The organism is Actinomyces sp. B33 (assembly GCF_028437565.1).
Lineage (GTDB): Bacteria > Actinomycetota > Actinomycetes > Actinomycetales > Actinomycetaceae > Pauljensenia.
Window position 1 is genome coordinate 1 of the sequence record NZ_JAMRYR010000004.1, and the last position, 115,343, is coordinate 115,343.

The following is a 115,343-nucleotide window of genomic DNA, read 5'->3' on the forward strand; positions in this document are numbered from 1 at the left end:
CTTGTGGGTGGTTGGGGGCGTGGGGTGTGCTTGTGGGTGGTTGGGGGCGTGGGGTGTGCTCTCGAGTGGGAACCCATTGGCCTCGTCCGTCCCATGCATCCGGCACCAGCCCCGTGCGCGCCCTCGTCCCCTTTCAACCGTAGAGCCGAGTAGTTGCCGGCGGTCGTATCAGCTCCGCGAGCCGAGCAGTTGGCGGCGATCGCATCAGCTCCGCTGAGCCTCATCCCCCTTCCTCACCCCAACCCTCGCACCACCTCTCGCACCTGAGCGTCTGACCCCCGCATTACCCCCGAAAACGAACATTTCCCCGCAAAATGAGGCCCGGATTTTCGTTTTCGAGGGAAACGCCGCGAACGCGTTGAGTCACCGACGCCGAAGCGCCCACGGTGGACGACCACCGGCCCCGACGCCCTCAGATCAAGCCCCTGCGCTCCATGTACTTCATCGCCAACCACCCCACCGGGATCCGCCCGTAGAACGTCACGAGACGGTAGAGGACCGCCGTCGGCAGACCCACCGACAGGCCCACCCCCGCGACCTGCAAACCGCCCGTCAGCGCCGCCTCCACCGGGCCGATACCCCCGGGCGACGGCAGCAGCGACCCGAGCGAATTCGACGCCAGATACGTCAACGCCACCTGCGACCACCCCAACGACCCGCCCATCGCCACCAGGGACGCCCAGAAGGCGCCGACGAACCCGACCGTCATCACGAGATTGCCCGCGACCACCATCCCCAGGCGCCGCGGCTGGCCCGCGACCCACAACAGCCTCGGATACACCTGCTGCCACGTCGGAGCAGCCTTCGCCCACACCCGCCGCCGCAGACCCGGAACCGACAGGACCACCCCGACAACGACCGCGATGCCGATGACGACCAAGAGGATCGTCCCATACGGCAGGGCCACCGAGATCGACCCCCCGGTGACGAGGAGGACGAGGAAGAACATGAGGATCGTCATCGTCCCCTGCGCGATCTGCTGAAGCGTCACCGTCGTCACCGCCACCGCCGTCGGCACCCGCTTCTTGCGCAGGTACCGCAAGTTGAGCGCCGCCGGACCGACCCCCGCCGGAGCGACGATCGTGATGATCGACGCCGCCACCTGGGCCACCACCGAATCCCAGAACCTCAACCGCTCCGGGCTCAACGCCATCAACGGGATCGCCCCGCCGACCCACGTCAAGCACGCGAGGGCCGCAGCCGCCCCCATCCACACCGGATCGGCCCGCGTCACCGCCGAGATGATGTCCTCGAAATTCAACGAGCCCAGGACGACGACGAGCGCGAACGCCAGGACCCCGACCATGACGACCGTCCGAGGCTGGAAGCGCCGCAGATCCACGACCTGCTCCGACTCCGCGGCCGGATCCGAGACGAGCGCCGAGCGTAGCTCCGTGAGCAGATCCGTGCGCCGGATCGCCTGCTTGACCGACCCCGGCAGGACCGGTCCCTGGAGGACCGGCGCGCACGCCTCCAAGCGCTCGGCCGGGACCGCCCGGCGAGCCGCCTCCAACGCCCGCGGCGCCCCCACCGCCGACGCCGTGAGGGTGAGCATCTGAGCGATGTCGATCCGACGGTTGAGATCCGTCGTCGCCACCTCGCCGCGCTCCCAGTCGACGATCCACACGCGCCCGTCCTCGTCGACGACGACGGACTCGACCGACAGCGCCCGGTGAGCGATCCCCCGGGCGTGAGCCGCCACGAGCTGAGACCACGCCTCGTCCAGCATCCCCTCGGTGACCAGATCCGGGTCGAGGCCGTGCAGCGGCGTCGTCGGCGGCAGGGCCCTGCGCACCGTGAGGATCGATCCGCCGGCCTCGGCGACCCCCAGGGGCTCGGGGGTGCGCACGCCGCCCGCGAGCGCCGTCATCGCGGTGAGCGTCGACCGCTCGGCCGACGCCTTGAGGGACGGCGAGACCCACCGGCTGATCCCCCGCAGGCGGATGTTGTCCCACACCTCGACGAGGGTCCCCGCCAACTCCAGGCCGGGGTCGTCGACGACGACCTCCATGACGAGCCCGGACTCGTCCCACGCCTGGTAGTGCCGCGCCGAGTCGGCGGTGTTCCTCCGCGTCACCGTGTAGTCGGCGGGCGCCACGTCGCCGATCCGCTGGCGCACTCGCCCGTCCTCGTCCTCGTCGACCACCCACGTCGTCAGCGGCTCCTCGTCGGTGTCGAGATCGGCGCGGACGATGCGGGACGGGACGATCCCGATCGCCACGAGCGCCTCGACGATGTCGGCGCCGGTCGCCCGCCGGTCCTCGAAGCCGAACGCCCACCGGGCCGCCGACCCGAAGAACCGGCCGATGAGGACGGAGATCACCGCCCCCGGCAGCGTCATCGACGAGCGCAGGACCCCCAGGAAGAGGATCACCCACAGGCCCGTCCACGACCAGCGGACGGTCCTCATCGAATGGGCCTCGCCGGCGACGGTGAACAGCGCGCACAGGGTGACGACGACGAGATTGATGCCGATCGCCGTGTCCGTCGTCGACGACTGCCCGACGACGGCCGTGGCCACGCGCAGCGGGGCGGTCATCGGCTCCGGCAGGAGGGACACGGCCCACGTGATCCCCCAGCCGGCGAGCGCGGCCGCGAGGGCGGCGCAGACCGCGTGGATGATCGTCGTCAGGCGCCGGCGCAGGGCCAGGGCGGTGACGATGCCGATGGGGGCGACGAGGACGACGACGCCCTCGATGACGGTGACGGGCAGGAGGAGGACCTCGCGGATCACCTGGAACCGCAGGACGTCCTCAGTGATGCCCTGGGTCGTCGCGTTCGCGAACACGCCGACGGCCCACACGGCGGCGATCCCCAGGAGGGCGAGGGCGATGTCGACGAGGTCGGCGCGGCGCCTCGTGCGCGGGGAGATCCGGTCGGCGAAGTGGACGGGGCTGGGGAGTCGGGGGGCTCGGGGTCGTGGGGACGAGGTGCGGGCGGGGGCGAGCGGGGGTCCGTCCGGGCCGTCGCCGACTGGGTCCGAGGGGGGCGGCGCGTCGGGTGAGGCGTCGGGCCCGCGGCCCCCGGCCTCATCGAGGGTGCCGCGGATCTCCATGCCCCAATCCTAGACGCCCGGCGTTCCCGGTTAGGGTGGAGGCGACACGCCCCCATCGAGAGGACACCGCATGATCTGGCCGACGCTGCTCGCGACCGCCGACCCCTCGGCCTTGGAGACCTTCATCGGATGGTTCAAGGACCCCGAGTCGCTGCTGCTCGCCATGGGCTCGTGGGTCCTGTGGGGCACTCTCGCGATCGTCCTCGTCGAGTCCGGGGTCCTCTTCCCCGTCCTGCCCGGCGACTCGCTCCTGTTCGCCGCGGGCCTCCTCCACGACCGCCTCGGCCTCCACCTGCCGACCCTCATCGGCCTCGTGTTCGTCGCCGCCTTCATCGGCGCCCAGATCGGCTACTGGTTGGGCGCCCGATTCGGCCGCCGCCTGTTCACGCCCAACGCCCGGTTCCTCAAGACCGAGCACCTCGACAAGGCCGAGCGCTACTTCGCCGACTACGGCGGCCGCTCCCTGGTCATCGGACGGTTCATCCCCTTCGTGCGCACCTTCATCCCCCTGGCCGCCGGCATCGCCGGCTACCCGTACCCGAAGTTCCTCGCCTTCAACTCCCTCGGCGCCCTCCTGTGGGGGGCGGGGATCACGTGGCTCGGGTCGGCGCTGGGAGGCGTCCCCTTCGTCCACGACAACCTCTCCCTCATCATCATCGCGATCGTCGGCGTCTCCCTCCTGCCGATGATCGTCCAGGTCGTCGCCTCGCGCCGCCCCTCGGGGGACGATCCGGCGCTCGTCCCCGATGCTTCGGCCGCCGGCGCGCCGGCGGCCGAAGCCGGCCTCGTCCCGGCGGGCGCGGCCCCCGTCGACCGCCCCGTCCACGTCGCCGCCCCCGCGGGACCCGGCGTCGGCCCCGCCCGCGAGGAGGGGCTCGCGTCCAGCCGGGGCCGCGAGGAGGAGCCGGCCAGCAGCCCCACCCAGGAGGAGGACCTCGCCGTTGGCTCCGTCGGCGAGAAGCGTCCCGCGGCCGCGGGCGCCTCGGACGGCTCCCCCGACACCTCCCCCGCCGCCTCCGAGCCCGCCGAGGAGTGACCCCGCGATGATCGGGCAGTGGTGGACCCTGATTCCGACCTTCGTCGCGATGATGGTCGCCCTGGTCCTCCCCGGCTGCTTCTGGCTGAGGGCCGGTCCCCGCCCGGTCCTCGTCGGCCTCGCGGCCGCCCCCGCGTTCTGCGCGGGGCTCCTCACCGCCCTGTCGGTCCTCCTGCCGGGATTGGGCGGCGACTGGGAGCCCTCCGCCGTCCTCCCCGTCCTCGGGCTGTCGGCCCTCATCGGGGCCGTCATCCTCTTCCTCGGCCACGCGCGCCGAGTCAACGACGGGGTCATGCCCCGCCCCGGCCGGTACGCCGCCGTCCTCGAGCCGACCCTCCGCCCCTCATCGGAGGCCCGGCGCTCGCGGGCCGCGACGGCGGCCGCCGTCCTCGTCGGGTTCGCCGTCGCCGCCGCCCCGATGATCCTGACCGCCGACCCGCGCGACCCCGTTCAACAGTGGGATTCGACCTTCCACCTCAACGGGGTGCGCGCGATCCTCCAGGGCGGGAACGCGAGTCCCTTCGGGGGGCTGTCCGCCCTGTACGGGGGCCGCGAGGTCTTCTATCCGACGGCGTGGCACGCCTTCGTCGCGATCTTCGTCGAGTCGCGGACGATCATCCAGGCCTCCAACGTGTCGTCTCTGGTCCTCATGGCCGTGTGGGTGGTCGGGGCGACGGCGTTCGTCTCCGTCGTCACCGACTCGCGGCCGGCCGTCCTGGCCGCCCCGGTTCTGGCGGGCGCTCTTCCGAGTATGCCGGCGGACGCTCTGACGATGTACAACCAGTGGCCTCATGCGATGGGGCTGGCGCTCGTCCCGGGCCTGGCGGCGGCTGCGGTCGTCGTCGGGCGGCGCGTCAGCGAGGGGGTCGACGAGGCGGGGGCGGTGCGCGCGGTCCTGCGGCAGGCCCCGGCGGGGGTGTTCCTCGCGGTCGGCGCCCTGGGCGCGGTGGGGGCGCACCCGAGCGCGGCGTTCACCCTGGTGGTGCTCCTGGCTCCGGGTCTCCTGTCGGCGCTCGTGCGCCTGGCGGGCCGGGCCGTCGCGGGTCGACGGGTCGTCGAGGCCGTGGCGTGGGCCGCGGTCGGGGCGATGGTCGTCGTCGTGCCCTTGGGGCTGTTGACGACGGAGAAGATCCGGGCGATGGGCGACTACCCGAGGTCGGGGATCGGGTGGGGCACGGCGCTGTCGCATGCACTCATGCCGGTCCCCCCGTTCTCGCAGACACCGGGGCTGCGCCTCCTCGTCCTCGTCCAGGGGGTGCTTCTCGTCGTCGGCGTCGGGGCCGTCCTGGGGGCGGGTCGGGCGCTCGTCGGATGGTGGCGGGCCGGAGCGCCGGTCGCGGCTGTCGGAGAGGGGCCGGTCGTCGCCGGTGGGGGGGCGGAGCAGGGCGCCTCCGATGGAGTGCCGGAGCGCATGACCGGGGTTGGGCGAGACGCGGGCGCCGTTTCGGGGGGTTCTCCTTCGGAGGCCGATAGGGGCCGCCCCCTGTCGGCCGGCTCGGGCGTCGACCCGCTGGGGTCCGGGGCACCGGGCGGGACCGGCGCCCTCGGAGGGGACGCCGTCTCGGATAAGGCGCTTCCGGGGACGAACGCGGAGGGGGAGGATCCGATCGCTGCGGGATCGGGTCCGAGTGGGCCTCGGGCGCCGGGTCCGGCGTCCGGTGCCGTCGTGTGCGCGCCCGTTGACGCCCAGAACCGAGTGCCGCTTCCGGAAAGGCGTGGGGTCGAGGAGGCCGGGCCGGGCGTTTCAGCGCCGGATTCCTCCGCTGGAATGAGGGGAGATCCATTTGCGGTCTCGTTCACGGGTGCGGCTGGAATCCGGGTCGCCGCCCGTGCCGGTTCCCCTGGTGTGCGCTGGCCCCTCGTCTCGCTCGTCTGCTTCGCGCTGCTCACTCTTCTGGCGTACGCGCCGAATTCGCCGGTGAGGACCTTCCTCCTGGCGCCCTGGTACATGGACGCCCGGAGGATCATGGGGGCGCATGGGCTCGCCATGGTCCCGATCATGGCGATCGGGTTCTCCTCCCTCGTGAGCGCTATCCGTGGTGCGGCGGGTCCTTTGCATCCTGGGGCCCGCCGTCCGGTCGGCGGCCGTCCGGGCGCTGGCCGTCCGGGCGCCGACCTGAGGCTCGTCGTGGGCCTCGGGGCCCTCCTCCTGGCCCTTTCGGGTTTCGGGGCCTTCGACGCTCGCGTCCGCGCCGCCGCTTACGTCTACGACTCGGATGACCTGGGCAAGCCGGGGATGGCGACGACCGGCGAGCTGGCGATGCTGCGCCGGGCCCGCCTGATCCTGCCCGGCGATGCCCTCGTGCTCGGCGATCCGATCGCGGGGGCCGCCTACATCGAGACGATCTCCGACCGTGAGGCGGTCTTCCCGCAGTTGACCATGGCGAACGCCGATGAGGAGTCCCAGAGCCTCCTCGCCGATCACTTCAACGAGATCCACACGAATCCGCGCGTATGCGAGGTCGTCCGGGATCTCGGCATCACCCATTTCTACGCCGAGGAGGACGGGATGTACTACAACTTCTCACGATCCTCGCGCTCGCCTGGCCTGTACGGCGTCGATACGTCCAGCGGCTTCGAGCAGGTCGATGCAGGGGGGACGGCCGTCCTCTACAAGATCACCGCGTGCGGTGAGGTTGCCCCCGGCGGGGCTCGTGAGGCCGCCGTCGGCGGCAGGTGATGCTCGTCCGTCCCCGCCCCCGCCTTTTCCCCCGAAAACGAACATTTCCCCGCAAAAAAGCCTCCCTTTTTTCGTTTTCGTGGGAAATGCGAGGGGGAAGCGGGGACGAGGACGATGGGCAGCTCGCGGACGTGCGCGGCCCCGCCGTCCGAGCCTCGTTACCCTGAGACGCATGGAATCCGCACCCGCTGACCCGCTCGCCCACTCCATGTCCGAGGATCGGGCCCCCGCGGCCGCGGACCAGCCATCCGTAGCCGCCTCGAATGCTCCCGGCCGGGAAGCCGCAGCCGCCCAGCAGACATCCGTCGACCGGGCTCCCGGACCTGTCCCCGACGTTCCGGGCTTCGGCTCCACCGGCCGAACAGATGACCGGCCCCAGCGCATCGCCTTCCTCGGCCCCTTCGGGACCTTCACCGAGCAGGCCGTCCGCCAAGTCGCCCCGGTCGGCGCCGAGCTCCTGCCGATGACCTCCGCCCCGCAGGCCCTCGCAGCCGTGCGTCGAGGCCAGGCGGACAGGGCCGTCGTCCCCATCGAGAACTCGATCGAAGGAGGGGTCAACGCCACTCTCGACTCCCTCTCCCACGGCGAGCCCCTCGTCATCGTCGCCGAAATGGTCGTCGACGTCGTCTTCCAACTGGCCGTCCGACCCGGCACGACCGCCGACGCCATCGGCCGCATCGGCACCCACCCGCACGCATGGGCCCAGTGCAGGACCTGGGCCGAGGCCACCTTCCCCGGCGCGATCCACGTGCCGACGACTTCGACCGCGGCCGCCGCCGAACTCCTCGCCGCGGGCGACGCCCCGTTCGACGCTGTCCTGTGCAACGCGATGTCGGTCGCGGCCTATGGGCTTGACGCCCTCCACAGCGACGTCGCGGACACTCCCGGGGCGGTCACCCGATTCGTTCTGGTCTCCCGGCCCGGAGAGATCCCCGAGCCCACCGGGGCCGATAAGACGACGATCCAAGTCGCCCTGCCCGTCAACGAGTCCGGCGCCCTGCTCACCCTGCTCGAGCAATTCGCCGTGAGGGGCGTCGACCTGTCGCGTATCGAGTCGCGCCCCAGCGGAGACGGCCTGGGGGATTACACCTTCAGCATCGACATCGTCGGGCACATCGCGGAGGAGCGCGTTCAAGCATCGCTCGTCGGACTCCACCGGTACTCGCCGGAGGTGAGGTTCATGGGCTCGTATCCGCGGGTCGACGGGGTGGAGGCGACGGTCCTGCGCGGGACCCGCGATGAGGACTTCCAACGAGGGAGGGCGTGGGTCGCGGGGATCCTCCGCGGCGGGGACGGGGCCTCCGTCCCCGCGGGCGAGGCGCCCGGCTGGCCGCTGCGGTGAGGGGTGGGAGCCCGGGTCTCGGCTGAGCCGCTCAGTCCAGCGCGGCGCGGTGGCGGCGGGGCGGTGGTGGGATGGTGGTCTTGCTAGAGACGAGGCGAGGCGTGGTGGGCCTGGGGGGTTCTTCGATTTGCCAGTGGTGTCGTGGGGTTGGGCGGGTTCTTGAATTCGCCAGTGGTGAGGCGCGGTGGGATGGGGGATTGTGAATTCGCCGGTCGAGAGGTGAGGCGGAGGCGGGGGCCTGAACTCGCCAGAGGGAGGACGAGGACGGGTCAGCTCCGCGGCGTTTCGGGAACCGCGATGTCGAGAGCGAGCCGCTGGACACGGGCATGGACGGTCCGGGCGGTGCCGATGGCGTCCCCGTCGACTTGAACGACTTGCGGATCCTCGCAGGTCACCGAAGCCCCCTCCGCCTGGCGGAAGGCGATCCGGCCCGTCGACACCGGCAGATTCGTCGCCGTGAGCCCCAGGCCCTGGCCGAGGATCTTCCACGAGAGGTCCGCCCACCCGAGGAGCCCGGCCTGAGTGTCGACGGCGATGACGTCGAGGAGCCCGTCGTCCAGGCGCGCCTGCGGGGCCAGCGTGATGTACGGAAGTTCGCCGCACATCGCGAACATCACGGTTTTCACCGATTCCGTCGTCACCTCATCGGGAGTGCGATCCGCGCCGGCGTCACCCTCGACCGCGTCGGACCCGCCCTCGGCCCGACGAGCGACCGGAGAGTCAACACTCTGGCAATCGGATGAGGTCGGGGCATCAGCCGGATCGGTGTGTTCCTCTGGGCCCGGTGTCGCGAGAGCGCTCCGCGATCCGCCCCCCTGGTCGGAGGGCAGGCGCGACGTGGTCGCCTCCCCCCGCAGAACGGGGCCGTCGTCCCCGGAGGACTCGGCCCTCGGGCTGCGCAGGGTGAGGCGGGCCCGAATCGGCTTGACGGCTATCGAGGTCAGACCGGCGATGACGTAGGCGATCCATCCGACGCGCTTCTTCAAATCGGAGTCCGTCGCCGCCATGGTCTCCCCGTCGAAGCCGAGGCCGCCGATGACGACGTAGGCGTACTCGTCCGTCGCCGGCAGATCCCCGGGAAGGGCGAGCCTGCGCCCGTCCTCGGTGCGCGCGCTCGTGTAGGCCGATCGCAGGAGCTCCCCCTCGGCCGGGATCGTCGAGGGCTCATCGACCTGATCGACGCGCAGCCACCCGAGGTCGAGCCCGCGGTGGGAATCTCCGAGCCCGATGCGCACGGCGTCGCCGACGTCGTCGATCGGCAACCCGAGGTTGCGGGCGAGGAGATTGCCCGTACCGGCCGGCAGGATCCCCATGCGCACCCCGGTCCCCGCCAGACCGGCGGCGACGGCTCGGACGGTCCCGTCCCCGCCCGAGGCGAACACGACGGAGGCCCCCAGGGCGACTGCGCGAACGGCCTGGCCCGTTCCGGGGTCCTCGGCGGTGGTCTCGATCCAGTGGACATGGGGGACGCCGCACTGCGCGGCGGCCTCGTTGACGTCGCGCTTGAATGAGTCGAGGTCGTCGTGCTTCGTCGGATTGACGATGACCCATGGGCGGGGCCTGCCGCGCTGAGGGTCGTCGGCCGGGGCTGGGACGAGGAGGGCGTCGCGGTGGCGCTGTGCGCGCCGATCGGCGGCGAGCAGAGTGCGCGAGGCGAAGCGCGCGCCGAAGGAGAGGACGAGGACGACGCAGAGCCAGATCGCGGCGGTGAGGACCATGACCCCAGCGTAGTCGGGGCCGCACTCGAGGGCGCGTCCTCCATCGGGGCTGTGGAAAGAATCGAGAGCGTAAGGCTCCGGGCCTGTGGAGGAAAGGGGTATCGGAACGGGGTGGGCTGAGGAGAGTGGTGCTGGGATGAGGGTCGGGCAGGGAGAGTGGTGCTGGGATGCAGAGGAGAGTGTTGGGAAGGGGTGGGTTGAGGAGAGTGGTGTTGGGATGCGGTGGGCTAATGAGGAGGGTGCTGGGATGAGGGTCGGGCAGGGAGAGTGGTGCTGGGATGCAGAGGAGAGTGTTGGGGCGGCTTGGGTAAGGGGTATTGGGATGCGATGAGTTGAGAAGAGCGGTGCCGTGATGCGCTGGGCTAAGGAGGAGGCTGCTGGGGCGGGCCGGGACGAGGGGGGAGGTGTTCGGACGGGGAGGAACTGGGGAGTAAGGTGCCGGGACGGGGCGAACTGAGGAGCGCGCCGCCGAGAGGGGCGAGTCGAGGAGCACGGCGCTGAGATGCGTCGCACCGAGGGCCGCCCACACGGAGCCGGCGCCCACCGAGGCGCTGTGACGGGAAGTCGCACGTCCCTTCCGCATCCCGCCGAGGCCGAGAGGATCCCGACCGCCGAAGCCGGGATGGCAGGGGCGCCGAGCGCTCCGATGCCCTCGAACGATCCGAAGTCGGAACAGCGGCGCGCGCCCCTGCCCTCCCACCACCCACCCAGGGCTGGCCGGGATTAGGCGGCTTTCACACAACGGCGAAGAAGCCGGCCTGCCCTCCCAGGGGTGCTCGGGAGAAGCCGATCCTTCCGCCGTCGCTCCCAGAGCCTCCCATCAGTGCGGGCACAGCCGATCCACAAGTTCGCCCGGTGCCATGAGGCCACCGGGAGGAAACGCCTCCCCCCGACCAGCAGGAGACACCATGACCACCCGCTCCCTCGCCGCCAGGATCGGCGCCACCGCGGCCGTCGCCGCCCTCGCCCTGTCCGGCTGCGCCTCCCCCGACGCCGCTGCTCCCGCCTCCGCCCCCTCGACGACCGCCGAGGCGACGGCCGACCAGGAGAGCGCCGCGACCGCGGCCCCGGCCTCGTACGCGATCGCCGGGACGACCCCTCTGGCCTCCTACGACACCCACTTCGACGCCGACGACCTCGAATGGGACGCCGCCGACGAGCAGGAGATCGTCCTGGCCGACGGCGCCTCGACCAGCACGAGCGCTGACGCGCGGATCTCCGGCGACACCATCACCATCACCGCCGGCGGCGTCTACCGGATCAGCGGAGCCCTGACCGACGGCTCCCTCGTCGTCGCCGCCCCCGACGACGAGGCCGTCACGCTGATCCTCGACGGCGCCTCGATCAGCAACTCGACCGGGCCCGCGATCGCCGTGACGAGCGCCGACGAGGTCATCATCCACACCCCGGCGGGCACCGAGAGCTCGCTCGCCGACGGGTCCGGGTACGAGATCGCCGACGACTCCACCCCCGTCGCCGCTCTCGCCTCCGCCTCCGACCTGACGCTGTCCGGCGAGGGGCGCCTGAGCGTCACCGGCAACACGAATGACGCGATCAACTCCTCCGACGGCCTCGTCATCGTCTCCGGCTCCATTGATGCCGTCGCCGTCGACGACGCCATTCGCGGCAAGGACTACCTCGTCGTCCACGACGCCTCGATCTCCGTCGACGCCGGCGACGACGGGCTCAAGACCGACAACACCACCGACGCCGAGCGCGGATGGATGCTCATCGGCGGCGGCGACGTGACGATCGCGGCAGGGGACCAGGGCATCAACGCCGTCCAGGGCCTGGAGATCTGCGGGGGGACCGTGACCGTCACCGAATCCTCCGAGGGCATCGAGTCGTCGGCCCCGACCGTGTCGGGCGGGACCGTGACGATCACGGCCTCCGACGACGGGATCAACGCATCGGGGTACGAGGACTCGGCCGATCCCGAGGCCGACGACGGCTCGGTGCTCACCCTGAGCGGGGGAGTCGTTGTGCTGAGCGCCGGCTCCGACGGGCTCGACTCGAATGGGTCGGTGGTGATCTCGGGCGGGACGGTGACGATCGACGCCGGGTTGGCCGGCGAGGGCGAGGTCGTCGACGCGAATGCGGGAGTGACGTGGACGGGGGGATCGGTCGTCGCCAACGGGGTCGAGGTCTCGTCGGTCGATGAGTTGGCGGCTCGGATGGGCCCGGGCATGGGCGGGGCCGCCCCGGTCGGGGGGATGTCCGGCGGGCCCGGGGCTCCGGCCCCCCGGTGACGAGGCGCTCGGCGGGCCGCCGACGGGGTCTCAGTCCCGAGGGCGGGGAGGGCGTTCCAGGCGTCGATGCTGGCGGGATCCCAGGCGCCGCAGCCCCGGGGCGGGGGAGGGAGTCGCGCTCCGACTGGACCTCCGCAGGACTCTTCGCCTTGCCTCGTCGTCGGATCAGGCTCGCGCGTGCGCGTGCGGATCCCCCCGGACGAATTCGTCCGCGTCATCGCAGCATCAGGTCCGCGCGTGCGCGGGCGGATCAGCGACCACCGCGATGCAGCAGGCCCAGATCGTCATCAGGTCTGCGCGGGCGCGAGTGGAGTGGATTGACATCATGCCCGGCATCTCCAACCGAACCTACAACCGCCAACGAGGCTCGCGCGTGCGCGGGCGGATCCGTCTGCTCGAGGCGGTGCGGCATGACAGCTGCACGAGGCTCGTGCGTGCGCGGGCGGGTCGTCGCCCGGGGGAGGGGAGCGGGTCGACAGGACCGGGCGGACGGAGATGCGGGCGCCCTGGCATAGGATGACCGCATGATTGATGTGCGTGCCCTGCGTGACAACCCCGAACCCGCTCGCGCCTCCCAGCGCGCCCGCGGGGCCGATGTCGGCCTCGTCGACCGCATCCTCGAGGCCGACGCCCTGCGCCGCTCGGCCCTCCAGGAGTTCGAGGCGCTGCGGGCCTCGCAGAAAGAGGTCTCGAAGTCCGTCGGCAGGGCGTCCGCCGAGGACCGGCCCGCCGTCCTGGCCAGGGCGAAGGACCTCGCCGAGCAGGTCAAGTCCGCCGAGGCCCGCGCGAACGAGGCCGATGCGCAGGCCGACCGCCTCGCCCGCCTCCTGCCCAACCTCATCGTCGACGGAACCCCCACCGGCGGGGAGGACGATTACGTCGTCCTGCGCCACGAGGGCGGCGACCCCCGCGACTTCGCGGCCGAGGGCTTCGAGCCCGCCGACCACCTCGCCCTCGGCGAGGGCCTCGACGCCATCGATACCAAGCGCGGCGCCAAGGTCTCGGGCGCCCGCTTCTACTACCTCAAAGGCGTCGGCGCCCGCCTCGAGCTGGCCCTGATGATGATGGCCCTCGACCAGGCCATCGACGCGGGCTTCACCCCGATGATGACGCCGACCCTCGTCACCCCCGCCGTCATGGGCGGCACGGGCTTCCTCAACGAGCACTCCGACGAGATCTACTACCTGCCCGCCGACGACCTCTACCTGACGGGCACCTCCGAGGTGGCGCTCGCCGGCTACCACGCCGACGAGATCCTCGACCTGTCCGCCGGCCCTAAGCGCTATCTCGGCTGGTCGACGTGCTACCGGCGCGAGGCCGGGTCCGCCGGGAAGGACACGCGCGGCATCATCCGCGTCCACCAGTTCACCAAGGCCGAGATGTTCTCCTACTGCCGTCCCGAGGACGCCGCCGAGGAGCACGAGCGCCTCCTCGCCTGGGAGGAGGCGATGCTCGCCAAGGTCGAGCTGCCCTACCGGGTCATCGACACCGCCGCCGGGGACCTCGGCACTTCGGCCGCCCGCAAGTTCGACTGCGAGGCGTGGCTGCCCACCCAGGAGCGGTGGATGGAGGTCACCTCGACCTCGAACTGCACGACCTTCCAGGCCCGGCGCCTGGGGATCCGCGAGCGCCGCGACGGCCAGACGCATCCCGTCGCCACCCTCAACGGGACGCTCGCGACGACCCGGTGGCTCGTCGCGATCCTGGAGAACCACCAGCTCGCCGACGGGTCCGTGCGCGTCCCCGAGGCGATGCGCCCCTACATGGGCGGCCTGGAGGTGCTCGAGCCCGTCGGCTGACGGCCCGACGACGACGCGCGAAGAGGAGGGATGATGCTCGACATCGACCCGTTGCTGGCCGACGAGCCGATCATCCGCAACATGGTGTCCCCGCCCCTGTCGGGCGAGCCACCGATCGACTTCCCCGTCCTCGTCGACGCGGCCCGCGCCGCCCTGCCCCCGGGCTTCCCGACCGATCCCGCCCGCGTCCTCGTCGCCCTCGATCTCGACGGAACGGTGATGACGCTCGAGGGGGTGTCGGACCGGGTCCGCGCCGTCCTGGCCGACGCGACCGACGCGGGGATCCACGTCGTCATCGCCACGGGCAGGTCGTTGGAGGCCACCGGCCCCGTCCTCGACCAGCTCGGCGGCCCGGACGCGTGGGCGGTGTGCTCGAACGGGGCGATCACCGCCCACTTCTCCCAGATCCACGAGGGCGGGGCCCGGGCGCTCGACCCGTTGACCTTCGACGCCTCGGGCCTCATCGACCTCGTTCTCGAGCAGATCCCCGGCGCCCTCGTCGGCGTCGAGGCCCCGGGCGACTTCCTCCTGTCGGGGGACTTCCCCGCCGGCGAGCTCATCGAGGAGCATCGGGTCGTCCCCGTCGAGGATCTGCGGGGGGTTCCGGCGATCAAGCTCGTCGTCCGGGCGCCGGAGATGACCCGCTCGCAGTTCGAGGACGTGCTCGTGCGCCTGGGGGTCCCGGACCGGTGGGAGTGCTCGGTGGGGTGGACGTCGTGGGCGGACCTGCTGCCGCTGGGGGTGACGAAGGCGTCCGGCCTGGAGGCCCTGGCGGCCAGGCTGGGCGTGCCCCGCGAGGGGACGGTGGCGATCGGGGACGGGACCAACGACGTGTCGATGATCCGGTGGGCGGCGCTCGGCGTCGCGATGGGGTCGGCGTCTGCCGATATCAAGGCGTGCGCGGACCTGGTGACGGGCGCGGTGGAGAACGAGGGCGCGGCGGCGGTGATCCGAGCGGTCCTCGACCATTGCGGGGGCGCCCTCCCGTAGGCGGAGGGGCTGACGGCCGGTCGCGAGCATCCCGCGTGAGGACGGGAGGCGGCGGTCTGCGGTCGGTCGTGCGAGTCCGGTGTTCTGGTGGGCGATGAGCAAGCGGCCGACGCCCGGCGTGGGGATGTGGGCCGGCGGTCGGGGGTCGGCTGTGGGTGTCCCGCGTGAGGCTTGGGATCGGGGTCGGTGGTCGGTCGTGGGCGCCCTGTGTGAGGAGGGGGCCGGCGGTCAGCCGCGGGCGTTGGGCGAGCGGTCGACGACGCAGCGCAGGACGACGATCGCCCCCTCCTTCGACAACGGCTCGTTGCCGTTGCCGCACTTGGGGGACTGGATGCACCGTGGGCACCCGTCCTCGCACGGGCACTGCTCGACGGCCTCCAACGTGCGGGCGACCCACTCGCGCGCCCGGGCGAACCCCTCCTGCGCATGGCCCGCGCCGCCGCGGAACGCGTCGTGGACGAACACGGTGGGACGGCCCGTGTCCTCGTGCTCCGCCGTCGACAAGCCGCCCAAATCCCACCGATCGCAGGTGGCCAGCAGCGGCAGCATCGCGATCATCGCATGCTCGGCGCCGTGGAGGGCGCCCGGCAGATCCGCCTCCGCCAGGCCCATCAGCGCCCGAGCCGCGGGCCCCAATTCGACCCATGCGGCCTTCGTCTCCAGGGTCCGTGTGGGCAGACGCAGCTCCTGATTGCGGATGAACTCCAATCCCGGCAGGCGCAACAGGTCGAAATCCGTCACCTTCGTCGACACGCCCACCGGGCCGAACCCCCAGGAGACCGCCCCATCGGGCGATTCCCAGCGCTCCTCGACGCCGCGGATCGTGACCGACACGTGCTGCTTGGCGCGCGTGCGCAAAGGAGTGCGGACCTCCTCGACGACCGCGACCCGCTGGCGTTCTCCGGCCCGATCGCGCGCGGGGATCAGGGAGGGGCCGACGGCGCGCCGGTCGCGCCCGGAGTCCTGGCGACTCCACCAGGGGATCGTCGGCGGCGCGCCGCCGACGCCCACCCCACCCGATCCGACCCGCGCCCCGGACCCGTCCCCGCCCGATCGTCCGACTCCTGTCGACGGCGCACCACATGGGGCGGCCCCGCGCGGGGCCGCCCCATCCGGGGCCGCGGCGGCGCCCGGCGCTCGGCCTGGCGACTCCGATCCGTCGGCGGGGTCCATCATCGACGACAGGGACAGGACGTGGAAGGTCCGCCCCTGATGGAGGTACACGGCATCGGGGAACACCTGCGCGTCGGCGGAGGCCTCGTCCACCGTCCCGATGACCGCGCCCGTGCGCGCGTCGACGATCTGCACGTCCCCGGCGCCGCCGCGCAGGTCCGTCAGATCCGATGCCCGCTCCTCGCGCGTCGCGTCCCAGTACCAGCCCCCGGGGCGACGCCGCATGTACCCCTCGGCGACGAGGGCGTCGGCGAGAGCCCCCATCGACTCCCCGAAGTACTCCGAGTCGTCGAAGGCCCGCGGGCCGGCGGCCCGGGCCGCGTCCGCGTCGCGCAGGGGCAGCTCCGCGGCCGCAGCGCACAGGTGCGGCGCGAGGACCCAGGGGTTCTGCGGGTCGATGACCGCCGCCTCCACGGCCCCGAGGACCTCCTCGGGATGGCGCACGAGGTAGGCGTCCAACGGGTCGTCGGAGGCGACGAGCACCGACACCCCCGGCGCCCCCGCACGGCCCGCCCGGCCGATCTGCTGGAACAGGGACGCCCTGGTCCCCGGCCAGCCGGCGGTGATCGTCGCGTCCAGCCCGGACACGTCCAGGCCGAGTTCGAGCGCCGAGGTCGTCGCCAGGGCCATGATCTCCCCCGAGCGCAGCGCCCGCTCCAGCGCCCGGCGCTCCTCGGGCAGGTATCCGCCGCGATACGCGCCGACCCGGCCCGCCAGCCCGGACGCCCTCGCGCTCAAACGATCCCTGACCTGCGCGGCGACAGCTTCGGCGCCGGCTCGCGACCGGACGAAGGTCAACAGCCGCGCCCCCTCGCGAACGAACGCGGCCGTCAGGTTCGCCGCCTCGGTCGGCGCCGACAGCCGCCGCACGGGCGCCTCCAGGACGACGTTCTCGCCCGCCTGGGCGCGCAGGAACTCCGAGATGTCGACCTCCGACTCGTCGGCGACGAGCCTGCCCTGCCACAGGGCGAGGTGGTGGGCGCCGGACGGCGACCCGTCCTCGTCGACGGCCACCGCCTCGCGCCCGATCATCGCCGACCCCGCGGCCGCCGGGTCGCGCACCGTCGCCGAGAGCATGATGACGAGGGGGTCGGCTCCCAGGTGGCGGCATATCCGCAGGAGCCGGCGGACGACCAGGGCGATGTGCGACCCGGTGACCCCCCGCCAGTGGTGGAGCTCGTCGATGACGATGTAGCGCAGGGAGGCGAGCAGCCGGGTCCAGCGCTCGTGGGAGGGCAGCATGACGTGGTGGAGGAAGTCGGGGTTCGTCAGGATGATGTCGGCGTTGCCCCGCGCCCACTCCTTGACCTCGCGGGCGGCGTCCCCGTCGGCGGCGGCCGTGCGCACGGCCCGCAGCGGCCCGTCGGGCGCTCCTGCGATCAGGCGCTCGAGGCCGGCGAGCTGGTCGGCGGCGAGGGCCTTCGTCGGGGCCATGTACAGGCAGGCGGGGCGCCGGTGGACGTCGGAGATCCGCGCGGACGACGAGGCGCGCGCCAGGTCGGACAGGATCGGCGTCCAGGCGACGAGGGACTTGCCCGAGCCCGTCCCCGTGGCGAGGACGACGTCGCGGCCCTCGGCGATCCGGTCGAGGGCCTGGGCCTGGTGGGACCAGGGGCGGACGGCGCCTCGGGCGGCCCAGGCGTCGACGACGTCGGGGGCGACCCATGCGGGCCAGGGGACGGGGTGAGCGGGGCGCGCGGGGATCTCGTGCATGTGGACGAGTCGGTCGTCGCCCGCGCTCATCGACGTGAGGAGGTCGACGAGGGCGCCCGTCGCGGGCGGCTCCGGGGTCCCGGCGTCCTCGGAGGGGGTCACTGGGAGTCGGAGGCGCGCCCGAGCGCGTGGGCGGCGGCCTCCTTCATGTAGTCGATGGCGCTGATGCCCGTCGAGATGCCGGCCGAGACGGCGTCCTCCAACTGGTCGTTGGAGACGCCGGCGGAGGTGTCGAGCACGAAGTCCGCGCACACCTGGACGGCGCCGGATTCGCCGGGCATCGTGTAGACGGTCGGGAAGTACTTCTCGCGGTTCCAGTTGTCCGCTGCGGCGAAGAGGCACCGCCCGGCCTGCTCGCCGGCCAGCTCGGTCTCCCACATCGCGCGGATCGACAGGAACCGGCCCGAGGCGTCGAAGCTCAGGAGGAAGGGGACGCGGTCGAAGACGGCGCCGGCGGCCCGGCCCTTCTCCAGGATGTCGAGGTCGTAGCCCATGTCGTGGACGCGGGCGACGACGCGGTCGAAGTCGGCGGGGTAGGGGGTGGCGTCGTCGGAGGGGACGGCGAACGGGCCGGTCATGTCAGCGCTCCTGGGGGTCGGTGTCCGCGTCGCCCTCCCAGGTGACGAAGTCGGGCAGGCAGGTTTCGAGGTCGGCGAAGAACCCCATGATCATCGACATCGAGGTTTCGAAGAACGTGGTGAGTTGGGCTTGCGTCAGTCCGGAGGTGGCGACGACGTTGCATTCGGCGACGAGGCCGTAGCGGGTGCCGTCCTCGAAGGGCGCGAGGTAGGACTTGGGGCCGGTGCGCGTCGCGTTGCAGCGGCTGACCTCGTCGGCGAGGGCGGTGAACTGGGCGTCGTCCTCGGCGATGCCGCGCCATTGCGCGCGCAGCTGGAGGATCTGGGGGTTGGAGGCGTTCCAGAAGTAGACGGCGTTGCGGGCCGGGCAGGCGAGCTCGGAGTCGGAGTATTCGCCGAAGTGGACGTCGCGACCGGACAGGAGGCGGCGGATCCGCTCGGTGCTGATGGGCGTTGCTGCGGACACGATGCCTCCTGACGCTGGAACGGGTGTGCCGATGAGGTTCTGCGAGTGTATCCGAGCGCGCGTTCCGGGTCGCGGGCAGGCTCCCGGGTCCCGCGCGGGGGCTCGGAGGCGGGCGGTGCCGCGCGTCGCGCGCGTCCGGATATCGCGGGGGTCGGGGCGGCTCGCCTCGTGGGGGGCTCGCGGGCGGCTCCGATCCGCTGGGAGGGGGCGGCGGTGGCGGTCGAGCGGCTCGTGCCCCGGGGGTCCTCGTCCCGTGCGGGGAGTCCGCGGCTACAGTGGGGCGCGCACGCGAACAGCCGACGAGGAGGGCCAGAGGTGTCGAGGAACGATGACGCGACGGAGCCGATGGATCCCGTCGGGCCCGGACCCGTTGCGATCCCCGGGCACGGGGTCTCCTCCACCGGTCCCCTTTCCGAGGCGCGGTCCGGTTCGACGCGCCGCGCGCGGGCCGACGAGGGCGCCGGCCCGTCGTCGGCGCGATCGCGGGGGGCCTCGCCCCGAGGGGGAGCCGTGCCGCGGGGCGGCGCGGGTCCGGTCGACCGCGGGTGGTACCGGCGGCGCCTGGTTCGCCGGCTCCTCGGGGCTCTGGCCTGCGTCGTCGCCGGCGCGGCCCTGACGGTCCTCGCGCTGTCGACCCGCTGGGGGCAGGGGGCGGACACGGTCGTCATGGAGTCGATGATGCTGTGGGCGTCGCGCCTGGGCGGCGCGGGGGAGCTCTTAACGTCGGTCGTCTCCGTCCCCGCGATCGCGGTCGTCGGCGCGGGGGTGGGTCTCATTGCGCTGCTGCGGCGCAGGCCGACTCTGGCGGGGCGCGCCCTGGGGATGGTCGTCGGCGCGAATGCGACGACTCAGGCGCTCAAGGCCCTCCTCGACCGTCCCGACCTGGGGGTGACGACCGGCGCGGGCAACTCCCTGCCGTCGGGTCACGTGTGCGTCGCCGTGACGATCAGCCTGGCCCTGGTCGTCATCGCGCCCGAATGGCTGCGCGGCCCGGCCGCGTGGGCGGGGTGGGCGTGGGCGTCCCTCATGGGGATGAGCGTGATGATGTCGGCGTGGCACCGGCTCTCCGACGTCCTGGTGGCGGCCCTCGTCGCCGGGGCGTGGGCGCTGGCGCTGACTCCTATCGAGAGGAGGCCGCGGCATTCGGCGGCGCTGCACCGGGCGAGGCTCGTCATCGTCGTCGCCTGCGGGCTCCTGGCCCTCGTCGTGTCGGCCGCGTGCCTCGTCGGCGTCGACCTGTCGGAGGCGGCGGCCCCCGGGGTCTCCGGGTACGGGTTCGCCGATTTCCTCGCCGGCCAGGCGTGGCGTGGGAGGCTCTTGTCGGCTGCGGGCGCGTTGTGGGTCGTCGCGGTCGTCGGGTTCGTCGTCCACGAGGTCGATGGCCTGTGCTCCGAGTGAGGCCCGGGATCCGCCGCCGGCCGGCCGAGACGCGCGGGGCGTTCGCGCGGGGCCGGTGGGCTCGCGTCCGCGGCTGAGAGCCGGGGAAGTCGACGTCGGCGGCCCGCCGTCTCGTGACGTGCGGAGGGGTCGCGCGTCGCGCCGACGAGGCGGGTGGGAGTTCGGTCTTCCTCGCCGGGGATCTGTTCAGTGGGACTTGGGTCCCTGGTTCGTCGGTGAAAGACGAGTAGTGCCCGCGCGCGGCCGGGGCGCTCGCGGCGAGTCCGGCGTGTCGAAGGCGCGCTCACGCGCCGGCACTAGATATTGTGTTCCTCGTTCGTTCGGAGCACTAGACGTAGTGGTTCGGCGAATGCCCGACGGAAAGCCCCGAAACACCGGCGACCGCCCGCGCCGCGCCCGAGAAGACGCGACGACGGGCCCATCGGACCCACACCGGCACAGCACGACCACGACGAAGGTGCACCATGGCGCAGCACGCTCAGACCCCCACCCCCCGCTACGACGTCGACGCGATCGGCACCGTCGAGGAATACCTCGACCGGTCCGACTGGCGCGTCAACGCCAACGCCAACCAGGGGTACTCGCTGGGCGGCATGATCCTCAACTCCGCGGGCAAGGTCACCGCGAACTACTGGCTCGAGCAGATCTACACCCCCGAGATCGGCGCCGCCCACCGCGACGGCGACTACCACATCCACGACCTCGACATGTTCGCCGGCTACTGCGCCGGCTGGTCCCTCAAACGCCTGATCCAAGAGGGGTTCAACGGCGTCCCCGGCGCGATCGCCTCCGCCCCGCCCGCCCACTTCTCCTCCGCCTGCGGCCAGATCGTCAACTTCCTCGGCACCCTCCAGAACGAATGGGCCGGCGCCCAGGCCTTCTCCTCCTTCGACACGTACATGGCGCCCTTCGTCCGCCTCGACAACATGCCCTACGAGCAGATCGTCCAGTGCATGCAGGAGCTGATCTACAACCTCAACGTCCCCAGCCGCTGGGGCTCCCAGTGCCCCTTCACCAACCTGACCTTCGACTGGACGTGCCCCGACGACCTGCGCGACGAGCACCCCCTCATCGCCGACGAGGTCTGCGACTTCACCTACGGGGACCTCCAGGAGGAGATGGACCTCGTCAACCGGGCCTTCATCGAGGTGATGACCGGGGGCGACGCCGACGGGCGCGTCTTCACCTTCCCGATCCCCACCTACAACATCACCCCCGACTTCGACTGGGACGCCCCCAACACGGACCGCCTCTTCGAGATGACCGCCAAGTACGGCCTGCCCTACTTCCAGAACTTCATCAACTCCGACCTCGACCCGCACATGATCCGCTCGATGTGCTGCCGCCTCCAGCTCGACCTGCGCGAGCTCCTCAAGCGCGGCAACGGCCTCTTCGGCTCCGCCGAGCTCACCGGGTCCATCGGCGTCGTCACCGTCAACATGGCCCGGCTCGGCCACCTCCACCGCGGCGACGAGGCCGGCCTCGTCGCCCGCCTCGACGAGCTCATCGACCTGGCCTCCCAGTCCCTCGAACTCAAGCGCCGAACGATCCAGTTCCACATGGACCACGGGCTCTTCCCCTACTCCAAGCGCTACCTCGGCAGCCTCGACAACCACTTCTCCACCATCGGCGTCAACGGCATGAACGAGATGGTCCGCAACTTCTCCGGCGACGAGTACGACCTCACCGACCCGCGCGGCTTCGACATGTGCGTGCGCCTCCTCGACCACGTGCGCGACCGCATGGTCGAGCTCCAGGAGGCCACCGGCCACCTCTACAACCTCGAAGCCACACCCGCCGAGGGCACGACCTACCGCTTCGCCAAGGAGGACCGCCGCCGCTTCCCCGGCATCATCCAGGCCGGCACCCCCGACAACCCCTACTACACGAACTCCTCGCAACTGCCCGTGTCCTACACCGACGACCCCTTCCAGGCGCTCGAGGACCAGGAGGTCCTCCAGGGCAAGTACACCGGCGGCACCGTCCTCCACCTCTACATGGGCGAGCGGATGAGCTCGGGCGCCGCCTGCAAGGAGATGGTCCGCCGCTCCCTGACCGCCTTCAAGGTCCCCTACATCACCATCACCCCGACCTTCTCCGTGTGCCCCGTCCACGGCTACCTGGCCGGCGAGCACTTCACCTGCGACGCGTGCGCCGAGGCCCACCCGGACCGCGAGCCGCAGGCGTGCGAGGTCTGGACGCGCGTCATGGGCTACTTCCGGCCCGTCCAGTCCTTCAACATCGGCAAGAAGGGCGAGTACGCCGAGCGCCAGATGTTCTCCGAGGCCGCGGCCGACGGCCACGGGGAACTCGTCAGCGCCTTCCCGCCCGTCGCCCAGCGCTGATGCCCCGGGAGGCGGGGGGGCGGGGCGGAGCCGGCCGCGAGCGGGTCCTCACCCCCGAGGACCTGCAGATCGCCGGCCTCGTCCCCCTGTCGACCGTCGACTGGCCCGGCCGATTCGCCGCGTCCCTGTTCTTCCAGGGGTGCCCGTGGCTGTGCCCGTACTGCCAGAACAGCGCGATCATCGACCCGAGGATCCCCGGCGTCGTCTCCTGGTCCGCCCTGGAGGATCTGCTCGCGCGCAGGCGCGGGCTCCTCGACGGCGTCGTCTTCTCCGGCGGCGAGGCGACCCGGCAGATCGCCCTGGCCGCGGGGATGCGGCGCGTGCGCGAGCTCGGCTTCGGCGTCGGCCTGCACACCGCCGGCCCCTACCCGGGCAGGGTGGCGGCCCTCCTCGACGAGGGCCTCGTCGACTGGGTGGGGATCGACGTCAAGGCGACCCCCGACGAGTACGAGGCGGTCGCCGGCCGGCCGGGCGCGGGGGCGCGCGCCTGGGAGTCGCTGGCCGCCGTCCTGTCCCATCCGGAGGTCGACCACGAGGTCCGGCTGACGGTCTACCCGGATGGTCCGGCGGACGGGCTGGAGGTCGCCCGACGGGTGCGCGAGGGCGGGGCTCGGGCGTTCGCCCTCCAGCAGGCCCGCGACATCGGCACCCCCGACGGCTTCCGTTCGCGCGCCAACGGCTGGGACGATCAGGTGAGGGCGCTCGCCGCGGACATCGAGGCCCTGGGGTTCGACAGGTTCGAGTTCCGACCGGCGGACTGAGGCGGCGCGACCTCTCGGGGCGCGGCGGCGCCCGTTACAGTGGGATGCGGCCCGGTGGATCCGATACCCAGGAGGGACGATGGTCGACGACCTGAACATCGACGACCCGGCGGGAGCCGTCGCCGATCCGACGACCCGGCCGACCGTGCTCCGCCTGATCGCCTACGGGCACCCGGAGTTGAGGGCCGAGGTCGCCGCCCATCCGCGAGCATACGCGGGCCTGCTCGACTGGCTCGACGCGCTCGGGGATGCCCGGGTGTCGGCCGCGGTCGCCGCCCGCCGCGAGGCCGACGCCCTCGCGACCGCCCGTAGCCGTGACGAGGCCGCCGAGGAGGAGCCGGCCGGCGTCGTCGTGGAAGAGCCGTCCCCAGGCGCCGCAGCCGGGGAGGGCTCGCCCGGATCCGACGGGACCGAGGACGGGGACGAGGGCGGGAACGACGCGGCCCCCCTCGTCGATGAGCCCTCCGCGGCGCCGGACGGGCCACCCGCGGGCGCCGACGCGAGTGCGACGATCGTGGAGAACCCGGATCCGATCGACGACCCCCACGAGGAGGCGGACGACCGGGGGGAGCCGGAACCCGATCAGGGGGCTGAACCGATCGATTCGACGACCGTTCTGCCCGCCGCGCACGCGCCGATCGTCCCGGCGCCCTCGCCGACGGGATCCGTCGAGCGCACCTCGATCTTCCCCGGGGCCGCGCCCGGCTGGTCTCCCCTCGGCCAGGTCACGGCCCCTCCGACCGCCTATTCGACGGCGGCCGCGCCGCAGGCTCCCGTATGGCGGCAGGCGCCCGCCGCCCAGTCGTCGTCCCCCGCGACGAACGGGCCCGGCGGCCCGATCGCGACCCCCGCCCCCGCCTCGACGAGGGGAACGGGCGGGCTCACGGCCCTCGTCGTCGCCCTTGTCGTCGCCCTCGTGCTGCTCGTCGCCGCCATCGCCTACATCGTGACCGACGGCTTCGGTACGCGGTCCGCTCCGGAACCCGCTGGGGCCTCCGCCCAGTCGTCGCAGGCCGAGGATCCGGAGCAGTCCTCCTCCGCAGACGGCCGCGCCCCCGCCCCGGACCGCGGCGGGGAGGGGGCCGAGGCCCAGTCCGACCGAGCGCAGTCGGCCAATGGACCGATCAGGCACCCCGCGCCGTCGGGCGCCCAGGAGATCAGCGGGTTCATCGCGCCCTCCGGCAACATCGCCTGCATCCTCGCGGACGAGGGCGTCACCTGCGCGATCGCGAGCTCCGAATGGGGGGCGCCCTACGGGCAGTGCGGGGACGGGGAGTACGGCACCCTGACCGTCACCCGCTCCTCGACGGGCAAGAGCTGCCGGTCGTCGGTCCCGGAGGTCACGGGGCCGACCCTGGAGTACGGGCAGCACGCCGTCCACGGGGATTACGCGTGCGGTTCGACCCAGGACGGCTTCTCCTGCTGGAACATCAGGACGGGCGCGGCCTTCGCCCTGGCGCGCGGCGGGTGGATGACCTCGAACGAGGGCGAGATCGCGCCGATGGAGTACTCCTGGCAGTGACCCGTGTCGGCGCGGCGGGCGCCGTGCCGATGGGAGCCCCGGGATGGGCGCCGCGCCGAGCGGACCCGTCCTGATCCGCGTGCCTCGCGTGCGACTCGCAACGCGGCGGACTCCGATCCGCGAGGGCGCGGGGCCGCCGGGGATCCGGGGGGGCGAGTCCTGTCCCGCGCCGCTCGACGAGGCCGACCGGGTCGTCCCTCGACAACCTCCACACCCGGTCGAGGAAGGACCGCGACTGGCCGGGCCGCCCCCCTCCCGGTCGGCAGTGGTGCCCGGAGGATCCGCCCGGCCCGCGCGGCTACTTCTCGATCGGCCCGAGGATCGCGTTCGCCCAGGCGGCGTGCAGCGATTCCTGGTCGGAGGGCTGGAACAGTCCGGCCAGGGCATCGCGGTACAGGCGCGAGAGCTCGTGGCGCGAATAGTACGAGGCGCCCCCGCACGCCCGGATCGACTGCTCGACGGCCCGCAGCGTCGCCTCGGACGCCGCGTTCTTGGCGGCCGACAGCTGCGGCATCCAGATCGGCCCGCGGTCGACGCCGGCCTCGACGTCGCGCGCGAGCTCGCGGATCTGCGGGCCCACGGCGTTGACCGCCAGGGCCGCCTCGGCGATGCGCCACCGGATGTCGGGGTCGTTGGCGTACACCGTCTGGTTCTTGACGGAGCGACGGGTCCTCACGTGCTCGGCGGCCACCTCGACGGCGCGCTCGCCGACGCCCAGGTAGGTGGCGGCCAGGAGGATCTCGAAGTGGGAGAAGATCCCGAAGACCACGGGGTCCTTCGACGGCCCGGGCTCGCAGCGGGTGAGGATCCGCGACTCGGGGGCGCGGGCCCCCTCCAGACGGGTCGTGTTCGACTGGGTGGCGCGCATCCCGAGGGTGTCCCAGTCGTCGGCGACGGTGAATCCTCCGTCGCGGCGGTCGAGGATCGCGAACACCGAGTGGGGGCCGTCCTCGCCGGAGTCGTCGCGGCCGAAGGTCAGCAGGCGGGTCCACACGGGGGCCAACGACGTGAAGATCTTCGTCCCGGTGAAGCGGTAGCCGCCCTCTCCGTCGGGGGCGGCCTCGGTGATCGACCCGAAGAGGACGAGGTCGTTGCCCGGCTCGGAGATGCCGAAGCCGTAGAGCTCGCCGGCGGCGGCGTCGCGCAGGATGATCTCGCCGCGGGAGTTGCCGTTGCGGACGAGGTGGCGGCCCAGGCCGACGATGATCTGGTGCATGTTGATGCCCAGCGCGGTCCCGGGCGCGGCCTTGGCCAGGCGGGTCTGCTCGGCGGCGATCTCCTCGAGGCCGAGCCCCGCCCCGCCGTATTCGACGGGGACGAAGGCGCGGAGGTATCCGGCGTCGCGCAGGTCGGCGAGGTCGTCGGCGGGGAAGGTGTTGTCCGCGTCGTGGGCGGCGGCGCGGTCGTGGATGCGGGCGAGGAGGTCGTCGCTGAGGAAGGCCATCATCGGTCCTTTCGGGGGTCGGTCGTGGGTTCACGCTACCGGCGGTCGCGTCGCCGGTCACCCGCTGGACGGGCAGGGCCCGCGTGTGTGAGGGCTTCCACCTCGAACGGCGAGGCCGGTGCGGGGCCCGGGCGGCGTCGAGTAGGTTGGACCCGTGAGCCAGCAGACCGCCCCGCCCAGTCCGCGCCAGCGCTTCCTCAGGGAGCGCCAGCGCAAGCAGAACCTGACGTTCGCCGTGACCGGGCTGGCCATGGCGGGACTGAGCCTCGTCGGCCTGCTGGTCCTCACGGGGATCCTGCCGATCCCCGGAGGGGAGTTCTCCGAGGAGGTCCGCTACGCGCAGGCCGGGGATACCCCGTGCCCGTCGACGGACGCCCGCCCGGTGGATCCGTCGACGGTGACCGTCCAGGTGCTCAACACGACGTCGCGCCAGGGCATCGCCTCGGCGGCGACGCAGATGCTGACGGCCGCCGGCTACGCCCCGCTCGAAGCGGGCAATTCGATGGGGGAGTACCCGGGCACGGTTGAGATCGACGCCGGCCCGAACGCCGTCGATCAGGCGTACACGGTGGCCCGGTTCTTCCCCGGCGCGAAGGTCGTCCTCACGGAGTCGACGGATGAGACGGTGACGGTCCTGCTCGGCACCTTCTACGACGGGGCGCTCGACGCGGACAGGATCCAGACCGTCATGGCGTCGACGGCCCCCCTCAAGGGCTCGGAGTCCTGCTTGGCTCTGGATCCGGAGGGCCCCGGATCGGGCGAGGCCGGGACGAGCGGGCCCGAGTCGGCCGAATCGGGGGGCGAGGGCCAGTCGGGAGCCGAGGGGTCGGAGGCCGACGGGTCCGGGGCCGAATCCGCTCAGTGACGCCGGTTCCGCACAGCGCCCAGGAGCGCGTGCCCGTCGGGGCCGTACCACACCGGGATGGTGTCGGGCACCGAGCGCAGGGCGTCGGGCACGAGGGCGTCGAAGCTGCCGTGGGCCATGAGCTGCTCGATCTCCGATAGGGATCGGATGGCGATCCCGGCGACGCGGTCGGGGAACTCGCGGGCGAACTCGGCGTAGATTTCCGGGTCGTGCTGCCCGTCGTCTCCGACGAGGATCCACCTGACGTGGGGGACGGTGCGGGCCAGTCGGCGCAGTTCGCGCCTCTTGTGCTCGACGCCGGAGCGGAACCACCCGGTGTTGGACGGGCCGAAGTCGGTCATGAGGAATCCGCCGAGGGGGTATCCGCAGCGCTCGAGGAAGTCGCGAACCGTCGGGACGACGTTCCATGCGCCGGTGGATAGGTAGAGGAGGGGCGCGGATGCGCCGCCGGTGCCGGCCTCGTCGACGAGGCGAGTGAGGAATCGCGCCATCCCGGGGACGGCCTCGCGGGAGGAGACGCGGTCGACGAAGGAGTTCTTGGCGGCGACGAGCAGGCGGGGGAGCATCGTCACCATCACGGTGTCGTCGATGTCGGAGACGACGCCGATGGACTCCTCCTCGCCGATGACGCGGACTCTGATGGAGACGGGGGCGCCGGCGCGGACGCGTCCCGATCCGGCGGGGGAGCGGCCGACGAGGGCGGTGCCGCGGCTCAGGGAGTCGCCCTCGACGAGGCCCATGGCGCGCACGTCGCCCTCGTGGAGGACCTGGATCCGGGCGGTGTGCCATCCGGCGGGGAGGCCGTGGCCGGTGACGGAGATGTCGATGTAGCCGCTGCGGTCGGAGAAGGCGATGCGGCGTCGGGCGCCGACGGTGACGAGGACGGGCTGGCGGGGGACTTGCGCGTCGAAGAACTGGCGCCAGCCGCGGCGCTCGCGCAGCCACAGGCGCTGGTCGGAGGTGCGCTCCATGATGACGCGGCCGAGGATCCGCACGCGTCGGGTGGTCCCGTGTCCGCCGAAGCCGACGAGGCCCGCGTGGAAGCCCCAGTCCTCGAGGAGCCGGGCGACGATGGAGGAGCCGGCCTCGCCGGTGGCGGCGGCGGCCGTCAGGAGGACCGAGGGGGTCTCGTCGTCGAAGACGGGCTCTGGGGCGACGGCGGTGCGCAGGAATCGGCGGAGGCTCATAGTCGTATTGTCCCGCACCGGGCGGACGCGGAGCGCCGGTCGGTGGGGGCGCGGGATGCGCGTCAGGGGGCGGGAGGGGCGGAGGAGTCGCGAACGACGAGGTGGGGGTTGAACGTGCGGTGCTCGACGGGGGCGTCGGGATCCGTGGCGCGCAGGAGGAGGTCGACGGCCTCGACGCCGAGCTCCCTCATGGGCTGGCAGACGGTGGTCAGGGGAACGGACATGTCGGCGGCGATCGAGATGTCGTCGAAGCCGACGACGGAGATCTGCCGGGGGATCTCGACGGCGCGCTCGCGCAGGTGGCCGACGACGCCGAAGGCGATGAGGTCGTTGGCGCAGAAGATCGCGGTGGGGAATCCGTCGGGCAGGGAGCCGGGGCCGGATCCGTCGGCGTCGAGGGCGGCGCGCATGTAGTCGCGGCCGGCTTGGGCGGTGAAGTCGGCGACCTCGGCGACGTCGAGGTCGATGGGGTCGTCGGGGTCCGCCCGCCATCCGCTGATCGCGTCCTGGACGCCGAGGAGGCGCTGGCGGGCCTGGCGGACGGAGGAGGGCCCGTTGAGGAAGAGGATGCGGCGGTGGCCGAGGTCGAGGAGGTGCTCGATGGCCAGGGCGGCGCCGGCCCGGTCGTCGATGCTGACGCTCGACATGTCGTCGGGGGTGTCGGGGCAGTCGAAGAGGACGATGGGGATGCCGCGGTCGACGAGTTCGTGGGCGACGTCCAGGCGCGTGTCGGCGGGTGTCAGGAGGATGCCGCGAACGGCCTGGCCGGCGAGGGCGCGCAGGAGCGTGGCCTCGTCGTCGGGGTCGGCGTGGGTCGAGGCGAGGGACATCACGCAGCCGTTGTCGCGCAGGCGCTGTTCCATGCCGGCGGCGGCCTCCATGAAGAAGGGGTTGGTCAGGTCGAAGACGGCGACTCCGACGAGGGGGGAGACGCCTCGGCGCAGGGCCTGGGCGGTGGGGTTGGGGACGTAGCCGAGTTGGGCGATGGCGCGCTCGACGCGGGCGCGCACGTCGTCGCGGACGCTGCCGCGACGGTTGATGACGTTGGAGACGGAGCCGACGCTGACTCCCGCGAGGGCGGCGACGTCCTTGACGCCGGGGGGCTTGATCGGGGGGGCGGTGGTTGTCGCGGGGGAGGTCTGGCGTGAGCGTCCCGTGCGGCCTCGGGGGGAGGTCTGTCCGGATGAAGCCACGGCGGTGCCCTTCGTTCGTCGGTGTTGATGGCCTTATTCTCGCACTGGCTCCGCGGGGGGACGAGTGGATCGGATCACTGATCCACGCGGGTGCCAGATCCGGATAAAAACGATTCATTTCGGCTTGGTCACGGAATAGTGTCGGTTGCGCTCTCTTGTTGACATGCGGCGAATTGCGTGTCAAACTCAGCAACACTGAATCGTTTCAACCTCGATGTGGAGGTGATCGCGTGACGCGCGAAGAAGCTCAGCCCGTCGTCTCCCTTCGGCACGCAGTCAAGAAGTTCGGGAACTTCGTCGCCATGGGGGACGGGTGCATCGAGCTCTACCCCGGTGAGATCCACGCCCTCGCCGGAGAGAACGGGGCCGGCAAATCGACCCTCGTCAAGGTCCTCGCCGGGATCCACCAGCCCAACGCCGGCGAGTTCCTCGTCGACGGGACCCCCGTCTCCTTCAAGACCCCGGCCGAATCCAAAGCCGCGGGGATCTCGGTGATCTACCAGGAGCCCACCCTCTTCCCCGACCTGAGCGTCGCCGAGAACATCTACATCGGACGCCAGCCGACCCGGGGACTGGGCATGATCGACCACGCCCAGATGCGCGCCGACGCCGCCGAGCTCTTCGCCCGGCTCGAAGTCGACATCGACCCCTCCCGCCCGGCAGAGGGCCTGTCCATCGCCGATCAGCAGATCCTCGAGATCGCCAAGGCGATCTCCCTGGACGCCAAGGTCCTCATCATGGACGAGCCGACCGCCGCCCTGTCCGGTCACGAGGTCGAGCGCCTCTTCAGCATCGCCCGCGGCCTGCGCGACCAGGGCGCCGCCCTCATGTTCATCTCCCACCGCATGGAGGAGATCTTCGGCCTGTGCGACCGGGTGACGATCATGCGCGACGGTCGCTACGTCTCCACCCGGATGATCGCCGAGACCAGTGAGCCCGAACTCGTCCGCGACATGGTCGGGCGCAGCGTCGACCAGCTCTTCCCCAAGCTCGACGCCGAGATCGGCGACGTCGTCCTCTCCGTCGACGGACTGACCCGCACCGGCGTCTTCCGCGACGTCTCCTTCGAGGTCCGCTCCGGCGAGATCCTCGGCCTGGCGGGCCTCGTCGGCGCCGGCAGGTCCGAGGTCGCCCGAGCGATCATGGGCGTCGACCGCATCGACTCCGGCTCGATCGAGGTGTTCGGCAAAAAGCTGCGCCCCGGCGACACCACCGCCGCGATCCGCGCCGGGCTCGGCTTCGTCCCCGAGGACAGGCGCAAGCAGGGCCTCGTCATGGACATCTCCGTCCTGCGCAACACCGCCCTCACCCTGCGCTCGCGGCTCGCCCGCTTCGGTATCATCGACTCCCGCAAGGAGGCCCAGGCCGCGGCCGAATGGTCCGAGCGCCTCGAGGTCAAGACCGCCAGCCAGTACGAGCCCGTCTCCTCCCTGTCCGGCGGCAACCAGCAGAAGGTCGTCCTCGCCAAGTGGCTCGCGACCAACCCGCGGATCCTCATCGTCGACGAGCCCACCCGGGGCATCGACGTCGGCACGAAATCCGAAGTCCACCGGCTCCTGTCCACACTCGCCCAGTCCGGCGTGGCCATCATCATGATCTCCTCCGAGCTCCCCGAGATCCTCGGGATGTCCGACCGCGTCCTCGTCATGTGCGAGGGCGTCGTCACCGCCGAGCTCACCCGGGACGAGGCCACCGCCGAGAACGTCATGACTGCGGCCACCGACCATGCGAAGGCGGCATCGTGAACACCACCCCCGCAACGCCCGCTGCGCGCGGCTCCCTCCTCGGCCGCATCTTCTCCATGCGCGAGATGCCGGTGATCATCGCCCTCATCGCCCTCGTCATCATCACCTGGGCGCTCAACCCGAGATTCCTCACCCCCCAGGGCGTCAAGGACCTCTTCCTCAACGCGACGATCGCCATGCTCATGGCCGCAGGCCAGTCCCTCATCATCTCCACCGAAGGCGTCGACCTGTCGATCGGATCGATCCTCGGGTGCTCCGCGTTCTTCACCGGCGTCCTCTTCGCCACAGTCCCCGGCATCCCCATCGTCGTCGTCTTCATCGCCGGCACCCTCCTGGGGGCTGTCCTGGGAGCCGTCAACGGCCTGCTCGTCACCCGGGCGAGAGTCCCCGCGATGGTCATCACCCTCGGCACCATGTACGTCTTCCGGGGCGGCCTCAACTGGTGGGCCGGATCCACCCAGTACTTCGCCGGGGACCGCCCCCAGTCCTTCGGGGACCTCGGCGTCGCCACCGCCCTCGGGTTCCCCGTCCTGACGATCCTCGCGATCGTCGTCATCGTCCTCGTCTCCCTCTACCAGCACTACGCGCGCTCCGGCCGCGACCTGTACGCGATCGGCTCGGACCGCGAAGCCGCCGCCGTCTACGGCATCCCCGTCGCGCGCCGCGTCTTCGGGGCTTTCGTCGCCAACGGCGCCCTCGTCGGCCTGGGCGGAGTCCTGTACGCCTCCCGCTTCAACTCCGTGGGGGCCACCACCGGCACCGGCATGGAGCTCGACATCGTCGCCGCCTGCGTCGTCGGCGGGGTCGCGATGACCGGCGGCGTCGGCATCGCCTACGGGGCGGCCATCGGCGCCCTCCTCCTCAACACCATCACCTCGGCCCTGACGGCCGTCGGAGTCGACAAGTTCTGGCAGCGCGCCGTCGTCGGCATGCTCATCATCGTCGCCATCCTCATCGACCGGGTCTCGACGATCCGCCGCCAGGACGCGCTTCGCAAGAAGGGAAGGGCAGCAGCATGAGCACCCTTGAGAAGACGGCCCGATCGGCCGGATCCGACCTGATGCGGCGCATCTGGGCGGCGCGCGACACGAAGATGGCGATGATCCTCATCACCGCGATCGTCCTCGCCCTGATCTTCGTCCCCCGCTTCGGCCAGCCCCGCACGCTGACCTACCTAACCCTCGACATCACGACGACGCTGCTCATGGCGCTGCCGATGACGCTGGTCATGGTTAACGCCGACATCGACCTGTCCGTCGCGTCGACGGCCGGACTCGTCTCCGCCGTCATGGGCGTGATGATCCAGCACGGGATCGGCTTCTGGGCGACCCTCCTCGTGTGCCTCTTCGTCGGCCTGCTGTGCGGCGCCTTCAACGGCGTCCTCACGGCGTTCGTCGGGATCCCCGCGCTGGCCGTGACGATCGGCACCCTGGCGCTGTACCGGGGCCTCGCCCTCGTCATCATCGGCGATCAGTCGATCTCCGCCTTCCCCGAGTGGGCGACCTCCTTCGCCACCGGGTCCTTCGGCTCCACGGGGATCCCGTACGTCGTCGTCCCCCTGGCCGTCTTCGTCCTCGCCTTCTGGGTGCTCTTGCACAAGACCCCGTACGGCCGGGGCCTGTACGCCCTCGGGCACTCCCAGGAGGCCGCGCGCTTCGTCGGCATCGACACGCGCAAGTCCCGCATGTGCGCGCTCGTCCTGTCGGGCGTCATGGCGGCGGTCGCCGGCGTCTTCTACACGCTGCGCTACTCGGCCGCCAAGTCCGACAACGTCGAGGGCCTCGAACTGACCGTCATCGCGGCCATCGTCTTCGGCGGCGTCTCGGTCTTCGGAGGCAAGGGCTCGATCTGGGGATCCCTCTTCGGCGTCCTGATCGTCGGGGTCCTCAACTACGCGCTGCGCCTCAACCGCATCCCCGAGGTCGTCCTCGTGATGATCACGGGCCTGCTCCTCATCGGCTCGGTCGTGGCCCCGTCGGTGGCCGCCGCCTGGAAGGAATGGCGTTCGGGACGGCACCCGAACCCGGTCGAACCGGCATCCGCACCCACCCCCGGCGCCGTCGGCGCCTGATGAAAGGAAAGACGAAGATGTCTCGACTCGCTCGTCCGATGACTGCCGCCGTCGGCGCGGTCCTCCTCATGTCCTCGATGTCCCTGGCCGCCTGCTCGGGCGGCTCGGACACCGCCGCCACCGACTCGTCCGCCTCGGGCGCTGCGCCCGCCGCCGCCGACGTCTCCGACGCGACGATCACCTTCATCCCCAAGCAGCTCAACAACCCGTTCTCCGACGTCATGCTCGGCGGCGGCACCAAGGGCGCCGAGGAGATCGGCTTCGCCGACAACCAGATCGTCGGCCCGCTCGAAGCGTCCTCGTCCTCGCAGGTGTCCTTCATCAACGCCGAGGTCCAGGCCGGCACGAACGTCATCGTCATCGCCGCCAACGACCCCGACGCCGTGTGCCCGGCGCTCAAGGACGCCCGAGACGCCGGCTCGCACGTCGTCACCTTCGACTCCGATGCGGCCGCCGACTGCCGCGACCTGTTCATCAACCAGGTCGAGTCCAAGCAGGTCGCCCTGACCATGCTCGAGATGGTCTCCGAGCAGATCGGCGGGGCCGGCAACATCGCGATCCTGTCGGCCACGGCCACCGCGACCAACCAGAACGCGTGGATCACGTTCATGGAGGACGAGATCGCCTCCAACGACAAGTACAAGGACATCGTCATCGTCGACAAGGTCTACGGCGACGACGACGACACCAAGTCCTTCCAGGAGGCCCAGGGCCTGCTCCAGGCGCACCCCGATCTCGACGCCATCGTCTCCCCGACGACCGTCGGCATCGCCGCGACCGCCCGCTACCTGTCGACCTCGGAGTACAAGGGCAAGGTCGTCCTGACCGGCCTGGGCCTGCCCAATGAGATGCGCTCCTTCGTCAAGGACGGCACCGTCACCGAGTTCGCCCTGTGGGATCCGGCCCAGCTCGGCTACGTCGCCGCCTACGCGGGCGCCGCCCTGCACTCCGGCAAGATCACGGGCGCGGTCGGCGACACCTTCACCGCCGGCGAGCTCGGCGAGCGCACCGTCGAGGAGGGCGGCATCGTCGTCGTCGGCGACCCGGTCCGGTTCAACGCTGACAACATCGACGACTACGACTTCTGATCGTCGCGCGACGTTCTGATGCTCGGCGGTCGGGGTCCCCTCCGGCCGCCGAGCCCTGTGAGAGGCGGATCGCCCATTGACTAATGAAACGTTTCATCATATGCTGGACCCCACGACGTTCCCATTCGACGACGAAGGAGGAATGATGAGCCCGACCCTCGACCTCGACGCGCTCCTGACTGCCACCGACCAGGCCTCGCCCACCCGGCAGTGCTTCCTACTGCGGGTCCGTCCCGACAAGCTCGCCGAGTACGTCGACGTCCACCAGCGCGTCTGGCAGGAGATGCGCGACGCCCTGACCGACGCCGGATGGCGCAACTACTCGCTCTTCCTCGACCGCGACTCCGGCACCGTCGTCGGCTACTTCGAATCCGACGACGCCGACGCCGCCCAACGAGCGATGGCCGCCACCGAGGTCAACACCCGCTGGCAGGCCGACATGGCCCAGTACTTCGACGGAGAAGCCGGCGGACAGGCCCGCATCCTGCCCCAGTACTTCTACCTCCCCTGACACGCCCGCACCCGACCGCCATCGAAAGAGAGAACCCCCATGGTCGCCCTTTCCGACCTCACCGCCGAGCAGCGCAGACTCCTCGCCGAGCAGACCATCGAACTGCCCTCCTGGGCCTTCGGCAACTCCGGCACCCGCTTCAAGGTCTTCGCCACCCCCGGCACCCCCCGCGACGCCTTCGAGAAAGTCGCCGACGCCGCCCAAGTCCACCGCTTCACCGGGATCACCCCCCGAGTCTCCCTCCACATCCCCTGGGACCTCGTCGACTCCTTCGAAGCCCTGCGCGACCACGCCGCCGAACTCGGCGTCGAACTCGGCACCATCAACTCCAACGTCTTCCAGGACAACGACTACAAATTCGGGTCCCTGACCAACTCCGACCCCGCCCTGCGCCGCAAGGCCGTCGACGCCCACCTCGAATGCATCGACGTCATGCGCGCCACCGGCTCGAAAGTCCTCAAGATCTGGCTCGCCGACGGCACCAATTACCCCGGCCAGGACTCCATCGCCGCCCGCCAGGAACGCCTCGCCGAATCCCTCCAGACGATCTACTCCGAACTCGACGACGACCAGCAGCTCCTCCTCGAGTACAAGTTCTTCGAGCCCGCCTTCTACCACACCGACATCCCGGACTGGGGCACCGCCCTCTCCCACGTCCTCGCCCTCGGCGAGCGGGCCGTCGTCTGCCTCGACACCGGTCACCACGCGCCCGGGACCAACATCGAGTTCATCGTCGTCCAACTCCTGCGCGCCGGGCGCCTGGGGGCCTTCGACTTCAACTCGCGCTTCTACGCCGACGACGACCTCATCGTCGGCTCCGCCGACCCCTTCCAGCTCTTCCGCATCATGCACGAGATCGTCGGCTTCGGCGCCCTCGACAAGGACTCCGGCGTCAACTTCATGCTCGACCAGTGCCACAACCTCGAGGCGAAGATCCCCGGGGAGATCCTCTCGGCCCTCAACGTCCAGGAGGCCACCGCCAAGGCCCTCCTCGTCGACCGCGACGCCCTCTCCCGAGCCCAGGCCGACCACGACGTCATCGGTGCCAACCAGGTCCTCATGGACGCCTTCTCCACCGATGTGCGCCCGCTCCTGCGCGACCTGCGCGAGGACCAGGGCCTCGACCCCGACCCGCTCGCCGCCTTCGCCCGCTCCGGCTACCTCGAGACCATCGAGGCCGAGCGCGTCGGCGGCCAGCAGGCCAGCTGGGGCGCCTAAGACCCCGCCCGCCCCTCGCACCAGGGGCGGGCGGAACGGCGCCTCCCGCGCCATGAGCGGCACCTCCCCGGCCCCGCGGACCACGGTCGCGCCACCCGGGGCGGTGCCGCTTCTCGCCGCAGACACCGACGGACAACCCCCGACGAGACGGAGAACCCTGATGACCCACGCCATCGCAGCCATCGACCTCGGCGCCTCCTCCGGGCGCGTCCTGCGCGGCGTCCTCGACGGCGGACGGCTCACCGTCGAGGAATGCTCCCGATTCCCCAACGGCCCCGTCCGCGTCCCCGTCGACGGCGACAACGACTTCGAATGGGACGTCCTCGCCCTGTGGAGCGGGATCCGCGCCGGCCTGGCCGAAGCGGCGCGGCGCGGCCCCGTCGACGCCATCGGCATCGACTCGTGGGCCGTCGACTACGGCCTCCTCGACGCGGACGGCAGACTCGTCGGCAACCCCTCGTCCTACCGGTCCCCGCGCACCGAGACCGCGACCCGCCGACTCTTCGACGAGATCGGCGCCGACGACCTGTACTCCCTCAACGGCCTCCAATTCCAGCCGTTCAACACGATGTTCCAACTGATCGCCGACCGCGACTGGGACCGGTCCGGGCGCGCGCGGACGATGCTCATGCTCCCCGACCTCATCGGCTACTGGCTGACGGGTCGGCGGATCTGCGAAGTGACCAACGCGTCGAGCACCGGGATGATCGACCCGACGACGCGACGATGGAGCCCGGAGGTCCTCGACCTGCTGTCCTCGCGCTTCGACGTCGACGTCCCGGCGATCCTGCCCGAACTCGTCGAACCGGGCGCTGTCATCGGCCCGGTGCGACTGGCCGGAGTCGACCTGCGCACCCACGAGGGCGCCGCTACGCCGCTGATCGCCGTCGGATCCCACGACACGGCGTCCGCGGTCGTCGCCGTGCCCGCCGTCGAAGAGGGCGCCCCCTTCGGGCTCATCTCGTCGGGAACCTGGTCCCTGGTGGGGACCGAACTCGACGCGCCGGTCCTGTCGCAGGCATCGCGCGCCGCGAACTTCACCAACGAACTCGGCGTCGACGGGACCGTCCGCTACCTGAAGAACATCATGGGGATGTGGGTTCAGCAGGAGTGCCTGCGGCAATGGCGGGAGGCGGAGAGCTCCGATGCGGACGGCCTGTCGTGGCCGGTCCTCGACGCCCAGACCGAGGCGGCAGAGCCGATGCGCACCCTCTTCGACATCAACGACCCCGAGTTCTTCGCCCCCGGCGACATGCTCGGACGGATCGACCGGTGGTGCGCGCGCGTCGGCGAACCGGCGCCCCGCAGTCGCGCAGAGCTGCTCCGGGCGATCACCGAGTCCCTCGTCGTCGCCTACCGGAGGGCCCTGCGCCAGACGGGCGAGCTGTCCGGCAAGGCGATCGAGGTCGTCCACATCGTCGGCGGCGGCTCGAAGAACGCCCTCCTGTGCCAGTCCACGGCCGACGCCACGGGACTGCCCGTGATCGCCGGGCCCGTCGAGGGCACGGGGATCGGGAACATGGTCGTCCAGCTGCGCGCCATCGGGGCCCTCGACGGGGGGCTCGCGAACCTGCGCCGGATCGTGTCCGATTCCTCCGCCCTCACCCGCTACGAGCCGACTCCGGGAGCTCTTGGCGCCTGGGAGGCGGCCGAGGCGCGCGTCTTCGGCTGAGCACCCGGAATCCGCGGCGCCGGGGCGCTCCCCGCCCCATTCGGATCCCCCGTGAAGGAGTTTCCGGCGGGCTCGTACAGGAGGATGACGGCCCCGGCCTCTTCGAGGCGGATGGTGCTCGATCCGCCGTCGAGCGAGGTGTCGTGGATGGTGTCCCGGTCGAGGTCGAGCCAGGAGCAGGAGGTGTCGACGTCGGGCCGCGGGATTCCATCTCCTCCGCCTGCCATCGCGCCGGTCCGGTCGTAGGCTGATGGAGTAGGCACCCGTAGGGAAGGCACCCCATGAGCACCATCGCACCCTCAGCGCTCCCGACCACCATGAAAGCCGTCGTGATGAAGGCCCCCGGCGAGGTCGTCATTGACGAGATCCCCGTCCCTCGACTCCACGGAGGGGGCGACGTCATCCTCAAACTGGCCGCCTCCTGTATTTGCGGCTCGGACCTGTGGCCCTACCGCGGCCTCCAACCCGTGAAGGATCAGTACATGGGGCACGAGTACGTCGGAACGGTCGTCGCAGCGGCCGACGACGTCGCCTCCGTCGAGGTCGGCGACTTCGTCATCGGCTCCTTCATGCTCTCCGACGGCACCTGCGAGATCTGCGAGGCCGGCTATCCGTCGCGGTGCGCGAACGCCGGCGAGTACACGGGGGCGCAAGCCCAGTACATGCGCGTCGAGCAGGCCGATGGCTCCCTCGTCGTGGTGCCCGGCGGGCGTCCCGACGACCCGGAGATCCTCGCCGACTACCTGGCCGCCTCGGACGTCCTGGGCACCGGCTGGTACGCGGCCGTCGCGGCCAACGCCGGACCCGGTAAGACGATCGCCGTCGTCGGCGACGGGGCGGTCGGCCTGTGCGCGGTCCTCGCCGCCAAGACCCTCGGTGCGCAGACGGTCATCGCCTTCTCCCGACACGAGGACCGGGCGGCCCTCGCGCGCGAGTTCGGGGCCGACGTCGTCGTCGCCGAGCGGGGCGAGGAGGGGGCTGCGAAGGTCCGGGAGCTGACGGGCGGCTACGGCGCGCACGGCGTGTGCGAGGCCGTCGGCACCCAGGAGTCGATGGACCAGGCCCTCGCCTCGTGCCGGCCCGGCGGCCGCATCGGATTCGTCGGCGTCTCGCACGACCAGGAGATCGACGGGCGCGACCTATTCTTCCGCCAGGTCCACCTGGAGGGAGGCCCAGCCCCGGTGCGCCGGTTCCTGCCCGACCTCATCGATCGGATCCAACGCCGCCAGATCCGTCCCGGCAGGGTCTTCACCGCGCGCATCCCGCTGGAGGACGCGGCCGACGGCTACCGGGCGATGGACGAGCGCCGGGAGATCAAGGTCCTCCTCGAGGTCTGACGGCATCGCACCGACGCTCCGTCCCTGCTGACACAGGCGCTCCGGCCAGAATCGGCCGGAGCGCCTGTCATCGGGTGGGGATGGAGAGCGATGGCGCGCCGCCTCAGCCCTCCTTCGCGACGGAACGGCGGTAGGCCTCCGCCTCCCAGTTCTCGATGAAATGCCGCTCGCGCTCGTCCATGACGCGCACTCGGCCGATCCGATCGGCGTCGGCGGCGACCCGCAGCGCGTCGAGGTACGTCGCCAGCGCGTTCTGCGCGGCCGCAGGGGAGTCCCCGGCGGCGATGACGAGACGACCGGGGACGACGGCGACGATCGGGGCGCGCCCGTGCGCCTCGCGGAAGGCGGCGACGGCGGCGGTCACGCCGGCCTCGTCCTCGTCCCCGGCGAGGACCAGGGGGAAGGAACCGGAGTAGACGATCTGGTCGGGGATCAGCGGTCCGCGCGAGACCGGGCCGGCCTGGGCGCTCGAGGACGTGCGCGCATGGCCCTCGCAGGACGAGGCCGTCGCCTCCGATCCCAGTGCGGTGCGGAACGCCTCGACGAGGGCGTCGCGGCGGTCGGCGGGCAGGTCGTCGGCGGCCTCGGGCGCGGGCGCGGGGGCCGCGTCGATGGCGGCCCGGATGCGGTCGGTGAGGAAGCGGGTCCGCTCGGCGACCTCGTCGTAGGTCGCGCCGGAGACGATGATCCCGTGATTGCCGAGCAGGACGATGCCGGGGGCGGGCCTGCCGGTTCGCTCGGCGTGCGCGTCGCGGGCGGCCTCGACGCCGCGGGCGAGCGGGACGCCCGGGTCGATGTAGTCGACCCACACCGCCTCGTCGCCGAGGATCTCGCGGGCGAGGGCGGGGCCGTCCTCGTTGCAGGTCAGGGCGTTGGCGGTCAGCGGGTGGAGATGGAGGACGAGGGGGTCGGGGATGAGCGCGTGGAAGAGGATCTCGACGCTCGGGCGGCGCCCGCCGGCATCGCCGATCTGGGCTCTGCGGGCTGCGGCGCGCACGGGGTCGCCGTCGACCTCCTCGTCGGAGTGGAGGGCGTCGAGGAGGACGTCGATGCGCAGGGGGACGAGGTCTTCGGCCGCGAGGGTGGCCAGCGGCACGCCCGAGGGCTTGATGTGGAGGACGCCGTCGGTCTTGACCGAGGCGTTTCCCCCGCCGGCGCGGGAGAACTCGGTGTCCCCGCCGATGTCGTTCGCCAGGGCGATGAGTTGAGAGGTGAGGTCGGACATGAGTGCTTCCCCTTCTGCGTCGAAGAGTATGAAACGTTTCAGTACGAGGGTATGAAACCATTCAAACCGTGTCAACGGTTCTCGGAGACTCCCTCAGAGCCGCACCGATGCCGGACCCGGGAAACGACGACCCCGATGGACGAGGACCGACCCCGCGGGCACCTCGACACGAGCCGATCCGCGCTCGACGATGACGCACACGTCCCCCACCGGGGAGGGCACCACCCCCGCCGCCCAACCGAGATCCCCGAGCAGCGGATCGACTTCGAACTCGCGCCACCCGGGCAGCAGCGGATGCACCCCCAGGACGATGCGCGGCAGCAAATCGCACGGCCCGGACGCCCACCCGTGGCACAGGCTCTTGCCGAAAGGACGGCCGTACATCTCCGTAGGAGAAGCCCCCTCCTGGCCGAACTCCTCCCAGAACGTCGCGGCCCCGGCCTCGATCATCGGCGCCCACAACCCCCTGAGGATCCCCAAGGCCCGCTCCCGTTCGCCCAACTCCACCAGTGCGCGCAGCGCCCACGAACGCATCGACGGCGTGCCGGACTCCGTCATGAGGATCTGCTCGGCCACCGCCTCGGACCCCCGATGACCCAGGCCGGCGAGCACCGCGAGCGTGTTCGCCAGCGGAGCCGGTGACGACTCCCCATCGACGTACTCGCGCCACGCCCGCCCATCCCACGCCGACTCCATCAGGGCCCGCCTCAGCCTCGTCCGGCACCCCGCCCATCGCGCGGCCACCGGATCAACCCCCGCCGGTCCTCCCAGGACCGACCGACGTACCCCGATCGCGCTCGTCAAGGCCCAGAACCACAGGGCCTGGAAGGCCGTCGGCGTGCGATCGGGATCGATCCCGACCCCCCAGTCGAGGAAGACCGCCCCCGGGCCCGACTCGGGGAACGCATACCCATCCTTCACCGTCCGCAGCAGGCCGTCGTCGTCGGTCAACGCCAGCAAAGACTCCATCAGGGCCTCGACGTCGCCCATGACGGAGGCGGCCAGCCCCTGATCGTCGAAGAATTCCCGATCCAGGCCCAGGGCGATGACCCCCCACAGGGAGTAATCGGCGATTCCATTGGCGAAACCCCGGCGGGACGCCAGCAGAGCCTCGATCCCGTCGCGGGCCGCCACGGCGTCGCCGAAAGCGTAGGCGTTGGGCCCGAGCGCCGAGGCGTTGTCGCCCATCCATGGGACTCGGTCCCGCTTGATCCCGTCGACGAGCAGGGTCTGGATGCACGTCCCCAAAGTCGTCGCGGCCGTCGACCAGATCGCTGTCAGGGATTCGTCGGAGCAGGCGAAAGCGCTGCGTCGCCCGAATCGGCGCGCGCTGGCCTCGATCGACACCGAGGAGACGCGGTCCCCGACGACGCGTAGGTAGCGCAACCCCAGGCGGTGAACGGACCTCCACGACCCCGGCCCGGCGGGTACGAGCTCCGTTGAGCACTCGGCGTCCATCGTCGGACCGGCCAGGGCCTCCGACCGGGATTCGCCGACGGCGAGCACGGGCTCCTCGGCGTCGAGAGCGCACGAGATGACGACGCGCCCCAGAACCGGGACGGGCGATTCATAGAGACCGTCGACAAGGCGCGGTGAGATCTGATGTACGGGCTCGCCCGCCCGGTGCGGGGGCTCGTCGTCGCCGACTCGCAGATCGGCCGGCCACCAGCGGGCGTCCGCGTCACTGCGGGTGTCGATTCTCGGGGGCCGGCCCCCGGTCCAGCTCAGGCGCAGGGCAGGGGGGTCGTCGGCGTCATCGGCTTCGACGACGAGGACGAGGCTGCGCTCCTCGACGAGCGGGAGGCGCGAGCCGACGGGCAGGACCCGTCCCGGCACAGGGGCGTGGCCGGCCTCGGGGCAGGCCGCCGACCACCCCTGAGCGACCGGTGATCCCGCGAGGACGGCATCCTCGTCATGGGGGAGGAGGGGATCGAGGACGCGTACCTGTCCGAGGGACTGTTCGATGACGACTGAGCCTTCCCCGCACAGGCGGAACAGGGCTCGCCGGGCCGGTAGAACGGCGTTGTCGGGATACGAGACGTGACGCGTCGTCCGATGGCTCTCGGCGAGCAGCGCCCGCAGGGCGCCGCGGGCGAACTGGGCGCGAGGATAGGCCCACGCCCCCTCGTCATCGAGGCGGGAAAGGTGGGTTTCGGCCCGCATCCCGTCTTCGGCAGGCCGGAAGATCGGCAGGGGGGAGAGGCTCAGGACCTCTTCGCGGGTGGTCGGCGGCGGCGTCGAGGTCATGAGGCGGCGGCGTCGACCTCGATGATCCGAGGGCGTGTCAGGGTGATCGTGTAGGCGCCGTGACCGAGCCTGTCGGGCGCGGGAGCGCCGTCGACGAGGGCGATGGAGCCTTCGTCGGCGAGGAGGTCGAGAACGGCCTCGACGCCGAAGGGGATGACGAGGCGGATTGTCAGCAGATCGGGATCGACCTCCCATGCGATCGACAGGTCGCCGAAGGTCGTCGCGATCGACGCCTGGGCGCGCGTCAGGGCGGTGGCGGGACGCGGGCCGATCCGGGTCGTCCGGTAGCCGGGGGTCATCGGTTCGAGGCCGGCGACATTGCGGTACACCCAGTCGATGACGGCGCCGTAGGCGTAGTGGTTGAAGGAGATCATCCCGCCCTCGTCGCCGGCCATTTCGCCGGCGTGGATCGAGCCGTCCTCCTTGATGGCGTCCCACCGCTCCCACACTGTCGTCGCTCCGCGATCGACTTGGTAGAGCCACGAGGGGGCCTGGCGCCGCAGGAGCATCGTGTACGCCTCTTCCCATTTGCCCGCTCGGCTCAGGGCGAAGAGAACGAGGGGGGTCCCCAGGAAGCCGGTCGCGATCCGCCCGTTCTCGCGTCGGACGTTGTCGGCGAGGGCGGCGACGAGGCCGGGCCGGGCGCGGTCCGGGACGATGCCGAACTCCAGGCACATGGCTGCGCCGGTCTGGGTCTCGTGGGCCTCGTGCTTCCACCGCGTCCACACGGCGTCGGCGACCCGGGTCGCGAGGTCCTCGAGGCGCTGGGCTTCGTCTGGATCGCCGATGAGACGCTCGGAAGCGGCAAGGAGTCGGGTCGAGTGGATGTAGAAGCAGTTCGCGACGAAGAGGGCGGGCGTCTTCCCATTCCACGGCTGGTCGACTGGGGCATCCGGGTCGAGCCAGTCGCCGTATTGGAAGGGCTCATCGGGCAGGAGCACGTCGTCGCCGGCGCGCCGGCGCAGGTGGTCGACCCAGCGGCGCATCGAGTCGAGCTGGGAGCGCAGGATTTCGGGGGAGCCGACCGAGGCGTAGGTCGACCACGGGACGATGGTCGCGGCGTCGGCCCAGCCGGCGCGTCCCATGTCGTCGATGGGCCGGCCTCCCATGCGCGCGTCTCCGGCGATGATATTGGGGACGAGGGAGGCGACGGCCCCGTTGTCGTTCTGGGCGAGTTCGAGGTCGCGCAGCCACGAGGCCCAGAAGGCCTCGGCGTCGAAGAGGGTGTTGGCGGTGGCGGCGAAGGCCTGGGCGTCGCCGGTCCATCCGAGGCGCTCGTCGCGCTGGGGGCAGTCGGTGGGGATCGAGACGAAGTTGTCGAGTTGGGACCATACGACGTTCTCATGGAACCGGTCGAGGGCGTTGTGGGACGAGGAGAAGGTTGCGCGCCGGGGCAAGTCCGTGGAGATGGCGATGGCGCGGGCGGAGACGATCCGGACGGGCCCGGTCACGTCGGCGTAGCGGAAGCCGTGGAATGTGAAAACGGGTTCGAGTTCGATCCGGCCGGATTCGCCCAGGATGTAGCGGTCGGTCGCGCGGGCCGAGCGCAGGGAGGCGGTGTGCAAGGACCCGTCGGGGTCGAGGACCTCGGCGTGGCGCACGACGACTTCGGTTCCGGCCTCGCCCTCGACGGTCAGGCGGACCCATCCCGAGATGTTCTGGCCGGCGTCGAGGACGACCCCGTCCGCGGCGTCCTCGATGCGGTCCGACAGGGCATTCATGTCGAAGCCGCCGATGACGCGCACGGGGGGGACGGCGCGGGGGTGGAAAACGCGATGGTCGCAGTCGAGGATGTCGACGGGGAGCCAGCCGTCGGTGTCGAAGCCGGGCAGGGAGGGGTCGCCGGCGTCGAGCCGTAGGTCGATCGTCGTCCCGTCGTAGATGGAAGCGGCGCGGATCGGCCCGAATCCGCCGACCCATGAGTCGTCGGTGGCGACGGTCAGAGCCTGTCCTGCCTCGCCGAGGATCTCAAGACGGGCGATGGCTCCGGATCGGTCGCCGTAGATCTCGGTGCGACCGGCGAAGCCCATGCGGCCGCGGTACCAGCCGTCGCCCACGGTCAGGCTGATGGCATTGCGGCCCTCGTGGACGAGGTCGGTGGCGTCGATGGCGTCGATGAGGATGCGGTCGTCGTACTCGGTCCAGCCGGGGGTCAGGAGGGCGTCGGAGGTGTCGGCCCCGTTGATGCGGGCGTGGACGAGTCCGAGGGCGGACAGGTAGAGGCGGGCGCGGACGGGGGTGAAGGGCAGGGTGAACTCGGTGCGCAGGATGGCGGCGGGGCCTTCGAGGTCGGTGGGGATGGAGATGACGTCGGCGGCGAAGGAGTCGGAGTCGAGGCTCCCTTCGATGAGGAGGGGGGAGGACCAGGGACTCCATCCGGTGTCGGTAGCGATGCGCACGCAGTACTCGCGCTGCTCCCGGGCGTTCAGGGGGCCGCCGGGGGCGGGGATGTCGACAGCGGCGTCGGAGAGGACGGGCTCGGCGACGGTCCAGGGAGCGGAGTCGGCGCGGTGGCGGATCTGATAGGCGGTCTGGCTGGCGCCCGGACGCTCGCAGGCGACGGCCCAGCGCAGGCGGATCTCTTCGAGCGCGACTGCGACGAGAGAGGGATCGAAGCGCGATCGGAGCGAGGTCACACGGGTAGCGGGGTCGAGGATCGCGGGGGAGGGGGTCGCGGGGACGGGCATAGTCAACCTTGTCGTCGGTCGCCGCGTCGTCGCGGCGGGCGTATCAGTATTGAAGCGCTTTATTCTAATCAATGCAAGAGCCGGCTCGCAGCAGGTGACAGTTGCCCTGATGGGCTGAGCAGGTGCGCAATAAGAACCGCTTTTCCTTGTTTTTCAAGAGAAGTAGGGTGATATTTGAATCGTTATCATTTCTCTCTTGACGATCGTTTGTGGAGATTTTATGCTGACGGAGCAATGAAGCGCTTCAATTTCATGTCTCGAACACTCCAATGGGGGAGTGGCCGAGACGCCACCGCATGGAGGAACACAGCATGACCACACGCCTGACCATCGCCGCCGCGACAGCATCCGCCCTCGTCCTCGCCGCCGGCCTGACGGCCTGCGGCTCCGCCTCGGACACCCCATCCGCCGACGGCACGACCACCGTGTCGATCTACATCGACTCGGACCCCTCGTCGATCGCCCTGTGGGACGGCCTCGTCGAATCCTTCAACTCCTCCCACGACGCCATCCAGATCTCCTACGAGACCCACCCCACCGGTTCCGAGGGCGACAACCTCGTCAAGACCCGACTGTCCACCGGCGACATGAACGACATGTTCTGGTACAACTCGGGCTCCCTCCTCAAGGCCCTGAGCCCCGACACCACCCTCATCGACCTATCCGATCAGGACTGGGCCGGACGCGTCTCCCAGAACTGGAAGCAGTCCGCCTCCACTGACAACGGCCTCTACGGCCTGCCCGTCGGCGCCTCCTTCGCCTTCGGAATGCTCTACAACAAAGACGTCTACGCCAACCTCGGCCTCGACATCCCCCGGTCGTGGGACGAGTTCATGGCGAACAACCAGAAGATCAAGGACGCCGGTATCACCCCCGTCATCCAGACCTACTCCGACACCTGGACCTCCCAGTTGCCCGTCCTCGGAGACGCCTACAACGTCCTGGCCGCCGACCCGCAATGGGCCGACAAGTACACCGGGAACAAGGCCAAGTACGTCGACCCGCCCGCCTTCGCCGGATTCCAGCACATGGAGGACGTCTTCACGGCCGGATACATGAACGACGACTACGCCTCGGCCACCTACGACGACGGCGTGAAAATGCTCGCCGAGGGCACCGGCGCCCACTTCCCGATGCTGACCTCCAACATCGCCGCCGCCGTCGGGGCCAACTACCCCGACGCCGATCCGTCCATCGGAGTCTTCCCCATCCCCTCCGACGACCCGTCCATCAACGGCCTGACCATCGGCACCCCCAACGGCATGTACATCCCCAAGACCACCGAGGGCGCCGCGCTCCAGGCCTCCTACGAGGTCCTCGCCTGGCTCGCCGGCCCCGAGGCCTGCGCCGTCATGGGCTTGGCCATCACCATCGGCGGACCGTTCGTCATCGACGGCTGCGATGTCCCCGACACCGCCGCCTCCCTCGTCAAGGACATGACCCCCTACTACGACGAGGGCAACACCGGGCTCGCCCTCGAATTCCTCTCCCCCATCAAGGGGCCGTCTCTCGAGCAGATCACCGTCCAGGTCGGCTCCGGGATCTCCACCGCCGCCGAAGGCGCCGCGCTCTACGACCAAGACGTCCAGAAGCAGGCCCAGCAGCTCGGCATCGAGGGCTGGTGACACACCGACCGTGACGCGCCTGGGGCGGCCGATCCGCGACCGCCCCAGGCGCCGACCACTGGAGGAACCATGACGACGACATCTCCCCTCGCCGAATCCAGGCGCCACCGGGCGCAACGCTTCCGCAAGAAGAAGGGCAGCGGCCTCGACGGGTACTATCCCCTCTCCTTCCACATCCCAGCCGGCATCTTCTTCATCGTCCTCTTCCTCGCCCCCACACTCGCTTCGTTCTACTTCTCCCTTAACCGATGGACGCTCTTCGACATGGAGTTCATCGGAGTGGACAACTTCGTCCTCTTCTTCAAGGAGCCCTCCCTCGTCAAGGGATTCATCAACACCGTTATCTACGCCGTCGTCACCTCCGGATCCAAAGTCGTCCTCGGCCTAGCCCTCGCAGTTCTCCTGACCTCCCAGGTTCTTGGTCGCAACTACCTGCGATCCGTCGTCTTCTTCCCCGTCCTCGTGTCGACCATCGGCGTGGGCGTCACGTGGAAGGTCCTCCTCGACCCGAACGACGGCCTCATCAACCGCGCCCTCGCCGTCATCGGCATCGATGGGCCCGGATGGTTGACCAACCCCGATCTCGCCCTCTTCTCCGTCGCGGGCGTCGACGTGTGGAAAGGCGTCGGCCTGGCCACCGTCATCTACATCTCCGGCATCGTCGCCATCCCCGCCGAGTACATCGAGGCCGCCAAGATGGATGGCGCGGGCTCATGGGATATCTTCACGAACATCACCCTCCCGCTGTGCCGACCAGCGACCGTCACCGTCATCATCCTCTCGCTCATCGGCGGCCTACGGTCCTTCGACCTCATCTGGACGATGACCCGGGGCGGCCCCGGATTCTCCTCCGATGTCATCGCCTCCGTCATCTACAAGCAGTACCAGGCCGGCTTCTACGGCCTGTCGACCGCGGGCAACGTCGTCCTCTTCCTCGTCATCGCCCTCATCGTCATCCCGCTCAACATGTGGCTCAACAGGAGGGGCGAGAAATGAGCACCCCCGCACGCACGCGCTCGGCGCGCCCCCGCAAAGGCCTGATCCCCGGGATCGTCGCGATCCTCAGCAGCATCGTCGTCTTCATCATCCCCTTCGTCTTCATCATCCTGACGGCCTCAAAGACCCAGCAGGAGGCCTCGCTCCTCGAATTCTCCCTGCCCACCCAATGGGCATTCGTCGAGAACTTCCGAACCGTCATCGCGACCCAGGACTACGTCCTGGTCCGAGCCTTCATCAACTCCGGGATCGTCACCGTCGCCGCCGTCGCCATTCAAGTGATCCTCGGAGCAATGGTCGGGTACGTCCTCCAGCGGCGCTCCTCGAAGTGGAACGGGCTCATCAACCTCTTCGTCATGATGGGCCTCATCATTCCGCCGGCCGTCGTCCCGACGATCTGGGTCCTCGATGGGATCGGCCTGTACAAGTCCCTCGCGGGACTCGTCGCCGTCCACGTCGCCTTCGGCCTGTCCTTCTGCATCCTCCTGTTCCGGGCCTTCGTCCAAACGATCCCCCGAGAACTCGACGAGGCCGCGATCATCGATGGTGCGGGCCCCTTACGACTCTTCTTCGCGGTGATCTTCCCGCTGCTCAAATCCACGATCGTCACCGTCATCGTCGTCCAGGCGGTCGCCGTGTTCAACGACTTCACCTACGCCCTGTACTTCCTGCCCGGCCAGGGCAACGAAACCGTTCAACTCACCCTGTACAATTTCCAGTCGCAGGGCCTGAATCAGTGGAATCTCCTGTTCATGGACGTTCTCCTCATCACCGTGCCGCCGCTGATCATGTACGCGTTCTTCAACCGTCAGATTCAAGAGGGCATGACCGCCGGCGCGGTCAAGGGGTGAAGTCAGGCCCACATCGCGAAGTGATTGGAGAAGGTGATCCGAGGATGCCTAGTCATCCCCAGGGGGCGCCCCGCCTCCACGACGTCGCCGAGCGCGCCGGGGTCTCCCTGGGCACCGCATCCAACGTGCTCAACCATCCCGAGCGCGTCTCCGAGACGACCATCGAACGGGTCCGCGCCGCGATCGAGGAGCTGGGATTCGTCCGAAACGGAAACGCCAGCTCCCTGGCGTCCGGTCGCCCCGGATCGATCGGCCTGGTCGTCATCAACCTGTCGAACTCGATGTTCGTCGACGTGGCCAGGGGGGCCCAGGCGGCGGCCAGGGCCGCCGGCCACAACCTCCTCCTCGCCGACAGCGCCGACGATTTCGACGCTCAGGGCGAGAACGTCGAGTCCTTCAGCGAGGCGCGTGTCGCAGGCCTGCTCCTCGCCCCGATGCAAGACTCTGCATCCCATATTGCCCGCCTCAAAGTCCGGGGCACCCCGGTGGTCATCATCAACTACGACCAGGGGGACGACGACCTGTGCACCGTCGTCGTCGATAATGAGCGCGTCGGCTACCTCGCCGCCCGCCACATGATCGAGATCGGCTGCACCCGCATCGCTCTGGCAGGCGGAGGAGATGAGGACTACCAGCCCGTGCGCCTGCGCCGCATCGGAGTGCGCAGGGCCATGCGCGAAGCCGCAGGACGAGCCGCCTTCGAGGAGATCGCCGTCGACGGCGTCAAGGAGGCCGATGGCCGCGCAGTCGCTGAGATCGTCTCCGCCCGCAGCTCCGGTTCGCGTCCGGACGGCATCATCGGGGTCACGGATTCATTGGCCTCCGCGCTGATCGAGGGACTGGGCGAGGCGGGAATCTCGGTTCCCGGCGATATCGCCGTCATGGGCTGCGACCGGAACGCCTCCGCCCAGGACTGCCCGGTGCCGTTGACGAGCGTGGCGATGAAGGGGCAAGAGATGGGCGCGGCCGCTGTTCGACTCCTCTTGGAGGAGATGGCTCGGGACGAGGGGCACGAGCACCGGAGGGTGACGCTCTCGCCAGAGCTCGTCATCAGGGCCTCGACATCGTCGACCGGTTGAACGACCCGCGTCTTACTCTCGTCAATCGAGGGTCGGCGCCTCCTCCTCGGTGTCCCGCCGCAGGGAGCGCACGCCGACGAGCATGAGGGCGACCATGATCCATCCCGCCCCGACGACGATGACGTAGCCTCCGTGGGCTCCGGCCGAGTCGACGGCCCGGCCGGCGACCGCCGCCCCGAGGGACACCCCGAGGTTCATCGAGGTCGACATCCACGCGAGCCCCTCGGTGAGCTGCGACGCGGGGACGATCCTCGCGATGATCATGTTGACGTTCGTCATCGTCGGCGCGCACGCCATGCCGGTGATGAGCATCGTCACCGCCATCGACCACAGGTGATGCGCCGCCAGGAAGGTCGTCGTGCCGACCGCCAAGGCGATGATCCCGACCATGTAGAGCCGCCACAGGGGCTGGACCCAGCTGCGCGCCCCGTAGACGAGCGCCGCGACCAGCGAGCCTGTGGAGAACACCGCGAGGAGGACCCCGGACATGGCGGGAGCGCCCAGGGCCTCGGTGAAGGCGACGACCGAGACGTCGTTCGCCCCGAACAGCATGCCCGCCCCGATGTACGTCAGGGCGAGGACCAGAACCGCCGGCTTGAAGATCACCGAGGCTCGTGCGATCCCCGGCTCGCGCCGTACCGGCGCCGGCTCGCTCGACCGCTGGGCGAGGAATCCGGCGCCGCCGGCGACGAGGAACAGCACGGACAGGGCGACGCCCGTTCCCGCGTGCAGCGACGTGCCGAGGACCGTCGCCAGGACGGGCCCGAGGATGAAGACGATCTCGTCCATCGCGGCCTCGAAGGCGTAGGCGGTCGTCAAGTCCCGCGGATCGTCGACGACGGTCGCCCACCGGGAGCGCACGAGCGCCCCTGGAGAGCCCCATGTCGCCCCCGCCAGCGCGGCGCACGCGAAGAGGACCCATGAGGGCGCGTGCGTCGTTGCGGCGACGAGGAGGCCGGAGGCCGAGGCGGCGCAGACCGCCAGCGCGGGACCCATGATCCTCATCTGTCCGTGCTCGTCGACGAGGCGCGCGAGGATCGGGGCGCACACGGCCAGGGCGACGATGTTGACGGCGGATACGGCGCCCGCGAGCGTGTAGTTCCCGTACTCGGATTTGACGAGCAGGATGATCGAGATGCCCATCATCGACATCGGCAGGCGCAGGATCAGGCCGGTGAAGGAGAACCTCCACGCGCCTCGGATGCGCAAGATGCGGGAGTAGACCATCAGGTGATTCTATCGGCGCTCGTCGCAGGGGCGGGTCGTGTCCCCGTGGGTTTCGTGCAGGATTCCACTGCGCACGGGACTACTGACAGTGATGATTTCCCCCGAAAACGAACATTTCCTACCGGATAAGCGGGGAAATGTTCGTTTTCGGGGGAAACGGGAGGGAATGGAGAGCCGTCTGGGCCCGTCCCCGAGCGGAACTCAGCCCAGCGCGTCCGAGACCAGGCGCTTGGCCGCCTCCTGCACCTCGGCCAGGTGCTCGGGGCCCTTGAAGGACTCGCCGTAGATCTTGTAGACGTCCTCGGTGCCCGACGGGCGGGCGGCGAACCACGCGTGCTCGGTCGCCACCTTGAGGCCCCCGATCGCCTCGCCGTTGCCCGGGGCGCGCACGAGCGTCGCGACGATCGGGTCCCCGGCCAGGTCGGTGGCGGCGACGTCCTCGGGCGACAGGGCGGCGAGCCGGGCCTTCTCCTCGCGGTTCGCCGGGGCGTCGATGCGCGCGTACGCCGAGGCGCCGAAGCGCTCGACCTGCTCGTCGTGGAGCTGCGAGGGGGTCTTGCCGGTCACGGCGAGGATCTCCGAGGCGAGCAGCGCGAGGATGATCCCGTCCTTGTCGGTCGACCACACGGTGCCGTCCCTGCGCAGGAACGAGGCCCCCGCGGACTCCTCGCCGCCGAAGCCGACCGAGCCGTCGAGCAGCCCGGGGACGAAGTGCTTGAAGCCGACGGGCACCTCGATGAGGCGCCTGCCCAAGGAGTCGACGACGCGGTCGATGAGCGCCGACGAGACGAGGGTCTTGCCGACGGCGGCCTCCGACGACCACCCGGGGCGGTGGGTGAAGAGGTACTCGATGGCGACCGCGAGATAGTGGTTCGGATTCATCAGGCCGTCGGGCGTGACGATGCCGTGGCGGTCCGAGTCGGCGTCGTTGCCGGTGGCGATGTCGTACGGGGTGTCGCCGTTCTCGTCGGGCGTCATGGCCTGCCGCAGGGATGCCATCGCGTAGGGGGAGGAGCAGTCCATGCGGATCTTGCCGTCCCAGTCGAGTGTCATGAACGGCCACGAGGGATCGACGACGGGGTTGACGACCGTCAGGTCGAGGCCGTAGCGCTCGGCGATCGCCGCCCAGTAGTCGACGGAGGCCCCGCCGAGAGGATCGGCGCCGATGCGCACGCCCGCCGAGCGGATCGCGTCGATGTCGATCACGGTGTCGAGCTGGTCGACGTAGAAGGTCGTGTAGTCGAAGGGGACGATGTGCTCGTCGTCGAGCAAGCCCGAGCCGATGATCCGGGGGACCTTGCGCCAGCCCTCGGCGAGGATCTCATTGGCGCGGTCGGCGATCCACCCGGTCGCGTCGGCGTCGGCGGGGCCGCCGTGCGGGGGGTTGTACTTGAAGCCGCCGTCGCGGGGAGGATTATGCGAGGGGGTGACGACGATGCCGTCCGCCAGGCCGGGCCCGCAGGTGCGCAGGGCCCCGGGGGCGCCGTTGGCCCCGAGGATGGCGACGGAGACGGCCGGCGTCGGAGTGTAGGAGCCGCGCGAGTCGATCCGGGTGTCGACGCCGGCGGCGGCGAGGACTTCCAGGGCGGTGCGCCATGCGGGCTCGGACAGGGCGTGGGTGTCGCGGCCGATGAACAGGGGGCCGTCGACGCCCTGGGAGGCGCGGTACTCGACGATGGCCGCGGTGATGGCGACGATGTGGGCCTCGTTGAATCGGCCGTCCAGGGAGGACCCGCGATGCCCGGAGGTGCCGAAGGAGACCCTCTGGTTGACGTCGGAGGGGTCCGGTTCGATGTCGTAGTAGGCGCCGACGACCTCGGCGGAGTCGATGAGGTCTGCGGGAAGGGCGACTGTGCCTGCTCGTTCGTGCATGGCCCCAGTGTGCACCGACCCGCCGTCGTTTGGCATCCCATCGCATCAGATGGGATCACCCCTCGCATTTCTGTCGACGCTGACCTCCTGATACATTAAAAATGTTCCGCCGGTCACATCCGGCCCCCGCTCGATGACGATGACGTCAGGAGGTCCCCCGTGGGATGGTTCGATTCCGTTGAGCACAACAGGTGGCTGTCCGCCCAGATGCAGGCCTTGATCGCCGAGGCCGAAGGGGCGATCGTCCCCACCGGGTTCGCGCATCTGACGGTCGAAGGCGACCCCGACCCGACCCGGAGCATCGATCTGGCCGTCACCGCGCGGATGCTCTACGTCTTCTCCCTCGGCACGCTCATGGGACTGCCCGGGTCGCGTCGCTACGCCGACCACGCCATCCGGTGCCTCAACCGGTTCTTCGTCGATCCCGAGCACGGCGGCATGTGGACGTCGATCACGCCCGATCCGGACGCCGATGGCAATGGCGTGCCGTGGGACGAGGACGGGCGCGCGAAGTCCCAGTACCACAACGCCTATGTCATCCTGGGCGTCGCGGCGGCCACGGTGGCGGATCGCCCCGGAGCCCATGAGCTGCTCAGCCGGCTCCTCCACGATCAGGAGCGCTACTGGCTCGAGGGCAACGGCCTCGTCCGCGACCAATTCGTCGAGGATTTCTCCGAGGAACTGCCGGTGCGCACGATGGGCACGCTCCTGCACACGGCGGAGGCCTATCTGGCTGCGGGCGAGGCGACGACCGACCCGGTGTGGGTCGAGCGCGCCGAGATCATGGCCTCCTTCGTCCACGAGGTCGCCTCGGCGAACGACTGGCGCCTGCCCGAGTACTTCGACGCCTCGTGGAAGAGGCTCGAGGGCGAGCCGGTGGGGCAGGCCGACCGGCGGCGCGTCTACCACGGGTACGTCACGGGGCGCGCCCTGCAATGGGTGCGATTGGCGCTGCAGATCCGGTCGGGACTGCGTTCGATGGGCCGTCCGGTGCCGGACTACCTCAAGGAGATGGGGGTCGAGCTCTTCGAGCGCGCTCGGGTCGACGGGTGGCGGCGCACCGATGGGGAGCCCGGGTTCGCGACGGTCGTCGGGCCGGACGGCGCCCCGCTCGTGGGCGAGGACGAGCATCAGCAGTGGGTGGTGTGCGAGGGCATCTGCGCGACAGTCGCGTTGCGCCGGGCGCTGCTCGACGATCACGCGACCCCCGGCGAGGTCGAGCACTACGAGCACTGCTACCGGTCGTTCGTCGATTACGTTAACGACTACCTCATCAGCTCCCCCGGGCGGTGGGTGCGTCGCCTGGACGCGCATAATCGGGAGGTGACGGCGGCGAAGTCGTCGCGCTGGGACGTGTACCACGCGGTTCAGTCGATGCTCGCGGCACGGGTGCCGTTGTGGCCGCCTTTCGCCTCGGCGCTGTCGCGCGGCCTCCTCGACAAGCCCGAGGAGGCGCCGTCGGACAAGAGGTCGTGGAACTTCTTCGGGCACCGCGTGTAGCGTTTGGCCGGTCCCATGGGCGAGGCCCGGGCGGGGCAGTCGGGCCCGGTCGTCGGGGAGAGGGGCGTCGCCTTTCGGGTACGATTGGCGCTGCTGGAGGGCTGACCGAGTGGCCGAAGGTGGCGGTCTTGAAAACCGCTGTGTCAGCGATGGCACCGGGGGTTCGAATCCCTCGCCCTCCGCGATCCCCTCGGGATGTTTTATCCCGAGGGGTTATTTGTTGATTCTGCGAGGGAAGAGCTCTTTTCCGCGTGGTCGGACCATGGTCGGAAAAGGTGCGAATCCCTGTGCGGGCTGCGGCCGAATCGGGTGTCCGCGCGATGCGCATTGCGAATGCGTATGGGTGATCCGGGTCCTCGCCCGGGATAGCCGGAAGAGCTCAAACCTCCTCTTACGAGCCGATTCTGCGGCGCGTGCGCCCGGCGTTTGGCCGGGGCGCGCGAAGTCGCCTATTGTTGTCGGCACTGGAGACGTCGCATAGTCCGGTCGAGTGCGCCTCCCTGCTAAGGAGGTAGGGGTGCATAGCCCCTCGCGGGTTCAAATCCCGCCGTCTCCGCGATGAGGTCCCGGGATCGTTGAGGTCCCGGGACCTGTTGCTTGTATGGCCGGAGCGAACGTCTTGTCCAGTCATGTCGCGGGCTTTTCGGGCGGTTTCCGGCTTGTGCGCGCGGCGGTCGGCGTCATCGTTCAGGCTTGTGCGCGCGGCGGTCGGCGTCATCGTCTCGCCTGTACCCAGCTCCTGCTCCCCAGCTCTCCCATTTCCCATTTCCCCCGAAAACGAACATTTCCTACTCGATCAGGTGGGAAATGTTCGTTTTCGGGGGAAAGCGTGGGCTCTCGTCGACGAGGGGGCGCCGTCCGATGGCTCGTCGCGGAGCGAGACTCCCGGGCGCGCCGGCGTCGGTCACCAGGGTGTCGCGCGAACGGCTACTGCCTGAGCGCCGCCCCCGGGCGCGCCGGCGTCGGCGTTGGCATCGCGTGGTCGTCATACACGTGCGCGTACATGCGACGGGGCCGGGTCTCCAGATGAGGGCCCCACCCACTAGGGTTGGGGCGTGGCCACAGCTCTCTACCGCAGGTACCGTCCCGACGCCTTCGACCAGGTGATCGGGCAGGATCACGTCACCGCCCCGCTGCGCGCGGCCCTGCGCTCCAACCGGGTCACCCACGCCTACCTGTTCTCCGGCCCCCGCGGATGCGGGAAGACCACCTCCGCGCGCATCCTCGCGCGCTGCCTGAACTGCGCCCAGGGCCCCACTGACACTCCCTGCGGCCAGTGCGAGTCCTGTCGGGAGCTCGCGACCGGCGGACCCGGATCCCTCGACGTCGTCGAGATCGACGCGGCTTCCCACGGCGGCGTCGACGACGCCCGCGACCTGCGCGAGCGCGCCGCCTTCGCCCCCGTGCGCGATCGGTACAAGATCTTCATCATCGATGAGGCTCACATGGTGTCGAACCAAGGGTTCAACGCCCTCCTCAAACTGGTCGAGGAGCCGCCTGAGCACGTCAAGTTCGTCTTCGCGACAACTGAGCCCGACCGCGTCATCGGGACGATCCGCTCGCGGACCCACCACTACCCGTTCCGCCTGGTCCCGCCCGACGTCCTCGCCCCCTACCTGTCGACGCTGTGCCAGGAGGAGGCGATCGAGGTCGGCGACGGCGTCCTCGGCCTCGTCATGCGAGCAGGCGGCGGCTCTGTCCGCGACACCCTCTCCGTCCTCGACCAGTTGATGGCCGGGGCCATCGACGGACGGGTCACCTATCGGACGGCGGTCGCCCTCCTGGGCTACACGGATACCGCGCTCCTCGACGAGAGCGTCGACGCCCTGGCCGGGGGCGACGGGGCCGCGGCGTTCCGCGTCGTCGAGAGAATGGTCGAATCCGGCCATGATCCGCGTCGTTTCGTCGAGGACCTCCTCCAGCGGCTGCGGGACCTGCTGATCATCTCGGTCGCAGGCGACGGCGCCTCGGACGTTCTCGCGGGCATCCCCGCCGATCAGTTCGAGCGGATGCAGGTCCAGGCCCGCAACTGGGGGCCGCGCGGCCTGTCGAGGGCCGCCGATCTGACGGACGAGACCCTGCGGTCGATGACGGGCGCCACCTCTCCGCGCCTCCAGCTCGAACTCCTCATCGGGCGCATCCTCGTGCCCTCCGGCGCCTCGACCCTCGCCGCCTCCTCCGCCACGGACGACGCCCCTGTGCCCGGCATGGTCGGGCTCACCGGCGGCGGCGCCCCCGTCGAGGCCCCGGCCCCCGCGCCAGCCGGCTTCGGCGCGAAGGAGGCCCGAGAAGCCGTCGAACGGGCCCGGCGCGAGCGCGAGGCGCAGGCACGCGCTCAGGCATCCGAGCCCTCGCCCGGTGCGACGCCGGCCGGGACGTCCTCTTCTTCTTCCGCCCCTCATCCGGCCGGTGGTGCCGGACGAGCCTCGTCGGAGCGCCCCTTCGATCGTCAACCGGAACAGCCTCACCAGCGACCGGCCTCGAGCGGATGGCCCGAGGCAGCCGCCCCCGGCCGGGGGGCGCCGGTCTTCTCCGAGGGATCGTCGGGTGCCGACCAGGCGCCTCCTGCGCCGATGGTCGACGCCGATCGCCCGGCGCGTCCCGTCGTCGCCCCGCAGGACCGGGCGCAGGACGACACGCCGTCCCAAGGGCCCTCCGGCGGGCGAGCCGGGGGTTCGGACCCTGCCCGCCCCCAGGGGGAGGAGCCGTCGGGGCGCGATGCGGATATGCTCCGAGGCCGATGGGGCGAGGTCGTCGAGCGGGTCGCGTCGATGAGTCGCGTGACGTGGAGCCTCGTCAAGGACAACGCCCAGCTCGGAGCCGTCGACGGCGCTCGCGTCGTCCTCCTCTTCCCCTCCGACGTCATGGTCGCGAACTTCTCTCGGGGCTCTCACGCCCAGACCCTCGCACGGGCCATCGTCGAGACGACGGGCCTCGCCGTCGAGGTCTCCGCCCAGGTCGGTCAATCCGGCGGGGGAACCGCGGTCACCGCGCCCTCGGCCGCCGCATCCGCGCCCGACCAGTGGGTCTCGGAGCCGCCCCCTTTTGACGGTGACGAGTCGGAGGACGACGGATGGCCGGCGGTTGCCGTGCCGGCCGACGCCGAACCGGCGAACGGCCGGGGGGAGGCGAGCGCATCCGCAGCCGTCGCATCCGCCGGTCCGGCGGTGTCGGGTGAGGTCGCGGCCGACTCCGGAGCTTCCGTCGCCCCGGCCGATTCACGGGCCGCCGAGAGGAGTCCGCTGCCGGTCGGAGGGCGCGACGATGAGGCTCCCGGTCGGTCCCCTGTCGCGCGCGCCACTACGGGCTCTGGCGCCTTCCCCGGTGCCGTCGGCTCACGGGCCGTCGAGCAGGACCACGCGTCATCCGGTTCCCGCGGCGACGAATCCCCCTCCGTGCCGACAGTCCCGTTCCACCCCGACGGGCATCCCGTCGCCGGGCAGGAGCGAGAGGAGACCGCTCCGGTATCGTCGCCCCAGCCCCAGCCCCAGCCCCAGCCCCAGCCCCAGCCCCAGCCCCAGGATGCGGATGGGGCGGTGAAGGGCCGAGCCCCGGGCCGACGCGCCGTCGGCGTCTTCACGTATCCGGAGGACGAGCCGGTCCTCCCCCCTGCGGGCGCGCTCCCCGTGCCGGTATCCCCGGCTCCAGGGACCGACGCGCAGACATCCGGATTCCCGGACGAGGGGGATGGTCGTCCCGATGGATCGCCCGACCCCGTCGGGACCCCTGCGCTCGACACGGCCCCCGGCTCTGGCGAGCCCCGCTTCATCGCCCCCTCCTTCGACGACGAGGGGCCGATGGATGAGGGGGCCCGGCCCTCGCCCCCCGACGACCTCCCCCCGGTGGAACCGGGCCGGGGCCCCCGAGCCGGCGCGGAGCACCGCCCCGATCCCGCGTCCGGCGCCCATGCGGGAGCCGACGCTGCGGCGGGAGCCCCGATGTCCGGCTGGTCCGAGGCCGTCGCCATCCCCGGGGGCCAGGGCGCCGTCTCCTTCGACGACTCCCCCTCGTTCGCGCCGGCGGTCCCCGAGCCCCTGGCTTCCGTCTCGCCGATCCGCTCGTCCGGTCGCCTCGCCGCCATGCGGCAGATGCGCGAGCAGCAGTCCCACGAGGAGCCCGTCAAGCCCACGCCCATCGAGGACGACACCGCGAGCATCGACGACGAGGACCTGGAGACCTCCTCCCTCTTCGGCCTGCCCGCGGTCCTCGACATCCTCGGCGGGAAGGTCATCGCCGAGACCTACGACGAAGGAGGGCGCTGACCCGTGTACGAGGGAGCCCTTCAGGATCTCATCGACGAATTCGGCCGGCTGCCGGGGATCGGCCCGAAGTCCGCTCAGCGCATGGCGATGCACGTCCTCGATTCCGAGCCCGAGGACGTCTCCCGCCTCGTCGACGCCATCAGCGCCGTGCGCCACCGGGTCCGCCACTGCGAGATCTGCGGCAACCTCACCGAGGAGGCGACCTGCTCGATCTGCCAGGACCCGCGCCGCGACCCCTCGGTCGTCTGCGTCGTCCAAGAGCCCAAGGACGTCCAGGCCGTCGAGGCCGCGCGCGTCTTCCGCGGCCGCTACCACGTCCTCGGCGGCGTCATCGACCCGATCCACGGGATCGGCCCCGACCAGTTGCGGATCGGCCAGCTGATGAGCCGCCTGGGCGACGGGCAGATCACCGAGGTCATCCTCGCGACCAACCCGAACGTCGAGGGGGAGGCCACCGCCGCCTACCTCGCGAGGCTCCTGGGCACCATCGGCGTGACGACCTCCCGCCTGGCGATGGGCCTGCCGATGGGCGGAGATCTCGAATACGCGGACTCGGTGACTCTTGGACGCGCCCTGGAGGGCCGCCGCGCGATGTGATGGGAGACCGCGTTCACGGCGGACGACCGAAGGCGCCAGGCTCGCCTTCGCCCGCGCGATGCGGTCGACCTCATTGATCGCCGTCGTGCTCCTCCTCGCCGCCGCCTTCGTCGCCCGCTCGGCGATCCTGGCTGCGCTCGCAGGAGACGACTCCACAGGAACCGCACAGGAGGATCCCCGTCCGGGCACATGAGCCGCATGGAACAATCGACAATGTGAACGATCCACTCGAATCCGCCCACGTCCGCGCCGACGGCACCCCCGCCCGGATCCTCGTCGTCGACGACGAGCCGGTCCTCGCCGCCGCCCTGCGCCACCAGGGCTGGCTCACGCGCACCGCCGCCAACGGATGGGAGGCCATCGACTCCATCCCCGACTTCGACCCCGACGTCGTCGTCCTCGACATCCAAATGCCCGGCCTCGACGGCATGGAGACCCTCGACCGGCTCCGCAAGCGCAACCCCCACCTGCCGGTCCTCTTCCTCACCGCGCGCGACGCCGTCGCCGACCGCGTCAGCGGCCTGCGGGCCGGGGCCGACGACTACGTCACCAAGCCCTTCGACCTCGACGAGGTCACCGCCCGCATCGACGCCCTCCTGCGCCGCTCCGGCATGGCGACGAGCACCGCCTCCCACGTCCTGACCGTCGGCGACCTCCTCCTCGACGAGGACTCCCACGACGTCAGCCGCGGGGGCGACCCGATCGCCCTGACGAACACCGAGTTCGAGGTCCTGCGCTACCTCATGGAGAACCCCAACGTCGTCCTGTCCAAGTCGCAGATCCTCGACCGCGTGTGGTCCTACGATTTCGGCGGGCAGGCGAACGTCGTCGAGCTGTACATCTCCTACCTGCGCAAGAAGATCGAGGCCGGGCGCACGCCGATGATCCATACCGTGCGCGGCGCCGGATACATCCTGCGCCCAGGGGACGCCCGGTGAGGCTCCCCCGGCGCGCCCCCTCCGCCCGGCGCCGCCCCCTGTCGACGCGCATCAGCGTATTCCTCGCCGTCGTCGTGCTCGCCGCCCTCGTCGTCATGGTCGGGGCCTCCGGCTTCTCCCTGCGCACGTGGATGACGGTCCAGACCGATCGCCAGCTCGTCGACGACCTCGCTCGGGCCGCCGGCCCCGCGGGCGAGGACCGGGACCCGGACGACGCCCTCGACGCCCTCGACGGGGTCGACGCGGAGGACGGGGAGGCGGCCGACGCCCCCCGACCCCGGGAGCACCCGTCCGAGCGGGTCGCCCGCGGAGGGTTCCCCGGTGACTTCGACGGGCCCGGCTCGGGCGACGGCTCCCTGCGACTCGTCGTCCGCGACGGCGAACCCGTCGCCGGCGTCATCCGCGATCACACGGTCGTCGACATGCCCGCCCCGGGCGTCCGCGTCCTCGAATCCCTCCCCCTCGACTCCCGGCCCCGCACGGTGGACCTCGGCCCCTTCGGCCGATTCCGGGTCATCGCCGCCACCGGGCACGACGGCACCCGCGTCGTCGTCGGCCAGTCCACCCAGCGCATCGAATCGACGACGATCACCCTCATGGCCCTCGAATCGGGCCTCGCCCTCGTCATCATCGTCGGCGCCGCCCTCGTCGGCAGGCGATGGGTCGTCCGCGAAATGGCGCCCCTGGGGGCGGTCGCCGCCACGGCCAGGCGCATCGGCGCCGAGGACCTGTCCTCCCAGGGCGTCGAACCCTTCGGCCGGGTGCCCGCGGACGTCGCCCGCCCAGGAACGGAGGTCGGCGACGTCGGGCAGGCGCTCAACGCGATGATCGCCAACGTCGAAGGGGCGCTGCGGGCCCGCGACGAGTCCGAGCGGACCCTGCGCCAGTTCGTCGCCGACGCCTCCCACGAGCTGCGCACCCCGCTCGCCTCGATCCAGGGGTACACCCAGCTCCTCCAGCGCGACTCCATCGAGCCCGAGACCGCCCTCGACAGGATCGCCTCCGAGTCGGCCCGCATGTCCGACCTCGTCGAGGACCTCCTGCTCCTGGCCCGCCTCGACGCCGGGCGCGAGCTGGCGGCCGATCCCGTCGACGTCGTCCCCCTGGCCATCGACGCGGTCTCCGACGCCCACGCCGCCGGCCCCGACCACCAGTGGGTCCTCGATGTCGAGGGGGACGAGGACGGGGCGGAGCCGTGCGTCGTGCGCGGCGACGAGGCGGCGATCCGACAGGTCCTCGCCAACCTCCTGACGAACGCGCGGGTGCACACCCCCGCGGGCACGCGCGTCGACGTGTCGGTGCGCTCGGAGCCGCGGGTTGAGGCCGATGGCGGACCGTCGTCGACCGGGGAGCGGGGGAGCGGTGGGGCGGCCGCCGGCGGAGCGGTCGTCATCCGGGTCGCCGACCGGGGGCCGGGGATCCCCGAGGAGCTGCGGGGCACGGTCTTCGACAGGTTCGTGCGCGGGGACGCGTCGAGGACGCGCGCGGGGACCGGGTCGTCGGGCCTGGGGCTGTCGATCGTCTCGTCGATCGCCCAGGCGCTGGGCGGGCGCGTCGACCTGGAGACCTCCGGGGCCGGGACGGTCTTCGAGGTCCGTCTGCCGCGCCTGGTCGACGGGGAGGCCCCGGGCGGTCGTGCCGGTGCGGAAGGCGAGAGGGGCGGCCCCGGCGGGGAATGAGGGGTCGGGAGGCCCCGGATCGGGGGCGGGGGCGAGCCCCCGAATGCCGTCGCGGAGTGGGGTGTTGGCGCGCAGGCCCTCCGGCCGGAAGGCTCGCGCCCGCGGGGGCGGCGAGCGCGTCGTTGACCGGATCGCAGTGGCGAGGACGAGCCGAGGGCGAGCGGGTCCTGCGCGCTGTGCGGCTGAGGGGTCGAGCGGCTCGCCGGGATGGTCAGGCCAGGAGCGTCCGGTCGGACATCCCCGGGCCCACCCCGCCGCGCAGATGCTCGAACTCGGCGAGGAGGGACTCGATGGTTGCCTCCTCCTTGGCCCTGCCGGACAGCTCGAAGACGATCCGGCCCTCGTGCATCATGATGAGCCGGTTGCCCATCGACAGGGCCTGCTCCATGTTGTGCGTGACCATGAGGGTCGTCAGGCCCTGACGGGCGACCGCCTCGTCGGTGAGCCTCGCGATGAGGGCGGCGCGCGCCGGGTCGAGGGCCGCCGTGTGCTCGTCGAGGAGGAGGACCCTCGGATTCGAGAAGGTCGCCATCGTCAGGGACAGCGCCTGGCGCTGGCCGCCCGACAGGAGCCCCGCCTTCGTCGTCAGCCGGTCCTCCAGCCCCTGTTCGAGGGGTGCGAGGACTTCGCGCAAGAGCTTGCGCCTGCGCCGGGTCAGCGCCGGCCCGAAGCCCCGGGCCCGGCCCCGCGAGTAGGCGAGGGAGAGGTTCTCCTCGATGGTCAGGTGGGGGGCGGTGCCGGCCATCGGGTCCTGGAACACGCGGGAGACGAGGCGCGCCGTGCGCCAGTCCGGCATCCGCGTCGTGTCGCGGCCGCCGATGGTGATCCGCCCGATGTCGGCCTGGTAGCGGCCGGACACGATGTTGAGCAGCGTCGACTTGCCCGCGCCGTTCGATCCGATGACGGTGACGAAGTCCCCCTCGTCGAGGTGGAGGGACACGTCGGACAGGGCGACGCGCTCGTTGACGGTTCCGCGGAAGAAGGTCTTGGTCACCGCTTCGATGTCGAGCATCACAGCACCACCTTGTCGTTGTCGCGCTCCTCGGCCGAGTGGGTGATGTCCGGCTCGGGGGGCAGGGTGCGGGCGCGTCGGCGTTCGCGGACCCGGGCGAAGAAGGACAGGCGCGGGAGCATGAGGGCGAGGAACACGATGATCGCGGAGATGAGCTTCATGTCGTTGACGTCGAGGACGTCGACGCTGAGGGCGAGTTGGATGATCGCCCGGTAGATGATCGAGCCGAGGACGACGAACAGGGAGGTGACCCACACGCCTCGCGACCCGATGAGGGCGGTGCCGATGATGACCGAGGCCAGTCCCGCGACGATCAGGCCGATGCCCATGGAGATGTCCGCGTACCCCTGGTATTGGGCGATGAGGGCGCCGGAGGCGGCGACGAGCCCGTTGGACAGGGCCAGTCCGCCGATCTTCATCGTCCCGGTCGCCACCCCCTGCGCCCGAGCCATCCCCTCGTTGTCGCCGGTGGCGCGCATCCCCAGGCCGATCTGGGTCGACAGGAACCAGTTGAAGCAGGTGGTGACGAGCGCCAGGAGGACGGCGAAGGCGCCGATGGACGCCCAGGTGCCGACGAGGCCGGCGTCGCGCAGGGGGGTGAGGACGGTGTCGACGCCGCGCAGCAGGGGGACGTTGGCCTTGCCGAGGATCCGCAGGTTGATCGAGTAGAGGCCGATCTGGGTGAGGATGCCGGCCAGGAGCGGGTGGATGCCGGCGGCGACGTGGAGGAGCCCGGTGACGGTCCCGGCGATCGCGCCGGCGAGGAATCCGCACAGGGTCGCCAGGAGCGGGTCCCGTCCGGCGGTGATCATCACCGCGGCGACGGCGGCCCCGGTGGTGAACGACGAGTCGACCGTCAGGTCGGCGATGTCGAGGACCCGGAACGTCAGGTATACGCCGAGCGCCATCAGGCCGTAGATGAGGCCGAGGTCGAGAGCAGTGAGCACGGGGCGTCCTCCGGGTGGGGATCGGGTGCGGGCAGAGGGGCGGGGCCGTCGACGGCGCCGCTGGGCGCGGGGTGTCGGCGGCGGGGTCGGGCGGTCAGTCGACGAGGACGGCCTCGGCGGCCAGGTCCTCGGGGATGGTCAGCCCGATGGCGGCGGCCGTCGTCGAGTTGATGGTCAGGGCGTACTCGTCCTGGCTCTCGACGGGGGTCAGGGCCGGGTCGTCGCCCTCGGTGAGGATCCTGATCGCCATCTGGCCGGTCTGGTAGCCGAGCTGTTCGTAGTCGATGCCGTAGGTCGCCAGCGCCCCGTTGGCGACCGAGTCGGCCTCGCCGGCGATGAGCGGGATCTTCGCGTCCTCGGCGGCCTGGACGACGGAGGCGAGGGCGGAGACGACGGTGTTGTCGGTGGGCACGTAGATCGCGTCGGTCGCGGAGGCGAGGGCCTGGGCGGCCTGTTGGACCTCGGCGGAGTTCGTCACGGTCTTCTCGACGACGGTCAGGCCGGCTTTCTCGGCGGCCTGGCGGGCCAGGGAGACTTGGATCTCGGAGTTGACCTCGCCGGAGGAGTAGATGATGCCGACGGTGGTCGCCTGGGGGGCGATCCTGGGGATGAGGCCGATCTGGTCGGCGACCGGGTTCATGTCGGTGGTGCCGGTGACGTTCGAGCCGGGGTTGTCGAGGGAGTCGACGAGTTGGGCGGCGACGGGGTCGGTGACGGCGGTGAAGAGGATGGGGGCGTTGACGATCGTCTGGGCGGCGGCCTGGGCGGCGGGGGTCCCGATCGTCAGGACGAGGTCGTGGCCTTCGCCGGCGAACTTCGACGCGATGGAGGTGGCGGTCGCCTGGTCGCCCTGCGCGTTCTGCTCGTCGAATTCGACGGCCAGGCCGGCGTCGGAGAACGCGGCCTTGAATCCTTCCCGGGCGGCGTCGAGGGAGGAATGGGTGACGATCTGGGAGATGCCGATCGTGTACGTCCGTTCGCCGGCGGTCGATGGGGCGGGGTCGCCGGATCCGGCGGAGCATCCGGCGAGGACGAGCGCGGCGGCGCCCGCGACGGCGAGGATCGAGCGGGTCATGGGAGGGCCTTCTGGTCGGGGGGGGCGGTGGGGCGCGCCGCCAGGCGGCGCGGGTAGTGCCTGAGACGCTAACGGCCTTCCGATCGTCGAGACGAACATGACCGCCAGGTGAGCAGGCTCAGGGCGTGATTCTTCCGGAATATGAGATAGTCGTTACGATCCGACTCGATTCGTCCCGGTCGCATTCGGGTCATCGCCTCCTGCGGGGGAACGGCCGCCCGGCCGGAGTCACGGAGCGGGGACCAGGCCCAGCGCCGCCCTCGCCCGATACCGGCCCTCGCCGGCGTCCCGCGCGCCGATCAGCGCCTCGCCCGCGCAGCGGCACTCGTCCATCGTCACCCGGCCGAGCATCGCCCCCACCGCGGGAATCGCCCCCACCGGCATCGACAGGGACGAGGCCCCCCAGCCCACGAGGACGCACGCGAGCACCGGATCCGACGCCGCCTCACCGCACACCCCGCACGGCGTGCCCGCCGCCGCGCACGCCGACAGCACCCGGCGCATCAGCGCCAACGGGGCCGGCTGCCACGGATCCGAGTACTCCGCCAGATCCGCCGACTGGCGGTCCACCGCCATCGTGTACTGCGCGAGATCATTCGTCCCCACCGACACGAAATCCACGCACTCGACGAACTGGTCGATGAGGATCGCCGCCGACGGCACCTCGATCATGATCCCCGCGAGCATCCGCGACCCCAGCTCCTCATTGCGCTCGCGGACCAGGGACGCGAACCACTCGGCCTCGGCCAGCGTCGACACCATCGGCGCCATCACCGACGTCTGCACCTGCGGGTGCGCCGCCGCCGCGATCGCCAGCGCGTCGAGCTGATGATGCAGGACCGTCGGATACGGGCCCGACGTGCGCAGCCCGCGCACTCCCAGCGCCGGATTCGGCTCATCGCGCAGCGTCGCGTACGGCACCGGCTTGTCCGACCCCGCGTCGAGCGTGCGGATCACCACCCGCTGGCCGTCCCACGGGTCGAGCATCGCCGAGTACACACCGACCTGCTCGTCGACGCTCGGCTCGACCTGGGCCGACAGGAACGTCAACTCCGTGCGCGCCAGCCCCACCCCCTCGGCCACTCCCGCCGCGGCGGCCGCGGCCGACGACGCCGGATCCTGGATGTTCGCCGCCAAGCGCACCCGGACGCCGTCGAGGGTGCGCGCCGGGCCTCGCCACCGGGCGATCGTCTCGGCGCGCTCACGATCCGCGGCCACCCGGCGCCCCGCCTCGGCCTCGTCGACCCCCGTCTCCAGGGTCCCGACCGTCGCGTCGAAGAGGACCGGCTCCCCGTCGGCGATCTCGCCCAGGCGCCTGGCGGCCACCACGCACGGGATCCCCAACTGGCGGGAGATGATCGACGTGTGGGACGTGGGCCCGCCCAACTCCGTCGCGATCCCCAGGCACGACGACGGGTCGAGGCCCGCCGTGTCGGCCGGGGACAGGTCGTCGGCCAGGAGGATGAACGGGCGGCCGAGATCCGGGATGCCGGGCTCGGGGACCCCCTGGAGATGGGCGATCACCCGGTCGCGCACGTCCCGCAGATCCGCGGTGCGCTCCGCCATGATCCCGCCGGCCGTCTCGAACCTCGTCGCGAAGCGGTCCGTCGCGGCGATGACCGCCTGGATCGCGGGGATCCCCGCGCGGATCCTCGTCGACACCTCCTTCGTCCACGCCCGGTCCGTCGCCAGCGACGCCGACACGATGAGGACGTCGGCCGCGTCCCCCGTCGCCCGCGACGCCTTGTCGAAGAACCCGTCGGAGACCGAGCCCGCGCACGCGAGGAACCGGGAGACCTCGTCCTCGCGCAGATGAGGGGGCAGCGGGGGCGCCGACTCGGAGGGGAGGCAGGGGCGCCGGAACCATGCGGCCGGCGCGTAGGAGACGCCCTGGACCACCGGGGTCCCGTAGATCGTTGAACTCATGTCGGCCTCCTCGCCGCGCGAACCTCGTCCGATGCCCCCACTGTACGGACGCGGCGCGCGCCGACGAAACCCCTGCGTCGGCCGTCACCGATGCCCGTATGCCGGTCGAGGGGCCCCGGTGCTCCCCGGGCCCCTAGGATTGTCCCCATCCTGCGGCTGAGCCCGCGCGACCGGGCAGAAATGAGACAACGTGGCATTGATCGTGCAGAAGTACGGCGGCTCCTCCGTCGCCGACGCCGAGGCGATGAAGCGCGTCGCCGCGCGCGTCGCCGAGACCCACGAGGCCGGCCACCGGGTCGTCGTCGTCGTCTCGGCCATGGGCGACACGACCGACGACCTCCTCGACACCGCCGCCGAGATCACCTCCCACGCCCCCGACCGGGAGATGGACATCCTCTTGTCCGCCGGCGAGCGCATCTCCATGGCGCTCCTGTCCATGGCCGTCAACGCCCTGGGCGTCCCCGCGCAGGCCTACACCGGCGCGCAGGCCGGCATCCGCACCGACTCCCACTACGGGCGCGCCCAGATCGTCGGCATGGTCCCCGAGCGCATCGCCCGCGCCGTTCGCGACGGCCAGGTCGCCATCGTCGCCGGATTCCAAGGGGTCTCCGAGCACGAGGACGTCACCACCCTGGGGCGCGGCGGCTCCGACACGACCGCCGTCGCCCTGGCCGCGGCCCTCCACGCCGACGTCTGCGAGATCTACACCGACGTCGACGGCCTCTTCTCCGCCGATCCTCGGATCGTCCCCAAGGCTCACCGTCTGCGGACACTCACCCAGGAGGAGACCCTCGAACTGGCCGCCCACGGCGCGAAGATCCTCCACCTGCGGGCCGTCGAGTTCGCCCGGCGCTACGGCGTCCCCCTCCACGTGCGCTCGTCCTTCTCCGAGAAGAACGGCACGTGGATCTCCGACTCGCCCGCCAACCCCGAGCTCACGGGGATGGTCCCCGCAGCGGCGCTCGCCGACTCCCAGGAGGAACCCATGGAACAGCCCGTCGTCTCCGGCATCGCCCACGACCGCTCGCAGGACAAGATCACCGTCACGAACATCCCGAACCTGCCCGGCAAGGCCGCCCGCGTCTTCGAGATCTGCGCCGAGGTCGGCGCGAACATCGACATGATCGTCCAGAACATCCCCGTCACCGACCCGACGCGCGCCAACATCACCTTCACCCTGCCCGAGGGCGACGCCAAGCGCGTCCTCGACGCCCTGGAGGCCGCGCGCGACGAGATCCAGTTCCAAGACCTGCGGTACAACCCGAACATCGGCAAGCTCTCCCTCATCGGTGCGGGCATGCGCACCAACCCCGGCGTCTCCGCCAAGCTCTTCGGCGCCCTGTCCGAGGCGGGCATCAACATCGACCTGATCTCGACGTCGGAGATCCGCATCTCCGTCGTCACCCGCCTCGACGACCTCGACCGGGCCGTCGCCGCCGTCCACACCGCGTTCGGACTCGACGCCACCGAGACCGAGGCCGTCGTCTACGGGGGCACCGGCCGCTGAGCCCGACGCCCCACCGTCCCGGTCCCGGCTGAGGACCGGCGCCCGCCCGGGACGCGGCCCCGCGCCCCGGACCGACCCACCCAGGGCCATGCGCCCATGCAAGGAGCACACCATGAGCGGACTCAACGTCGCCGTCGTCGGCGCCACCGGCCAGGTCGGGCGCGTCATGCGCGCCCTCCTCGACGAGCGCGGATTCCCCGTCGCCTCGATCCGGTTCTTCTCGTCGGCGCGCAGCGCCGGGACGGGCCTGGAGTGGCGGGGAGGGAGGATCGTCGTCGAGGACGTCGCCACCGCCGACCTGTCGGGCATCGACATCGCCGTGTTCTCCGCCGGGGCCGCAGCCTCGCTCGAGTACGCGCCGAAGTTCGCGGCCGCGGGCGCCGTCGTCGTCGACAACTCATCGGCGTGGCGCAAGGACGAGGACGTGCCCCTCGTCGTCTCCGAGGTCAACCCCGAGGACGCCGCCCGCCGCCCCAAGGGCATCATCGCCAACCCCAACTGCACGACGATGGCCGCGATGCCGGTCCTCAAGCCGCTCGTCGACGAGGCCGGAGGCCTCGAGAGGCTCACCGTGTCGAGCTACCAGGCCGTGTCGGGGTCGGGCCTCAAGGGCGTCGAGGAGCTGTCGCGGCAGACGCGCGCGGGCTCGTCGCAGGACCTCGCGGCGCTCGCCCTCGACGGGACGGCGGTTGTCCTGCCCGCCCCCGAGGTCTACGCCGCCCCCATCGCCTTCGACGTCGTCCCCCTGGCCGGGTCCCTCGTCGACGACGGTTCCGGCGAGACCGACGAGGAGCAGAAGCTGCGCAACGAATCGCGCCGCATCCTCCACCTCCCCGGGCTCAAGGTGTCGGGCACCTGCGTGCGCGTCCCGGTGTTCACCGGCCACACCCTGACGGTCCACGCCGAGTTCTCCGGCCCGATCAGCCCCGAGCGGGCCCGCGAGGTGCTCTCCGGCGCGCCGGGCGTGCGCCTCGTCGACGTGCCGACCCCGTTGGAGGCCGCCGGTCGCGACGAGGTCCTCGTCGGGCGGATCCGCCAGGATCAGGCGGTCGACGGCGGGCGGGGGCTCGTCCTCGTCGTGTCGGGCGACAACCTGCGCAAGGGCGCGGCCCTCAATGCGATCCAGGTCGCCGAGGTCGTGGCCGAGGGCCTCCTGGCCTGAGCGGCACGGCCCGATGGTCGTCGCCCGATCGGTCGCGGCCGCGGTCCCCTCACGGGCGACGGTTGGAGGGCGCGAACGCGCGCGGTCCCGCCTGATCCGCCGTCCGCCCGGCGGATGGTCGGGGATCAGGACCGCGGGGGGCCTCGTGTGTCATCGGCGCCTCGGGCACCGGGGGATCAGGGCCCTACGGGGGTGAGGCCGCGCGCGTTCTGGCGTCTGATCCCAGGCGGAGGGGGCGCGCGGACTCCCCGGCGGCGATCGGGGCCCGCGCGTCGTCCATGTCGAGCTCGCGGATCTGCGGGATCGGGTCCTCCAGGGAGGAGCCGGGCCGGGCGCCGGATCGCCGCTGCATAAGATGTGGTGGATATGAAGGCAAAATACTCTGAGGTCTACGATGCCCTCGTCGGGAGGATTTCCCGGATGAACCCGGGCGATCGTCTGGAGAGCGAGGCGCAGTTGGCGTCCTCTTTCAATGTCGCGCCGATGACCGTTCGCCGGGCGCTCATGCTCTTGAGGGACGAGGGACTGACCGTGGCCAGGCCCGGCAGTGGGACCTATGTGGCTCACCCGGGCGCGCGCGAGTCGGCGGACGGCGAGGGGGCCGGAGCGTGCGACTGCCTTCTGCAAGGCGCGCGCCTGGTCGTCGTCCCGGCAGTGGCCCCCCGGTTGGTCTCGATGACGATTGCCGCCGCTCAGCAGGAGGAGAGGGAGCTGTTCGGGTTGGGAGGGGACTCCCTCGTCCTGAGGATCGTGCGGACTCATTGGGCGTCGTCGAGCGTCGATGCCGGTACGGACGCCGTCGGGGCCCGGATTCCCGTGGGGGTGGAGACCTTCTGCGCCGATGCTTCCCGATTCCCGGGAGTCGCCAGTGGGGATCTGTCGTCGGGATCGGTGGAGCAGGCGCTGGTCGAGTCCTACAGGTCGTCGGGCGGCGGGTCTGCGTCGTGCGAGCGCGTGGTGGAAGCCGTCACGGCTGAGGCCGAGCTCTGCGAGAGCCTCGACATTCCTCTGGGGAGCCCCTGCTTGCGCGTGGAGACCTCCATACGTGATTCGCAACGGCTCCTGGTGGCCAGGGGAGCGGTGCTCTTCGACGGGAGCAGGGTCTCGTTCAGGGGGTGATCGCTCGCTGTCATGACGATGCCCTCCTCGTGGGGGGTGCTGGGGGCGACGTTGACATCAGCGCGAAAGCTACCTAGGGTGATACTGATCGCCCTAGGGTGATGTGTGAATGAGTGGAACGGCAAGGACGCGCAATGACTCGGCACGACATCGCATATTCAGTGAGCGGAACCGACGAACGCGGCGCCATCGTCGCCTTGCACGGCGTCACCGACAACGCCGCGTCGCTCTCCGACCTCGCCCGGCACTGGAACCCGCAATGGCGGGTGCACCTCGTCGACACCCTCGGCCACGGGCTCTCGCGCCGATTCACCCGAGAGGAACTCGACGCCCCCTTCGACGCCTGCGCGCGAGCGATCGCCCAGGTCGTCGTCGACGCCGCGCGAACGGCGAAGAAGCGCAAAGTCGTCCTCATCGGCCATTCCCTCGGAGGGGCGATCGCCACGAGGATCGCCTGCGACTACCCGGACCTCGTCGAATGCCTGATCCTCGAGGACCCCGCTCTGCTGACTGGCGAGCAGGCCGATCTCTACAGGCGCGAAGCCTCCGCGCTGGTCACCAGGCAGGACCTCGTGACCTCTCACGTCGGCGACGCCATCGTCGAACTCATGCGGGTCTACCGGAACTGGCCCGCGTCGGAGTACGGGGCCTGGGCCCAGGGGAAGACCCAAGTGGACCGCGACTTCGTCGCCACCGGGGTCGTCGGAATGCGAGGGCGTCATCTCCTCGAGCGGATCGAGGTCCCGACCCTGCTGCTCACCGGCGACGGCGAGGACGTGCTCTTCGGCCCCGACGGCCTGGTCGAGGTCGAGGGCCTCGGGAACCCCCGCATCCAATCCGCTGTCATCGCGAACGCCAGTCACGTCGTCCGACGAGACCAGCCCGAGGCCTTCTACCGAGCGGTCGACGCGTTCCTCGACGAATGCCTGGCGGGAGAAGCGCCCGCCCCCCGCCCCTGGATCGCCGAAGAACTCCTCCCCGTCATCGAGGCGACGCCCGAACAGGACACGGATGATGTCGCCGGCATGCGCGAGGAGGGGGAGAGGCTTCTATCCGCGGTCCGCGCGCCGTCCGGAGTATCCGTCGACATCGCATCCGTCGGGGACGACGGCGAGCCCGTCGAACTGAGGATCCTGCGTCGCGGGGACGACGACCGAGCCGCCGTCCTGTCCATCCACGGCGGCGGGTACGTCGCGGGACGAGCGCGATACGACGACCAGCGCAACGCGGAGCTCATCGACGTCTTCAACGGGGCGGTCGTCGCCTCCCCCGACTACAGGCTCGCCCCGGAGCACCCCTACCCGGCCGCCGTCGACGACTGCCACGCGGCTCTCGTGGAACTCTCCCGACGGACGCGCGGAAAACCCCTGTACGTCTACGGCGACTCGGCCGGAGCCGGACTCGCCCGGCACGTCGCCGAATGGAACATCCGGCATGGCAGCCCCGTGCCGATCGCCGGACTGATCCTGCTCGAGCCCTGCCTGGAACCGCAGATGTCGACGGGGTCGTTCGACACCTACGCCGACGGCCCGATATGGACCCGCGCGGCATCGGAAGGCGCCTGGAGGCACTACATCGGCGCCGCCCCGGACCGCCTCCCGTACGTCCCCTCACGGGACGTCGCCGCCCTGATGCCGCCGACGCTGGTCGTCGTCAACCCCGTCGACCCCCTGCGGGACGAGGGCATACGACTGGCCGGCGAACTCGTCGACGCGGGAGTGCCAACCGAACTCCACATGCTCGCCGGGACGTTCCACGGCGCGCTGTCGGTGCCCGGAACAACGACGTGGGGCCGGGTCCAGCGGATCATCCGCGAATTCATCGCAGCGACGGATACCGGTCACTGAGCGCCCATTCACCCAAAGGAAAACGCACATGAGTAGCAATAACAGATTGTTGCAGGTCGCAGGCTCGGCAGCCCTGGGGGGCTTCCTCTTCGGATTCGACGTCGCCGTCATCAACGGGGCCATCGGCTCGGTGTCCGGCGCCGAAACAGGATTCGGACTGGACGCGTGGGCGACCGGCGTCGTCGTCTCGATCGTCAGTCTTGGAGCGGCGGTCGGCGCCGCCGTAGCCGGAGGCGCGGCGAATCGGCTCGGCCGCGTCAAGGTGATGGTCGCGGCCGCCGTGCTCTTCGCCATCTCCGCACTGATGAGCGGACTGTCCTTCAGCTTCGCCGCCCTCGTCTTCTGGCGCCTGATCGGCGGATTGGGCGTGGGGATCTCGGCGGTGATCGCGCCGGCCTACATCGCGGAGATCACCCCTGCGGACAAGCGCGGCAGATTCGGCACCCTCCAGCAGCTGGCGATCGCCTTCGGCATCTTCGGGGCCTTCATCACGAACTTCCTCCTCGTCAAGGCCACGGGATCGGCCGATGCGGTGGGGTGGTTCGGCCTGCACACCTGGCGGTGGATGTTCATCTCGGAGCTGCTGCCCGCCGTGCTGTACGGGATCTTCGTGATCTTCCTCCCGGAGTCGCCCCGGTACCTCGTCTCGATCGGGAAGGACTCCGCGGCCGAGCGCATCCTCGTGTCCGTCGTCGAGGAGAAGGATCCGAAGGCGCGGATCCGCGAGATTCACGCATCGCTGACGGGTTCGCGCCCTCGATTCAGCGACCTCGTCGACCGCCGGTACGGTCTGCGCCCCGTCGTGTGGGTGGCCCTCGCCTTCGCCTTCCTCATCCAGATGGCGGGCATCAACAACGTCCTGCTGTACGCGACCGATCTGTGGACCACGGTCGGCTTCGAAGGCGACCTGTCCGTGTTCATCCCCGTTCTCACATCCGTCATCGGGATCGTCATGACGTTCCTGGGGATGATGGTCATCGACCGGGTGGGGCGCCGGCCCCTGCTCCTGTGGGGCGCGATCGGGATGTTCGCGGCCATGGTCGTCTCCGCGCTCACCTTCGCCCAAGGCTCGCTGTCCGCCGACGGGGTCCTCAACCTGACGGGCGCCTGGGCGGTGGTGTCCCTCATCAGCGTGCACATGGTCTACATCATCTTCTGCGGGACCTGGGGAGTGGTCCTGTGGGTGTTCCTCGGGGAGGTCTTCCCCAATCAGATCCGAACGGCCGGCCTCGGGCTGGCGACGGCCGGCAACTGGATCGGCGGGACCCTGGTGACCTTCCTCTTCCCGGTGCTCAAGGAGTACTTCGGGCTGTCCGGAACGTACTTCGTGTACGCGTTCGTCGGGGCCCTGCTGATCCTCCTGGTCGTCCGCTACATCCCCGAGACGAAGGGGGTCGAGCTCGAGGAGATGTCGTACAGCACGACGAAGGGCCGCTAGAGGCCCGGTCGTCGACCGCTCGGAAGCCTCCTCGCGGGTTTCGTGGGGAGTGATCGGGGGAGGGCGCGTCGCGCCCTCCCCCGCGTCATCGCCCGATCAGAGGGGTCACGCGGACTCCCCGGCGGCGATCCGGGCCCGCACGTCGTCCATGTCGAGCTCGCGGATCTGCGAGATCAGGTCCTCCAGGGCGGCGCCGGGCAGGGCGCCGGACTGGCGGAAGACCGCGATCCCGTCGCGGAAGGCCATGAGGGTCGGGATCGACGAGATCTGAGCGGCCAGGGCGAGCTGCTGCTCGGCGTCGGTGTCGATCTTTCCGAAGACGATGTCGGGGTGCTTCTTGGAGGCCTCCTCGAAGACGGGGGCGAACTGGCGGCACGGGCCGCACCACGTGGCCCAGAAGTCCACGAGGACGATCGGGTTCTCGGCGACGGTCGTCTCGAAGTTGTCGTTGGTCAGGGTGATGGCGGCCATACGGTCCTCCTGCGGTCGGCGGCCCGGGGTGGCGGGCCTGTCGGTGGGCTCGGCGGCCCCGATGCCCACCTCAACGATGCCCCATCGGGGATCATTCCGCCCGCCGTGTCGATCCTTGCTGTGACCTTGCCCTCCGAGTGCGGCGGGGGCGCGCCGCTGTGCGGCACGCGAGCCCAGGCGAATCGACGTGCCCTCCGAGTGCGGCGGCGGTCCGCTTCCCCCTCCTCCTCCATCGCCCAACCGCCCTCTGGGCGCACGGCGGTCTCGTGGGCGCGCGCCGTGGAACGCCGTGGAACCGGGGCCGACGGGGGTAGCGGGCGGGGAGGGGTCGCGGGTCAGCGGTGGGCGGGGCAGCGGGCGAACGCCGCGTCGCGGTCCCCGCCGCTCCTGAGCGGGTGCGGCTCCCCGTCCTCGCCCTCGGGCGCGGCGTCGGCCGTGCCGGCGGCGGACGATGCGGGGATCCGTGCGGGGTCGACGCCGAGGGCCCGCAGGATGAAGACCTCGACGAGGCCGAGGGACGCCTCGCGCTCGCGGGGGTCTCGCGGCAGGCGCTGGCCGGCGAGGGAGGAGTGGACGAGGGAGACGAGCGCGAGCGCGTTCTGACGGGGGATCGCGCCCTGGTTCATCGCGTCCTCGAGGATCGTCAGGAGGACCCTGCCGATCATGCCGGCGTGGTCGGACAGGTGCTCGGAGTTGGCCGGGGACATCTGCTTGCGCAGGCTGACGCCGGAGACGAGGTGGTAGCGGCTGGTCATCTCCAGGTGGGAGCGCAGGTAGACGCGCAGGCGCTCGATGGGGTCGGGTTCGCCGTCGAGCGCCTGGGAGAGGGCCTGGGTGAACTCGGTGGTCACCTCGCGCATGTACGCGAGCAGGAGGACCTCCTTGTCGGCGAAGTGGTTGTAGACGGCGGTGCGCCCCACGTCGGCGCGCTCGGCGATCTGCGACATGGTGATCGAGTCGAAGGGCTGTTCGGCGAGGAGCTCGCCGAGGGCGTGGAAGAGGCGGCTGCGGGTCAACGCCCGGTGGTCGGCGAGGGTGTCCCCGATGATTTTCGGCATGGGGTCATTCTGACAGATCGGGGGCCGATGTCGTGAAAAGAGTCGTGCGGCCGCCTCGGGGCGGCCGACGGGGCCGTTGCGGCGGGGCCGTTGCGGCGGGGCCGTGTGGGTGCGGACGGGAGGCGCTCCAGCCGGGCGGTCGAAGGTTATCGGGATCCGTCGCGGAGGAGGGAGCACCGGTCGACGACGGCCAGGGCGATGTCGAGGTCGTGACCGATCCAGTCGAGGCCGGCCAGGTCCTCCAGGTCGACCCATCGCAGGTCGCTGTGGGAGTCCCCCCGGGTCGGCGCGGGGGAGTCGGGGGAGACCTCGCACAGCCATACGCCCATGCGCCTGCCCTGGAGGATCGGCCACCATCGTCCGTCGGGGGCGTCGACGCGCGGGCCGATGACGAGGTCGGCGCCGAGCTCTTCGCGGATCTCCCTGGCGAGGGCGTCGAGGGGGTCCTCGCCGTCCTCGATCTTGCCGCCGGGCAGTTCGAAGCGCCCGGCGAGGTCGGCCGGGTAGGCGCGTGCGGCGCACAGGAGGCGGGAGGGGCGGGCGAGGGAGTCGACGATGGCGGCGGCGACGACGGGGCGGGGGCTCATCCGGGCATCATACGGGCCCGGGATGCCCGTTCTGCTCGCGCTCACCCTGTTCCGGTTCTCCAGCGTCGAGGGCGTGCCGCGTCGATCCGAGTGCGATGGGTTGAGGGAGCCGCGTCGATCCGAGAGCGATGGGAGATGGCTGATGGCCGATGGGCGGGGGTGCGGGTCGGGGCGTGGTGATCGGCGGTTCTCCGCGGTTTCCCGGTCCACTTGGACGAGGCGGACCGGTGCGGGTATGATCGAGGCGTTCCAACGAACTGCGGGCGTAGTTCATCGGTAGAATGAAAGCTTCCCAAGCTTTAGAGGCGGGTTCGACTCCCGTCGCCCGCTCCACTTATGACGTCGATCATGATGCTCGTGACGTTGACGACGTACCGTGGAACGTGATAGATCCCCGATCAGCCGAGTGTCGCCAACCTGATGGCCGAGTACATCTAGGCGCGTCCCCCCAGGGCCGAGGATCTGCCGTGGCTGGCCCCGGACAGAGATGGGTTCGGGGCTGCTCAGCGGCCATTTCACAGGAAACCCCGCGACGACGGCAAAGTCGGTCTAGTGTCTGACTCGTGACCACTCCACCGATGTCTCCAGCCGCCCATGCGGTCTCGTCCATCGCCTCCGATGCGGTGATCGAGGTCCAAGGACTGACCAAGCGCTATGACGGTCGGGCGGTCGTTGACGACGTGTCCTTCACCGTCCACCCCGGCCTCGTGACGGGCTTTCTCGGGCCGAACGGCGCGGGCAAGTCAACGACGATGAAGATGATTCTGGGGTTGGTCAGTCCTACGAGCGGGCATGCGCTCATCAGCAAGCAGGACTTCCGGGACCTCGCCAATCCGGCAGCCAGCATCGGCGCCTTGCTCGACCCCAACGCGGTCCAGGGCTTCCGGACGGGGACCCAGCATCTGATGTGGCAGGCCCGCGCAGCGGGCATCGCGCCGACCGCGGTCAAGGAGAAGCTCGACCTGGTCGGGCTCTCCGACGCGGCGGACCGCAAGGTGAGCGGCTACTCACTGGGGATGCGTCAGCGACTCGCCCTCGCAGGCGCGCTGCTAGCTGACCCAGCGATCCTGATCCTGGACGAGCCGATCAACGGTCTCGACCCCGAGGGCATCCTGTGGATGCGCCAGACCCTCAAGAGACTCGCGGCAGAGGGGCGCACCGTCTTCGTCTCCAGCCACCTGATGGACGAGATGGAGCGAACGGCCGACCGGGTCATCATCATCGACCGCGGCCGTCTGATCGAGGACGTCACGCTCTCCCAGCTGACCACGCAGTCCGTCAACCATCGCGTCAGCGTGCGAAGTGGTGACGACGAGGCGCTGGCCGCCGCGCTATCGAAGGCGTCGGGGAAGGTGGAGCGCGACGAAACCGGTATGGTCGTGACCGGCCTGACCCCGGAGCAGATCGGCCGGCTCGCCCTCGAGGCGCGGGTCCCGCTCGAACGCCTGCACGCTAAAGAAACAACCCTGGAGAACGCCTTCCTCCAGATCACCCGAATGGCCGAGAACGAGTCTGGAGCTACCCGATGAGCAACGTGGTTACCGGTCGCGCCGCCCTCTCGTCGGCGATCTCGGGTGAGTGGGCAAAGGCCCGCACGTGGCCGGTCGGCCGCATCATCGTCATCCTGGCCATCGTCGGCGCCATCCTGGGCAGCGTCGCGTTCGAGGCGACCGTGCCCCTGACGATGGGCAAGTCCCTCGCGCAGCTGACCGACCGTCAGCGCGTCGAGGTTTCTCTGCTTGGTGTCGATGTCGCCAACATCGTCTGCCTGGTCGCCGCCATCTTGTTCGTGTCGAACGAGAACTCCAGCAACCTGGTCCAGGTGACCGCCCGGCTCACGCCGGTCCGAAAGCGGGTCGTCATGGCCAAGCTGCTTGTCGTGCTCGCCATCTCGGCCGTGGTCTCCGTGGTCGCGACGGTGCTGGCCCACGCCGCTGGCATGATCACGGTCGCGCTGGCGGGGGCACCGGTTCCGGCCCTCACCGGCCGCACCGTGCTGACGCTGCTCGCCGTGATGCTCATGATCCCCGTCCACGCGGTGCTCGCCGTCGCGATCGCGTACCAGACGCGCAGCGGCCTCATCGCCTTCCTCCTGGTCTTCCTGATCATGTGTCTTCCCTCGCTGGTGGGCGTCCTCCCCGCCGCCGTTGACAGGGCTGCCCAGTTCGTGCTCATCACCCCGGCACTGCACACGATGTCGGGCATCGCCACCCCCGGTGAGAAGGACTTCACCAACCCCTTAGCGGCCGTCGGCGTGCTTCTTGCGTGGACGGCCATCCCGATCTCCATTGCCATTGTTGCGTTCCGCCGCCGCGACATTTAGCCCCGCAAGGGACAATGCACAAATGACCGGGGCCTTTCATTTCCTAGGAAGCTCATGGTTAAGCGCTGGCTCAGTACGACGAACAAGTCGAGCTGCTTCAAGAACGCGGTTTAACCGTCACTGACACCGCATCAGCAGCCGAGTTCCTATCTCGCGTGAACTACTACCGACTCTCGGGATATTTCCTTTACTGGCAAGTTGACCCAATGGCCGTTCGTGCAGCGATACGCGCGCGGTGGGGACAGTCCTTTTAGCGAGGCGCGTCATCGCGGGAAGACTCGTGTCGGGACACGTGGACTGCGGCACGGCTGCTGCGCCGATTCTTCATCCGGACGCCCGCCTGGGGCCGGAGCCCTCGCTCACGCCGATCCCGGACGCTCCCCTCACGCGCCCATCGACGATGGGAGCGGTCGAGACCCCCTGGTTCTTCCCTGACCCCTCCCCTGAGGAGCCGTCGACCCCGGCCCCGTCCCCCGGGTGTTTCCCGATCAGGGTGACGTGGAATACCCCGGTGCCAGGAGGGCAGGGGGATGATCCGACCGACCGGGTGGGACTACGATCCTCGTCGTCCACACCGCGGGGCGCCGGTCGCCGGCCCCCGACGACAACGATGATCCCGCGCTCGGCGGGGGAAGGCGCCCACTGGCAACGATGAACTCCACACCGGACTACATGAAGCACGTCCTCGCCGTTTTCGGGGCGTACCTGGCGATCACCGTCGCGGGGCTCCTCTACGTGAGCAGGGTCAGGGGGATCCGTTACGGCGAACCCGGTTTCGTCGAGGCGATGGTCCCCTTCCTCCTCGTCCTCGTGGTCTTCGCCATCGCCTCCTTCCTCGTCTACACGAAGAAGCGGCCCACGCGCTTCACCGTGCCGACGAACTACCTCTACTACGCGCTCATGCTCGTGCCCCTCCTGGGGGTCCTCGCCTACTACTGGTCGATGCGTTTCACCCCGACTGCCGCATTCCTCCTGCCGCTCGTGGGAACCGCGTGCGTCGGCGTCGGAGAGGAACTCGTCGTGCGCGGCATGCTCCTCAAGGAGTTCCTGCGCAAGCACTCGGCCCTCCGCTCCGCCCTGATCTCCGGACTGATCTTCGGCGCCGCCCACGCGATCAACATCCTCGGCGGGTCGCCGCTGCGCCTGGTCGCCACCCAGCTCGTCTCGACCACCGTCGTCGGCGTCTGCTACGGCCTCTTGTACGCGAGGACCCAGAACATCGTCCTGCTGGCCGTCGAGCACGCCCTGTGGGACTACATCATGCTCAGCGGAGCCACCAAGGAGATCCCGGTACTCGGCCTCATCATGGTCGGCCTTCTCGCGCTGCGCCTGATCCTCACCTTCGTCCTGGCGTTCGACCTCAAGAGGACCGCCGGCCCGGTCCTCGTCGACGCCGCCTGAGCGGAGCGGCCATCGGCCCGCCCGCGACCCGAGCCGGCCCCGACGACGAACCCCTCCTCGTCGTCGGGGCCGACCCGTCGCAGGGCGGGCTGTCCCCCTCGCGCGCAGGAAGCAGTCGCCTCCCTGATTTGACCCTGGCAATTCCCTGAAAGACCTGGGAATCCTCTGGACCTGTTCCTACGCTGGCCCCACAGGCCCGTTGGATCACAGGAGAGCGACATTATGGCCATTCGAGTACGAGCCGCCGGCGTCCTCAACGCCATCAAGATCCTCCTGCTGGCGGTCATCGCCATCGCCTTCGTCAAATTCGCGTTCTTCCCCGCCTCCTCGGACGACTCGGCCGCCCAATCCCTCGACCCGAGCGCCTCCTACACCCAGCTCACCGTCATGCCCGCCCGAGGCGACATCACCAACACCCTGTCCCTCCAGGGCACGATCGAGGCCGACGAGGCCAGCACCGCCAAGGCCACGCTCGACGGGGAGATCAGCTACATCTACGTCGGCGACGGCGCCGTCGTCGCCAGCGGCGACCCCCTCGTCGAGATCCGCAAGGAGATGCCCGGCGAGGACCGGGAGGTCACCGACCCCGACGGCAACGTCTCCATCGTCCCCGGCAAGCCCTGGTACTCCTACGCGACCGTCCACGCCCCCGCGTCCGGCACCCTGCGCCTGAGCGCCCTCGTCGGCCAGCGCTTCGCCATCGGCGACGCCGTCGCCACCGTCCAGCCCCCGACCTACTCCGCGGTCGCCACGCTCACCTCCGATCAGATGTACCGGATGCAGACGCCTCCCCAGACGGCGACGATCACCGTCAAGAACGGCCCCGCGCCCTTCGAGTGCACGAACGTGGAGATCCTCACCCCCACGACCCCGTCCTCGACGCCGGAGCCCGCCCAGCCCGGACGCGCGCCGTCCTCGTCGTCCTCATCGTCGGCGACCGCGTCCTCCATCCGCGCCCGCTGCTCCATCCCCGCCGATCAGACGGTCTTCGTCGGCCTGCAGGTCACCGTCGACCTCGTCGCCGGCGAGGCCACCGGGGCCCTCCTCGTCCCCGCCTCGGCCGTCGAAGGGCGCTACCAGCACGGCTACGTGTACGCCGTCGGCGACGACCCCGCGAAGCCCGTGAAGACCGCCGTCGAACTCGGGCTGACCGACGGCAAGCAGGTCGAGGTCCTCTCCGGCATCGACGAATCCACCGAGATCCTCGAGTACACGCCCAACGCCGAGGCCGAGCGCGACGCCCAGGGGACCGGCGACGCGATCGCGTTCGGCGACGAGTCGGCGTCGGCGGAATGACATGGCGCTCATCGAACTGGCGGGAGTGACCCGCACCGTCGTCCTCCCCAACGGGCAGGACCTCCACATCCTGCGGGGCGTCGACCTGAGCCTCGACGAGGGCGACCACGTGTCCATCGTCGGACGATCCGGCACCGGCAAATCGACGATGCTCAACATCATCGGCATGCTCGACAAGCCGACCTCGGGGACCTACACTGTCGACGGCGCCGACGCGGTCCACCTGAGCGAGGGCCGCCGGGCGAGGATGCGCGGAGACTCCTTCGGATTCGTCTTCCAGCAGTTCAACCTCCTCCCGACGCGCACCGCCCTGGAGAACGTCGAGGTCCCGCTCCTGTACGCGTCCGGCACCGACTTCTGGCTGCGCAAGCACCTCGCCCGGCGCATGCTCGAGCGCGTCGGCCTGGGCGACCGCACCGACTCCTACCCCGCGCAGATGTCCGGCGGCGAGCAGCAGCGCATCGCCATCGCCCGCGCCCTCGTGCGCAAGCCCCGGACGATCCTCGCCGACGAGCCGACCGGCGCCCTCGACCCCGACACCGGCCGTCTCGTCATGGGGCTCCTCGAAGAGGTCGCCGCCGAATCGCGCGCCGCCCTCGTCGTCATCACCCACGACGCCGCCGTCGCCGCCCGCGCCGATCGGGTCCTCCACCTCAGCGAGGGCCGGCTCCACGAGGAGGTCGACGCATGAACGCCCTCAATCAGATCATCGGCGCCCTCGTCGAGGCGTGGGGCGAGGTCAAGGGGCAGAAGTCCCGCGTCGTCCTCTCCCTCGTCGGCGTCGTCGCCGCCGTGGCCGCCATGACCACCGTCATCGCCCTGGGCGACCTCATGCTCCAGTCCGCCAAGGAGCTCACGGAGTCCCAGCTCGGGCGGGCGACGACCCTGCACGTCGCCGTCTCCCATGACCAGTCGGCCTCGTCCGGGGAGCAGGGCGGAGGCGGCTCGATGACCTATGTCGGGGGCCCCGCCGGCCCCGTGTGGATCGAGACCCCCGAAGCGAAGGCCTCGGACGAGGCGACCACGGACGCCGGGTGGTCGGCGGCCGCCAGCGGCATCATCAACGACCCCGTCGGCGCCGCGATGGCCGCGGTCGCCGACCGCTTCGCGATCCCCTACTGGTCGAGGATGGAGAACGGGGGCGTGGAGTTCACCGAGCTGATCCAGGCGCAGAACTCCGGGACGTTCCGGGGCCTGCCGGTCGAGGTGCCGCAATGGGGGTGGGAGACCCCGTCCATCAAGGCGGTGGACCCCGCGTACTCGACGCTCTTCCGCATCGAGCCGTCCCAGGGCCGATGGATCGCCGCATCGGACGTCGACCAGAGGGTCGTCCCCGTCGTCGTCAACTCGAACCTGTGGGGGCTCATGGGGCGCGCCCCCATCGACGCCGAGCCGATCGTCCTGACGGCCAACGACGGGTCGGGGACGCTCTTCCGCGTCGTCGGCGTCGTCGAGGCCGCGTCGCGCTGGGAGTCGCCGACCGCCTACGTCGACTACACGACGTGGCAGCTCGTCAAGCCGAGCGCGGAGGACGCGGGGTCGTCGAGCTCGGCGGAGATGCTCGTGTGGGTCGGCGAGGACCAGGCCGACCAGGCCCGGCGCGACGTGCCGCGCGCAGTGGCGGCGGTCCTCGGCCAGGGCTGGAAGGCGAAGGTCTACGGCGGCGAGAAGGACGAGACGACCCAGGGGGCGTTGGAGTCGGTCCAGCGCGGGATCATGATCGCCGGCGGCGTCGTCATCTTCCTGGGGGCCCTGGGCCTGCTCAACGTCGCGATCGTCACCGTGCGACAGCGGGTCCGCGAGATCGGCATCCGACGGGCCATGGGGGCATCGGCGAGGCGCGTCTTCTTCGCGGTGTTCCTCGAATCCGTCGTCGCGACCTTCGTCGCCGGCGTCCTGGGCGTGGGGATCGCGATCCTCGTGATCCGTTTCATGCCCCTGGAATCGCTCGAGATTTACCTGCAGGACAAGCCGGCGTTCCCCGTCGGAGCGGCGGCCGCGGGCGTCGCGATCTCGACGGCGATCGGCGCGTTGTGCGGCATCATCCCGGCGTTCGCCGCGGTCAAGATCAAGCCGATCGACGCGATCCGCTACTGAGCCTTCGACACGCGGGACCCGCTCGTACTCGTTGGCGGCCTCGCCGGCGCGATCGGCTGCCGATCCCCTCGAAGCGCGGGTGCGTCCGGTCGCAGAACCGGGCCGGGCGACAGCGAGCTCCCCGGGGATCGGGGCGCCCGGGCGGGATCGGGGACGCGCCTGCGGTCGTGCGGCGAGGGAATCGTCCGTCCGCGCCGAGGGCGTCGTCCGCGCGCAGCCGGTGATGAAGGGCTCGGTGTCGGAATCGCCCGCGCGGGCCGGGGGAGTGGGCTTTCGAGGCCGAGAAGAAGGCTCGTCGTCCGAGTCGCCCGCGCGGGGGCGGTGTCGAACATGCCGGCAACCGACGGGTACCGTGCCGAGTCACCCGCGCTCGCCGGGGGCGTCGGAGCGCCCCGGCAGGGTGATGAGCCCGGCCGGGTCCTCGGCGACGAGTCCGTCGGCGACGAGGGAGGCGAGGACCCTCGGGGCCTGCGCGGGATCGGCGTCGGGCAGCGTCGCGGCCCGCAGCGCCTCCTCACGGCTCAGGCCGATCGGCTGGCCTGCGGCCGGGCCGGGGACCCGGGACAGGCCGGTCGCGCTCGCGGCCTCGGAGGACTGCGATGGCGGAGAGGCTGAACGCCCCTTCTCTTCCGACGGTCGCGCCGGCGGCACCGAGGACGCCCGGTTCTCCTCGTGGAGGCCGCGCAGGGCCGCGAGGACCCTGCCCCGGGCCTGGCGGTCCGTGCCCGCCCACGCCTGACCGCGCGGGCGGGTGGGCGCCTCGGGGAATCCGGCGGTTGCCCACGCGCAGCGCCCGCGCAGGACGCAGCCGTCGCACGAGGGGGAGCGCTGGGTGCACACGAGCGCGCCGAACTCCATGACCGCCACATTCCACCGCGCGGCATCCGCTCCGTCGACGGGCAGGAGCGCGGCGGCCCGCGCGGTCTCCGTCCTCGTCGGAGCGGACTTCGGGGCGAACTGCGCGCCGTCGAGGACGCGCGCGAGGACTCGGCGGACGTTCGTATCGAGGACGGGCAGGCGCGCGTGGAACTGGAAGGAGGCCAGGGCCGAGGCCGTGTACGGGCCGATCCCGGGCAGGGCGAGGAGCTCCTCGTAGTCGGCGGGGACTCGGCCGCCGGGCCTGGCGGCGATGGCGATCGCGCAGTCGCGCAGGCGCAGGGCGCGCGACGGGTAGCCCAGTCGCCCCCATTCGACGAGGACGTCGGCGGGGGAGGCGGCGGCGAGGTCGGCGGGCTCGGGCCACAGCCGCATCCAGCGCTCCCAGACGGGCTGGACCCGGGGGATGGGGGTCTGCTGGCTCATGACCTCGAAGACGAGGGTGGCCCACGGGGCGACGTCGGGGCGGCGCATCGGCAGGTCGCGGCCGTATGCGGCGTACCAGTCGAGAAGGGCCTCTCGCAGGTCGTCGGGCGCGCGGGTCATGGCGGTCAGCGTATCGGCAGGCGCCCGGCGCGGCGATCCGAGCGATCGCCGCGCATCGGTGCGAAGCCGCGGTCGCCGCCGCAGGATCGGCGGCATCGGGCCTGGGCGTCGAGCGGCTCCCGTCCGCCTCTCGATCGGCGGGCCCTCGGGTGTGATCGGCAGCATGTTTGGCAGAAAACTGTTCATAAGCCCTGAGATGCCTGTACCGTCGTTGACGATCGGGCGCCGGAACAGCGCACGAACCCGCGCCTCGCCGAGGCGCGCATCACATCCTCAACACAGGGAGAGCCTCGATGACCACCCCCGCTCCGCAGGATCAGAACCCCTACATGCAGGGCGCCGACCCGGCCCAGCCGCAGTACCCGGCCGCCGCCGGCCAGCCCCAGTACGATGCGGCCTACGCCCAGCCCGCCTCGGGCTACGCCCAGCCGAAGTCCCATATGACCGCGCTGCTCCTGTCGATCTTCCTCGGCGGCCTGGGCATCGTCGACTTCTACATGGGCTACAAGAAGTACGGGATCATCAAGCTCGTCCTGTCCGTCCTAGCGGGCGTCCTGTACCTGGCCGGTAGCGCGATGATCGCGGTCTCCATCGTCGAGTCCCCCTACGCCTCGCCCAGTGGCGGCGGCTTCGTCCTGTTCTTGCTCGGCGGCTTCCTCCTCTTCGTCGTCAGCATCTGGGCGCTCGTGACGATCATCTGCGTTGCCGCGCGCAAGTGGATCTACGCCACGGACTCCGCCGGCGTCCCCCTCGCCTGAGCCTTTCATCCGCCTCGCGCGGACTCATCGGCCCCGACGCGCCGAGGACCGGGAACAACCCGGGAACCCCCTCATGCCGCGCGTCGGGGCCGATCCATTAGGCTCTGTCCAGCGGGCAGCCGCCCGCAGGCACCCGACCGGAGACACAGTGATGACGACCCCCGACCCGCGCGCCCCCCTCCCGAACGACTCCAACCTCCCCTCCGGCGCCGAGCAGGAGGTTCAGTCCGGCGTCGACGAGGGCTCATCAGCGGCCCCCTACGCTCCCCCCGCCTCCTCCGCTCCCGCGGGGTTCGACCAGGCCCCGACGAGCCCGTACAGGGCCCCCGACGACCAGCCCGCGCAGCCGGTCGACGCCCCGCCCGGATGGGGAGGCCCCCAGGCCCAGGTCCAGCCCGAGGCCCAATCGGCGTACGGGCAGACCGAAAACCAGCAGGACCACGGGCAGGCCGGCTATTCCCAGCCCGGCCATGGACAGGCGTACGGCCAGCCGGGCTACGGCCAGGCCGGGTACGAACAGCCCTACGGCCAGACCGGGTACGCCCAATCGCCGTACGCGGCAGGCTACTCCCAGCCGGGCTACGGGCAGGCCGGGTATCAGCAGCCCTACGGACAAACCGGGTACGCCCAGACGCAGTACGCGGCCGGTTACGCCTACCCCGGATCCCAGCCCAAGCAGATGATCGCCGCCGCCCTCCTCGCCTTCTTCCTCGGCGTCTTCGGGGCCCACAACTTCTACATGGGCTACACGGCCCGCGCCGTCATCCAGCTGTGCCTGACGGTCCTCAGCCTCGGATTCCTCAGCCCGATCACGTGGATCTGGTCGTTCGTCGAATTCATCCTCATCCTCGTGCGCAGCGGCTCCTACGCCTACGACGCCAACGGCGTCCCGATGGTCTGACGAATCGGCGTCAGGAATCCGACCGGGCGCCCTCCTCGTCCAGAGGACGGCGCCCGGCCCTCGGCTCGCCCCATCGACTATGGAAGAATCAACGACATGCTGCTCAGCGATCGCGACATCACCGCCGGCCTCGACTCCGGGAGGATCCGCCTCGACCCCCTCGACCGCGACCTCGTCCAGCCCGCCAGCATCGACGTGCGCCTCGACCGGCTCTTCCGACTCTTCGACAACCACCGCTACCCGGTGATCGACCCGGCCGCCGACCAGTCCGACCTCACCCACCAGGTCGACGTCGGCCCCGATCAACCCTTCGTCCTCCACCCCGGCGAATTCGTCCTCGGCGCCACCTACGAGCTCGTCACCCTCGGAGACGACATCGCCGCCCGCCTCGAGGGCAAGTCCTCGCTCGGGCGCCTCGGCCTGCTCACCCACTCGACCGCCGGCTTCATCGACCCCGGATTCTCCGGCCACGTCACCCTCGAACTGTCCAACACCGCGACCATGCCGATCCTCCTGTACCCCGGTATGCGCATCGGGCAGCTGTGCTTCTTCGACCTGTCCTCGCCCGCCGAGCACCCCTACGGCTCCTCCGGCCTCGGCTCCCACTACCAGGGGCAGCGCGGTCCCACCCCCTCGCGCACCCACCTGCGCTTCACCCGCACCCGCATCGAGCGCTGAACACCCATGACCCCCCAGGCACCGACGCCGCCCGGCCCCGGCACCACCCGCACGTCCCTGCGCGAGCGCATGGCCGCGGCGAACGGCGCCGGAGCGTCCAACCCCCTGACCGAGACGACCGCCACCGGCTTCTCCGCCGACCTGCCCGGCAGCGCCTTCCACATCGACCAGACCGGGCGGGTGGCCCTCGCCGAGGCCGCCGCCCCCATCGCCACGACCTTCGACGTCTCGGGCCCCGCCGGCCTCATCGACGTCGAGACGGCACGGGGCCACCACCTCTTCCTCACCACCGACGAGGTCGACCCCTCCGAGGTCGAGGCCCTCGCCGTGTCCGTGTGGGACGACGCCGCATGGGTCGGGGCCGGGTACCTGCGACTGACCTCCGGCGCCCACCTCGTCGGCCCCTGGCGCATCGACGCGGCCAGGAGAACCGACCTCGACACCCCCGCGCCCCTGACGAACGCGTGGATCCTCCACTGCCCGGCCTCCCGCGTCGCCGCGCCCGCCGACCAGACCCTCCACGGGGAATGGGCCCGAGCGTTCCCCGACGGGATGCCGACCGGCCTCGAGTACCGGGTCCTGCGCGTCCTCCACCAGATGGCCCGACGGCTCGCCGGAGGATTGCGGATCTGCGGCAGCGGCCGCATCCTCGAACCCGATCCCGACTCCGCGGTCAACCTCAGCGTCTACTCGCCCCGCTGGATCGCGCCCGAGGACCTCCTGCGCGCGCTCGCACCCGACTTCCCCCGGGCGCGCGACGCCAGCGCGATCCCCGCCCGGGTCCCGGGCGCCAGGGAGGCTCGCTCCCAGGAGCAGGCGGTCGCCCGGCTCCGAGAGGGCCTGGGGCCCGTCCGCCCCGACCTGTCGACGCGCATCGCCCGCGCGCGCGCCGAGGCCGCCGCCCGACCCGCGACCCCGCAGGTCGTCGAGGGCTACGCGATCATCTCCCCCGTGGGCAACCGGTCCGATATGGTCGTCGAGGTCCGCCCCGTCCCCCGCCCCCCGCAGGTCCTGCGCTGGGAGTCGTGGACGACCGGGACGATCGTCGAATACCAGGTGAAGTGGCTGCCCGGCGGCTCCATGGAGGTCCCGCTGACGGGGGTCACCCGCACGGCCCGCCTCGAGAGGCTGCGCTCGCTGGAGGGCATCGAGCGGGCCACCGGGATCATCGTCGCCCTCGCGGGCGGCAGCGTCGTCGACGAGGACGGCTTCCTCGTCGCCCTCGACCAGGAGTCCTGAACGGGCCCGGGAGGGCGTTGCGCTGTGAGCGCAGCGCCCCCGAGTACGAGTGCAGGAGCCTCCCAGTAAGTTCACAGGATGGCCGCGTGGAATACAGGGAGATGAAGGAGGCCCAGATGAGCGAGCCGAATCGCACCCCCATCCGCCACGTCGACCTCGTCTTCGAGGACGAGGCCCCGACCGCCCGGCCCGAGTCCGCGTCCGCGCGCTTCTCCCAGCGCGCGACAGGCCCTCGACCGGCCTCCCGGACGGGACGAGAGGGCTCCGCCCGCCGGTCGAACCGCGCCCGGGAGGGCTCCCGTCCCCAGGGAGGCTTCGGCTCCCGCTCGGCCGACCGAGCGGCACGGGCCGAGGGGGTCGGTGTGAGGATGCCCGAGGGGCGCCTCCCCTCGAAACTCGTCATCGGCGCGCTGGTCGCCACCGGCGTCGGCGGGATCCTCGTCGCGAACCTCGCCGGAGCGGCCTCGCGAGCCGCGATCACCGTTCCCGCGGTCCTGACGTCGTCGGCGGCCGTCGCCGGCGCCGCGAGCATCGCCTCGACGCTCCTGGGGGGCCTCGGAGCCCTGATCGTCGCCGGCGCGTGGGTCTCGCTGCGACGCCGGGGCCGCCGCGAGGACGCCTCCGGCCTCATCGTCTCCATGACGGTCGCATGGGCGGTGTTCCAAGGACTGATGCTCCTGGGAGCGGGGTCGGCCCCCGTCGCCGTCCCGGCCGTCGGATTCCTCGCGGCCCTGAGCACCGCCGGCGCGGCGATCCTCGGCAGGGGCCGGGGCATCATCGGCTCGCCGGCGGCCCTCGTCGTGTCGGCCGGGACGGCGGCCCTCCTGGCCGTGTCGGCGTTGCTCGTGCCCGCCGGGCTCGCCAGCCTCGTCGGCGTCGCCGTCTCCACGGTCGTCGGGGCGGGGGGCGCGCTCCTGGGCGTGCGCGCGTGGAACCGATTCTGGGCTCCCATCGTCGAGCACCGCGCCCGCGCCGCCTCCGCCCTCAACGCGATGTTCGCCGACCGGCGCTACGCGACGCGCTGACGGCGCGCGGCGCCGCTCACGGCTGCGACGGGCTCGACCGGCGCACCGACTCCAGGAGCATCACGGCCACGTCCCTGACCTCGGGCAGGCCGGGGGAGCCCCCGCCCCGAGCCGGATCCTCCGGCTCGGCGCCGGAGACGAAGCCCGCCGACGCGCCCGAGGCCGATCCGAGCATCTGCGAGCAGAACGGGCAGGCGGTCGCCACCACGTCCGCCCCGGTCGCCGCCGCCTCGACGATGCGCGCGTCCGCGATCCGCACGCCCCGCGACTCCTCGAACCACGCGTGCGCCCCGCCCGCCCCGCAGCACATCGCGCGGTCCCGATTGCGCTCCATCTCGACGACCTCGACCCCGGGGATCGATCCGACGAGCTCGCGCGGCGGCTCGTACACCCGGTTGTGCCGCCCCAGGTAGCAGGCGTCGTGATACGTCACCTGCAGCGGCCGGCCCTCACCCTCCGCCGCCGGCGCCGGAGGGGCGACCGGCGTTAAGCGCCCCTCGCGCACGAGGCGGTTGAGGAGCTGCGTGTGATGGACGACGTCGAAGGAGCCGCCCAGGTCGGGGAACTCCCCGGCGATCGTGTTGAAGCAGTGCGCGCAGGACACGACGATCGCCCGGGGACTGGCCTGCGTGAGGGCGTCGACGGCCTGGGCGGCGAGCATCTGGAAGAGCACCTCGTTGCCGGCGCGGCGCGCCGGATCGCCCGTGCACGACTCGCCCGACCCCAGGACCGCGAAGCTCACCCCGGCGATGTGGAGCAGCTCGGCGACGGCCGCCGTCGTCTGCTTCGCCTTGTCGTCGTAGGCGCCGGCGCAGCCCACCCAGAACAGGTAGTCGACCTCGGAGGCGTCCTCGATGTCGACGCCGACGACCGGCACCTCGAAATCGAGGCCCTTCGCCCAGTCCATGCGCTTGCGGGCCGGCTGGTTGTACGGGTTGCCCTTCGACTCCATGGAGCGGAACGCCCGCCCCAGTTCGCGCGGGAACGCCGACTCCATGAGGGTCTGATGGCGCCGCAGGTCGAGGATGTGATCGATGTGCTCGATGTCGACGGGGCACTGCTCGACGCACGCCCCGCACATCGTGCAGTCCCACAGGACCTCCTCGCTGACGACGCCGGGCACCAGGGGCGCGGTCACGTCGGCGACGCCCGTCGGCCCGGTCGCCCCCGACGCCGACAGGGCCGACAGGACATCGAAGGTGTGCGGCAGCGGCTCGACGCCCTTGTCGAGGAGCATCCGCCCGTCCTCGTCGAGGCCGGCCAGGCCACGGTCGCCCGGGACGTTCCCGTCCTCGACTCGCTGGGGGACGATCTCCTTCTTCGAGGCCGACTCCATGTGGTCGCGCAGCGACATGACGAGGAGCTTGGGGGACAGGGGCTTGCCGGTGTTCCACGCCGGGCACAGCTCCTGGCAGCGCCCGCACTCGGTGCACGCGTACAGGTCGAGGCGCGCCTTCCACGACAGGTCCTCGACCGTCGCCGCCCCCAGGACCGTCTCCTCGTCGACGTCGTCGAAGGCGTCGGGCGAGACGACGGGGCTCCCGTCGAGGATCATCGGCGCGGCGGGCCCCAGGGACTTCGTGCCATCGGCGTTGCGGCGGGCGTAGACGTTGACGACGGCGACGAAACGGTGCCAGGCCACGCCCATGGACGTCTGGACGCCGACGACCATCATCCACGTCATCGACGCGAGGATCTTGACGGTGGCGACGAGGACGATGCCGGTCGCCGCCGCGTCCGCGTCGGCGCCGAAAGCGCGCGCGAGAGAGCCGATCCACGCGGTCAGCGGGAAGTGCCAGGCCGACGCCGAGTGGTCCGGCAGGGCGGTGAGGAGGGCGTACTCCAACCCCCGCAGGACGATGATGCACGCGCACACGACGAGGACGACCCATTCGACGAAGAGCGCCTGCCACTTCGTCGACCCGAGGAAACGGGAGGCCACGCCGGCGGGGGAGCCGTCGCGCGGATGCGGGCGGGTCAGGGACGAGGGCGGGGTCGCGTTCTCGATACCCGCGTCGGCGGCGGCCCGGGCGGCCGCCCCGTCCGGGTCGTCGTTCGACAGGGCCGCCTCCGCGGGCGTGCCCGCCCCGGCCCGGCGGCGCACGAGCATCAAGTGGACGATCCCCGCCAGACCGCCCCACGCGAGCAGCTCGGTGAGCCACTCCCAGGGGAGGAAGTGCCCGATGAGGGGCAGCGCCCACGTCTGGTCCCTCAGCTGGCCGTAGCCGGCCACGAGGGTGAGGAAGAGGAGGGGGAAGGACACCATGACGAGCCAGTGGGCGGCCCTGATCCACGGGCGCCCCTTGAACTCCCGGTGGCTGAGGACGGCGGTCAGCAGCCCCCACGTGCGGGCCCCCACCGGGCGCAGGCGGCCGGGGGAGGGGGCGCCCTGGGAGACCTCGCGCCAGATGTGGGCCAGGCCCCGGGTGAAGGACAGCAACCCGAAGAGCGTGGCGAACAGTGCGAGGACCCAGCACACGACGCTGAGCGTGGGTGAGGCCATCGACGCCACCTCCGGGGAACGGGAATCGGACGGGATCATTGTCGCACCGGCCGGCCCGCCCGCCCATCGAGCGCACTGGCGCCCCCGCCCCCTGGGCAGACGCATGATGCCTTTCCGTTCGAGGCGGACAGCCCGGTCGGCGCCCCGCGGGCGACGGCACCCTCCGACCGGGGCGCCTCCCCTCTCCCCGCCGGGCGAGAGCCGTCCTGAGCAGGCAGGCGGGATCGGCGACCAGAGGGGCTCCCCCCCGCCGGGCGGGGACCGGCCGCCGCCGGTAAAATCGGCATGCCGCCCCACGTGAGGAGCCCCCTATGCTGGCCGTCATCGCCGCGCACCTGTGCGCCGCGATTCTCGCGCCCGCGCTCGTATCGGCCTGGGGGCGGCGCGCCCTCGCGATCCTCGCCTCCGCCCCCGCCTCGGCTCTCGCCTACGCGCTCGCCCGAACGGGGGACGCCCTCGGCGGCGCGAGCGCAGTCGAATCCCTCACGTGGATCGACGGCCTCGATCTGACGATCCGGATGCGGATGGACGCGCTGTCGTGGGTGATGACGCTCATCGTCGGCGGCGTCGGAGCCCTCGTCCTCGTCTACGCCTCCCGCTACTTCACCGACTCGTCGCACGGCCTGCGCCGCTTCGCCGCCGTCTTCACGGCCTTCGCCGGCGCGATGCTCGGCATCGTCCAGGTCGACCACACCATCGGCCTGTACATCTTCTGGGAGGCGACGTCGATCCTGTCGTTCCTCCTCATCGGCCACCACTTCGACCGCCGCCCCGCCAGGATCGCCGCCCGCCAGGCCCTCCTCGTCACCACCTCCGGGGCACTGGCCATGTTCTCCGGATTCGTCATCCTCGCCCACGTCCCCGCAGGCTCCTACCGGCTCAGCGACCTGGCCGCGGGGGGACTCGACCCGTCCGACCCCCGGGTCCTCGTCGGGGCCCTCCTCGTCCTGGCCGGCGCCTTCTCCAAATCGGCCCTGGTCCCCTCCCACTTCTGGCTCCCCGGCGCCATGGCCGCCCCCACGCCCGTCTCCGCCTACCTGCACGCCGCGGCGATGGTCAAGGCCGGCGTCTACCTCGTCGCCCGACTGACCCCAGGCCTGGCCGCGATCCCCGCCTGGTCGCCCGTCGTCGTCGCCGTCGGCACCGCGACGATGCTCCTGGGAGGGTGGAGGGCCCTCAAGCAGCACGATCTCAAACTCGTCCTCGCCTACGGCACCGTCTCCCAGCTCGGCCTCATCACCGCCGCCGTCGGCCACGGGTCGGCCGGCGCCATGGCCGCCGGGCTGACGATGCTCATCGCCCACTCGTTCTTCAAATCCACGCTGTTCCTCACCGTCGGCGCCATCGAATCGGCTACCGGGACGCGCGACTGGAGGCGCCTGTCGGGCCTGGGGCGCCGCCGGCCCGTCCTCGCGGCCGCCGCCGGCCTGGCCGCCGCCTCCATGGCGGGCCTGCCGCCGACCACCGGCTACCTCGGCAAGGAGGCGATGATCGCCGCCCTCGTCGACGCATCGGGCGCCCCATGGGCCGGGCGCGGCGCCGACGCGGTCCTCCTCGTCCTCCTCGTCGCCGGGTCGATCCTCACCGCCGCGTACTCGTGGCGCGCCTGGTGGGGGGCCTTCGGCGTGCGCGACGTCGCCGACGAGGACCGGGTCTCGTCCTGCCGGGCGACCCCGTGGCCGATGCAGGCCGTCATCGTCGTCCTCAGCCTCGGGGCCGCCATCGGCCTGGCCCCCGGCCCCCTCGAGACGATCCTCGCCCCCGCGTGGGCGACGATGCCCGGCCACGCCCACCTCGCCTGGTGGTCCGGCCCCCTGCCCGCCCTCGTCACCGCCGCGATCCTCGCCGTCGCCGCCGCCCTGGCCGCCGCCGCGCCGCGAGTCGAGGACCTCCAGCGCGCGACGACCCTGCCGATCGCCGCAGTCGACCTGTACGCGTGGAGCCTGCGCGAACTCGAACTGCTCGCCGCCCGCATGACCCGCCTCACCCAGCGCGGCTCCCTGCCCTGGGACCTGTCCGTGATCTTCACGGTGCTCGTCGTCCTGACCGCCGGATCCCTCATCGCCTCCCGGCCCGCCTCCCCGGACCTGACCTGGGCGGACTCCCCGATCCAACTCCTCATCGGCCTCGTCGTCCTCGTCGCCGCCGTCGAGACCGTCCGCTCGCGCCGCCGCCTGCGCGCCGTCGTCGCCCTCGGCGGGGTCGGCCTGGGAGTCGCCGCCCTCTACGCCTCCCAGGGGGCGCCCGACCTCGCCCTCACCCAGGTCGTCGTCGAGGCCGTGTCCGTCATCGTCTTCGTCCTCGTCCTGCGCCGCCTCCCCCGCTTCTTCTCCGACCGCCCGCTGGCGTCGAGCCGATGGCTCAAACTCGCGCTCGCCGTCGCCGTCGGCCTGGGGGTCGTCGTCGCCGGCCTCGTCGCCTCCTCCGCCCGCGTCCACGACCCCGTCTCGTCGATCATGCCGAACGAGGCCCTCGCCTTCGGCGAGGGGGAGAACATCGTCAACGTCATCCTCGTCGACATCCGCGCGTGGGACACCGTCGGCGAGCTGTCCGTCCTCCTCGTCATCGCCACCGGTGTCGCCTCCCTGATCTACGTGCGCTCCCGCTCCGGCCCCATCGACAAGGCGCCGCTATCCCCGGGCGGCCACCGCGCCGGCGAACCGACCCCCTCCACGCCCGGCGAGCCCGGCGAGCGGGGGCTCGTCCGCAGAGCCCGGCGCGCCTCCTTCCTCAACGGGGCCCTCGCCCTGCCCGCCCAGGAGCGCTCCGTCGTCCTCGAGGTCGCCGCCCACCTGCTCTTCCCCACGATGATCGTCGTCTCGATCTGGCTGCTGCTCATTGGGCACAACAACCCCGGAGGCGGATTCGCCGGAGGCGTCGTCGCCGGACTCGCCTTCGTCGTGCGCTACCTGGCGGGGGGCCGCCACGAGCTCGGCGAGGCCATGCCGATCCCGCCCGGCCGCATCCTCGGCCTCGGGCTGTTCACCGTCGGCGCCGCCGCCCTCGCCCCCCTTGCCCTGTCCAACTCCGTCCTCCAATCGACCCCCGTCGACCTCGACCTCGGCCCCCTCGGCCACCTCCACTTCACCACCGCGATGGTCCTCGACGTCGGCGTGTACATCCTCGTCGTCGGCCTCGTCCTCGACCTGATCTCCGCCACCGGCGCCCAGATCGACCGCCAGAGCGCCCGGCCCGACCACGAGGCGAACGCCAGGGGGGCGCTGCGATGAACTCCGCGTCCCTGACCCTCCTCCTCGTCGCCGGAGTCCTCGCCGGAGCCGGCGCCTACCTGATCCTCGAGCGCTCCCTGTCGCGGGTCTTCATCGGCCTGGGACTGCTCACCCACGGCGTCAACGCCCTCCTCCTGTTCGCCGGCGGCCCCGCCGGCCGCCCGCCCCTCCTCGGCTCGGAGGACCCCGCGGCCATGGCCGACCCGCTCCCGCAGGCGATGATGCTCACCTCGATCGTCCTGTCCCTGGGGACCACCTCATTCGGGCTCGCACTGGCCTACCGCCAATGGCGACTGACCGGCCACGACGAGGTCGTCGACGACCTCGAGGACCGCTGGATCCTCGAGCGCTCCGACGAGGTCACCGCCGCCGCCGAAGCCGTGCGCGGCGACGAGGACGCCGACATTAACTACGACCGCGACGACGAGGACGCGCCCGACGGCGCGACGCCCAGACCCGAAGGGGAGGGCGGCCGATGACCGATGTCTCGTGGATGCTCCCCGTCCCCGTCCTCCTGCCCCTGCTCGGCGCCGGCCTCGCCCTCGTCCTCGGGCGCCGCGCCCGCGCCCAGCGCCTCATCGCCCTCGTCGCCCTGTCGGCGACGACGGCCGTCGCCGCCGTCCTCGCCGTCGCCGCCAACGCCGGGCCCGTCGTCCTCGACGTCGGCTCGTGGGCGGCCCCCATCGGCGTCACCCTCGTCGCCGACCGCCTCGCCGCGACGATGCTCCTCGTCAGCCAGATCGTCACCCTCGGCGTCCTCGTCTACTCCCTGTCCCAATCGGTCATCGACGACGACCCCCGGACCCCCGTCTCCATCTACTTCCCGACGTTCCTCGTCCTGTCCGCGGGAGTCGCCAACGCCTTCCTCACCGGAGACCTGTTCACCCTCTACGTGGGCTTCGAGATCCTCCTGGGGGCCTCCTTCGTCCTCATCACCCTGGGCGCCACGCGCGGGCGGGTCCGCGCCGGAACCGTCTACGTCGTCGTCTCCCTGCTGTCGTCGGCGCTGTTCCTCGTCGGGATCGCCCTGACCTACGCGGCGACCGGCACCGTCAACATGGCCCAGCTCACCGAGCGCCTCCCCGAGATCGACCCGGGCGCCTCCCTGATGATCCAAACGGTCCTCCTCGTCGCCTTCGGCATCAAGGCCGCGATCTTCCCCCTCCAGGCGTGGCTGCCCGACTCCTACCCGACGGCGCCCGCCCCCGTGACCGCCGTCTTCGCCGGGCTGATGACCAAGGTCGGCGTGTACGCGCTGATCCGCCTCCAGGTCCTCCTCTTCCCCGGGGGCCGCCTGACCGCCCTGCTCGCCGCCATCGGCGTCGCCACGATGATCGTCGGCATCCTCGGGGCCGTCGCCCAGGACGACGTCAAGAGGCTCCTGTCGTTCACGCTCGTCAGCCACATCGGCTTCATGGTGTGGGGACTGGCCCTCGTCAGGACCACCGGGCTGGCCGCCGCCATCTACTACGCCGCCCACCACATCCTCGTCCAGACCACCCTCTTCCTCATCGCCGGCCTCATCGAGCGGCGCACCGGGACGACCTCCCTGTCGAGGCTGTCGGGCCTGTATCGCAGCGCCCCCGTCATCACCCTGTGCTTCCTCGTCGCCGGCCTCAACCTCGTCGGCGTCCCCCCGCTCACCGGCTTCGTCGGCAAGCTCGGCCTCGTGCGGGCCTCCGTCGAAACCGGATCCCCGACCGCCTGGACGCTCCTCGCCGCCGGGATGATCGCCTCCTTCCTCACCCTGTACGCCGTCGTCACATGGTGGAACCTCGCGTTCTGGCAGTCCGAGGAGGACTCGACGACCTCCCTGCACGCGCCCGTCGTCCGGGCCGGCGCCCCCGAGGCCGTGCGCGCCCGGGCCGAGCGCCAACTCGCCCGCGTGCGCACCGCCCACGCGTCCGCCGCCGAACGGTCCGCGCGCGCCGCGCGCGCCTCGCGGACCGAGACCGAACTGGCGACCTCGCGCAACTCGTGGCCGATGTACGGCGTCGTCGTCGCCCTCATCGGCGTCCAGGCGGCGATGGCCATCGCGTCGGGCCCCGTGTGGGACTACGTGTCGCGGGCCGCCGTCGACCTGACCGCGAGGACCCCCTACGTCTCGGCGGTCCTCGACGAGGACGGGCGCGGGTCCGGGACCTCCGACGACGAGTCCGGCGGCACCCAGTCGGTCGAGGTCGACCCCAATCCCCAGGCCGTGCCCAGGGACGACGAGCAGCCCGCTTCGTCCGAGGGGGCCGGGCGGGCCGGAACGGGGGGCCGACGATGAGACGCCTGCGACCCGCCGGGGCCGCGAGGCCCGCCGGCGCCACCAGGGGCCCCTCGCGCGTCGACATGCGCCCCTCGGCCGCCATGACCCTGTGGCTCCTGGGGGTCTGGCTCCTCCTCCTGCGTGACGTCTCCCCCCTGGGGGTCGTCGGGGGCCTCCTCATCGCCCTCGCCGTCCACCTGCTCCTCCCCATGCCGCGCACGGGCACCCGGTGGCGCATCCGCCCCGGGGCGCTGGCATGGCTGCTCATCCGCTTCCTCGTCGACCTCGTCCACTCCGGCCTGGAGGTCTCGTGGATCATCCTGTCGGGGCGGCGCGTGCGCACCGGCATCGTCCGCGTCGACCTCCACTCGAACGACCCGGTTCACCTGACGATCATGTCCGCGATGACCTCCCTCGTCCCCGGGTCGATCGTCGTCGCCATCATGCGCGACCAGGCGCGCATGTACCTGCACGTCCTCGACCTCGACGGGCACGGCGGGCGCGCCGGCATCCGCCGGTCGGCCCTGCGCCAGGAGGAGAGGATCCTGCGCGCCATCGCCCCCGCGGACGTCCTCGCCGACCTGGGGATCCCCACCCGCGACCACCCGATCCGATGGGTCCGCCGACGCCTCCCAACGAGCCGCCCCCTGCCCGGCGACCCCGGGCACGACCTGTCCCCCTCAGCCCCCCGGGAGGGCGGATGAGCGCTCTCGACCTCGTTCACCTCGCGGCCGCCTGCCTGGCCGCCTGCTCGGCGATCCTCGCCCTCGTGCGCATCGGCCGGGGCCCGTCCCTCCTGGACCGGGCCATCGCCAACGACGTCCTCACGGCCTCGGGTATCGCCCTGCTCGCCGTGATGATCGTCGGATGGAACCGCGCCGACCTGGGGGTCGTCATCTTCCTCCTGGCGTTGATCGGATTCCTCGCGCCCGTCGTCATCGCCCGGTTCACCCGCCGCGAGCACGTCTCCGAGCGGCGGATCCTCACCGCCGAGGAGGCCGCCGAGCAGATGCGGGCGCGCGAGGACGACGCGCGGCGCGCCGAGGAGGCCGAGGCCCAGGCCGCCGAGGCCGAGGCCGCCCGCGAGATCGCCGAGACCGCCGCCATGGAGGAGCTCTCCCACGTCCGCCGGACGGCCCCGGCCGCCATCCCCCCGATGGCCGACCCCGGGCGGGCGCCCGGCGACGGGACGAGCCCGGGAGGAGGGACCCCCCATGAGTGACGTCCTCACGTGGATCGGATCGATCCTCCTGCTCGCCGGCGTCGCCCTCACCTTCGTCGCCGCGATCGGCCTGATCCGGATGAAGGACCCGTGGACGAGGATGCATGCCGCGTCCAAGCCCCAGCTCCTCGGCCTGCTCCTCGTGTGCGCCGGGGTCGCGGTGGAGGTCAGGACCGCCCAGTGGGCCGGGCTGGCTGTCCTCATCGTCATCATCCAGGTCATCACGGCGCCCGTCGGCTCCCACCTCATCGCCCGAGGCGTCGACCGGGGCGGGCGCTCGTCGCGCGACTCCTTCGACGACGTCCTCGACGTCGATGACCTCGGCGACGACCTCGCGCCCGGCGCGCATATCGAGAGGAACTGAACAATGGTCCAACTCCACCGCCTCCGCCTGAGCGTCGACGACTCGTCGCTGATCCCCGTCCTCGACGAGATCCGCGCCGAAGCGGGACTGCCGAAGGGCTTCCCGGAGGCCGTCCTCGCCCAGGCCGAGCGCGCCTGCCGCCAGTGGGCCCAGGCCGTCGCCGGCCTCCGCCTCGCCGCCCCCGCCCCCGAGGACCCGTCCACCCGGGTATCCGGGCCCGCCCCCGGCCCCTCGGCCGACGCCCCCCGCGCGGCCGGCGCCCCCGTCGCAGAGGCCCCCGATGGGCCCCTCGACTACCGGCGCCTGACCAGCTGGCCCCGCCTCGACCTCGCGCCCGCGGCCCACCGCTGGCCCGACCTCGACCCCGCGGCCCTGCCGTCATGGGACGCCACAGCGATCCCCTTCGTCACCGTCGACCCGGAGGGCTCGCGCGACCTCGACCAGGCCGTCCACCTCCACCGGCTGACCCCGGCCGACCGGGAGCGGGCCCCCCGGGGCGCGACGGTCCTCGTGTCCTACGCGATCGCGTCGCTGGCGACCTTCGTCCCCGCGGGGAGCCCCCTCGACGACGAGGTCCGCTCCCGCGGCCTCACCGTCTACATGCCCGACCGATCCACCCCCCTGCATCCGCCGGTCCTGTCCGAGGGCGCGGCCTCCCTCCTGCCGGGCCAGGTGGCGCCGGCGTGCGTGTGGCAGATCCTCCTCGACGCCGAGGGGCACCGCCTGGGGGCCGCCGTCAGGCGGGCGGTCGTGCGCTCGCGGGCGCAGCTGTCCTACGACGAGGTCGAGGCCGCCCGGGTCCGCGGCCGGGGCCTGCCCGGAGTCCCCGACGACTTCGTCGCCCTGCTGGAGGAGGTCGGCCGGGCCCGGCGGCTCATCGAGACGGGGCGCGGGGGAGTGTCGGCCCCGACGCCCGAGCAGGAGATCATCAGGATCCCGGAGGTCGACGGAGGGTCCCATTACGCCCTGGAGTTCCGCGCCAATGCGCTCGTCGAGGAGTGGAACGCGCAGATCTCGCTGCTGACGGGCATGTGCGCCGCGGAGAAGATGCGGGCCGCGGGGGTGGGGATCCTGCGGACGGTGCCGGAGGCGCCGGAGTCGGCGATGAGGAGGATGCGGGCGGTCGCGCGGGTCCTCGGCGTCGACTGGCCCAGCGGGATGCCGTACGCGCGGCTCGTGCCCGAGTTGGACCCGACCGATCCGGCTCATGCGTCCTTCCTCATCCAGGCGATGGGCCTGTACCGGGGGGCCGCCTACACGGTGTTCTCCGACCGGGGGCTGCCCGAGGCCGGGGGAGCGCCGGCCGGGGAGGGCGCCGGTCACGGGGACTCGGGGGAAGCGACGGTCGAGCAGTCGACCGCGGAGCCGTTCCCGCGGATCGGCGACGAGTCCGCCCGTCATGCGGCGATCGGCGCCGAGTACGCGCATACGACGGCGCCGCTGCGCCGCCTCGTCGACCGGTGGTCGTCGGAGATCTGCCTGGCTCACGACGCGGGCGAGCCCATCCCCGAGTGGGTCGTCGAGTCGGTGTCGCAGGTGCCGTCGATCATGGCGCGGGCGCGCCAGCGGGCGGCTGCGGCCGAGCGGGCGGCCGTGGGGGCGGTCAGCGCGAAACTCCTCGTCGGGCATGAGGGCGAGGCCTTCGATGGGGTCATCGTCGAGAGCCGCGGTCGGGATCGGCGCCGCGACCGCGACGGGGCGGGGGAGGAGCCGGGTCGCTCCCGGCACGCGGGCGGCGGTGAGGCGCCGTCCGCGCCCTCGGGGGACTCCGGACGGCGGGGATCGGACGGCGGGCCGGGGGAGGAGGAGCCCGAGCGGGGCCGGGTGATGGTCGCCGACCCGGCGGTCATGGCGCCGGTCGTCGCCCGCGGGAGCGCTGAGCTGCCGGTCGGGGACGAGACGCGGGTGCGCCTGATCCGCGCGGACGTCGAGCGCCGGAGCGTCGAGTTCGCGTGGCCGGCCTCGTAGGACCGGTCCGCGGGCGCCGGTCACGGCGTCGGCCCGGCCTCTCCTGCGGCGTGGGAGGAGGGGCGCGGCCGCTGGGGCGTCGGAGCGTTCTTCGCCGAGCCGAGCCCTCGTCGTGCCGCGTCGGAGAATGGGGCGTCTCCTCGCGTGGGGACCCGTCGACTCGCCGACCGCCCCCGACACACCGAAGCCGGGACGCTTCCTCCCACGGAGATCCGCCGCTGAGCCGCGGTCCGGCCTCGCTCATCGAATGTGTCGACGAAACGGCTTTTCGTGTACATATCGTCCGAACGTGTCGATTTTTTCGCGTTTCATCGACACGTTTGGGAATCGTGCTTATGGTGTGAACATGTGGAATACGCCCGATGAGCCGTACCAGGATCTTCCTCCACTGCCCCCTGCTGCTCAGATCGAAACCCCTGCCGTTCTCAAGGGCGTGATCTCCGCCAGCAGGGCGCTCGCCCGCCTCGATGGGGCCTGCAAACGGCTGCCCGATCCGACGATGCTCATCAATCTCATCCCCCTCCTCGAAGCCCAGGCGTCGAGCGAGATCGAGAACATCGTGACGACCAATGATGAGCTCTTCAAAGCGGCCCATGGGGCCTTGTCGGCAATGACCCCGCAGGTCAAGGAGGCGCTGAGGTATCGAGAGGCCCTGTGGGCGGGATTCGAATCCGTGCGGGAACGGCCGATCACGACGGCAACCGCGATCGCCGTGTGCGAGGGGATCAACGGGCATCAGGTCCAGATCCGTAATCGGCCGGGGACCTACATCGGCAATCCCCGCACCGGTCGGAGGATCTATACCCCGCCCGAGGGACAGGAGACGATTCAGCGACACCTGTCGGCGTGGGAGTCCTTCCTCCACGGCGATCATGGGATCGATCCCCTGGTGGTGATGGCGCTCGCCCACTATCAGTTCGAGGCGATTCACCCGTTCTTCGACGGGAACGGCCGCACCGGGCGCATCCTCAACCTGCTGGTCCTCATCGAATCCGGTGTCCTCGAACTCCCCATTCTTTATTTGTCCGGGCACATCACCAGGCACAAGGACGAGTACTATCGGCTCCTCAAGGGCGTGACTCGCAATGACGAGTGGACTCCGTGGATCCTCTTCCTCCTGTCCGGGATCACTGAGACGGCGACGTGGACCCTCGATCTGGTCGAAAGGACAGATGAACTGCGCGAGCAGATGAGCGAGGAGATCCGTCGGATCAATTCCAGGGTTCCCGCGGCTGACATCACGAGGCTCCTGTTCACGCAGCCGTATCTTCGCATCGACGCCGTCGTGGAGGCAGGACTGGCGAAACGCCAGACGGCATCGCGTTGGCTGACGGAGATCGCCGAGCACGGCACGATCGGCAAGGAGCGGATCGGGCGGACGGTACTCTTCGTCAACGACCGCTTGCTCGACATGCTCTTCGCCGCGGCGCTACCCGAATAGGAGGAGAGCATCCCAGGCGCCTCGGCAGGCGGGGACGCCCGTGCTCGGCTCCCCAGGCCTACTCGGATTCCTCGCAGATCATGGGATCTTCGCCCTTGTGTAGGAATGTCCCGGTAGCGTCCCTCGTCCAACTGCTCGCATTCGCAGCGGCATCCTTCGCATTCGCGCTGAAACCGGAGAGAAGCCCCTTCGTTTTCCCGACGACCCCGGATACGGCGCTAGCTGTACTGACCGGCGATGCCTGAACGGAGGTCTCGGATAGCAGCGCCGCATATTCGGCGGCGTCCACTCCCGGGGGAGGCAGTTCCCGTAGGTGCCTGTGAAGCCGCCCGGCAAGCCCGCCGCGAACGACATCACCGCGACTTCTTCGTCTCGAAGCTGATCGTCGACGCGGCGAGGCGCCGCGCGCCCCTCGCCCCTCATTCGACGAGCGACCACCCGCGGGCCCGGTGGCGCTGGCCCCAGAAATCCCGATAGGGGCCGTCGGCCTCGACGAGGCGGTCATGCGTCCCCCGCTGGGCGATCCGCCCATCCGCGTCGAGCATGATGATCTGATCGGCTGACATGATCGTCTCGAGCTTGTGGGCGACGACGATCAGCGTCGACGTGGCCCGCAGGCGCTCCATGGACGCGACGAAATGCCTCTCGTTCTCGACATCGAGAGCGCTCGTCGCCTCGTCGAAGAGGACGATCGGGGCGCGTTTGAGGAGGGCGCGCGCGATCGACACCCTCTGCCGCTCCCCGCCTGACAACGATCGGCCCCCCTCGCCGACGCGCGTGGCCGCCCCGAGGGGCAGGCGGTCGATGATCTCGGTGACCCCCGCCAGATCGATCGCCCGCGCAACCTCCTCATCGGTTGCGTCGGCCCTCCCGACGCGGACATTGGCCTCGAGGGTGTCGTCGAAGAGGTAGACGTCCTGGAACACCATGGCCAGTTCCGCCATGAGGTCCTCGGTCGTCATCTCGCGCACGTCGGAGCCGCCGACGCGGATGGTGCCCGATGTCGCGTCGTAGAAGCGGGAGATCAGGCGCAGGATCGTCGTCTTGCCCGAGCCGGAGGGTCCGACGATCGCGCACATCGTCCGCGCCGGGACGGTGAACGTGATGCCGTCGAGCACCTGACGGGAGTGGTCATAGGAGAAGCCGACGTCGGTGAGGGCGACGCTCCCGGGAGCGGTCATCGGGGCGCTCGTCTCGGGGGCGGGGAGAAGGGGGGCGTCCATCACCTCGTCGATCCGGTCCATCTGCTGGCGGCGGTCCTCCAGTCCGAACAGCGCAGAGCTGATCGCGTTGAGCTCGGCGGTGAAGCACAGGATGAGGCCGAGGGTCGCGACAGCCGGCAGGGGGGCGATCGAGCCGACGGCGGCCACCTGCGCGGCGACGACGATGAACGAGACGATGATCGTCTGGACGGCGATGCCGCTGAGCAGTTGGGACAGGGTCTCCCACCACAGCGCTCGCCGGGAGGAGACGCGCGCCGCGTCGAGGGCGGCGGCGAGCTCCGGGTATCCGGCGGAGGCCCCATTGGCCCTCAGGGCGCGCTGGCACTGGGCGAACTCGACGGTTCGGGCCGCGATCTCCTCCTCGCGGGGCTCGCTGATGGACTTCCCGTGATCGAGGATGCGCCGGGAGAGCGCGAGGACGGCGAGGAGGACGGGCGCGGAGGCGGTCAGGAGGAGTCCGAGCCGCCAGTCCCACAGCCAGGCGCCCAGCGTGATGACGATCGCCGTAGCGGTCTGGACCACGAGCGAGTAGATGAAGTGGCCGACCGATTCCCCCAGGGAGAGCATCTCCTGGGTGACCATTCGCGACAGGCGGGCCCCGGTGTCTCGCCGGAACCATCCGAGCGGGAGGGCGGCGACCTTGTCGCCGATCCGACGGTGGACCTCGGAGACGAAGCCCAGGGCCCCGAAGTACCCGATCCTCACCCCGAGGAAGTCGAGGACGACCGCGGCGACGGCGATCGCGCCGAGGACGACGAGCCATTCCCGCGAGCCGAGACCGAAGGATCCCGGCGAGCCCGCCAACGTGGTCGTCACCGGGATGAGGACGAGGAGTCCGAGGCCGCGGAGGATCCCGACGAGGAGGCCGAGCGTCATGCCCGTGCGCAGCTTCCCCCAGTCCTCGTGCGCCATCAGGCGCTCGTACCGGGGCAGGAGGAGCCCGCCGGAGTGAGGCGTCTTACTCATGGGGGGCCTCCATCGGGGCTCGGGCGGCCGTCGAGCGCAGAAGGGCCGCGTAGTGGGGCTGATCGAGGAGGTCCTCGTGCGAGCCGACCGCGGCGATGCGCCCCGAATCGAGGACGACGATCTGGTCGGCGCCGACGACCGAGGCCGGCCGGTGGGCGATGACGACGACGGTCCGTCCCCGGGCGAGGGCGGTGAGCGCCTGCTGGATGTCGGCTTCCGACTCGGGGTCGGTCATCGCGGTGGCCTCGTCGAGGACGAGGACCGGCGCGTCGCGCAGGAGCGCGCGGGCGATCGAGATGCGCTGCGCCTGCCCGCCGGACAGGTGGGTGTCGCGGCCGATGACGGTGTCGTAGCCGTTGGGCAGGGACATGACGAAGTCGTCGATCTGCGCGGCCCTGGCCGCGTCGCGGATCTCCTCGTCCGTGGCATCTGGCCTGGCCAGGGCAATGTTCGCGCGGATCGACGAGGTGAGGAGCTCGCTGTCCTGCAAGACGAAGGCGATGCGCCGGTAGAGCTCGCCCTCGTCGATGTCGCGCAGGTCGACTCCGCCGAGGGTGATGCGCCCGGCGGTCGGGTCGGCGAAACGGGCGAGGAGCATCGCGAGGGTCGACTTCCCCGACCCGGAGGGGCCGACGAGGGCGGTGACCGTCCCCTCCGGCAGTGTCAGGGTGATGTCGGTGAGGGCGTGGATGGCGGCCCCGTTGTCGCCGGAGGCGTAGGTGTGGCTGACGTTCTCGACGCGGATCGAAGACCCGGCGGGGACGAGCGGGCGGTCGGGGCGCGGCAGCTGCTCGGTGTCGAGCATGTCGCACAGGCGCACGGCCGCCGAGCCCGCGAGCTGGTAGGACCATTCGATGGAGGCGACGGTGTTGATCGTCCGCGGCAGGACGAGGGCGATGAGCGAGGTCGCGATCACCTGGGGGATGTCGACCCAACCGGCGGCGATCATGGCCGTCCCGCCGCCGAGATTGACGAGGAGCACGAGGGGCGTCGAGATCCACGACATCGACAGGGAGCTGATCGACACGAGGGGGATGCACCAGCCGCGCCAGAAGCGGACGAAGGACGAGGCGGCATCCATGTATCGCCCGTGAGCCCGCCCGACCTGGCCGAACGCCTTGACGACGGAGATGCCGGAGGCGAATTCGATCATCCGCGACGACACAACGGCGAGTTTGTCGTCCATCTGCGCGGTCTTCTCGGCCATCCCCCGCATCGTCGCCGTGTAGGTGAGGGCGTACAGGGGGATCGTCGCGATCGACAAGAGCCCGAGGCGCCAGTCGATGAGCATCGCGTAGGCGAAGAGCGCCAGGGGGGAGACGACCGCGTTGAACATGTCGACCGGCGCGTGGGCAATGACCGTGTGGACGGTCACCGTGTCGTCTTGAACGGCTTTGCGGACCCTCCCGGAGGTCGAGTCGTCGAACCAGGCCAGGGGGGCGCCGGCGAGGCGCAGGAGGATGGCCTCGCGGGTGCGGGCCCGCAGGTGGAGGTCGGCGAAGTGCGTGATGGCGAGGGCGAGGAAATAGGACGTCAGGTTGGCGAGGAAGGCGGCGATCAGCCACATAATGATCGTCTTCGCCCGGATCGCGTCGAGCGGGGCCCCCGTCCTGTGGGCGTCGAGGAGGACGTCCCCGAGGGCGACGAGCGCGACGTAGGGGGCGACTCCGAGGATCGCGCTGACGAGGGTCAGGACCTGGGCGAGGAGAAGCCACGCCCGGATGGGACGTTGGAGGCGGCGGATGGCCCGGCGTCCTCGGGCGTGCTTGGCGGCGGAGTCCTCGGGGGAGAGGAGGGCGTCGGGCGTGTCCTGAACGGGGGGTGTGGACGCGTCTGACTCGGTGATGCTCATGCCAGGTGCTCTCTAGAACGACGATTCCCTTAGGAGAGGCTAACTCATCGAAGGGATCGATGGAACCCCTCTTGCCCCGTGCGGGCATCGGGACACGGGATCGCCCGGCCGGGCCGGCCATGTTCTGCTCAGCGACGCGATGAGTCGTCGCCCCCGCAGTCCGCGCCGCTGAAGACGATCACCCGGCGGCGACGCTTGCCCGGCGTCGCCGCCGCACAATATGTTCTCTCGGGGAAGGAGACGATGATGAGACTGTGGAGCCTTGATCCGACGGTCCTCGACAGAGCCGCCCTCGTCGCCGGATGGCGAGAGGGACTCCTCGCCCAGAAGGTCCTGCGCGGAGCCACCACCGGCTACCGCCGCCACCCCCAACTCGACCGATTCCGCGGAGAGGCCGCCGCCGCCCTCATCGCCGGATGGCTCCTCCCCCTCGCCGACGAGGCCGACCGTCGCGGGTACCGCTTCGCCCGCAACCTCGTCGACGCCGAACCGGCCCCACCCGGAACCCTGACCGTCACCCGAGGACAACTCGACCTCGAAACCGCGCACCTGCGGGCCAAAGTCCGCGTCCGAGCCCCCCACTGGCTGCCCCGACTCGATTCCGTCGGACCCCACCCCCTGTTCCGCGTCGTCGACGGCCCCGTCGAGCCCTGGGAACGCGCCTCCCCCGAAGAATGAGGCGCGCCGCTGCGCGCACGTCCCGAGACCCCGGCCTCCCACTCCCACCTTGGGACGGGAGGAGCAGGATTGGTGAGGTTGCCGATGATCCCGCCCCGGGACAGGAGGACGCAGGGACTTCACTGTGGGGAGTAGGGGTGGGTCGTTGGTCCCGCCCCGGGACGGGAGGACGCAGGTCACGTTCCGGCTCGTCGCCGATCCACGGGCAGGTGTGGCACAGTGGAGGCGTGCCCCCAATCTCCGCACGGATTGATCAGACACCGCCCGGCCTCGGCATCGACGAGGACGACCACCCCCGCGACCACTGCGGCGTATTCGGCGTGTGGGCCCCCGACGAGGACGTCTCCAGACTCACCTACTTCTCCCTCTACGCCCTCCAGCACCGCGGCCAGCAATCCGCCGGCATCGCCACCTCCAACGGCGAGCAGATCCTCGTCTACAAGGACCAGGGCCTCGTCACCCACGTCTTCTCCGAGCAGACCCTCCAAGGGCTCACCGGCCACATCGCCCTCGGACACGTCCGATACGCCACCACCGGGGCCGACATCTGGCGCAACGCCCAACCCACCCTCGGCCCCACCCCCACCGGCACCCTCGCCCTGTGCCACAACGGCAACTTGACGAACACCGACGACCTGCGGGCCCTCGCCCGCGCGATCGCCGACGACGGCGAGGACGTCGAACGGGGCGCCACGACGGACACGTCGATCATCACCGCCCTCCTCGGCCTCGCCGACAGGATCCCCGGGCCCGCCCCCTACGTCGCCCCCGCCTGCGCCCTCCCCGACCCCATCGGCGAGGGCGCAGCCGCATCCGAGGCCGACCCCTCCCCCCTCGTCGCCGCCGCCCTCACCGTCCTGCCGCGCCTCAAAGGCGCGTTCTCCCTGTGCTTCATGGACGAGAACACCCTCTACGGCGCGCGAGACCCCCACGGATACCGCCCCCTCGTCCTCGGGCGCCTCCACTCCGGCTGGGTCCTCGCCTCCGAGACCGCCGCCCTCGACCTGTGCGGCGCCTCCTTCGTTCGCGAGATCGAACCGGGAGAACTCATCGCCATCGACGCCACCGGCGTCCACTCGCGCCGCTTCGCCGTCACCCGCGCCAACACCTGCGTCTTCGAATACGTCTACCTGGCCCGCCCCGACACCACCATCGGAGGGCGCCGCATCGTCGCCGCGCGCCAGCAGATGGGCGCGGCGCTGGCCGTCGAGAACCCCGTCGACGCGGACCTCGTCATCCCCACCCCCGAATCCGGGACCCCCGCCGCCATCGGCTACGCCCAACAATCCGGCATCCCCTTCGCCCAGGGGCTCGTCAAGAACTCCTATGTCGGGAGGACCTTCATCCAACCGACCCAGTCCCTGCGTCAACTCGGCATCCGCCTCAAGCTCAACCCCCTGCGCGAGGTCATCGAGGGCCGTCGCCTCGTCGTCATCGACGACTCCATCGTCCGCGGCAACACGCAGCGCGCGCTCGTCGCCATGCTCCGCGAGGCGGGCGCCGCCGAGGTCCACGTGAGGATCTCCTCGCCGCCCGTCGCCTGGCCGTGCTTCTTCGGCATCGACTTCCCCACGCGCGCCGAGCTCATCGCCTCGTCCATGAGCGTCGACCAGGTCCGCCGCTCGCTCGGCGCCGACTCCCTGGCCTACCTGTCGATGGAGGGCATGGTCCAGGCGACCGGCCAGGGCACCGGCCTGTGCCTGGGCTGCTTCACCGGCGACTACCCCGAGGACGTCCCCAAGGGCACGCCCATCCCGGGCACCCCGGGGGCGATCTCCTGCTGACCGCCGCCCCGCCCGCGGGCCCCGGACTCCGCCGACCCGTCCCCCGCCCGACCGATCACGACCGCCGCCCGACACAGGAGACCCGATGAGCGACATCACCCCCCTCGACTACGCCGCCGCCGGAGTCGACACCGCCGCCGGCGACCGCGCCGTCGACCTGATGAAAGCGGCCGTCTCGCGCACGCACGACGCCACCGTCCTGGGCGCCACAGGGGGCTTCGCCGGCATGGTCGACGCCTCCGCGCTCCTGGGCATGGAGCGCCCCCTGCTCGCGACCTCGACCGACGGGGTCGGCACGAAGATCGCCATCGCCCGCGCCATGGACATCCACGACACCATCGGCCAGGACCTCGTCGGCATGGTCGTCGACGACATCGTCGTCACCGGCGCCCGGCCCGTCCTCATGACCGACTACATCGCCTGCGGGCGCGTCGTCCCCGAGCGGATCGCCGCGATCGTCACCGGCATCGCCCGCGCATGCGAGGCGACGGGCACGCCCCTCGTCGGCGGTGAGACCGCCGAGCACCCCGGGGTCATGGACCCTGACGACTACGACATCGCGGGCGCGGCCACCGGCGTCGTCGACGCCTCGAAGCTCCTGGGGCCCGAGCGCGTCGAGGACGGGGATGTCCTCGTCGCCATGGCCTCGTCCGGGCTGCACTCGAACGGCTACTCGCTGGTCCGCTCGGTGCTGGCCCGCACGGGGAGGAGCCTGGATTCCCATGTCGACCGGTTCGGCCGGACCCTGGGCGAGGAGCTCCTCGAGCCGACGCGCCTGTACACGCGCCTGTGCCTCGACCTCGTCGACCGGGTGGGGGTCGGCGGAGAGGGCTCCCCGGCCGTCGGCGTTCACGCGTTCTCGCACGTCACGGGCGGGGGCCTGGGAGCGAACCTGTCGCGGGTGCTGCCCGTCGGGGCGGTGGGCGACGTCGACCGGGGATCGTGGGAGGTCCCCGGCGTATTCGACTGGGTGCGCCTCGGCGGCTCGGTGTCGTGGGAGGCGATGGAGGACTCGCTCAACCTGGGGGTGGGCATGGTCGCGGTCGTCGGCTCGGACTCCGTGGATGAGGTCGTCGCCGCCTGCGCCCGCGCAGGGGTCGACGCCTGGGTCCTCGGCTCGGTGTCGATGGGGCCCCGGGGAGAGGTTGGGCGGCGGGGGCCGGCGGCGGACGCGCGCAGACCCGGTGAGCGCCTGATCCACGGGACGAAAGGGGTCACGGCGGGGGCGGTGCTCCTGCACGGGCGGTACCGGACGGCCTGACAGTCGAAGAATGTGCACCGCCATGCGTTTCGGCGCGTTCGGCGGGCGAATCGCGCTCAGAATCGCGTCGAAACGCATGCTCGTGCACATGCGCGCCAGGGATCAGCGGGCGGGGGCAGTCCAGTAGTCCTCTTCGGAGGGGTCGTCGTCCTCGTCGTCTCCGGCCAGGTCGGCGTACTTGGAGTAGAGGTCGTCGTCCTCGTCGTCCTGATCATCCGCGTCGTCGACATCCTCGGAGTAGCGGTCCTCCGAAGTCGTCAGCTCCCGTTGGAGAGCATCCAGGTCCGTGTTCGGACTGAAGTACTTCAGCTTGCGTGCGACTTTCGTCTGCTTAGCCTTTTGACGGCCGCGCCCCATGGGGTCGACCCCCTCCGCGTCGTTCGGGTCCGCTCAGAGGCGGTGCCCTGGGTGATCAGAATGTGTCGTGGGACCATCATAGCCTGAGCGCGGCGGAACTCCGCACGCAGGGCCCCTCATGTGCGCGGGGTCATGGACTCGGCCGCCCCGATCGTCGGAGTCCGACGGGCCCGGGATCGGACTGATCGGATCGATCGGTCCGATCGGGCGAACCGGCCGCACCGGTTCGGCGGTTTTCGACGTCAACCGGGCCCGAGCCAACCATGGCCGAGCCAACCGGGCCCGAACTAACCACCTAACCACGCGCGAGCGAACCGGGCCCGAGGAGCCGCATCCCCGTGCCCGCCGGGGTCCGTGCACCCGCACTGCCGGACACTTCACGCACACGACCGGCGGCCGCCCTCCCGGGTCCGGGGCAGCGCGGGTGAAAACCCTTTTGGTCAGTCCAAACGAGCCACGTGAAGCCCGGGTCCGAGCGAGCGCGGGTGAAAGCGGCAGGGCTTGAGCGCCGGGAGCGACGAGGGCCCCGGGTCCGGGGCAGCGCAGGTGAAAGGTCCGCGGGAGGGCCGCCCGCCTCGCGGATTCTCGTCGCGAGCCGTGCGGTCGGCGCCAGCAGCGCCCTCGACCCCGCCCGGACGGGCGACGGGATGGTCGTTCAGCGGCTCCGGCGCGCGACCCGGACGATGACCAGGCACACGAGGGCAGCGGCCCCGAGGGCGGCGATCCCGACCTTCTTCATCGCCTCAACGTCACCGGCCCGTGCCTCGTCGACGGTCCGGCCGATGCGCGCGCGGGTCTGGCGGGCCTTCGCGGAGACGTTGAGCTTCGCCTGCTCCATGACGTAGGCGGGCTGGGCGCGGGCGACGAGGGCGTCGATGGTCTGGCTCATCTGGGCGCGGGTGACGGCGAGCTCGGCCTGGATCTGCTCCTCGGTGCGCTCGGAGGGATGCTGCTCGGTCATTTGCCCAGTCCTTTCTTCACGGCGTCGATGCCCTTCTCGATCCCGGCCTTGGGGTCGGGCTTGTCGTCGCGGCTCTTCTTGACGAGCGAGACGCCGACGCCGGCGAGGACGGCGACGATCAGCAAGAGGATCCCGGCGACGATGAGGGAGGCCGCCCACGCCGGCAGGACGATGGCGAGGGCCACCTCGATCGTGTGGAGCACCCAGCCGAGGAGGTAGAGGGAGAGCACCGCGGCCCCGGCGAGGAGCGCGCCGCCGGTCCCCGCCTTCTTGACGAGGGCCTTGGCCTTGACCTTGGTCAGCTCGATCTCACCATTGATCAGGGTCGAGACCTGCGACGACAGGGCGGCGAAGAGCTCGCCGACGGTCGCCGGGCGCGACAGGGCCCGCGTATACGTCCGGATAGGGGTGTCGTCGCCGGCCGGGTGGTCGGGTGCGACGGGCTCGATCGGTGTCGTCATCGGGCACTCGCTTCCTCATTGACGTGCGCTGACTGCGCGTGGTTGCCCCCCAGTGTCCCACGGACCGCCTGCGTGTGACAGTGGGAATGGCGGCGGAGCCGGCCGCGTCGCGGTCGCGGCCGGTCCCGGGCCGCCGGCGGGGCGTGCGCCGTGTCAGTCCTCGGGGACGACGGGGCCGGGCAGGTCGGAGAGGATCCTGCGGGCCCGGTCGATGACCTCGTCGACCTGGGCGGCCGGCGCCCGGTAGGAGTGGTGCTCGCGGGTGAGCTCGTCGCGCAGGGGGTCCGCATCGTCGGCGGGGGACTCGTCCGACGAGCACCGGGGCTCCGGGGGCGTCGGCGGGGTGGTGTCCGGGGCCGCTCCGACGCCGAGGGCCGGGGCGCCCGTGAAATCGGCGGGGGACTCGTGATCGGAGTCCGGCGCATTGGGCCCGGCTCCGGGTCCCGTCGGCGAGGGGGCCTCGGCGCCGGGCCCGGAAGCCGTCGTCGCGCGGGGGGCGATCTCGTCCGCAGCAGCGGGTGCGGCCTCCTCGGCCAGAGCCTCGTCGTCGAGGGGGGCTCGGGCCTGGGGGGGAGCGGCGACGGGCGGCGGGCCGACGAGGGTGACGGGGTCGTCGGGGTGCTCGACGAGCCAGGCGTCGACGTCCTCGGGGACGACGGGGGAGGCGTCGAAGCCGACGCGCCCGTCGGTCAGGACGACGACCCGGTCCGCCCGGGCGCTCTCGCCGGTCGTCCGCACGGCGACGACGACGGCGGATCCGGCGCCGGCGACCCGGTGGAGGGCGTCGAACAGGTCGGCGGATTCTGCCCGCGGGAGGGGGGAGGGCAGGTCGACGAGGACGAGGCCGGGGCCTGCGGCGATCCCCCGAGCGATCTGGGCGCGCAGGAGCGCCGATGCGGGTAGCGAGGCGGGGAGGGCGTCGAGGGAAGAGTCGAGGCCGGTCAGATCGACGGCCTCGCGCAGGGCCTCCCAGGCGACGCGGGCCCCGGTCGCGGCGAAGGGGGCGATGAGGCTCTGCCGGATCGTCAGGGCCGGGTCGAGGACGGCGCCCGGGTGGACGAGGACGGCGGGGGCCTGGTGGGCGCGGGAGGCGAGGGGGCCGTGGGGGCGGGCGGCGCGGACGAGTCCGGCGTCGGGCGCGGTCAGGCCGGCGAGGGCGAGGAGGAGGAGGCGCGTGCGGCGGCCGGACGGGTCGATGACGGCGGTGACGCTCCCGGAGCGGAACCCCAGGTCGATGCCGTCGATGAGGCGGGCGCCGGTGACGGGGTCGGCGCAGACGAGGCCGCGGGCGCGGACGTGGACGCGACCTCCCGGGCCGGGGGCGCTGTGGGCGGTGCGGGTGCGCCACCAGGGTTTGCGGGCTGCTGCGGCATTCCGACTCGTCATGCCCTCATTGTTCCAGGATCCGCCGGTCGTCGGCGGACTCTCCCCGGGGAGGCGGGAGGAAGAAGGAAGGGGCGAGCGCGGGGGCCGGTCGCCAGCCGAGGGGAGGCGGATGCGGACGGGCGCCCCGGGGGCGCCGGCTTTGAGGCGAGGAGGAGCGTCGCGCAAAAGCGAAAACCCGAAGCCGTGAGGCTTCGGGTTGATGCTGGTGGCTCCGACCGGCGTCGATCCGGTGACCTTTCGATTTTCAGTCGAACGCTCTACCAACTGAGCTACAGAGCCTTGACCGGACCTACCGGTCTGGTCGGCGACCCCGACGGGACTTGAACCCGCGACCTCCGCCGTGACAGGGCGGCGCGCTAACCAACTGCGCTACGGGGCCTTGCAACAGGCGCAAGACCTATTGAATTATCTCCACCGCGACTCGACCGAACCGCCGGGGGTACCCCCAACGGGATTCGAACCCGTGTCGCCGCCGTGAAAGGGCGGTGTCCTAGGCCACTAGACGATGGGGGCCTGCTGGCCTCCGGACTCGCGTCCGAGGAACGAAGAGAATCATATGCAGAACGCTTCGGACAATGCAAAACACGTCCCTGTGACCCGCGACACCGGGTGGCGAGGCGGGGCGGAAACGTTCGAATCCCGACGAAGAGCCTCCCCGTCGCAGCGGTACCGCGCCAGCGGCCCACTCCTCCAGTCCCGCCGTGCCGACGACCGCCTCATCGTCATCTCTCCCGGACGTACCCCGCCGCACGCGCACCTCGCCGGCCCCGCCCGACGCCCCTACCCTTAAGGCATGCAGATCATCGCAGCCGCACTCGATCGAGCCGAGGACGCCCCGCAGTCCGGCGCCGCCGAGGAGACCGTGGCCAACGCCCTCGACATCATGTCGCTCCTCCTGGGCTGCGCCATCGGCGTCGTCATCGGCTTCGTCGGCGCGGCGATCCTCTCGGGCGTCTTCACCCGGGTCCTGCGCCGATCGCCCGCCGGCTCCGCCCTCGTCAAACGCATCCGCACCCCCCTGTACTGGACGTGCATGACGTGGGGCGCGTGGATCGGCCTGCAGATCACCCTCCAGGACACCGACCTGTCGACGTGGAGCAACGGCGCCCTCGTCGCCATCACCTCCCACGGGCTCCTCGTCCTGGCCATCGCCGGCATGACATGGATCGCCTACGCCGCCGCCTGGGTGTTCGAGGACGCCGCCAGGGCCCGCCTGGCCATCGACCAGGGTCGCGCGCGCCGCTTCGAAACGCAGGCGCAGGTCCTGCGCCGACTCGTCCAGGTCATCGTCGTCATCATCGGCCTGTGCGTCATCCTCGGGACCTTCGAGGCCGCCCGGCAGGCGATGACGACCGTCCTGGCCTCCGCGGGCCTCCTCTCCGTCGTCGCCGGCCTCGCCGCCCAGCAGACCCTCGGTAACGTCTTCGCCGGGGTCCAGCTCGCCTTCACCGACGCCATCCGCGTCGGCGACGTTGTCGTCGTCAACGACAAGGGGGAATCCGGCGCCATCGAGGAGATCACCCTGAGCTACGTCGTCGTGCGCCTTTGGGACGAGCGGCGCCTCATCGTCCCCTCGACGCACTTCACCCAGACCCCCTTCGAGAACTGGACGCGGCGCGCCTCCGCTCAGCTGGGCACCGTCCTCATCCACCTCGACTGGACCGCCCCGATGACCCTCGTGCGCGACAGGGTCGAGCAGATCCTCGCCGCCACCGACCTGTGGGACGGGCGCACCTGGGCCGTGCAGGTCACCGACTCCGACGCGTCGACGATCACCGTGCGGATCCTCGTCTCGGCGAGGAACTCCGGCGACCTGTGGGACCTGCGGTGCCACATCCGCGAGCAGCTCGTCTCCTGGGTCGTCTCCGACGAGCCGTGGGCGCGCCCCGCCGTGCGCATTCAACCCCAGGAGACCGTCTCCGTCCCCCACGACGCCTCGCGCGAACGCATGGCCGTCCTCGCCGCCGAGCTCAGCGCCATCGCCGCCGACCCGTCCGCCCCGGGCGACGAGCAGGACCGCGAGACCGCCGTGGCCCGAGCCGACGCCGCGGCCGCCCAGGCCGACGAGAACCCCTCCGACGCGGCCCACGCCGCCCGTCTCCTCGCCGCTCGGCGCAAGGCCAAGCGCGCGCGCCGACGGACGATGGAGGACCGCCGCCGCGCCCTCGCCCACGCCTCCGACGAGCCCACCGGCACCCCCGC

The 115,343-nt window shown here is 71.2% G+C and carries 84 protein-coding genes, 6 tRNA genes and 1 pseudogene (1 of these 91 running past the window's edge); 59 read left to right on the forward strand and 32 right to left on the reverse strand.

Annotation, left to right across the window (positions count from 1 at the left end; all coding sequences use genetic code 11):
* Window positions 1-412 precede the first annotated feature (412 nt).
* Window positions 413-3,055 carry a lysylphosphatidylglycerol synthase transmembrane domain-containing protein gene (locus tag M3T53_RS06660; protein ID WP_272433721.1) on the reverse strand — a complete coding sequence of 881 codons (2,643 nt, stop codon included), beginning with the start codon at window positions 3,053-3,055 and terminating at the stop codon, window positions 413-415.
* A 70-nt stretch (window positions 3,056-3,125) separates the two neighbouring features.
* Between M3T53_RS06660 and M3T53_RS06665 the strand changes: the two are divergent.
* The 3 genes and pseudogenes from M3T53_RS06665 to pheA form a co-directional block, all read left to right on the forward strand.
* Window positions 3,126-3,782, forward strand: a pseudogene (locus M3T53_RS06665) (DedA family protein); the annotation flags it as partial.
* Between the two features lie 316 nt (window positions 3,783-4,098).
* Window positions 4,099-6,771, forward strand: coding sequence for a DUF6541 family protein (locus M3T53_RS06670; protein ID WP_272433723.1), 2,673 nt, complete (start codon window positions 4,099-4,101; stop codon window positions 6,769-6,771).
* Between the two features lie 172 nt (window positions 6,772-6,943).
* Window positions 6,944-8,113: a prephenate dehydratase gene (gene pheA, locus M3T53_RS06675; RefSeq protein ID WP_272433724.1), complete on the forward strand. Its 1,170-nt coding sequence runs from the start codon at window positions 6,944-6,946 to the stop codon at window positions 8,111-8,113.
* Window positions 8,114-8,382: 269 nt separating this feature from the next.
* Here pheA and M3T53_RS06680 read toward each other — a convergent pair whose 3' ends face one another.
* On the reverse strand, window positions 8,383-9,831 hold the full coding sequence (locus tag M3T53_RS06680; RefSeq protein ID WP_272433725.1) for a diacylglycerol/lipid kinase family protein: 1,449 nt from the start codon (window positions 9,829-9,831) through the stop codon (window positions 8,383-8,385).
* 908 nt (window positions 9,832-10,739) lie between these two features.
* Here M3T53_RS06680 and M3T53_RS06685 point away from each other — a divergent pair.
* The 3 genes from M3T53_RS06685 to M3T53_RS06695 all read left to right on the forward strand — a co-directional run bounded on the left by M3T53_RS06685 (window position 10,740) and on the right by M3T53_RS06695 (window position 14,869).
* A complete protein-coding gene (locus M3T53_RS06685) occupies window positions 10,740-12,080 on the forward strand; it encodes a carbohydrate-binding domain-containing protein (protein ID WP_272433726.1) in 1,341 nt (446 codons plus the stop codon).
* Between the two features lie 524 nt (window positions 12,081-12,604).
* Window positions 12,605-13,879, forward strand: coding sequence for a serine--tRNA ligase (gene serS, locus M3T53_RS06690; RefSeq protein WP_272433728.1), 1,275 nt, complete (start codon window positions 12,605-12,607; stop codon window positions 13,877-13,879).
* 30 nt (window positions 13,880-13,909) lie between these two features.
* Complete coding sequence (locus tag M3T53_RS06695; protein ID WP_272433729.1) at window positions 13,910-14,869, forward strand: HAD hydrolase family protein; 960 nt, start codon at window positions 13,910-13,912, stop codon at window positions 14,867-14,869.
* A 228-nt stretch (window positions 14,870-15,097) separates the two neighbouring features.
* Here M3T53_RS06695 and M3T53_RS06700 read toward each other — a convergent pair whose 3' ends face one another.
* The 3 genes from M3T53_RS06700 to M3T53_RS06710 are packed head-to-tail and all read right to left on the reverse strand — an operon-like array spanning window position 15,098 to window position 18,799.
* Window positions 15,098-17,857, reverse strand: a complete 2,760-nt coding sequence (locus M3T53_RS06700) for a DEAD/DEAH box helicase (protein WP_442866936.1) — start codon at window positions 17,855-17,857, stop codon at window positions 15,098-15,100.
* The gene (locus M3T53_RS06705; protein ID WP_272433730.1) at window positions 17,854-18,333 is read right to left on the reverse strand and encodes a YbjN domain-containing protein; all 480 of its coding nucleotides are present in this window, start codon (window positions 18,331-18,333) and stop codon (window positions 17,854-17,856) included. Before M3T53_RS06705 ends, M3T53_RS06700 begins: the two co-directional genes overlap by 4 nt.
* Window position 18,334: 1 nt before the next feature.
* Window positions 18,335-18,799, reverse strand: coding sequence for a YbjN domain-containing protein (locus M3T53_RS06710; RefSeq protein ID WP_272433731.1), 465 nt, complete (start codon window positions 18,797-18,799; stop codon window positions 18,335-18,337).
* Window positions 18,800-19,309: 510 nt separating this feature from the next.
* Here M3T53_RS06710 and M3T53_RS06715 point away from each other — a divergent pair.
* The 4 genes from M3T53_RS06715 to M3T53_RS06730 all read left to right on the forward strand — a co-directional run bounded on the left by M3T53_RS06715 (window position 19,310) and on the right by M3T53_RS06730 (window position 24,825).
* Window positions 19,310-20,197 (forward strand): phosphatase PAP2 family protein, encoded by an 888-nt coding sequence (locus M3T53_RS06715; protein ID WP_272433732.1) that lies wholly within the window; start codon window positions 19,310-19,312, stop codon window positions 20,195-20,197.
* Window positions 20,198-20,661: 464 nt separating this feature from the next.
* The gene (locus tag M3T53_RS06720; RefSeq protein WP_272433733.1) at window positions 20,662-22,542 is read left to right on the forward strand and encodes a ribonucleoside triphosphate reductase; all 1,881 of its coding nucleotides are present in this window, start codon (window positions 20,662-20,664) and stop codon (window positions 22,540-22,542) included.
* Complete coding sequence (locus M3T53_RS06725; protein WP_272433735.1) at window positions 22,542-23,303, forward strand: anaerobic ribonucleoside-triphosphate reductase activating protein; 762 nt, start codon at window positions 22,542-22,544, stop codon at window positions 23,301-23,303. The genes M3T53_RS06720 and M3T53_RS06725 overlap by 1 nt, the downstream gene beginning before the upstream one ends.
* A gap of 79 nt (window positions 23,304-23,382) precedes the next feature.
* Window positions 23,383-24,825, forward strand: coding sequence for a variant leucine-rich repeat-containing protein (locus tag M3T53_RS06730; protein WP_272433736.1), 1,443 nt, complete (start codon window positions 23,383-23,385; stop codon window positions 24,823-24,825).
* Window positions 24,826-25,123: 298 nt separating this feature from the next.
* Here the strand turns inward: M3T53_RS06730 and M3T53_RS06735 are convergent, their stop codons facing one another.
* The gene (locus tag M3T53_RS06735) at window positions 25,124-26,269 is read right to left on the reverse strand and encodes an acyl-CoA dehydrogenase family protein (protein ID WP_272433738.1); all 1,146 of its coding nucleotides are present in this window, start codon (window positions 26,267-26,269) and stop codon (window positions 25,124-25,126) included.
* Between the two features lie 154 nt (window positions 26,270-26,423).
* Here M3T53_RS06735 and M3T53_RS06740 point away from each other — a divergent pair, with 154 nt between their 5' ends.
* On the forward strand, window positions 26,424-27,134 hold the full coding sequence (locus tag M3T53_RS06740) for a LytR C-terminal domain-containing protein (protein ID WP_272433740.1): 711 nt from the start codon (window positions 26,424-26,426) through the stop codon (window positions 27,132-27,134).
* Here M3T53_RS06740 and M3T53_RS06745 read toward each other — a convergent pair.
* Window positions 27,128-28,321: an App1 family protein gene (locus M3T53_RS06745; protein WP_272433742.1), complete on the reverse strand. Its 1,194-nt coding sequence runs from the start codon at window positions 28,319-28,321 to the stop codon at window positions 27,128-27,130. The genes M3T53_RS06740 and M3T53_RS06745 overlap by 7 nt on opposite strands.
* A gap of 62 nt (window positions 28,322-28,383) precedes the next feature.
* Entirely contained in the window at window positions 28,384-29,514 is a 1,131-nt protein-coding gene (locus tag M3T53_RS06750; protein ID WP_272433743.1) for a LacI family DNA-binding transcriptional regulator, read from the reverse strand.
* Window positions 29,515-29,744: 230 nt separating this feature from the next.
* Here M3T53_RS06750 and M3T53_RS06755 point away from each other — a divergent pair, with 230 nt between their 5' ends.
* From M3T53_RS06755 to M3T53_RS06785, 7 genes are all read left to right on the forward strand, one after another.
* Window positions 29,745-31,259: a sugar ABC transporter ATP-binding protein gene (locus M3T53_RS06755; RefSeq protein WP_272433744.1), complete on the forward strand. Its 1,515-nt coding sequence runs from the start codon at window positions 29,745-29,747 to the stop codon at window positions 31,257-31,259.
* Entirely contained in the window at window positions 31,256-32,278 is a 1,023-nt protein-coding gene (locus M3T53_RS06760) for an ABC transporter permease (protein ID WP_272433745.1), read from the forward strand. The genes M3T53_RS06755 and M3T53_RS06760 overlap by 4 nt, the downstream gene beginning before the upstream one ends.
* Window positions 32,275-33,330 (forward strand): ABC transporter permease, encoded by a 1,056-nt coding sequence (locus M3T53_RS06765; RefSeq protein ID WP_272433746.1) that lies wholly within the window; start codon window positions 32,275-32,277, stop codon window positions 33,328-33,330. The genes M3T53_RS06760 and M3T53_RS06765 overlap by 4 nt, the downstream gene beginning before the upstream one ends.
* Window positions 33,331-33,368: 38 nt before the next feature.
* Window positions 33,369-34,418: a rhamnose ABC transporter substrate-binding protein gene (gene rhaS / locus M3T53_RS06770; protein ID WP_272433747.1), complete on the forward strand. Its 1,050-nt coding sequence runs from the start codon at window positions 33,369-33,371 to the stop codon at window positions 34,416-34,418.
* A gap of 145 nt (window positions 34,419-34,563) precedes the next feature.
* Window positions 34,564-34,929, forward strand: coding sequence for an L-rhamnose mutarotase (locus M3T53_RS06775; protein WP_272433748.1), 366 nt, complete (start codon window positions 34,564-34,566; stop codon window positions 34,927-34,929).
* A gap of 39 nt (window positions 34,930-34,968) precedes the next feature.
* Window positions 34,969-36,147, forward strand: a complete 1,179-nt coding sequence (gene rhaI / locus M3T53_RS06780; protein WP_272433749.1) for an L-rhamnose isomerase — start codon at window positions 34,969-34,971, stop codon at window positions 36,145-36,147.
* 160 nt (window positions 36,148-36,307) lie between these two features.
* Window positions 36,308-37,819 (forward strand): rhamnulokinase, encoded by a 1,512-nt coding sequence (locus M3T53_RS06785; RefSeq protein ID WP_272433750.1) that lies wholly within the window; start codon window positions 36,308-36,310, stop codon window positions 37,817-37,819.
* Here the strand turns inward: M3T53_RS06785 and M3T53_RS06790 are convergent.
* The gene (locus M3T53_RS06790; protein WP_272433751.1) at window positions 37,756-38,082 is read right to left on the reverse strand and encodes a hypothetical protein; all 327 of its coding nucleotides are present in this window, start codon (window positions 38,080-38,082) and stop codon (window positions 37,756-37,758) included. The genes M3T53_RS06785 and M3T53_RS06790 overlap by 64 nt on opposite strands.
* A gap of 18 nt (window positions 38,083-38,100) precedes the next feature.
* Here M3T53_RS06790 and M3T53_RS06795 point away from each other — a divergent pair, with 18 nt between their 5' ends.
* Window positions 38,101-39,156 carry a zinc-binding dehydrogenase gene (locus M3T53_RS06795; RefSeq protein WP_272433752.1) on the forward strand — a complete coding sequence of 352 codons (1,056 nt, stop codon included), beginning with the start codon at window positions 38,101-38,103 and terminating at the stop codon, window positions 39,154-39,156.
* Window positions 39,157-39,259: 103 nt separating this feature from the next.
* On the opposite strand, the gene M3T53_RS06800 is transcribed toward M3T53_RS06795, so the two are convergent.
* The 3 genes from M3T53_RS06800 to M3T53_RS06810 form a co-directional block, all read right to left on the reverse strand.
* The gene (locus tag M3T53_RS06800; protein ID WP_272433753.1) at window positions 39,260-40,381 is read right to left on the reverse strand and encodes a class II aldolase/adducin family protein; all 1,122 of its coding nucleotides are present in this window, start codon (window positions 40,379-40,381) and stop codon (window positions 39,260-39,262) included.
* A gap of 93 nt (window positions 40,382-40,474) precedes the next feature.
* Window positions 40,475-42,628, reverse strand: coding sequence for a hypothetical protein (locus tag M3T53_RS06805; protein ID WP_272433754.1), 2,154 nt, complete (start codon window positions 42,626-42,628; stop codon window positions 40,475-40,477).
* Window positions 42,625-45,315: an alpha-L-rhamnosidase gene (locus M3T53_RS06810; protein ID WP_272433755.1), complete on the reverse strand. Its 2,691-nt coding sequence runs from the start codon at window positions 45,313-45,315 to the stop codon at window positions 42,625-42,627. Before M3T53_RS06810 ends, M3T53_RS06805 begins: the two co-directional genes overlap by 4 nt.
* A gap of 311 nt (window positions 45,316-45,626) precedes the next feature.
* Here M3T53_RS06810 and M3T53_RS06815 point away from each other — a divergent pair, with 311 nt between their 5' ends.
* The 4 genes from M3T53_RS06815 (at window position 45,627) to M3T53_RS06830 (ending at window position 49,866) form a co-directional block, all read left to right on the forward strand.
* Entirely contained in the window at window positions 45,627-46,940 is a 1,314-nt protein-coding gene (locus M3T53_RS06815) for an ABC transporter substrate-binding protein (RefSeq protein WP_272433756.1), read from the forward strand.
* 69 nt (window positions 46,941-47,009) lie between these two features.
* Window positions 47,010-47,936, forward strand: coding sequence for a carbohydrate ABC transporter permease (locus tag M3T53_RS06820; protein ID WP_272433757.1), 927 nt, complete (start codon window positions 47,010-47,012; stop codon window positions 47,934-47,936).
* Window positions 47,933-48,787, forward strand: a complete 855-nt coding sequence (locus tag M3T53_RS06825; protein ID WP_272433758.1) for a carbohydrate ABC transporter permease — start codon at window positions 47,933-47,935, stop codon at window positions 48,785-48,787. Before M3T53_RS06820 ends, M3T53_RS06825 begins: the two co-directional genes overlap by 4 nt.
* Window positions 48,788-48,831: 44 nt before the next feature.
* Window positions 48,832-49,866, forward strand: a complete 1,035-nt coding sequence (locus M3T53_RS06830; RefSeq protein WP_272433759.1) for a LacI family DNA-binding transcriptional regulator — start codon at window positions 48,832-48,834, stop codon at window positions 49,864-49,866.
* A gap of 21 nt (window positions 49,867-49,887) precedes the next feature.
* On the opposite strand, the gene M3T53_RS06835 is transcribed toward M3T53_RS06830, so the two are convergent.
* Both M3T53_RS06835 and pgm read right to left on the reverse strand, forming a co-directional pair.
* Window positions 49,888-51,093: an MFS transporter gene (locus M3T53_RS06835; RefSeq protein WP_272433760.1), complete on the reverse strand. Its 1,206-nt coding sequence runs from the start codon at window positions 51,091-51,093 to the stop codon at window positions 49,888-49,890.
* A 201-nt stretch (window positions 51,094-51,294) separates the two neighbouring features.
* On the reverse strand, window positions 51,295-52,965 hold the full coding sequence (gene pgm / locus M3T53_RS06840; RefSeq protein ID WP_272433761.1) for a phosphoglucomutase (alpha-D-glucose-1,6-bisphosphate-dependent): 1,671 nt from the start codon (window positions 52,963-52,965) through the stop codon (window positions 51,295-51,297).
* A gap of 159 nt (window positions 52,966-53,124) precedes the next feature.
* On the opposite strand from pgm, the gene M3T53_RS06845 reads away from it, so the two are divergent.
* From M3T53_RS06845 to M3T53_RS06875, 7 genes are all read left to right on the forward strand, one after another.
* The gene (locus M3T53_RS06845; protein ID WP_272433762.1) at window positions 53,125-54,465 is read left to right on the forward strand and encodes an AGE family epimerase/isomerase; all 1,341 of its coding nucleotides are present in this window, start codon (window positions 53,125-53,127) and stop codon (window positions 54,463-54,465) included.
* Between the two features lie 95 nt (window positions 54,466-54,560).
* Window positions 54,561-54,647 (forward strand) — tRNA-Ser (locus tag M3T53_RS06850).
* A 284-nt stretch (window positions 54,648-54,931) separates the two neighbouring features.
* Window positions 54,932-55,021 (forward strand) — tRNA-Ser (locus M3T53_RS06855).
* A gap of 499 nt (window positions 55,022-55,520) precedes the next feature.
* On the forward strand, window positions 55,521-58,727 hold the full coding sequence (locus tag M3T53_RS06860) for a DNA polymerase III subunit gamma and tau (protein ID WP_272433763.1): 3,207 nt from the start codon (window positions 55,521-55,523) through the stop codon (window positions 58,725-58,727).
* A gap of 3 nt (window positions 58,728-58,730) precedes the next feature.
* Complete coding sequence (gene recR / locus M3T53_RS06865) at window positions 58,731-59,324, forward strand: recombination mediator RecR (RefSeq protein WP_272433764.1); 594 nt, start codon at window positions 58,731-58,733, stop codon at window positions 59,322-59,324.
* A gap of 215 nt (window positions 59,325-59,539) precedes the next feature.
* Complete coding sequence (locus M3T53_RS06870; RefSeq protein WP_272433765.1) at window positions 59,540-60,262, forward strand: response regulator transcription factor; 723 nt, start codon at window positions 59,540-59,542, stop codon at window positions 60,260-60,262.
* Entirely contained in the window at window positions 60,259-61,941 is a 1,683-nt protein-coding gene (locus tag M3T53_RS06875; RefSeq protein ID WP_272433766.1) for a sensor histidine kinase, read from the forward strand. Before M3T53_RS06870 ends, M3T53_RS06875 begins: the two co-directional genes overlap by 4 nt.
* Before the next feature lie 211 nt (window positions 61,942-62,152).
* On the opposite strand, the gene M3T53_RS06880 is transcribed toward M3T53_RS06875, so the two are convergent.
* The 4 genes from M3T53_RS06880 to M3T53_RS06895 all read right to left on the reverse strand — a co-directional run bounded on the left by M3T53_RS06880 (window position 62,153) and on the right by M3T53_RS06895 (window position 66,901).
* Window positions 62,153-62,953, reverse strand: coding sequence for an ABC transporter ATP-binding protein (locus tag M3T53_RS06880; RefSeq protein ID WP_272433767.1), 801 nt, complete (start codon window positions 62,951-62,953; stop codon window positions 62,153-62,155).
* On the reverse strand, window positions 62,953-63,900 hold the full coding sequence (locus M3T53_RS06885) for an ABC transporter permease (RefSeq protein ID WP_272433768.1): 948 nt from the start codon (window positions 63,898-63,900) through the stop codon (window positions 62,953-62,955). Before M3T53_RS06885 ends, M3T53_RS06880 begins: the two co-directional genes overlap by 1 nt.
* A gap of 94 nt (window positions 63,901-63,994) precedes the next feature.
* Window positions 63,995-64,975 (reverse strand): ABC transporter substrate-binding protein, encoded by a 981-nt coding sequence (locus tag M3T53_RS06890; protein WP_272433769.1) that lies wholly within the window; start codon window positions 64,973-64,975, stop codon window positions 63,995-63,997.
* Between the two features lie 228 nt (window positions 64,976-65,203).
* Window positions 65,204-66,901: a phosphoenolpyruvate--protein phosphotransferase gene (locus tag M3T53_RS06895; protein WP_272433770.1), complete on the reverse strand. Its 1,698-nt coding sequence runs from the start codon at window positions 66,899-66,901 to the stop codon at window positions 65,204-65,206.
* A gap of 190 nt (window positions 66,902-67,091) precedes the next feature.
* Between M3T53_RS06895 and M3T53_RS06900 the strand changes: the two genes are divergently transcribed.
* The 5 genes from M3T53_RS06900 (at window position 67,092) to M3T53_RS06920 (ending at window position 73,974) form a co-directional block, all read left to right on the forward strand.
* Complete coding sequence (locus M3T53_RS06900) at window positions 67,092-68,408, forward strand: aspartate kinase (protein ID WP_272433771.1); 1,317 nt, start codon at window positions 67,092-67,094, stop codon at window positions 68,406-68,408.
* 112 nt (window positions 68,409-68,520) lie between these two features.
* Window positions 68,521-69,570, forward strand: a complete 1,050-nt coding sequence (locus M3T53_RS06905; RefSeq protein ID WP_272433772.1) for an aspartate-semialdehyde dehydrogenase — start codon at window positions 68,521-68,523, stop codon at window positions 69,568-69,570.
* A 366-nt stretch (window positions 69,571-69,936) separates the two neighbouring features.
* Window positions 69,937-70,689 (forward strand): GntR family transcriptional regulator, encoded by a 753-nt coding sequence (locus tag M3T53_RS06910; RefSeq protein ID WP_272433773.1) that lies wholly within the window; start codon window positions 69,937-69,939, stop codon window positions 70,687-70,689.
* Window positions 70,690-70,850: 161 nt separating this feature from the next.
* Window positions 70,851-72,536 carry an alpha/beta fold hydrolase gene (locus tag M3T53_RS06915; protein ID WP_272433774.1) on the forward strand — a complete coding sequence of 562 codons (1,686 nt, stop codon included), beginning with the start codon at window positions 70,851-70,853 and terminating at the stop codon, window positions 72,534-72,536.
* A 28-nt stretch (window positions 72,537-72,564) separates the two neighbouring features.
* Window positions 72,565-73,974, forward strand: a complete 1,410-nt coding sequence (locus M3T53_RS06920) for a sugar porter family MFS transporter (protein WP_442866937.1) — start codon at window positions 72,565-72,567, stop codon at window positions 73,972-73,974.
* 105 nt (window positions 73,975-74,079) lie between these two features.
* Here the strand turns inward: M3T53_RS06920 and trxA are convergent, their stop codons facing one another.
* From trxA to M3T53_RS06935, 3 genes are all read right to left on the reverse strand, one after another.
* A complete protein-coding gene (trxA, locus tag M3T53_RS06925) occupies window positions 74,080-74,445 on the reverse strand; it encodes a thioredoxin (protein WP_272433775.1) in 366 nt (121 codons plus the stop codon).
* A 335-nt stretch (window positions 74,446-74,780) separates the two neighbouring features.
* Window positions 74,781-75,503 carry a TetR/AcrR family transcriptional regulator gene (locus M3T53_RS06930; RefSeq protein ID WP_272433776.1) on the reverse strand — a complete coding sequence of 241 codons (723 nt, stop codon included), beginning with the start codon at window positions 75,501-75,503 and terminating at the stop codon, window positions 74,781-74,783.
* A 146-nt stretch (window positions 75,504-75,649) separates the two neighbouring features.
* A complete protein-coding gene (locus M3T53_RS06935; RefSeq protein ID WP_272433777.1) occupies window positions 75,650-76,090 on the reverse strand; it encodes a (deoxy)nucleoside triphosphate pyrophosphohydrolase in 441 nt (146 codons plus the stop codon).
* 259 nt (window positions 76,091-76,349) lie between these two features.
* On the opposite strand from M3T53_RS06935, the gene M3T53_RS06940 reads away from it, so the two are divergent.
* From M3T53_RS06940 to M3T53_RS06970, 7 genes are all read left to right on the forward strand, one after another.
* Window positions 76,350-76,423, forward strand: a tRNA-Gly gene (locus M3T53_RS06940).
* 230 nt (window positions 76,424-76,653) lie between these two features.
* Entirely contained in the window at window positions 76,654-77,619 is a 966-nt protein-coding gene (locus tag M3T53_RS06945) for an ABC transporter ATP-binding protein (protein WP_272433778.1), read from the forward strand.
* Window positions 77,616-78,413, forward strand: a complete 798-nt coding sequence (locus tag M3T53_RS06950) for an ABC transporter permease (RefSeq protein WP_272433779.1) — start codon at window positions 77,616-77,618, stop codon at window positions 78,411-78,413. Before M3T53_RS06945 ends, M3T53_RS06950 begins: the two co-directional genes overlap by 4 nt.
* Window positions 78,414-79,064: 651 nt before the next feature.
* Window positions 79,065-79,814, forward strand: coding sequence for a CPBP family intramembrane glutamic endopeptidase (locus tag M3T53_RS06955; protein ID WP_272433780.1), 750 nt, complete (start codon window positions 79,065-79,067; stop codon window positions 79,812-79,814).
* Between the two features lie 222 nt (window positions 79,815-80,036).
* Window positions 80,037-81,110: an efflux RND transporter periplasmic adaptor subunit gene (locus M3T53_RS06960; protein ID WP_272433781.1), complete on the forward strand. Its 1,074-nt coding sequence runs from the start codon at window positions 80,037-80,039 to the stop codon at window positions 81,108-81,110.
* Window position 81,111: 1 nt separating this feature from the next.
* Window positions 81,112-81,801, forward strand: coding sequence for an ABC transporter ATP-binding protein (locus M3T53_RS06965; protein ID WP_272433782.1), 690 nt, complete (start codon window positions 81,112-81,114; stop codon window positions 81,799-81,801).
* A complete protein-coding gene (locus M3T53_RS06970) occupies window positions 81,798-83,207 on the forward strand; it encodes an ABC transporter permease (protein WP_272433783.1) in 1,410 nt (469 codons plus the stop codon). The genes M3T53_RS06965 and M3T53_RS06970 overlap by 4 nt, the downstream gene beginning before the upstream one ends.
* Before the next feature lie 360 nt (window positions 83,208-83,567).
* Here M3T53_RS06970 and M3T53_RS06975 read toward each other — a convergent pair whose 3' ends face one another.
* Window positions 83,568-84,629, reverse strand: coding sequence for an A/G-specific adenine glycosylase (locus M3T53_RS06975; RefSeq protein WP_442866938.1), 1,062 nt, complete (start codon window positions 84,627-84,629; stop codon window positions 83,568-83,570).
* A gap of 293 nt (window positions 84,630-84,922) precedes the next feature.
* Between M3T53_RS06975 and M3T53_RS06980 the strand changes: the two genes are divergently transcribed.
* From M3T53_RS06980 to M3T53_RS07000, 5 genes are all read left to right on the forward strand, one after another.
* Window positions 84,923-85,387: a TM2 domain-containing protein gene (locus M3T53_RS06980; RefSeq protein ID WP_272433784.1), complete on the forward strand. Its 465-nt coding sequence runs from the start codon at window positions 84,923-84,925 to the stop codon at window positions 85,385-85,387.
* Window positions 85,388-85,538: 151 nt separating this feature from the next.
* Complete coding sequence (locus M3T53_RS06985) at window positions 85,539-86,288, forward strand: TM2 domain-containing protein (RefSeq protein WP_272433785.1); 750 nt, start codon at window positions 85,539-85,541, stop codon at window positions 86,286-86,288.
* A 96-nt stretch (window positions 86,289-86,384) separates the two neighbouring features.
* Window positions 86,385-86,966 carry a dCTP deaminase gene (gene dcd / locus M3T53_RS06990; protein WP_272433786.1) on the forward strand — a complete coding sequence of 194 codons (582 nt, stop codon included), beginning with the start codon at window positions 86,385-86,387 and terminating at the stop codon, window positions 86,964-86,966.
* Between the two features lie 6 nt (window positions 86,967-86,972).
* Entirely contained in the window at window positions 86,973-88,205 is a 1,233-nt protein-coding gene (locus M3T53_RS06995; RefSeq protein ID WP_272433787.1) for a hypothetical protein, read from the forward strand.
* Window positions 88,206-88,321: 116 nt separating this feature from the next.
* Complete coding sequence (locus tag M3T53_RS07000; protein ID WP_272433788.1) at window positions 88,322-89,230, forward strand: hypothetical protein; 909 nt, start codon at window positions 88,322-88,324, stop codon at window positions 89,228-89,230.
* 16 nt (window positions 89,231-89,246) lie between these two features.
* Here M3T53_RS07000 and M3T53_RS07005 read toward each other — a convergent pair whose 3' ends face one another.
* Window positions 89,247-91,733 carry a (Fe-S)-binding protein gene (locus M3T53_RS07005; protein WP_272433789.1) on the reverse strand — a complete coding sequence of 829 codons (2,487 nt, stop codon included), beginning with the start codon at window positions 91,731-91,733 and terminating at the stop codon, window positions 89,247-89,249.
* 311 nt (window positions 91,734-92,044) lie between these two features.
* Between M3T53_RS07005 and M3T53_RS07010 the strand changes: the two genes are divergently transcribed.
* The 8 genes from M3T53_RS07010 (at window position 92,045) to M3T53_RS07045 (ending at window position 102,212) form a co-directional block, all read left to right on the forward strand.
* Window positions 92,045-94,963 carry a Na+/H+ antiporter subunit A gene (locus M3T53_RS07010; protein ID WP_272433791.1) on the forward strand — a complete coding sequence of 973 codons (2,919 nt, stop codon included), beginning with the start codon at window positions 92,045-92,047 and terminating at the stop codon, window positions 94,961-94,963.
* Window positions 94,960-95,442 carry a Na(+)/H(+) antiporter subunit C gene (locus M3T53_RS07015; protein ID WP_272433792.1) on the forward strand — a complete coding sequence of 161 codons (483 nt, stop codon included), beginning with the start codon at window positions 94,960-94,962 and terminating at the stop codon, window positions 95,440-95,442. The genes M3T53_RS07010 and M3T53_RS07015 overlap by 4 nt, the downstream gene beginning before the upstream one ends.
* Window positions 95,439-97,235, forward strand: coding sequence for a Na+/H+ antiporter subunit D (locus M3T53_RS07020; RefSeq protein WP_272433793.1), 1,797 nt, complete (start codon window positions 95,439-95,441; stop codon window positions 97,233-97,235). The genes M3T53_RS07015 and M3T53_RS07020 overlap by 4 nt, the downstream gene beginning before the upstream one ends.
* The gene (locus M3T53_RS07025) at window positions 97,232-97,921 is read left to right on the forward strand and encodes a Na+/H+ antiporter subunit E (RefSeq protein ID WP_272433794.1); all 690 of its coding nucleotides are present in this window, start codon (window positions 97,232-97,234) and stop codon (window positions 97,919-97,921) included. Before M3T53_RS07020 ends, M3T53_RS07025 begins: the two co-directional genes overlap by 4 nt.
* The gene (locus tag M3T53_RS07030) at window positions 97,918-98,439 is read left to right on the forward strand and encodes a monovalent cation/H+ antiporter complex subunit F (protein WP_272433795.1); all 522 of its coding nucleotides are present in this window, start codon (window positions 97,918-97,920) and stop codon (window positions 98,437-98,439) included. Before M3T53_RS07025 ends, M3T53_RS07030 begins: the two co-directional genes overlap by 4 nt.
* Window positions 98,432-98,803 carry a monovalent cation/H(+) antiporter subunit G gene (gene mnhG / locus M3T53_RS07035; RefSeq protein ID WP_272433796.1) on the forward strand — a complete coding sequence of 124 codons (372 nt, stop codon included), beginning with the start codon at window positions 98,432-98,434 and terminating at the stop codon, window positions 98,801-98,803. Before M3T53_RS07030 ends, mnhG begins: the two co-directional genes overlap by 8 nt.
* A 3-nt stretch (window positions 98,804-98,806) precedes the next feature.
* Window positions 98,807-100,771 (forward strand): RNB domain-containing ribonuclease, encoded by a 1,965-nt coding sequence (locus M3T53_RS07040; protein WP_272433797.1) that lies wholly within the window; start codon window positions 98,807-98,809, stop codon window positions 100,769-100,771.
* A 346-nt stretch (window positions 100,772-101,117) separates the two neighbouring features.
* Window positions 101,118-102,212, forward strand: coding sequence for a Fic family protein (locus tag M3T53_RS07045; RefSeq protein WP_272433798.1), 1,095 nt, complete (start codon window positions 101,118-101,120; stop codon window positions 102,210-102,212).
* A gap of 419 nt (window positions 102,213-102,631) precedes the next feature.
* Here M3T53_RS07045 and M3T53_RS07050 read toward each other — a convergent pair whose 3' ends face one another.
* Window positions 102,632-104,401 (reverse strand): ABC transporter ATP-binding protein, encoded by a 1,770-nt coding sequence (locus M3T53_RS07050; protein WP_272433799.1) that lies wholly within the window; start codon window positions 104,399-104,401, stop codon window positions 102,632-102,634.
* Window positions 104,394-106,253 (reverse strand): ABC transporter ATP-binding protein, encoded by a 1,860-nt coding sequence (locus M3T53_RS07055; RefSeq protein WP_272433800.1) that lies wholly within the window; start codon window positions 106,251-106,253, stop codon window positions 104,394-104,396. The genes M3T53_RS07050 and M3T53_RS07055 overlap by 8 nt, the downstream gene beginning before the upstream one ends.
* A 243-nt stretch (window positions 106,254-106,496) precedes the next feature.
* On the opposite strand from M3T53_RS07055, the gene M3T53_RS07060 reads away from it, so the two are divergent.
* The 3 genes from M3T53_RS07060 to purM all read left to right on the forward strand — a co-directional run bounded on the left by M3T53_RS07060 (window position 106,497) and on the right by purM (window position 109,976).
* Window positions 106,497-106,931, forward strand: a complete 435-nt coding sequence (locus M3T53_RS07060; RefSeq protein ID WP_334540505.1) for a pyrimidine dimer DNA glycosylase/endonuclease V — start codon at window positions 106,497-106,499, stop codon at window positions 106,929-106,931.
* A gap of 236 nt (window positions 106,932-107,167) precedes the next feature.
* A complete protein-coding gene (purF, locus tag M3T53_RS07065) occupies window positions 107,168-108,715 on the forward strand; it encodes an amidophosphoribosyltransferase (RefSeq protein WP_272434035.1) in 1,548 nt (515 codons plus the stop codon).
* Window positions 108,716-108,800: 85 nt separating this feature from the next.
* Window positions 108,801-109,976 (forward strand): phosphoribosylformylglycinamidine cyclo-ligase, encoded by a 1,176-nt coding sequence (gene purM / locus M3T53_RS07070; RefSeq protein WP_272433801.1) that lies wholly within the window; start codon window positions 108,801-108,803, stop codon window positions 109,974-109,976.
* 102 nt (window positions 109,977-110,078) lie between these two features.
* On the opposite strand, the gene M3T53_RS07075 is transcribed toward purM, so the two are convergent.
* From M3T53_RS07075 to M3T53_RS07105, 7 genes are all read right to left on the reverse strand, one after another.
* Window positions 110,079-110,333: a DUF3073 domain-containing protein gene (locus M3T53_RS07075; RefSeq protein ID WP_272433802.1), complete on the reverse strand. Its 255-nt coding sequence runs from the start codon at window positions 110,331-110,333 to the stop codon at window positions 110,079-110,081.
* A gap of 655 nt (window positions 110,334-110,988) precedes the next feature.
* Window positions 110,989-111,294, reverse strand: coding sequence for a DUF3618 domain-containing protein (locus M3T53_RS07080; RefSeq protein ID WP_272433803.1), 306 nt, complete (start codon window positions 111,292-111,294; stop codon window positions 110,989-110,991).
* Window positions 111,291-111,755 carry a phage holin family protein gene (locus M3T53_RS07085; protein WP_272433804.1) on the reverse strand — a complete coding sequence of 155 codons (465 nt, stop codon included), beginning with the start codon at window positions 111,753-111,755 and terminating at the stop codon, window positions 111,291-111,293. Before M3T53_RS07085 ends, M3T53_RS07080 begins: the two co-directional genes overlap by 4 nt.
* A gap of 153 nt (window positions 111,756-111,908) precedes the next feature.
* On the reverse strand, window positions 111,909-113,141 hold the full coding sequence (locus M3T53_RS07090; RefSeq protein WP_272433806.1) for a hypothetical protein: 1,233 nt from the start codon (window positions 113,139-113,141) through the stop codon (window positions 111,909-111,911).
* Between the two features lie 203 nt (window positions 113,142-113,344).
* Window positions 113,345-113,420: transfer RNA gene (locus M3T53_RS07095), tRNA-Phe, on the reverse strand.
* 26 nt (window positions 113,421-113,446) lie between these two features.
* Window positions 113,447-113,520 (reverse strand) — tRNA-Asp (locus M3T53_RS07100).
* A gap of 61 nt (window positions 113,521-113,581) precedes the next feature.
* Window positions 113,582-113,654 (reverse strand) — tRNA-Glu (locus M3T53_RS07105).
* Between the two features lie 280 nt (window positions 113,655-113,934).
* On the opposite strand from M3T53_RS07105, the gene M3T53_RS07110 reads away from it, so the two are divergent.
* Window positions 113,935-115,343 carry the 5' portion of a mechanosensitive ion channel family protein gene (locus M3T53_RS07110; protein ID WP_272433807.1) on the forward strand. It continues 331 nt past the right edge of the window, so only the first 1,409 of its 1,740 coding nucleotides appear in the window; its start codon is at window positions 113,935-113,937; its stop codon lies beyond the right edge, outside the window.

Bases quoted from the DNA above. Each gene is read 5' to 3' on its own strand.
- M3T53_RS06670 (WP_272433723.1), top strand. From the start codon at position 4,099: ATGATCGGGCAGTGGTGGACCCTGATTCCGACCTTCGTCGCGATGATG.
- M3T53_RS06920 (WP_442866937.1), top strand. From the start codon at position 72,565: ATGAGTAGCAATAACAGATTGTTGCAGGTCGCAGGCTCGGCAGCCCTG.
- M3T53_RS06910 (WP_272433773.1), top strand. From the start codon at position 69,937: ATGAAGGCAAAATACTCTGAGGTCTACGATGCCCTCGTCGGGAGGATT.
- M3T53_RS07085 (WP_272433804.1), bottom strand. From the start codon at position 111,755: ATGACGACACCGATCGAGCCCGTCGCACCCGACCACCCGGCCGGCGAC.
- M3T53_RS06785 (WP_272433750.1), top strand. From the start codon at position 36,308: ATGACCCACGCCATCGCAGCCATCGACCTCGGCGCCTCCTCCGGGCGC.
- M3T53_RS06895 (WP_272433770.1), bottom strand. From the start codon at position 66,901: ATGAGTTCAACGATCTACGGGACCCCGGTGGTCCAGGGCGTCTCCTAC.
- rhaI (WP_272433749.1), top strand. From the start codon at position 34,969: ATGGTCGCCCTTTCCGACCTCACCGCCGAGCAGCGCAGACTCCTCGCC.
- M3T53_RS06810 (WP_272433755.1), bottom strand. From the start codon at position 45,315: ATGCCCGTCCCCGCGACCCCCTCCCCCGCGATCCTCGACCCCGCTACC.
- M3T53_RS07030 (WP_272433795.1), top strand. From the start codon at position 97,918: ATGAGCGCTCTCGACCTCGTTCACCTCGCGGCCGCCTGCCTGGCCGCC.
- M3T53_RS06965 (WP_272433782.1), top strand. From the start codon at position 81,112: ATGGCGCTCATCGAACTGGCGGGAGTGACCCGCACCGTCGTCCTCCCC.
- M3T53_RS06905 (WP_272433772.1), top strand. From the start codon at position 68,521: ATGAGCGGACTCAACGTCGCCGTCGTCGGCGCCACCGGCCAGGTCGGG.
- M3T53_RS06805 (WP_272433754.1), bottom strand. From the start codon at position 42,628: ATGACCTCGACGCCGCCGCCGACCACCCGCGAAGAGGTCCTGAGCCTC.
- M3T53_RS07055 (WP_272433800.1), bottom strand. From the start codon at position 106,253: ATGAGCATCACCGAGTCAGACGCGTCCACACCCCCCGTTCAGGACACG.
- M3T53_RS07025 (WP_272433794.1), top strand. From the start codon at position 97,232: ATGAGACGCCTGCGACCCGCCGGGGCCGCGAGGCCCGCCGGCGCCACC.
- M3T53_RS06725 (WP_272433735.1), top strand. From the start codon at position 22,542: ATGCCCCGGGAGGCGGGGGGGCGGGGCGGAGCCGGCCGCGAGCGGGTC.
- M3T53_RS06680 (WP_272433725.1), bottom strand. From the start codon at position 9,831: ATGGTCCTCACCGCCGCGATCTGGCTCTGCGTCGTCCTCGTCCTCTCC.
- M3T53_RS06705 (WP_272433730.1), bottom strand. From the start codon at position 18,333: ATGACCGGCCCGTTCGCCGTCCCCTCCGACGACGCCACCCCCTACCCC.
- M3T53_RS06730 (WP_272433736.1), top strand. From the start codon at position 23,383: ATGGTCGACGACCTGAACATCGACGACCCGGCGGGAGCCGTCGCCGAT.
- M3T53_RS07040 (WP_272433797.1), top strand. From the start codon at position 98,807: ATGGTCCAACTCCACCGCCTCCGCCTGAGCGTCGACGACTCGTCGCTG.
- pgm (WP_272433761.1), bottom strand. From the start codon at position 52,965: ATGCACGAACGAGCAGGCACAGTCGCCCTTCCCGCAGACCTCATCGAC.
- M3T53_RS06735 (WP_272433738.1), bottom strand. From the start codon at position 26,269: ATGGCCTTCCTCAGCGACGACCTCCTCGCCCGCATCCACGACCGCGCC.
- serS (WP_272433728.1), top strand. From the start codon at position 12,605: ATGATTGATGTGCGTGCCCTGCGTGACAACCCCGAACCCGCTCGCGCC.
- M3T53_RS06795 (WP_272433752.1), top strand. From the start codon at position 38,101: ATGAGCACCATCGCACCCTCAGCGCTCCCGACCACCATGAAAGCCGTC.
- M3T53_RS07000 (WP_272433788.1), top strand. From the start codon at position 88,322: ATGAGCGAGCCGAATCGCACCCCCATCCGCCACGTCGACCTCGTCTTC.
- M3T53_RS06820 (WP_272433757.1), top strand. From the start codon at position 47,010: ATGACGACGACATCTCCCCTCGCCGAATCCAGGCGCCACCGGGCGCAA.
- M3T53_RS06935 (WP_272433777.1), bottom strand. From the start codon at position 76,090: ATGAGCCCCCGCCCCGTCGTCGCCGCCGCCATCGTCGACTCCCTCGCC.
- M3T53_RS06930 (WP_272433776.1), bottom strand. From the start codon at position 75,503: ATGCCGAAAATCATCGGGGACACCCTCGCCGACCACCGGGCGTTGACC.
- M3T53_RS06720 (WP_272433733.1), top strand. From the start codon at position 20,662: ATGGCGCAGCACGCTCAGACCCCCACCCCCCGCTACGACGTCGACGCG.
- pheA (WP_272433724.1), top strand. From the start codon at position 6,944: ATGGAATCCGCACCCGCTGACCCGCTCGCCCACTCCATGTCCGAGGAT.
- M3T53_RS06800 (WP_272433753.1), bottom strand. From the start codon at position 40,381: ATGTCCGACCTCACCTCTCAACTCATCGCCCTGGCGAACGACATCGGC.
- M3T53_RS07080 (WP_272433803.1), bottom strand. From the start codon at position 111,294: ATGACCGAGCAGCATCCCTCCGAGCGCACCGAGGAGCAGATCCAGGCC.
- M3T53_RS06975 (WP_442866938.1), bottom strand. From the start codon at position 84,629: ATGACCCGCGCGCCCGACGACCTGCGAGAGGCCCTTCTCGACTGGTAC.
- M3T53_RS06880 (WP_272433767.1), bottom strand. From the start codon at position 62,953: ATGCTCGACATCGAAGCGGTGACCAAGACCTTCTTCCGCGGAACCGTC.
- M3T53_RS06985 (WP_272433785.1), top strand. From the start codon at position 85,539: ATGACGACCCCCGACCCGCGCGCCCCCCTCCCGAACGACTCCAACCTC.
- M3T53_RS06960 (WP_272433781.1), top strand. From the start codon at position 80,037: ATGGCCATTCGAGTACGAGCCGCCGGCGTCCTCAACGCCATCAAGATC.
- mnhG (WP_272433796.1), top strand. From the start codon at position 98,432: ATGAGTGACGTCCTCACGTGGATCGGATCGATCCTCCTGCTCGCCGGC.
- M3T53_RS06825 (WP_272433758.1), top strand. From the start codon at position 47,933: ATGAGCACCCCCGCACGCACGCGCTCGGCGCGCCCCCGCAAAGGCCTG.
- M3T53_RS06830 (WP_272433759.1), top strand. From the start codon at position 48,832: ATGCCTAGTCATCCCCAGGGGGCGCCCCGCCTCCACGACGTCGCCGAG.
- M3T53_RS06815 (WP_272433756.1), top strand. From the start codon at position 45,627: ATGACCACACGCCTGACCATCGCCGCCGCGACAGCATCCGCCCTCGTC.
- M3T53_RS06695 (WP_272433729.1), top strand. From the start codon at position 13,910: ATGATGCTCGACATCGACCCGTTGCTGGCCGACGAGCCGATCATCCGC.
- M3T53_RS06970 (WP_272433783.1), top strand. From the start codon at position 81,798: ATGAACGCCCTCAATCAGATCATCGGCGCCCTCGTCGAGGCGTGGGGC.
- trxA (WP_272433775.1), bottom strand. From the start codon at position 74,445: ATGGCCGCCATCACCCTGACCAACGACAACTTCGAGACGACCGTCGCC.
- purM (WP_272433801.1), top strand. From the start codon at position 108,801: ATGAGCGACATCACCCCCCTCGACTACGCCGCCGCCGGAGTCGACACC.
- M3T53_RS07075 (WP_272433802.1), bottom strand. From the start codon at position 110,333: ATGGGGCGCGGCCGTCAAAAGGCTAAGCAGACGAAAGTCGCACGCAAG.
- M3T53_RS06745 (WP_272433742.1), bottom strand. From the start codon at position 28,321: ATGAGCCTCCGCCGATTCCTGCGCACCGCCGTCGCCCCAGAGCCCGTC.
- M3T53_RS06890 (WP_272433769.1), bottom strand. From the start codon at position 64,975: ATGACCCGCTCGATCCTCGCCGTCGCGGGCGCCGCCGCGCTCGTCCTC.
- M3T53_RS07050 (WP_272433799.1), bottom strand. From the start codon at position 104,401: ATGAGTAAGACGCCTCACTCCGGCGGGCTCCTCCTGCCCCGGTACGAG.
- M3T53_RS06980 (WP_272433784.1), top strand. From the start codon at position 84,923: ATGACCACCCCCGCTCCGCAGGATCAGAACCCCTACATGCAGGGCGCC.
- M3T53_RS07060 (WP_334540505.1), top strand. From the start codon at position 106,497: ATGATGAGACTGTGGAGCCTTGATCCGACGGTCCTCGACAGAGCCGCC.
- M3T53_RS06765 (WP_272433746.1), top strand. From the start codon at position 32,275: ATGAGCACCCTTGAGAAGACGGCCCGATCGGCCGGATCCGACCTGATG.
- M3T53_RS07015 (WP_272433792.1), top strand. From the start codon at position 94,960: ATGAACTCCGCGTCCCTGACCCTCCTCCTCGTCGCCGGAGTCCTCGCC.
- M3T53_RS06685 (WP_272433726.1), top strand. From the start codon at position 10,740: ATGACCACCCGCTCCCTCGCCGCCAGGATCGGCGCCACCGCGGCCGTC.
- dcd (WP_272433786.1), top strand. From the start codon at position 86,385: ATGCTGCTCAGCGATCGCGACATCACCGCCGGCCTCGACTCCGGGAGG.
- M3T53_RS07090 (WP_272433806.1), bottom strand. From the start codon at position 113,141: ATGACGAGTCGGAATGCCGCAGCAGCCCGCAAACCCTGGTGGCGCACC.
- M3T53_RS06955 (WP_272433780.1), top strand. From the start codon at position 79,065: ATGAACTCCACACCGGACTACATGAAGCACGTCCTCGCCGTTTTCGGG.
- M3T53_RS07020 (WP_272433793.1), top strand. From the start codon at position 95,439: ATGACCGATGTCTCGTGGATGCTCCCCGTCCCCGTCCTCCTGCCCCTG.
- M3T53_RS06660 (WP_272433721.1), bottom strand. From the start codon at position 3,055: ATGGAGATCCGCGGCACCCTCGATGAGGCCGGGGGCCGCGGGCCCGAC.
- rhaS (WP_272433747.1), top strand. From the start codon at position 33,369: ATGACTGCCGCCGTCGGCGCGGTCCTCCTCATGTCCTCGATGTCCCTG.
- M3T53_RS07010 (WP_272433791.1), top strand. From the start codon at position 92,045: ATGCTGGCCGTCATCGCCGCGCACCTGTGCGCCGCGATTCTCGCGCCC.
- M3T53_RS07005 (WP_272433789.1), bottom strand. From the start codon at position 91,733: ATGGCCTCACCCACGCTCAGCGTCGTGTGCTGGGTCCTCGCACTGTTC.
- M3T53_RS06835 (WP_272433760.1), bottom strand. From the start codon at position 51,093: ATGGTCTACTCCCGCATCTTGCGCATCCGAGGCGCGTGGAGGTTCTCC.
- M3T53_RS06995 (WP_272433787.1), top strand. From the start codon at position 86,973: ATGACCCCCCAGGCACCGACGCCGCCCGGCCCCGGCACCACCCGCACG.
- M3T53_RS06950 (WP_272433779.1), top strand. From the start codon at position 77,616: ATGAGCAACGTGGTTACCGGTCGCGCCGCCCTCTCGTCGGCGATCTCG.
- M3T53_RS07045 (WP_272433798.1), top strand. From the start codon at position 101,118: ATGTGGAATACGCCCGATGAGCCGTACCAGGATCTTCCTCCACTGCCC.
- M3T53_RS06775 (WP_272433748.1), top strand. From the start codon at position 34,564: ATGAGCCCGACCCTCGACCTCGACGCGCTCCTGACTGCCACCGACCAG.